The following is a 113,555-nucleotide window of genomic DNA, read 5'->3' as shown; positions in this document are numbered from 1 at the left end:
CTATCGAGGAGACCACGGCGAGGGCGCGGTCCGCCTCCTCCAGGTAGGGGCCCTGCTCGATGTGCGCCTCGAGGTAGGCGAGAACGTCCTGCGCGTCGCGCGCGGCGGTGCGGATGCGCGAGGGGTCCAGCCCGAACTCGTGGAACGCCTCGACGAGCGTCGTCCCGTCGGCGTCCTCGAGCTCCCACCAGTGCTCGTCCCAGGTGCCGGCGAGGGCGCGGGAGCCGAGGAGCGCTGTGCCGAAGCGGGTGCCCTCCTCGTCGCCGAACGCGACGACCTCGACGGCGAACGGCAGGCGCCGGCCCGCCCCGTGCAGGCGCGACACCACGGCGATCGCGAGCATCACGCCGAGGATCCCGTCGTAGCGGCCCGCGTCGGGCACCGTGTCGAGGTGCGAGCCGAGCAGGAGCGCCGGGAGTCCCGGAGTCGCGCCCTCGTAGCGGCCGCACTGGTTGCCGGCCGCGTCCTGCCAGGTGCGCATGCCCGCCTCGGTCATCCAACGCGCGGCCATCGCGTTCACCCGGGCGTGCTCGGGCGAGAGGTAGACCCGCTCGATGCCGTCGCGGCTGGAGGAGACCGCGGCGAGCTCGTCGCAGCGGGCCATGATCGCGGCGGCGTCGAGGGCGGTCGCGGCGGTGGCGGCGGTGGGCGCGGTCGTGGGGTCCGCGGTCGTGCCGGTCATGCGCGTGCCGCCCCGTAGACCTCGTAGGCCCCCGCGACTCCGCCGCCCACCGGCACGGAGGCGCCCGCGCGGCGCAGCACCGCCTCCAGCGCCGCCAGGGTGGTCAGCACCGCGTCCGTCCGGGCGTTGTAGCCCATCGTGCCGATGCGCCAGACCTTCCCGTGCAGCGGCCCGAAGGACGTGCCGATCTCGATGCCGAAGTCGGCGAGCATCTCCCCGCGCACCGCGTCCCCGTTCACGCCCTGCGGGATGCGCACCGCGACGACGTTCGTCATCTTGTGCCCGACGTCGCCGAACACCTCGAGATCGAGGCCGCGGACTCCGGCGAGCATCGCCGACCCGTGTAGCGCGTGGCGGGCGACCGTCTCGTCCAGGCCCTCCTCGACGACGATGCGGGCGCACTCGCGCGCGCCGTAGAGCATCGTGGTCGCCTCGGTGTGGTGGTTGAGGCGGCGCGGCCCCCAGTAGTCGAAGACCATCCCGAGGTCGAAGTAGTTGGAGCGGACGCGGCGGGCGCTGACAGTGTCGCCCTCGTCGCGGATCCCCGCCTCGATGCTCCTGCGCGACTCGATCACCGCGACGGCCTTCTCCGAGAAGGTGACGGGAGCCGACCCGGACGGGCCGCCCAGGCACTTCTGGAGCCCCGCGGTGACCGCGTCGAGCCCGAGCTCGTCGGTCGCGAAGGCGTTGCCCGCGAGGGAGGCGGTGACGTCGGTGTAGAAGAGGGCGCCGTGCTTCTCGCAGAGGGCGCCGAGCTCCTCCAGCGGCTGCGCCATGGTGGTCGACGTGTCGCCGTGGACCACGGCCAGCATCTTCGGCTTCACCCGGGCCAGGGCCTCGGCGATCGCCGAGACGGGGAAGACCTGCCCCCACTCGGCCTCGATCACGTGCACCTCCGCGCCGCAGCGCTCCGCGATCTCCCGGAGGAGGTGCCCGAACCGCCCGAAGACCGGCACGAGCACGCGGTCGCCCGGCTCCAGCATCGAGACCAGCGCCGCCTCGATGCCCGCACGGCTCGTGCCGTCGACGAGCATCGTCTTCTCGTTGCGGGTGCGGAACACCTGCCGATACAGCTCCTGCGTCTCCGTCATCGTCGCCGTCATGAACGGGTCGTACTGCCCGACCAGCTGCGCCGACATCGCACGCAGGACGCGCGGATCCGCGTTGATCGGGCCCGGCCCCATCAGCAGGCGCGGCGGCGGATCGACGGGGAGGAACGGTGCGGGCGCGGTCATGGGCCACCTCTTCACGAGCGGGAGAGAAACAGTCGTTTCACCCGGAGAGCCTATGCGACGGACGTTTCGCCGGTGTTTCGCGGTGTGGCGGGGGTCGTCGGGGAGGGTCGCGAGACGCTGGTCGGCAGGAGGGCCGTGAGGGAGGGAAGGGCCTCCGGACGGTGATCGAGGACCGGATCGTCGCCCTCACCTAGGCGTCGATCGCGATCATCTTCGGCGTGGTGTTCATCACTCAGAGCGAGCGGATCTCTGCGCGGGCCCGGGATCAGCTGCGGAAGCACGGGCAACGGGCCCGGCCTTCGGGGCAGTCGCCGTTCCTGACGGCCGCGGGCGGAGCTCTCCTCGTCGTCATCGGCGTCCTCGTGGTCCTGCTGACGGCGACGTCGGTCCTGTGCGGATCGTCCTGATCCGGTTGATCGGAGCCGGCTCGACGTCCGCTGGTGCGGCGAGCCTCCTCCACAGGGCCGTCCGGCGAGCGGGTTCTCCCGATCGGACGCACCTGCGGCCCGCGTGTCGGTGGTCGCTGGTTCAATACGAGTATGGCGGATGGGATGCGGCAGGGACTCGAGGAGGTCCGCGCCCTCGGCGACCGCGCGGCGCTGCTCGCCCGCTCGGCGGCTCCGCTCCACCTCGCCTCCGCCGAGGCGCTGCACGAGGCGTACACGGCTGCTCTGCGTCGCCCGGAGGCGTTCGCGCGCGGCGGGTCTCCCGCCGAGTCGCGCGACCTCGTGGAGCGCTCCGTCCGGGCCGAGCTCGCCGTCGCGCTCGCCGTGTCCGAGCGGGTGGCCGCGCGCGACCTCGAGCACGCCCGCCTGCTGGTCGACCACCTGCCCTGCACGCGCGCCGCGCTGGCCGAGGCGCGGTTGCGCTGGGAGGCGGGGCAGATCATCTGCGGAGTCGCGGCCACCCTGCCGCCGGCCTCCCTCCCGGAGTTCGACGAGCGGGCCGCGGGACTGGCCGCCTCGATGACGCCGACCCAGCTGCAGCGACGCCTCGCCCGGCTGCGGGACGAGCTCCACGAGAGTCCTCTGGCCGACCGGCACGCCCGCGCTCGGGAGGACCGGTCTGTCCGGGTCTCGCCCGAGCAGGACGGCATGGCCACGCTCTGCGCGACCCTCCCCGCTCCGGCAGCGTTCGGTGCGCTCGCGCGGCTCGACCGGATCGCCCGCGCCCTCTGCGACGGGAGCGGTGCAGCGGAGGAGCGCACGCTCGCGCAGCTGCGGGCCGACGCCCTGGTCGACCTGCTCTGCGACCCGACGTGTCCGGCACGGCGCCGGGCGACGAGCGTCCGCGCACGTCCGCTCGCGGCATCCGGGCCGAGGTGCGTCTGACCCTCGCCGCGAGCACCGCGGCCGGGCAGGACGAGACCCCCGCGGAACTGGACGGCTACGGCCTCATCCCGGCCGGCGTCGCGCGCGAGCTCCTCGGAGCCGACTCGGCCGTCACCCCGGTGCTCACCCGTCCGAGCACGGGCGCCGTGGTCTCCGTCGGACGCACGCACCGCCTCCCTCTCCCGCGGATGCGCCTCGCCCTCCAGCTGCGCGACCGGACATGCCGCTTCCCCGGCTGCACCCGGCCCGCGGCGACCGCCGAGGCCGACCACACGCTCGAGTGGCGTCACGGAGGCGCCACCGCCCTCGACAACCTGGCGTCGCTCTGCGTCGCCCACCACCACGTCCGCCACGGCGACCGCTGGACCTACACGCTCCACCCCGACGGATCGGCCGACTGGACCACCCCCACGGGCCGACGCGTGGTCACCCGTCCATCCGATCCGCCCGCGCCGCCAGCCCCGCCGCGGCGCAGGCCGAGCTTCAGCGATGCGCCGCCCCCGTTCTGACGGCGGAAGGAGCCGATTCACGACGAGGGAGAGGACGAGCTCGGGGCATGGCCCCCTCAGAGCGTGCCGACCAGCTCCAGCAGCGCGAGATCCGACCCCCGCGGTCCCACCAGGCAGAGCCCCACCGGAGCGCCGCCGACACTCAATCGCGGCACCGACAGCGCCGGATACCCGCCGATCCCGGCGACGCAGGTCAGGCCGAGCGTCGCCGTCCGCGCCGCGTCGATCGCCTCGGCCGACGCATCGAGGGCCGGCGCCACCGACGACGTCGACGGCAGGAGGAGCACCCGCCCCTCGAGCGCACGGTCGAGCGCCTCCCGGAACCCCGCGACTCGCGCCCGCGCGTCCGCCTCCGTCTGCTCGTCGACGAGCGAGGCCGCATCGAAGCGCGCCTGGACGTCCGCCGCCAGCACTCCCGGATGCGCCGCGACCCACGAGCCGCTCGACCGCCACGCCTCCGCCGCCTGCACGAGCCGGAACGCCTCGAGCATCTCCGCCACGGGCGGCAGCTCGACCTCGTCGGCGCTCATCCTCCCGACCGCCGATCGGAACGCCGCCCGGACGGCCGCGTCCACACCGCCCAGCAGCGCCGGCGCCACCGCGAGACTCCGCACCGGCGGGCCGGACGGCAGGCAGACCTCGGCCACCCGCCTCAGCGTGCCGAGATCCCGCGTCAGCCACCCGACGGTGTCGAAGCTCGGCGCCAGCGGCAGCAGCCCCTCGACGGGCACCGCACCGTGGGTCGTCCTCAGCCCCCACAGGCCCTGGTAGGAGGCGGGTACCCGGATCGATCCCGCGGTGTCGGTCGCCAGCCCGACGGCGGCCTGCCCGAGCGACACGGCGGTCGCCGGTCCGCTCGACGATCCGCCCGGGATCGCTCCGGGCACGGCCGGATTGGGCGGCGTCCCGTAGCCGGAGTTCCGGCCGGCGATGCTGTAGGCGAACTCGTCGGTCTGCGCGATCCCGCGCACCGACGCTCCCGCTGCGAGCAGCTGCGCGACGGCCGGAGCGGTCGCCGCCTCGATCGGCGCGGAAGCGAGGCGGGCCGGCACTCCCGCGCCGATCCGCTGGCCCTCGATCGCGAAGAGGTCCTTGACCGCGACGTCCAGTCCGTCGAGGGTCCCGGAGCCGGCGGCCGGCACGAGCGGCGCGCCGACGGCGCGCCAGACGCGGGGGTCCAGCGCGGGCGAGGGCGCCTGCACCTGCGCGGCGCGCACCCGCCAGGTCCCGCCCTCGCGCGACCACAGCTGCGTGACGAGCCCGCGCCCGCCACGGGCCGGAGCGTTCACGCTCACCACGAGCGCCGTGCCCGCATCGACCGCCCGCACGTGCAGCTCCACCAGCTCCCGCACCGGTGCCCCGCCGCGACGACCCCGGAAGCCGGTGATCACCGCGTGTCCGACGAGCAGTCCGGAGGCGTCGCCCCGGAGCGTCGTCGGCGCGTCCACGAACGCGTCGGCGAGCGCCGCGACGTCGTCCGCCCCGAGCGCCGCCTCGTAGGCCAGGACCGCGTCCACCAGCCCGTCCGGCAGGTCGCCCTCGAGCGTCGTCACCCGCGGGTCAGTCATCGAAGTCGGCCGTCCGAACGCGGGCGTGCACGCCCTTCACCAGGTCGACGACCTGCGAGATGTCGAAGTCGGTCGCCGCGCTGAGGTAGGCGTAGGCGTGAGCCGGGTCCATCCCGTAGCGGGCCGCCAGCAGCGCGATGGCCGCGCGGACGCACTTCTGCACGGCGACGTCCAGGTCCTCGTCCATCCCGGTGGGCACGAGGAACTCGCCGGTCTCCCCCATCGGCCCGAGCAGCTCCCCGAACGCCGCGAGCGCCTCGGCGCGCGGGACGACCTCCAGGCGCACCCGGACGCGCAGGCTCGCCTCCATCGCCGTCAGCGCCACCTCGCCGTCGCCCTGCGCGAAGTGGGGATCGCCGACGTACGCGAGCGCGCCCGGGACCTGCACGGGAAGGTAGAGGCTGGTTCCGGCGGTCAGCAGTGCGATGTCGATGTTGCCCCCGTGCGCACCGGGCGGCACGGAGTGCGGGCGCTCCTCCCCTGCGACGGCGACGCCCATGATCCCGAGGAACGGCCGGAGCGGGAACCGGGCGGCCCGCTCTCCTCCCGGCACCAGCGGGATCACGCCGCGGAGACCGCCCTGCGCGTCCTCGTCGACGCGCGCGAAGACGCTGAACGGCCCCTCCTGCAGCGGGTACTCGCCCGGCAGCGCCCCGCGGCCGTGCCGGTTCGAGACGACTCCGTACGGCACGCGCGGCTCGGCCTCGAGGAGGGTCATCCGGAGCAGGTCCCCCGGCAGCGCTCCCCGGACCGCGATCGGCCCCGTGACCACGTGCGGCCCGTCCGTCTCGCCGTCGCGGAACGGCCCGTCCGCGGCGAGCGCGACCGCGTCGCGCAGCACTCCCTCCGGAGCGACTCCGTGGCGGCCGAAGAAGGCGACCGGATCGCGGCCCTGGTCCTCCAGCACGCCCTCGTGGCTGAGCGTGTCGATGACGACCTCGGCCCCCGAGTCGACGGTGAGCACGGGCGCGTCCGCTGCGCACGGCAGGCGCCCCCACAGCACCGACCCCGGCTCGGCCGGCAGGTAGTCGACCCCCGGCGGCACTCCCTCACCGGGCTGCACCGCCCACTCCGTCCACCGCATGCGCGTCCGCCTCCCGCGCGGCCCGTCCGCGCCGTCCGACCCTAACCTCGCCGTGTTTCGAGCATGTGCACGCGTGTGCCACGATTCTCCAGACCCGCCCCCGACGACAGGACTCCTGTGTTCCGACGCCTGCGCACCCGCTCCGAGGGCGCGACCCTCGGCCTGATGCTCGCCCTCACCTTCTCGACCGGCATCATCGACGCCGTCGGGTACCTCGGGCTCGACCGCGTCTTCGCCGGCAACATGACCGGCAACGTCGTCATCCTCGGCATGGCCCTCTCCGGCGCGGCCGACCTGCCCGTGGTCGGCCCCCTGATCGCGCTGGGCGCCTTCATGATCGGCGCCGTGATCGGCGGCCGGGTGCTCCGCCCGGTGAAGAAGGGCTGGACCTCGCGCTCGACCTGGCTCTTCGCGGTGGTCGGCATCCTGCTCGGCGTCCTGGCGATCGTGCTCGCGGTCGTGCCTGAGCACCCCGAGCCGCTCGCCTTCACCGTCACCGGCGTACTGGGCGGGGCGATGGGCCTCCAGGCCGCGACCGCCCGCCACCTCGCCGTCAAGGACGTCACGACGGTCGTCGTCACCTCGACGATCACGGGCCTCGCTGCGGACTCCCGCCTGGCGGGTGGTTCCGGTCAGCCGTGGTTCCGCCGCGCGGCGGCGATCGTCCTGATCGCCGCGGGTGCCGGAGTCGGCGCGCTCGCCCTGCTGGTCGGACTCTGGCTCGGCCTGGCGATCGCCGCGGTCATCACGCTCGTCGCGACGCTGCTGGGCGAGCTCGTCGTCCACTCCCGGTACGCTCCGGCGCCCGCCGACGCCGCCGCCTGAGGCGGCGCCTCCCGGCGCGTCAGCGCGGCAGTTGCTGGCAGTGCGGGCAGAGGTGCGAGGAGCGGTTCATGAACGGCACCCGCACGATCGCCGCGCCGCACCGGGCGCACGGCTTCCCCGTCTGCCCGTAGGCGTGCAGGCTGTGCGAGAAGTAGCCGGAGGCACCGTTCACGTTCACGTACTGCGCATCGAAGCTGGTGCCGCCCTCGGCCAGCGCCCGTTCGAGCACCGAGCGCACCTCGTCGAAGAGGCGGCGGATGCGCGCCTCGCCGAGCGACGAGCTCGGCCGCTCCGGGTGCAGCTCCGCCGCCCACAGCGACTCGTCCGCGTAGATGTTCCCGATGCCGCTCACGAGCGTCTGGTCGAGCAGCGCCCGCTTGATCCCGCTGCTCCTCCTCGCCAGCGACGCGACGACCGAGCCCAGGTCGAAGGAGGGGTCGAGCGGATCGCGGGCGATGTGCGCGACCTGCGAGGGCACGGCGCGCAGCCAGCCGCCTCCGCGGACCTCCTCCCCCGCGTAGCCGCCCGGCGCTCCGTCCGGGGTCGGCACCAGAGCGTCGACCGCCATCGAGCCGAAGATCCGCTGGTCGACGAAGTGCAGGGCGAGCTCGCCGTGCTCGGGGTGCTCGATCCCGATCCGGATGCGCGCCAGCCGCGGCAGCGCCGCATCCGCCGTGCGCAGCAGCACCTGGCCGCTCATGCCGAGGTGCACCAGCAGCGCCTCGTCGCGGCCCGCGGGCAGCCAGAGGAACTTCCCGCGCCGCACCGCCGCTTCGAGCCGGCGCCCGACGAGCAGGCGCTCGAAGGTCCCGTGCGGATGCACGTGCCGCTTCAGCGAGCGTTCGTCGACGATCTCGACGCCGGTCACCAGGGAGCCGGTGACCGCGGGAGCGAGGCCCGCCCGCACCACCTCGACCTCGGGCAGCTCGGGCACGGTCAGTCCGAGACCGCGGGAGCGGCGGGTGCGCCGGGGGCCGCCAGACGCGTCCACGCGTCGAGCGCGGCGGCCATCTCGGCCGCCTTCTTGCTCGTCCCCTCGCCGCGGGCGGTGACGAGTCCGCCGACGATCACGGTGGCGACGAACACCTTGTTGTGGTCGGGGCCGGTGGCGGCGATCTCGTAGCGCGGGGCCGGCGCACCGCGCTCGGCGGCCGCCTCCTGGAGGCTCGTCTTCGGGTCCATCGAGACGCCGAACCGGAGCGGATCGGCCCGCAGAGGGGCGATCAGGCGCAGCACCAGGTCGCGGGCCGCGTCGGGCCCGGTGCCCAGGTAGACGGCGCCGATGATGGCCTCGACGGTGTCGGCGAGGATCGACGCCTTGTCGCGGCCGCCGGTCAGCTCCTCGCCGCGTCCGAGGCGGAGGAACTCGCCCAGGCCGATGCCGCGGGCGATCTCGGCGAGCGCGACGGTCGAGACGAGGCTCGCCCGGCGCTTGGCCAGGTCGCCCTCGCTGAGGGCGGGGTACTCGGTGTAGAGCATGACGGTCACGGCCTGCCCGAGGATCGAGTCGCCGAGGAACTCGAGGCGCTCGTTGTGCGGGATGCCGCCGTGCTCGAAAGCGAACGACCGGTGCGTCAGGGCGAGCTCGAAGAGCTCACCGTCGAGGCTCACGCCGAGCGTGGCCTCCAGACGCGACCGGTCGTCGCTGGAGGGTCGTGCGGAGGTCTGGTTCACCATGGACCGCGGTCCGTTCGTCGAGGGGCGGTGCGCCCCGCGCCGTGCGGACCAGGAGCGGGATCAGACGTCGGCGACCTTGCGGCCCTTGTACTCGAGGAACAGCGCGGTGCCCGCGGAGTCCTCGACGACCTTGGCGCGGTGGGGAAGGCTGTAGACGACCTTGCCGTTCTCGATGGTCTTGACGAGGGTGGGGACCTCGGCCTTCCACTGCGAACGACGGGCGTGGGTGTTCGCGCGGGACTTCTTCCTCTTGGGAACAGCCATGATTCTCTCTTCTCTACCTCTAGTCGGATTCGGTGCGGGCGGTCGCGCCCTCACCGCTGTCTGCGGAAGCTCTGTCGGTGGAAGCTCCGGGCGCTGCGGCCCCGCCGTCCCCCTCGCTCAACCCTGCGAGCGCGGCCCACCGGGAGTCGCGCGGCGCCTCGGGTTCGGGCGTGGAGGAATCGGCCAGCCGCTCCCCCGTGACGGGGTCGAGGCCCGGACAGTCCGGCCGGCAGACCGGCTGGAACGGCAGCGACAGAACCACCGCATCCCTGACCAGAGGTTCAAGATCCACGTGGTCGTCGTGAACCTCATAGTCGAAAGCTTCGTCAGAAGAGTACGCGAAAAGTTCCTGGAACTCGACATCGACAGGCAGGGAGATGTCGGTCAGGCACCGGCTGCACTCGCCGTCGGCCCTCGCCGACACCTCGACACTGGCCAGGATCCCCTCGTGCACGGACTCGAGCCGGACGTCGAGATCGACGGCCGATCCCTTGCGGACCGCGACGATCCCCTCGCCGAACTGCTCCGGCGCCTCGAGCTCGAGGCGGTGCTCGCGCATCTCGCCCGGCCGCCTCACGAGGTCGCGCACGTTCACGGTGAACGGCGTCTTCTTGAAAGTAGTCACGAGGGTCCAGCCTACCCCTCCCGGCCCCCTCCGGGGCGGGAGGGGCCGGGAGGAGCCGGGAGGGGCGGAGTCCGGGCTCAGGCGCCGCCGGCCTCCAGCGTCACGTCGATCGGCGCGTAGTCGGCACCGCTCGTGTCCACTCCCTCCTCGGCGAGCTCCGCGAGCGCCTTCTCGACGTACTCGTTCGAGTAGGCGGTGGCGGGCGGGTCCGCGCTGATGCTCGTCGCTCCCGTCTCGTTCTCCGTCTCCTTCGCGATGTCGACCGTCTGCTGCCACGCGGCCTCGTCGATCATCCCGACGCCGCTCGTCGAGGGCCAGATCAGCTTGTTGACCTCGTTGGTCATCCAGAGCTGGTGGCTGGTGCCGAGCGTGGATCCGGCCGCGGTCACGATGTCGGCCGCCGCCTGCGGATCGTCCTTCGCGAAGATCCAGCCCTTGATCGAGGCCTTGATGAAGGCGACCGTCTGCTCGGCGTACGCGTCGTCGTCCGCGAGCCTGCCCGCGTCCGCCCAGATCGCGTCCTGGAGCATTGCGGTGCCCACGTCGTTCCAGCTGATGACGTTCAGGTCGTCCGGCTGGTACAGCTCGCCTGTGGCGGGGTTCACGGTCTCGAGGACCTGGGCGTACTCGTTGTAGGTCATCGCCTGGGCCGCGTCGATGTCGCCCGCGAGGAAGCCGTTCATGTCGAACTGCTGCTGCACCAGCGAGATGTCGTCGAGGGAGACGCCGTCCTTCTGCATGCCGGCGAACAGCTCCCACTCGTTGCCGTAGCCCCAGCTGCCCACGCTCTTCCCGGCGAGGTCGGCGGGCGAGGTGATCCCCTTGTCCTTGAAGGAGATCTGCGTGGTGGCGCTGCGCTCGAAGATCTGCGCGACGTCGGTGATCCCGGCCCCCTGCTCGATCGAGCCGAGGACCTTGGGCACCCAGGAGATCGCGTAGTCGGCGTCGCCCGAGGCGAGCACGTCCTGGGGGACGATGTCGCCGCCTCCCTCGGCGATCGTCACGTCGAGGCCCTCGTCCTCGTAGTAGCCCTGGTCGAGCGCGGCGTAGTACCCGGCGAACTGCGCCTGGGCCACCCACTGCAGCTGCAGGGTGACCGGCGTGAGGCCGCCGGAGCCGGAATCCGACCCCGGGTCGGAGCCGCCGGAGGCGCTGCAGCCGGTGAGCGCGAGGCCCACGGCCGCGAAGGCGGCGGTCGTCGTCAGGGTGATGCGGGTGCGTCTGGTCACGGGTCCTCCTGGTGCGGTCTGCGGGGTCGCCGGTGCGGCGCGCCCCGTGGTGCGGCGGTGCAGGTGGTGCTGTGGTGCAGGTGGCGCTGATGATGCGGGCGGTGCGGATGGTGCGTCGGGTGGAGTCGGGAATCGGGAATCGGGAGGATCGAGGAGGGTGCGGGGACGCGCGGCGCCGCGCTCAGCGCAGCCGGCTGCGGCGCAGCGCGAACGCCTCGAGCGCGGCCGTCACGCAGTAGAACGCGAGGCCGACGAGCACAGCGCCCAGGACGTAGGCGTAGGCGAGCGCGTAGTCGCTGCCCGAGGCCGCCGTCGTGATCGACTTGCCGAGCCCGCCCACGGGTCCGCCGAAGTACTCGGCGACCAGCGCCGAGATCACCGCGAGCGAGGAGGCGATGCGGAGCCCCGTGAAGACGTAGGGCACTGCTCCCGGCAGCGTGATCGTGCGGGCGGTCTGCCAGGGGGTCGCCGCGTAGGCCTTCAGCAGGTCGCGGTGCACCGGAGCGGCCTGCCGCAGCCCGCGCAGCGTCGTCACGTACACCGGCACGAACACGGCGAGCGCCGCGACGAGCTGCCTCGCGGTCTCGGCGTTCGCTCCGAACATCGTGTAGAGCACCGGAGCGAGGGCGACGATCGGCACGACGGCGGCCGCGGCCACGATCGGCGCGACCAGTCCGTCGAAGACCCGCGCGAGCGCCGAGAGCCCGGCGACCACGACCGCCAGCACCGCGCCGACCAGCAGGCCGACCAGCGCGTTGCGGCCGGTCACCGCGCTGCCCTCGGCGACGGAGCCGAGGTTCGCGGCGAACTCCCGTCCGATCGCCAGCGGCGACGGGAGCACGAACGGCTGGATCGCCAGAGCGGTGACCCCGGCCTGCCAGAGCAGGACCGCGGCGATCCCGAGCACGAGCGGCGCGAGCACGCTGCGCGCCAGCGCCGTCGTGCTCACCGGTTCTCCACTCCGCGCGGCACGGCGGCGGGATCCCCGTGCAGCAGCTCGCGCACGGCGCTCACGTCGCGGAAGAACGCCGTGTCCTCCCTGACCGCCGCGTCGCGCTCGGATGCTCCGGGGAGTCCGACCGGGAGGACGTCGCGGATCCTGCCCGGCCGCGGCGACATCACCACGACGCGGTCCGAGAGGAACACCGCCTCCGGGATCGAGTGGGTGACGAAGACGACGGCGGCGCCGGTCTCGCGCCGGATCCGCAGCAGCTCCGTCTGCATCCGCTCGCGGGTCATCTCGTCGAGCGCCCCGAACGGCTCGTCCATGAGGAGCAGGCGCGGGCTCTCGGCGAGCGCCCGCGCGATGGCGACGCGCTGCTGCATCCCGCCGGAGAGCTGGTCCGGGTAGGAGTCGGCGAAGTCGCCGAGCCCGACCAGCGCCAGCAGCTCGTCGACGCGCGAGCGCCGGGCGGTCGCGGCGACGCCGTGCAGCTCCAGCGGCAGGGCGATGTTCGCCCGGATCGTGCGCCACGGCAGGAGGCCCGCCTGCTGGAACGCGATCCCGTAGTCCTGGTCTAGCCTCGCCTGCCGGGCCGTCTTGCCGAACACGGCGATCGAGCCGGAGTCCGGCTCGTCGAGGTCGGCGATCAGCCGCAGCAGCGTCGACTTGCCGCAGCCGGACGGGCCGATCAGCGAGACGAACTCTCCCGCGGCCACCTCGAGCGAGACGTCCTGGAGCGCCGTGACGCTCGCGGCGCGGGCGGTGGTGAAGGTCCTCGTGACGGAGTCGACGACGACCGCGGATCCTGCAGGACTCATGCGGGCTGCTCCCCTCGGCGGTACGGACGGAGGAGGGTGCCGAGCAGAGCGACGGAGCCGGCGGCCGCGAGGCCCACCAGCACCGCCCCGAGGATCGGCGCCCAGGGCTTGGCGGGGTCGCCTCCGGCAGCGGAGGCGAACTCGATGATCATGCGGCCGATCCCGCCGCGCAGGCCGATCGAGACCTCGGCGACGATCGTGCCGACGACGGCGCTGACCGCTCCGAGCCGGAGGGCCGGCAGCAGGTAGGGCACGCTCGCCGGCAGCCTCAGGCGCACCAGCGTCTTCCACCAGCCGACGCCGTAGACGTGCATCAGCTCGACCTGGTGGGCCGTCGGCGAGCCGAGCCCGCGGAGCGCCCCGATCGAGACGGGGAAGAACGCGAGGTAGGAGGCGATCAGGGCCACCGACATCCAGTTCTCCCAGGTCACCGGTCCGAGCTCGAGCTGCGACCCCCAGCGCCGCACCAGTGGGGCGATCGCGATCAGGGGCACCGTCTGGCTCAGCACGATCCAGGGCAGCACCGCCGACTCCGCCGTGCGGAACCGCTGCATCAGGAGAGCCAGGAGCAGCCCCACGACCGTGCCGACGACCCAGCCGACCGCGGCGATCCCGAGCGAGAAGGCGCTCGCCCCCACGACGGCCGACCACAGCGCCGGGGCGTTCCGCGCTCCGGTGACCGGCTCGCCGAGCCGGGCCGCGATCTCCCAGAGGTGGGGCATCGCGATGGCGCTCGTGCGCGGGAGCACCGTGACTCCTCCGACGACCACCCCGGCCTCGGGCCCGAGCGCCTTCCAGCCCTCCCACACCAGCGCGAGCAGGAGCAGCCCGGCGGCGCCGAGCACGAGCCCGCGCGCGAGGGCCGGTCTCATGCGCGGGCCACGATGTGCTCGCGCAGCTCCGGGATGATCCGCTCGCCGTACACGCGCAGCGTCTCCTCCTTGTTGTCGTGCTGGAGGTAGCCCGCGAACTGCGTCACGCCGATGTCGGCGAGCGCCCGGAGCTTCTCGACGTGCTCGTCCGCCGTGCCCAGCACGCAGAAGCGCTCCACGATCTCGTCCGGCACGAAGGCGGTGTGGCTGTTGCCCGCGCGGCCGTGCTCGTTGTAGTCGTAGCCCTCGCGCCCGGCGATGTAGTCCGTCAGCGCCTGCGGCACCGCTCCGGAGGCGCCGTAGCGGCCCACGATGTCGGCCACGTGGTTGCCGACCATCCCGCCGAACCAGCGGCACTGGTCGCGCATGTGCTCCCGGTCGGTGCCGATGTACATCGGCGCCGCGACGCAGAACTGCAGCGACTCGGGATCCCGGCCGGCGTTCGCCGCCGCCTCCTTGACGGCGCCGATCATCCAGCGCGCGATGTCCACGTCGGCCAGCTGCAGGATGAAGCCGTCGCCGACCTCGCCCGCGAGCTTCAGGGCGAGCGGGCCGTAGGCGGCCACCCACATCTCCAGGGACGAGCCCCGGCTCCACGGGAACTGCAGCGTCTGGCCGTTGTACTCGACCGGACGGCTGTTGGCGAGCTCGCGGATGACGTGGATCGACTCCCGCAGCGTCTTGAGCGTCGTCGGAGCTCCTCCGGTCACCCTCACCGCCGAGTCGCCGCGTCCGATCCCGCACACCGTGCGGTTCCCGTACATCTCGTTGAGCGTCGCGTGCAGCGAGGCGATGACCGTCCAGTCGCGCGTGGCGGGGTTGGTGACCATCGGGCCGACCGTGATCCGGTGCGTCCTCTCGAGGATCTGCGAGTAGATCACGTAGGGCTCCTGCCAGAGCAGGTGCGAGTCGAAGGTCCACGCGTAGTCGAAGCCGTGCGTCTCCGCGAGGACGGCGAGCGCGACGGTGCGCGAGGCGGGCGGGTTGGTCTGGAGGACGACTCCGAAGTCCATGGGGTTCCTTCTGCTCGATCAGGTGCTGGCTCGGATCGGGTGCCGGCTCAGATCAGGTACTGGCTCAGACCGCGCGGGATGTACGCCCCGTCGCCCTTCGTGCCGACGTAGGAGCCGTCGTCGACGACGACCCTGCCGCGGGAGATCACCGTGTCGACGTGGCCGTCGATCTCGAAGCCCTCCCAGGCCGAGTAGTCCATGTTCATGTGGTGGCTTCGGCCCTCGCCGATCCCGATCGAGGTGTGCCCGCTCGGGTCGTAGACGACGACGTCGCCGTCGGCCCCGGGCTGGATGACGCCCTTCCTCCCGTACATCCCGAACATCCGCGCCGGGGTGGTCGAGGTGAGCTCGACCCAGCGCGGCAGGGAGATCTGCCCCGACACCACGCCCTGGTACATCAGGTCCATCCGGTGCTCCACCGAGCCGATGCCGTTGGGGATCTTCGAGAAGTCGCCGATCCCCATGTCCTTCTGGCCCTTCATGCAGAAGGGGCAGTGATCGGTCGAGACCATCTGGATGTCGTTGGTGCGGAGCGACTGCCACATGTGGTGCTGATGCCCCTCCGCCTTCGAGCGCAGCGGCGTGGAGCACACCCACTTCGCGCCCTCGAAGCCCGGCGCGCCGAGCTGCTCCTCGAGCGAGAGGTAGAGGTACTGCGGGCAGGTCTCCCCGAAGACGTTCATGCCGCGGTCGCGGGCCTGCGCGATCTGCTCCACCGCCTGCTTCGCGGAGACGTGCACCACGTACAGCGGCGCGCCGGTGAGGTCGGCGATCATGATCGCCCGGTGCGTCGCCTCCTCCTCCGCCTGCCAGGGTCGAGAGGTGCCGTGGAAGTACGGCGCGGTGTTCCCGGCGGCGAGGGTCTGCTTCACCAGTTCGTCGATGAGGGCGCCGTTCTCGGCGTGCATCATCATCATCGCGCCGTTCTCCGCGCCCTTCTGGAACGCCCGGAGGATCTGCCCGTCGTCCGAGAGGAACACGCCCTTGTAGGCCATGAACAGCTTGAAGCTGGTTACCCCCTCGCGCATCAGCTCGTCCATCGCGACGAGCGAGGAGTCCTGCACGTCCGAGAGGATCTGGTGGAAGCCGTAGTCGATCGCGCAGTTGCCGGCCGCCTTCTCCTGCCACGCCTGGAACCGGTCGACGACGCTCTCGCCCGGGTACTGCACCACGAAGTCGACGATCGACGTCGTGCCGCCCCAGGCCGCGGCGCGCGTGCCGGTCTCGAAGGTGTCCGAGGCGGAGGTGCCGCCGAACGGCATCTCCATGTGCGTGTGCGCGTCGATCCCGCCCGGGATCACGTACTTGCCGCGCGCGTCGATCACCCGGTCGACGTGGGCAGCCAGGTCGAAGCCCAGCAGCGTGGAGCCGGGGGCGAGGACGGCGGCGATGGTCTCGCCGTCGATCAGGACGTCTGCGGCTCCGGTGCCGGTCGCGTTGACGACCGTCCCGCCGGTGATGAGGGTCTTCATCGGTCTTCCCCGTCTCGGTCTGCGGTCACGGCTTCGGGATGCTGGTGTACGACTCCGGCCGGCGGTCCCGGTAGAACTGCCAGTCGTCGCGCATCTCCTGCACCATGTCCATCTCGAGGTCGCGGATCAGGATCTCCTCGGCCTCGCCCGAGCCCCGCTCGCCGACGAACTCCCCGCGCGGATCGATGATCTGGCTGGTGCCGTAGAAGTCGACCGCGAGGTCGCCGTACTCGTTGTCCTCCCGGCCGACGCGGTTGGGCTGCAGCACGAAGTAGCCGTTCGCCACCGCGGCCGCCGGGCCCTCGACCTCCCAGAGGCGGTTCGACAGGCCGGGCTTGGTGGCGTTGGGGTTGAAGACGAGGTGGGCGCCGTTCAGGCCCAGCTCCCGCCAGCCCTCCGGGAAGTGGCGGTCGTAGCAGATGTGGACGCCGACCTTGCCGACGGCGGTGTCGAAGACCGGGTAGCCGAGGTTCCCGGGCCGGAAGTAGAACTTCTCCCAGAAGCGGTCCAGGTGCGGGATGTGGTGCTTGCGGTACTTGCCGAGGATCGTCCCGTCGGCGTCGACCACGACCGCGGTGTTGTAGTAGACGCCGGTCTGCTCCTCCTCGTAGATCGGGAGGATCATCACCACGCCCAGCTCCTTCGCGAGGGCCGCGAAGCGCTGCACGATCGGCCCGTCGGCGGGCTCGGCGTAGCGGTAGTACTTCTTGTCCTGGGTGATGCCGAAGTACGGGCCGTAGAACAGCTCCTGGAAGCAGACGATCTGCGCGCCGTCGGCTGCGGCGTCCCGGGCCATCCGCTCGTGCTTGTCGAGCATCGACTCCTTGTCGCCGGTCCAGGTCGTCTGGGTGATCGCTGCGCGGACGATGGTCATCGGTACCTCCATGCTCGGGCGTCCCTGTCCGGCTCCGGTGTGCTCCGCCGGGCGGTGCGGAGCCGGGGACGTGGACCCACTGTGGTCCCCGCCGGGCCCGAAGGCAATGACGGACCGTCCGGCTCCGGGGACAGGGCTTCATCGTCGGGGTTCGACGTTTCCCCGGTGTTTCCGGCGCGGATCCGCAGCATTAAGGCTCGCCGGGGGAGGAATCCGTCGGTGCCGCTAGCGTGGGCGGATGCGCATCACGATCCTGGCCGGAGGCGTCGGCGGCGCCCGCTTCACCTCGGCGGTCCGCGAGCACCTCCGCGATCTCGAGGCCGCCGGCGGCGAGGCGAGCGAGATCACCGTCGTCGTCAACACCGGCGACGACATGTGGCTCACCGGCCTCAAGGTCTGCCCCGACCTCGACTCGATCACCTACGCGCTCGGCGGAGTGAACGACACGGAGCGCGGCTGGGGGCGGGCCGGCGAGAGCGAGCGGGTCTCGGCCGAGCTCACCGCCTTCGGCGTCGGCTGGCCGTGGTTCACCCTGGGCGACCTCGACCTCGGCACCCACATCGCCCGCAGCTCGATGCTGCGCGACGGCCTCACCCTCTCGGAGGCGACCGCCCGGATCACCGCCCGCTGGCCGCTGGGGGTCCGCCTGCTGCCGATGTCGGACCAGGACGTCGAGACCCACGTCGAGGTCGACCTTCCCGGCGAGGGCGTGCGGCTCCTCCACTTCGAGGAGTGGTGGGTGCGGCTTCGGGCGTCAGCGCCCGCGCGCCGCTTCGTCCAGCAGGGGGTGGAGAGCGCCCGCCCCGCCCCGGGCGTGCTGGAGGCGATCGCCGACACCGACGCGGTGCTCGTCGCCCCCTCCAATCCCGTCGTCTCGATCGGCACGATCCTCGGAGTGCCCGGGATCGCGGACGCCCTCCGCCGGACCTCCGCACCCGTCGTGGGCGTCTCCCCCGTCATCGGAGGCGCGGTGGTGCGCGGCATGGCCGACGCCTGCCTCAGAGCGATCGGCGTCGAGACCTCCGCCGAGGCCGTCGGCCGGCACTACGGAGCCCGGAGCGGGGGCGGCCTCCTCGACGCCTGGCTCGTCGGCGAGGAGGACGCGGACGCGGTCCCGGCGCTCGAGTCGGCGGGCCTCCGCGCCCACTCCGTGCCGCTCTGGCTGACCGGCCGGGACGCCTCCGTGCGGCTCGCCGCCGACGCTCTCGCCGCCGCGAGGGGCTGAGCGGGGCCTCCTCCCCGGGGCCGCCCACCGCCTGTCGCAGCGCGGATGCGGTCACGCCTCCCACGGGGCGCCCCGTTCCCTTGTACGGTCGGAGGCGGACGAACTCCCCGATTCACCCCCGCATCGGATCCGGAGCCCCTCGGTCGCGCGCCCGACCGCGTCCTCACCACGTCTCCGAGCCCTGCGGAACCGCGTGCCGTCCCGTCAGGAGGACACCATGGAGCCCAGCTCGAGGATCAGCACCGAGCGGATCGAGCCCGACATCGTGGTGATCCGCCCCGTCGGCAGGCTCGACCTGTCCACGGCGTGGGAGCTCGAAGCGGTCCTCCAGCGCGCGCTCGAGGCGGGAGAGGTCCGCGTGGTCGTCGACCTGGCGGCCGTCGAGTTCCTCGACTCGTCCGGGCTCGGCGTCCTCGTCGCCGGACTCAAGGAGGCGCGGAAGGCGGGCGGCGAGCTGCGCGTGGCCGCCGCCGGCGAGCAGCCCGCCATGGTGCTCGGCCTGTCCAACCTCGACCGCCTGCTCGGGAGCGCCGAGACCGTCGAGGAGGCCTACCGTGCCTGAGCGCTCCTTCGTCGTGCGCACGCCGCCCGAGGACGGCGTCACCGCCGTCCACGAGGCGCTCGAGGAGCTGTGGCTCGAGGAGCCGGGCGTCGCGCCGGTCGACCGGATGTCGTTCGAGACCGCGCTGGTCGAGCTGACCTCGAACATCGTCCAGCACGCCCGGTCGTACCGGCACATCATCTGCCTGGTCGAGATCCGCGTCGACGCGACCGAGCTGCGCGCCTCGCTCAACGACTCCGCCGAGGAGGCGCCCGCCGAGGTCGCCGACCCCCGCGACATGCCGGACGAGTGGGACGAGGCCGGGCGCGGCATCCCGTTCATCCACGCCCTCGTCACCGAGTTCTCCTACCGCCGTGTCGACGGGCAGAACCTCTGGGCCCTGGCCCGGACCCGCACGTGAGCGAGCCCTCCGAGCGCGCCCGCCTCGCCGCGATCGCCGAGCTCGGGATCGGCCTGAGCACCCCCCAGGAGCGCTTCGACAGGATCACCCGCGTCGCCCGCCGGCTCCTGCGCGTCCCCCTCGCCGAGATCAACATCCTCGAGGAGTCGACGCAGTTCACGAAGTCGCCCCAGCGCTCGGCGCGGGCGAGCAGGATGCTGCGCGCCGACTCGATGTGCGACGTCACGGTCCAGCAGGGCGACATCCTCGTCGTCGAGGACGCCACCGCCGATCCGCGGTTCGCCGACCGCGGAGTCGTCACCGGATCCCCTCACGTGCGCTTCTACGCGGGCCGCCCGCTCGTCGTGGGGGACGGCCTCCGCGTCGGCACGATCTGCATCATCGACAGCGAGGTGCGCGGCTTCTCGGAGGAGGAGCGCGAGATCCTCGAGGACCTCGGCCGGTGGGCCGAGCGGGAGCTGCGCGAGATCGCCTTCTCCGGACGCGCGAGCGAGACGCAGGAGCGGCTCCGGCCCCAGCGCCTCGACCTCGGCGAGTGGAGCCTCGACTCGCTGACCACGCCGCTGCACGACGTCGCCGGCGACTACACGGCGTGGCGCCGCAGCGGGGACGACCTCTCCCTCGAGCTGGTCGACGTGATGGGCAAGGGGGTCTCGGCGGCGATCGTCGCCTCCGCGATCCGCTCCGCGTTCCAGGCGCGGCCGGAGCTCCCTCCCGCGGCAGCCGTCGAGGCCGTCAACCGCCAGCTCCTGCCCGACCTGACCGCGACCGGGATGTTCGCGACCGCGCTGATCGCCCGGGTCGACCTCGCGAGCGGTGCCGTCGCGTTCGTGGACAGCGGCCACGGCCTCACCCTCCTGCTGCGCGCCGACGGCACCACGGAGCGGCTCGCCTCCACCGGCGTCCCGCTCGGCATCGCCGCCGACGTCTCCTGGGAGGAGGAGCAGCGCGTGCTCGCCCCCGGCGACGCGCTCTTCTCCTGCAGCGACGGCCTGCTCGACGTCTTCGGCGGGCGCCTCGACGCGCTCGACCGTCTCGCCGAGCTGGTGCGGAGCAACGACGACCCCGCTCTCTTCGAGCGTCTGCATGCTCTCGCAGACGACGCGCACGACGATGTGACAGCGTTGGTGCTGCGGCGCTCCGCAGCGCCCGCCCCCTCCTGATCCTGATCGAAAGGACCTCCCCCATGCCTGGTGCACTCGTCCTCGCCGGCGGCGGCCTCGCCGGAATCGCCTGGGAGCTCGGCGTCCTCCGCGGCCTCGCCGACGCCTCCCCCGAGGCGGCCCGCCTCCTGCTCGATCCGTCGACGACCTTCATCGGCACCTCCGCGGGCTCCGCGGTCGCCGCGCAGCTGAGCACCGGCACCGGCCTCGACGAGTCGTACGAGGCCCAGCTCCAGGAAGAGTCCGCCGAGATCGGAGCGGACGTCGACGGTGAGCGCCTCCAGGCCCTCTTCGCCGCGGCCGTCGAGGGCGCGACCTCGCCCCAGGACGCGCGGCGCCGCATCGGCACCCTCGCGCTCGAGGCCGAGACGCTCCCCGAGGACACGCGCCGGGCCGTCATCTCGGCCCGCGTGGGCGACGCCGACTGGCCCGAGCAGCGTCTGCTCATCACCGCGGTCGACACGGCCACCGGTGAGCTGCGCGTGTTCGACCGCGAGAGCGGTGTCGGCCTCGTCGACGCGATCTCCGCCAGCTGCGCCGTCCCCGGGGTCTGGCCTCCCGTCAGCATCGACGGCGTCCGCTACATGGACGGCGGCGTGCGCTCCGGCAGCAACGCCGACCTCGCCGCGGGAGCCGACTGGGTCCTGATCGTCACTCCGCTGCCGGGAGTCGGCACGCCCGGCGCGGGCCTGATCCCGACCGGCGAGCTCGACGCCCTCGCGGACTCGCGGGTCGAGGTGCTCTACGCCGACGAGGAGTCGGTGCGCGCCTTCGGCCCGAACTCGCTCGACCCGGCCGTCCGCGCCGCCTCCGCCCGCGCCGGACGTGCTCAGGGCGCCCGGCTCGCCTCGCGGATCGCCGCGCTGGTCGGCGCCGAGTAGCCGGTCTCAGCGCCGCACGCTGTAGCGCGTGAAGACCGTGCCGTCGGCGAAGCGGTGCTCCTCGCGCAGGTCGAGGCGCGCGTGGAACCCGCACGGGAGGAAGTGGGTCCCGCCGCCCACCGCCACCGGCACCGTGTAGACCTGCACCTCGTCGACGATCCCGGCGAGCAGCGCGTGCCGGGCGAGGGTCGGCCCGCCGATCGAGACGTCGTGGTCGGCGGCGCTGACCTGCGCGGCGACGACGACCGGGTCGAACCCGCCCTCGACGCGGGTACGGCGGGTCTCGGCCGACTCCAGTGTCGTCGAGTACACGACCTTGTCGGCCGCCCGCCACATCTCCTGGAAGTCCCGGATGAACGCGAACTCCTCCGCGAGGGCCCAGGTCTGCTCCCACGCGCGCATGACCTCGTACATGCGCCGCCCGTACAGGTACGTGCGCACCCGCCCCTCGCGCTCCGTGATGAAGCGGTGCACGGCGGGTCGCGGCTCCGCCCAGGCGAATCCGCCGTCCGCGTCGTTCACGTAGCCGTCGAGCGACGCGATCGAGCTGTAGATGAGCGCGCCCACGTCGGCCTCTCTCCGTGGCCGGCTTCGGGACCGCCCACGGGCGCGACCGTAGGCCTCCCGCCTCCGTCCGGCAATGTCCGCCGGGTCCTCTGGCGCGGATCGACGGGTCGCCGCTGCTCCTGGTGGCGCTCCCGGCGGTCGGCGCCCCCTCCCGGACCGCGTACCGTGGTCGTGCCGCAGGGAGCGGCCGTGAAGGGTTCGGGATGAAGATCAGCCAGCTGCGCCACTTCGTGGCGGTCGCCGAGGAGCTGCACTTCGTGCGCGCCGCCGAGCGCCTCGGCATCTCGCGGCAGAAGCTCGACTCCTCCGTCGCCGCCGTCGAGCTCGACCTCGGCAAGCCGCTCTTCGAGCCCGGTGCCGCCGCCACGACCCTCACCGCGGCCGGGCGGCAGCGCCTCGCCTCGGCCCGCGAGGAGCTCGCCGCGCTCGGCGACGAGCCGGAGGCGGCCCCGAAGTCGGGAGGCAAGGCCAAGGCCTCCAAGGGGACCGGGCGCGCGCCGATCGTCAAGGGGCAGCCGAAGCCCTACAAGCGCCGCCAGTCCCGCTGACGCGCAGTGTCCGATCGCCCGGAGGTGGTGGGCCCTACCGGGCTCGAACCGATGACATCCACGGTGTAAACGTGGCGCTCTACCAACTGAGCTAAAGGCCCCCGTCGCGGGAGCACCCGCGGACGATCGACTCGATCCTACGGCAGGCGGAGCGGCCCCCTGCGGGCACTAGCCTCGGCACATGACCGCCGACAGCGACTCCCGGGCGAGGCGGCGCGCCGAGAGCCGCTGGCCCGCCTCCGCCGCGATCCTGGTGGCCGTCGCCCTGAACGTGGCCGGCCACAGCGCGGACACCTCGGTGGTCCGCCTCGTCGCCGCCGGCATCACGCTCGCGCTGCTCGTGCCGCTGTTCGTCGTCAACCCGCACCGGCTCGACAGCGAGACGCGCTGGTCGCGCGGGGTCTCCATCGCCCTGGCGGTCGTGCTCGCCGTGGCGAACCAGGTGAACGTGGTCGCCGTGGTGATCGACCTCGTCGACGGGACGGCCGACGGCCCGCCGCTGCTGCTCACCGCGCTCCAGGTCTGGGTCACCAACGTCGTCGCGTACGCGCTGCTGTTCTGGGAGCTCGACCGCGGCGGTCCGGTCGCCCGCGGAACGCTTCCCCGCACCGAGCTGCCGGCGGCCGACTTCGCCTTCCCGCAGGACACCTACCGCGACACCGCGCCCGAGGTCGCCGCGACCTCCTCCGAGCGCGCCGACTGGCGGCCCGGCTTCGTCGACTACCTCTCGGTCTCGACGACGAACACCATGGCGTTCAGCCCGACCGACACGATGCCGCTGTCGAGCCGGATGAAGCTCCTGATGATCGCCGAGGCGTTCACCGGATTCGTCCTGCTGGCCCTCGTGATCTCGCGGGCCGTCAACATCCTCAGCTGACGACCGGGGCGGTCCGCCTCCGGAGGGTCAGACGTGCGCGGGGGCGAGCGCGTCGATCGCGGCGCGGTAGGCGTCGATCGAGCGCGCCTCGCCCGGGGCGGTCATGAACGTGTCCCGGATGACGCCGGCCTTGTCGATCAGGAAGGTCGCGCGGGTCGCGTAGCCCTTCGCCTCGGTGAACACGCCGTACTGCTTGGCGACGTCGCCGTGCGGCCAGAAGTCGGAGAGGAGCGTGAAGTCGTAGCCCTGCTTCTCGCCCCAGGCGCGCAGCGTGTGCTTGGAGTCGACCGAGATGCCGATCAGCTCCACGTCGGCGTGCTCGAAGAGGGAGAGGTTCTCGCGCAGCGCGCAGAACTCGCCCGTGCAGGTGCCGGAGAAGGCGAGGGGGAAGAACACCAGGGCGACGTTGCGCCGCCCGTGGAAGTCGCCCAGCTGGATGCGCTCGCCGTACTGGTTCGCGAGTTCGAAGTCGGGAGCCAGGGTCAGCTTCTCGAGAGCCATCGGTCCGATGTCCTTCCGTGCGCACGAGAGTCGCGCGAGCACGAGGGGCAATGCTAGACCCGCTCCGCGCAGACTCCAAGGAACGGCCCGTCTCCCCCGATCACGGGCCGGTCGACGCGTCCCGTCTGGCGCTCTCCTACAGTCGTCGGCGCTCATTCCTCGTGGATCACCACAGTGCGATTCCAGGTTCGGGGCACGGGAATCGCTAGGCTGACGGAGGTGCCCGCGCGCGGCTCGTCATCCGAGCCCCGGATCCGCGGATCCGCACCGCTTCATGAGAGTGATGTCTCGGGCACGATCTGCCCCCAGAGAGAGGTCGAGGGTGACTGTTAACGATCAGGACCCGTATTCCGTCGGTCACGTGGACTCGGACCCCGAGGAAACGTCGGAGTGGAACGAGTCGCTCGATGCGCTCGTCGAGGAGCGGGGCCGGGGTCGCGGGCGCGACGTCATGCTCAGCCTCCTCAAGCGCTCCAAGGAGCTCCACCTCGGCGTGCCGATGGTGCCCACCACGGACTACATCAACACCATCGCGCCCGAGAACGAGCCCGACTTCCCGGGCGACGAGGACGTCGAGCGCCGCTACCGCGCGTGGATCCGCTGGAACGCGGCCATCCTCGTGCACCGCGCGCAGCGTCCCGGCATCGGGGTCGGCGGCCACATCTCGACGTACGCGTCGAGCGCCTCGCTGTACGAGGTCGGCTTCAACCACTTCTTCCGCGGTCAGGACCACCCGGGCGGCGGCGACCAGGTCTTCATCCAGGGCCACGCCTCCCCCGGCCCGTACGCGCGCGCCTTCCTCGAGGGACGCCTGAGCGAGCACCAGCTCGACGGCTTCCGCCAGGAGAAGTCGCACCGGGGCGGCGGGCTCTCCAGCTACCCGCACCCGCGGCTCATGCCGGAGTTCTGGCAGTTCCCGACCGTCTCGATGGGCCTCGGCCCGATCAACGCGATCTACCAGGCGCAGGCGAACAAGTACCTCACCAACCGCGGCATCAAGGACGCCTCCGACCAGCAGGTCTGGGCGTTCCTCGGCGACGGCGAGATGGACGAGGTCGAGTCGCGCGGTCAGCTCCAGGTCGCCGCGAACGACGGCCTCGACAACCTGAACTTCATCGTCAACTGCAACCTCCAGCGCCTCGATGGACCCGTCCGCGGCAACGGCAAGATCGTGCAGGAGCTCGAGTCGTACTTCCGCGGCGCGGGCTGGAACGTCATCAAGCTCATCTGGGGCCGCGAGTGGGACGACCTGCTCGCCCGCGACACCGAGGGCGCGCTGCTCGACCTGATGAACAAGACGCCCGACGGCGACTTCCAGACCTACAAGACGGAGGACGGCGCCTACGTCCGCGAGAACTTCTTCGGCCGCGACCCGCGCGCCAAGAAGCTCGTCGAGGGCTACTCCGACGAGCAGATCTGGGGCCTGCGCCGCGGCGGCCACGACTACCGCAAGATCTACGCGGCCATGAAGGCCGCGACGGAGCACAAGGGCCAGCCCACCGTCATCCTCGCCCACACCATCAAGGGCTACGGTCTCGGCCGCAGCTTCGAGGGCCGCAACGCGACCCACCAGATGAAGAAGATGACGCTGGACAACCTCAAGTCGTTCCGCGACACCATGCGCATCCCGATCACGGACGCGCAGCTCGAGGAGAACCCCTACCTCCCGCCGTACTACCACCCCGGTCAGAACGACGAGGCGATCGAGTACCTGCAGGAGCGCCGCCGCGCGCTCGGCGGCTACCTCCCCGAGCGCCGCTCGAAGTACACGCAGCTGAACCTCCCCGAGGACTCGGCGTACGCGGTCGGCAAGAAGGGCTCCGGGACGCAGGAGATCGCCACCACCATGGCGTTCGTCCGCATCCTGAAGGACATCCTCCGCTCGAAGGACTTCGGCAACCGCGTCGTCCCGATCATCCCGGACGAGGCGCGCACCTTCGGCATGGACGCGTTCTTCCCGAACGCGAAGATCTACAACCCGCGCGGCCAGCACTACACGTCGGTCGACCGCGAGCTCCTCCTGGCCTACAAGGAGAGCCCGCAGGGCCAGATCCTCCACGTCGGCATCAACGAGGCGGGCGCCCTCGCGGCGTTCACCGCGATCGGCACCTCGTACTCGACGCAGGGCGAGCCGCTCATCCCGGTCTACGTCTTCTACTCGATGTTCGGGTTCCAGCGCACGGGCGACGCGATCTGGGCGGCCGGCGACATGATGTCGCGCGGCTTCATGATCGGCGCCACCGCGGGACGCACCACGCTGACCGGCGAGGGCCTCCAGCACGCGGACGGGCACTCCCCGATCCTCGCGGCGACCAACCCCGCCGTCGTGAGCTACGACCCGGCCTACGGGTACGAGATCGCGCACATCGTGCAGTCCGGTCTCGAGCGCATGTACGGCGGGAAGCACACCGACCCGAACGTCATGTACTACATCACGGTCTACAACGAGCCGATCGTGCAGCCGAAGGAGCCGGAGGACGTCGACGTCGAGGGCATCGTCCGCGGCATCCACCGCATCTCCTGGGGTCAGTGGGACGGGCCGAAGGCCCAGCTCCTCGCCTCGGGCGTCGCGGTGCCGTGGGCGATCGAGGCGCAGAAGCTCCTCGCCGAGGACTGGGGCGTCTCGGCGGACGTCTGGTCGGTCACCTCGTGGAACGAGCTGCGCCGCGACGGCATCAAGGCCGAGCAGCACAACTTCCTCCACCCCGAGGACGCCGAGCAGGTGCCGTACGTGACGCAGAAGCTGGCCGACGCGAAGGGCCCCTTCGTCGCCGTCTCGGACTTCTCGCACCAGGTCCCCGACCAGCTGCGCCAGTTCATCCCGGGCGACTTCGCGACGCTCGGCGCGGACGACTTCGGGTTCTCGGACACCCGTGCGGCGGCGCGGCGCTACTTCCAGATCGACGGCCCCTCGGTCGTCGTGCGGACGCTGCAGCTGCTCGCCAAGCGCGGCGAGGTCGACCCCTCGCTCGCCGTCCAGGCGATCGAGAAGTACCGCCTCCTCGACGTCAACGCCGGCACCACCGGCAACGCGGGCGGCGAGAGCTGACGGACGAGTCCGTGCTCTCGCAGGAACCCGCACCGTCGAGTGCGCGGGGTCCTGCTCCTGCGGCGGAGCGTCCGGCCACCCGGCCGGGCGCTCCCCGCACGAAGGAGCAGACCCTCGCCTGGCTGCGCACCCTCGCCGGTGAGCTCTCGACGCAGACGATCAAGCGCCTCGAGGACACGCTGCCCTGGTACGGCAGCATGCCCCCCGGTCGGCGCTCGGCGGTCGGCCTCGTCGCCCAGGCCGGCATCACCTCGTTCATCTCGTGGTTCGACGACCCGTCGGCCACGCCGTGGATCGCGGCGGACGTGTTCGGAGCCGCTCCCCGCGAGCTGCTGCGCTCCGTCTCGCTGACGCAGACGCTGCAGCTGATCAAGGTGACGGTCGAGGTCGTCGAGGACCGGATCAAGAACGGCGGGGAGGACCTCCGCGAGGCGATCCTCCTCTACTCGCGCGAGATCGCCTTCGCCGCGGCCGACGTCTACGCGCGCGCCGCCGAGGCCCGAGGCCTCTGGGACGCGCGCCTGGAGGCGCTGGTCGTCGACTCGATCCTCACGGGCGAGGCCGACGACGAGCTGCCCAGCCGGATCGCCGCCCTCGGCTGGCACGGCCACGGCGAGGTCGCCGTTTTGGTGGGCACCGCCCCCAAGATGCTCGACGTCGACCAGCTGCGCCGCACGGCGCGGCACATGGACGCCGACGTGCTGATCGGCGTGCAGGGCAGCCGGCTCGTCCTGGTCATCGGCCGCGCCGAGCCGAGCGAGAACGCCACGGAGGAGACCGGCCCGCCGGTCGCGTTCCTCGAGATCGCGGAGGCGCTCGAGCCCGGCTTCGGAACGGGCCACCTCGTCCTCGGCCACGAGGTGCCGACCCTGGTCGAGGCGTCCCGCAGCGCCCGCGCGGCCCTCGCCGGCTTCGCGGTCGCCCGCTCCTGGCGGAACGCGCCGCGACCGGTCAACGCCGACGACCTCCTTCCCGAGCGCGCCCTCGCCGGCGACCCGCTCGCCCGCCAGAGCCTCATCACGCAGATCTACCGGCCCCTGCAGAAGCACTCGACCGAGCTGCTGACCACGCTGTGGGCCTACCTCGACAACGGCCGCTCCCTCGAGGCGACCGCCCGCGAGCTGTTCGTGCACCCGAACACGGTGCGCTACCGCCTCAAGCGGGTCGCCGAGGTGATCGGCTGGGACGCGACGGGCGCCCGCGAGGCGCTCATCCTCCAGTCCGCCCTCATCCTCGGCTCCATGAGCGACCCGGACGGCGCCGTCCGCCGGAAGCCGTCCCGCCGCTGAGGCCGTCTGCTCGCCGAACCCCTCCCGCCCCTGAACACTTGTAGACCCGCGACAAGCTCTTTGTGCTTTGTCAGTGGCTCCACGCGCCGCACGTGCGAGCGCAGATCGGAAGACTGGATACCGTGATCGTCGTCGTCGCCCCGGGTCAGGGCTCCCAGACCCCCGGATTCCTCGCCCCCTGGCTCGAGATCCCCTCCGTGGCCGAGCAGGTCGCCGCGCACTCGGAGGCGGTCGGCATCGACCTCGCCGCGCACGGCACCGTCTCGGACGCGGACACCATCCGCGACACCGCGGTCGCCCAGCCCCTGATCGTCTCCGCGGGACTCGTGAGCCTCGCCGCCCTCCTCGAGGGCGGACGGCGCGAGCGCATCGCGGGCATCGCCGGCCACTCCGTCGGCGAGATCACCGCGGCTGCCGGAGCCGGGGTCCTCACCGAGGCCGACGCGCTGGTGTTCGTCCGCGAGCGCGCCCGTGCCATGGCCGCTGCGGCCGCCGCCGAGCCGACCGCGATGAGCGCGGTCCTCGGCGGCGACGAGCAGGCCCTGATCGCCCGTCTCGACGAGCTCGGCCTCGAGCCGGCCAACTACAACGGCGGCGGTCAGATCGTCGTCGCCGGCGCGGTCGACGCGCTCGAGGCCCTCAAGGCGGAGCCGCTCCGCGGGACACGCGTGATCCCCCTGCAGGTGGCCGGCGCCTTCCACACCCGCTACATGGCGCCCGCCCGCGACTCCCTCGCCGGCGTCGCCGCCGGGCTGACCCCCTCCGACCCGACGCTCCGGCTCTGGACGAACCGCGACGGGTCGGTCGTCGACTCCGGTGCCGCGTTCCTCGAGCTGCTCGTCGGCCAGGTCGCCTCCCCCGTCCGCTGGGACCTCTGCATGGCGGCCTTCGCCGACGCGGGCGTCACCGGGATCATCGAGCTGGCACCCGCCGGCGCGCTGGTCGGCCTCGCCAAGCGCGGCCTCAAGGGCGTGCCGAGCATCGCCATCACTACCCCCGACGACGTGGACGCCGCCCGCGCCTTCCTCGACGAGCACGCCGCCTAGCAGGAGAGACCCCATGACCACCCCTTCCCTCACCCAGTCCAGCGGCAGCGCGTACACCCGGATCCTCGGCATCGGCGCGGCCCGCGGCGACCTCGTCGTCCCGAACGACGACCTGATCGAGCCGATCAACTCCTCCGACGAGTGGATCCGCCAGCGCACCGGCATCATCGAGCGCCGCCGGGCCTCCGCCGACATCCACGCGGTCGACCTCGCGACCACCGCCTCCCTCGAGGCGATCGAGAAGGCGGGCATCCGCCCGGACCAGATCGGCGTCGTGCTCGTCTCCACGATCAGCAACACCGTGCAGACCCCGTCGCTGGCTGCGCTCCTCGCGGACCGCATCGGGGCGAACCCCGCCCCGGCGTACGACATCTCGGCAGCCTGCGCCGGCTACACCTACGGCATCGCCCAGGCCGACTCCTTCATCCGCTCCGGCCTGGCCGAGTACGTGCTCGTCGTCGGAGCCGAGAAGCTGTCCGAGCTGGTCAAGTCGACCGACCGCAGCATCTCCTTCCTCCTGGGCGACGGCGCGGGCGCCGCGGTCGTCGGCCCCAGCGACACCGCCGGGATTTCGAAGACCGTCTGGGGATCCGACGGCTCCAAGTGGGACACCGTCGGCATGGACAACCCGCTCGCGGCCTACCGCGACGGCACCGCCGAGTGGCCCACCCTCCGCCAGGACGGCCCGTCGGTCTTCCGCTGGGCGGTCTGGGAGATGGCCAAGGTCGCCAAGCAGGCGCTCGCGGAGGCGGGCGTCCAGCCCGAGGACCTCGCCGCGTTCATCCCCCACCAGGCGAACATGCGCATCATCGACGAGCTCGCGAAGCAGCTGAAGCTGCCCGAGACCGTCGCCATCGGCCGCGACATCGAGACCACCGGCAACACCTCCGCCGCATCGATCCCGCTCGCCACCCACCGCCTGCTCGAGGAGCACCCGGAGCTGCACGGCGGACTCGCGCTGCAGATCGGCTTCGGCGCCGGACTGGTGTTCGGCGCGCAGGTCGTGGTGCTCCCGTGACCGGCGCGACCCCACCCCTAAACTGACCTACGGTCACTGACGAACACCCGAAGAACCCCCAAGGAGAGAACCATGGCACTGTCCAACGAAGAAGTCCTCGCCGGCCTGGCCGAGCTTGTCAACGACGAGACGGGCATCGCCACCGACTCCGTCGAGATGGACAAGTCGTTCACCGACGACCTCGACATCGACTCCATCTCGATGATGACCATCGTCGTCAACGCCGAGGAGAAGTTCGACGTGAAGATCCCCGACGACGAGGTCAAGAACCTCAAGACGGTCGGCGACGCGGTCCGCTTCATCGTCAAGGCGTCCGAGTAGTCGTCGCCCGCGCACCCCGTCCTCGTGGCGGACACCCCGGCCGGCGATCGTCGGCCGGGGTGAGCCCGGCACCCACCCACACGGAACAGAGAAGCTCGTCATGACCAAGAAGATCGTCGTCACCGGAATCGGTGCCAGCACTCCCCTCGGCGGGACCGCCCGGGAGTCCTGGAACGCACTCCTCGCCGGCGAATCAGGCGTCCGCTCCCTCGAGCAGGACTGGGTCGCTCAGTACGACATCCCGGTCACCTTCGCCGCCCAGGCCAAGGTCCGCCCGGAGGAGGTGCTCTCCCGCCCCGAGGCGAAGCGCCTCGACCCCTCCAGCCAGTTCGCGCTCATCTCGGCCCGCGAGGCCTGGGCCGACTCCGGCATCACCGACGTCGACCCGCTCCGCGTGGGCGTCGACTACTCGACCGGCATCGGCGGCCTCTGGACCCTCGTCGACGCGTGGGACACCCTCCGCGAGCGCGGACCCCGCCGGGTCCTCCCGATGACCATCCCGATGCTCATGCCCAACGCGGCCGCCGCCGCCATCAGCATGGCCATCCCCTCCCGCGCCTACGCCCGCACCGACGTGTCGGCCTGCGCCTCCAGCACCGAGGCCCTCGCGAACGCCTACGAGCACATGCAGCTCGGCCTCGCCGACGTGGTCGTCGCCGGCGGCACGGAGTCGGTCGTCCACCCGCTCCCGATCGCCGCCTTCGCGTCGATGCAGGCCCTCTCGCGCCGCAACGACGACCCGACGACGGCCTCACGCCCCTACGACGTCTCCCGCGACGGCTTCGTCCTCGGAGAAGGCGCCGCGACGCTCATCCTCGAGACCGAGGAGCACGCCCTCGCCCGCGGAGCCCGCATCTACGCGGAGCTCGCCGGCGGCGCCGTCACCAGCGACTCGTACCACATCACGGCGCCGGACCCCGAGGGCTCCGCCGCCGCCCGCGCCATGATCGGCGCCCTCGAGCAGGCCGGAGCCGCGCTCACCGACGTCACCCACGTCAACGCTCACGCGACGAGCACCCCGGTCGGCGACATCGCCGAGTACCGCGCCCTGCTGCGCGTCTTCGGCGACCACCTCCCGAACATCGCCGTCTCCGCGACCAAGGCGTCCACCGGCCACCTCCTCGGCGGCACCGGCGCGCTCGAGGCCATCTTCACCGTGCTCGCCCTCCACGAGCGCACCGCACCCCCCACCATCAACCTCTTCGAGCAGGACCCCCAGATCCCCCTCGACGTCGTCACCAGCCCCCGCGCCCTCGGCGACGGACCGCTGGTCGCCATCTCGAACTCGTTCGGGTTCGGGGGGCACAATGCTGTTGCCGCTTTCCGGACGGTGTAGCGGGGCGTAGCCCCGCTCCACCGTGCGGAAAGCGGGCTGCGCCGCTCCTTGCGCGGCGCAGGCGCGTCCGCTGGGGAGGGGGGCGGGGTTTCCGAGGGCCGGTGCGGTGCGGCGACGGTGATCCGCTGGAACGCGGATCCCCGGATACGCCTCGTGCCGCGAGGAATCTGCGCCGCCGTCTGGTGCGGGCTGGTGTGCACGCCGTGCTGGTGGGGAGCGCGGGCTTCGCCGCGGCTCGGGTCGGATGATCGGATCAACGAAGCTGTCCGGGTGGGAGCGCGGGCTTCGCCGCGATTCGGGTCGGACTCTCGGATCAGGGCGGCTGCGCTCGTGGGGAGCGTGCGCCACGCCACGCCACGACTCGAGCCGTCGGCGTCGTGCGCGACAGAGGTGCGGGCGGGTCCACGAGTCTTCCGACGCCCTCCGCCGGAACGCGGTGCTCCGCCGACCGTCTGGTCGACGTGCCAGCGAGCGGCAACCGCGAGGTGACGACGCGACTTCGAGGCGGGCCTCCGCCGGAACGGGGGTCCGCTGGCCGCCTGGTTCAGGGGTGCGGGAGCGAGCGGTCCCTGCGAGGCGTATCCGCCGATCCACGTGCCAGCGGATCGGCGTCGCCGGCCGCCGGCCGCTCCACGGAACCCGACCACCTCCCCGAGCCGACTGCGCGACGCCGCGCGAGGAGCGGCGTCGAATGAGCTCAGCCGACCCCGTGCATCCAGACGACGGGGGCGAAGTCGCCGCCGTAGCGGAAGGGCTCGAGCTCGTCCTCCCAGGCCTGGCCGAGGGCGAGGCGCAGCTCGCGGTGCAGCTCGATGGGGTCGGCGCCGGCGAGCTCCATGGCGGAGCGGATGCGGTCCTCGGGCACGACGGTGTTGCCCGCGCTGTCGGTCTGGGCGTAGAAGATGCCGAGCTCGGGCGTGTGCATCCAGCGGCCTCCGTCGACGCCGGGCGAGGGCTCCTCGGTGACCTCGTAGCGGACGTCGGCCCAGCCGCGGAGAGCGGACGCGATGACGGCACCGGTTCCGACCGGGCCCTCCCAGGCGAACTCGGCGCGCAGTGTGCTGCGGAGCACGGGCTGCTCGATCCAGGCGAAGTTCACGGCACGACCAAGGGCGCGACCTGTCCCCCACTCGAGGTGGGGGCAGAGCGCGCGGGGGGCGGAGTGCACGAAGAGCACACCCCGAGTCTGCTGCGCCACCATGGTGTCCTCCGTTCGTCCCGGTGCGTCTTCCCCAACGACCCGGACCACGGAACACTCTGCGGTGCGCCTTCTTCGATTATGACGGTGGACGTGCCACCACGCCCGATCATGCAGGAGCGGCGGACCTCCGTCAAGGCGGCTCGCCGCGCCTGCTCGACCGGCCGTGGGCGGCTCCTGCCTATACTCGGGTCGTCCGCGCCGCCGGACGCCGCACACCGCCAGACGCCCGCCGGGAGGAGCACCGTGTCCGTCCGCGACGGCCTGCTCGCCCTGCTCACGCTCGGCCCCGCCTACGGCCTCCAGCTGCACGCCGAGCTCCTCGACCGTGCCGCGCACCGGCCCCGGGTCAACGTCGGCCAGATCTACTCGACGCTCGAGCGCCTGCGCGAGCGGGGCCTCGTCGTCTCGGCCGGGTCCACCGACGACGGCCTCCCCCTGCACGCGCTCACCGACGAGGGCCGCGCGGAGGCGGCCGCCTGGCTGACGGGTGACGGAGCGTCCCCGGAGGAGGACTGGGACGACGTCCTCGACCGGGTGCTGCTGGCCTCGAGCCTGTCCGGCGCCGACCTCGCCGCCGTCCTCGACGCGTACGAGAGCTCGCTGCCCGCCACCGCCGACGAGCGGGCGGAGGAGGAGGACGCGCACCCGCAGCGCCGCCTCGCCGCGATCGCCGCCGGCGTGCGGGAGGAGGCCCTGCGGCGCCTCCTCGAGGCGGCCCGCGACGAGCTCACGGGCGACGGGCCGGGACGGGGCGTCCGCGGATACGCTCTCGAGCGTCCCCGTCGGGGCCGTCGAGCCTCGAGCTAGGACGAGACAGGCGCGGGTGCCGTCGCCTAGGGTGGTTCGCATGTCCCGCACCCCCCTCGGTCTCCGCGTCCCCTCCCGGGCGCGCCGGCGCCTCGTCGCCGCCGGAGCGGGCACGGTCCTCGTCCTGTGCGCCGCCCTCGCCGCTCCGCTCTCCGCGTCCGCCGCCTACGACCCGTCCGACTACCCCTCGTGGTCCGATGTGGAGGCCGCGAAGTCGAGCGAGAGCGCCACCGCCGCCGAGGTCGACCGCATCACCGCCTTCCTCGCCGACCTGCGCGACCAGGCCGCCGCCCTCACCGACGCCGCCATCAGCCGGGCCGCCGAGGCGGACGCCGCGCAGAGCGCTCTCGACGAGGCGACTCAGCGCGTGAGCGCCCTGGAGGAGCGCGCCTCCGCCGCCCGCTCGGACGCCGACGCCGCGAAGGAGCAGGCCGGCCGTCTCGCCGCGCAGCTCTACCGCAACGGCGGGACCGATGCGACGCTCAACCTCCTCATCGGCGGCGACGAGTCGAGCGAGCTGCTCTACCGCCTCGGCACCATGACGCAACTCACCCAGCAGACCAGCCGGCTCCAGACCGCAGCGCAGTCGACCGAGAACCAGGCCGTCTCCCTCGCCGCGCAGGCCGAGCAGGCCCGGGGCGAGCGCGTCTCCCTCGCCACCGCCGCGGCCGACGCGCTCTCGGCCGCCCGCTCCGCGCAGGCCGAGGCCGACGCCAAGGTCGCCGACCAGGAGAAGTACAGCCAGGAGCTCTACACCCAGCTCGCCTCGCTCAAGAACACCACCGCCGAGATCGAGCGGGAGTACGCCGACGGCCAGGACGCGAAGTCGGCCTTCGAGGAGCAGCAGCGCCTCTCCCGCCTCGCCGCCGAGGCCGAGGCCGCCCGCCAGCGCGCCGCGTCGGCTCCCGCCGCGGCCGCTGCTCCGGCAGCGCCCTCCAACAGCGGAGGTGGCGGAGGCGGCCCGGTCGAACTCGGCGACGACGACCCGACCGGCGCGCGCAACAGCTCCGCCAAGACCATCGCCGCCCTCGGCACCTACGCCGGACGCACGGACGGCCTCTCCCCCGCGCAGGCCCAGGCCTACGCCCGCACCGCTGTCGGCCGCTTCGGCTGGGGCGCCGACCAGGTCGACCGGTGCCTCATCCCGCTGTGGAACGGCGAGTCGGGGTGGCGCTGGAACGCGCTGAACCGCTCCTCCGGCGCCTACGGCATCCCGCAGGCCCTCCCGGCGAGCAAGATGGCCAACTCGGGAGCCGACTACCAGACGAACGCGGCGACGCAGGTCGACTGGGGGCTCTCGTACATCAAGAGCGCCTACGGCTCGCCCTGCAACGCGTGGTCGAGCTGGAACAACCGCTCGCCGCACTGGTACTGATCCCGCGCCTCACTTCGCCTGGTCGTAGGAGTCGACGACGGCGACGGTGACCGGGAAGTCGACCTCGCCCTCTCCGAAGAGCGAGCGTCCGGCGCGCACCGCCGCCTCGCGGACGATCGCGGCGACCCGCTCGCCGACGTCGGCGGGAGCGTGCACGATCACCTCGTCGTGCAGGAAGTAGACGAGGTGCGCCCGGCCGACCGCGCCGCCCTCGGCGCGCAGTCGCGCCCGCAGCTCGCCCATCCAGCAGAGCGCCCACTCGGCCGCGGTCCCCTGCACCACGAAGTTACGGGTGAAGCGTCCCCACTCGCGCGCTCGCGCCGCATCCGCCGAGAGCCCCTCGGGTCCGGGAGGCGAGCTGCGCCCGAGCCACGTCGAGACGCTCTCGCCGCGCTCCCCCGCCCGAGCCGCCGCCTCGACGTGCGCGACCGAGCGCGGGTAGGCACGGGCGAGCCTCGGGAGCAGCCGCCCGGCCTCGCCGCTCGTCGCCCCGTACATCGCCCCCAGCATCGCGACCTTCGCCCGCGGCCGATCGGGGATCACGCCGGCGTCGACGATGCCCTGGTAGAGGTCGCGGCCCCGCCCGGCGGCGGCCATGGCCGAGTCGCCCGAGAGCGCGGCGAGGATGCGCGGCTCGAGCTGCGCGGCATCCGCGACCACGAGGCTCCAGCCCGGATCCGCGGTGACCGCGGCGCGGATCTGCCGCGGCAGCTGTAGCGCCCCTCCGCCCGAGGTCGCCCAGCGGCCGGTGACGACGCCGCCCACCACGTACTCCGGCCGGAACCGTCCGTCGCGCACCCACGCGTCGAGCCAGGCCCAGCCGTTGGCGGTGAGCAGCCGGGAGAGCTTCTTGTACTCCAGGAGGGGCGGCACCGCGGGGTGCTCGAGGGACTGCAGCTCCCAGGAGCGCGTCGACTCGACCGGCAGCCCCGCGCGCCGCAGCGCCTTGAGGAGCTCGGCCGGCGAGTCGGGATTGAGCTCGGGCGCGCCGAGCTCGTCGCGCAGACGGACGGCCAGCGCCTCCAGCAGGGCCGGGCGGCCGCCGAAGAGCGGGCGGGGGCCGAGCATCCCGGTGAGCACCCGGTCGTGCACATCGGCGCGCCACGGCAGCCCCGCGTGGGCGATCTCGCGAGCGATCAGGGCGCCGACGGACTCGGCGGCGAGCAGCAGGCGGAGCCGGCCGGCCTCGGCGGCGCCGGAGAGCGCCTCCTCCTGCCGGGCCAGCTCGAGGACGGGGTCGAGCTCGTCGGAGCCGCCCGCCGCCTCCTCGAACCCGATCAGCGTGTCCTGCGCGGCGGGGGCCGCGGCTCCCGCGTCCCACGGGTCGAGGGGCGAGCGCGCGAGAGCCGATGCGGCGGCGGAGACCGAGCGGCGGAGGATCGCGCGGGCCAGCCGGAGGTCGTGGCACCGGGCGACGACCACGCCGGCCGACAGCAGTGCGGGGTACCAGCGCGCGGTGTCGTCCCAGACCCAGCGCGGGCGCTCCGGCTCCCGCTCCCGGACGAACGCCGCCAGCTCGGCCGGGCCCCGGCCGCTCCCGGCCTCGGCGCCGCCGACGGGGTCGACCGCCCGCCACGCCCCCGTGGGGCCGCCGACGAGTGCGAGGAGCATCGGGCCATTCTCCCCCGTGGCGGACACGGAGGCCGCCGTCGCGGGGACGGCCGGGCCCCCTCTCGCTGAAGGAGTCACGGCGACGGCCGCGAGGGCGGGTAGCCGGGGAAGGGCTTCTCCTGCGCCGTCGGCGGCTGATGGGCCCACAGGGCGGCCGCGATGGTGTCCATCGAGCGGGAGTAGCCCACGAGCGTCCGCCTCTCCGGCTCCGCCGCCCAGGTCACCGCGCGGAACCAGGTCTCGCGGTACGGGCCGGTCTCGATGCGGCGCACCAGGCCGATCCGGCCGGTGCGCAGGGCGTCGACCATCACCCACTCGTCCTGCCCGCTGCTGCGCAGCATCTGGAGCGGACTCCACTCGATCATCGCGCCTCCCACCGGTCGATCCGCGGCCGTGGCGAGCACGAGCGCCGCGGCGTACACTCGCAGACTATCGAACACATGTTCGAACGGCCAACCGGGTCCGGCGAGTGAACGGGAGCACGACGATGGCGGTGATCGACGAGACGGCGCTGGTCTCGACCGACGGCGAGGGAGTGCCGATCGCGCTCGAGTGGCGGGGCGGGAGCTACCGGGTGACCGACCGGCCGACGGTGTGGACCTGCACGAGCGAGTGGTGGGCGCCCCTCGAGGGGTTCCCGCCGACGTTCGGGCGCACACCGGTGAGCATCGGCGGCTGGCGCTTCCAGGCGACGGACCTCGCGACCGGCGGAGCGTTCGTGCTCGACGTGGTCGCGTCGACGGAGCCGCAGTGGAGCGTGGTGCGGATCTACGAGTAGTGCCGGCGCGAGGCCGGCCGGGCGGCTACTTGTCGGCCGACCAGGGCGCCCGCGTCATGGCGATGAGAGCCGCGACTCCGGAGACGAGGCCGACACCGGCGATGGCGGACACGACGAGCCAGAGAACGAGTTCCATGCCACCAGTCTACCGAGCCCCGGAGCGGATCCTCTCCTCCCCGCTTCCATCCCCCGGCTATGAAATAGCCTGGGCAGAGTGACCGACGCCCCCACCCGCGCGAGTGTCGGACTGCGCTCGGAGCGCGGCCCGATCCTGCTGTCCCTGATGATCTCGACCGCTCTGGTCGCCCTCGACGCCACGATCCTCTCGACGGCCGTGCCGTCCATCGTCGCCGACCTGGGGGGCTTCGAGCAGTTCCCCTGGCTGTTCTCGATCTACCTGCTGGCCCAGGCGGTCTCGGTCCCCCTCTACGGCAAGCTCGCGGACGTGATCGGGCGCAAGCCCATCATGCTGATCGGCATCGCCCTGTTCCTGGTCGGCTCGCTCCTGTGCGGCCTCGCCTGGAGCATGCCCGCGCTGATCGCGTTCCGCGCCCTGCAGGGCCTGGGGGCCGGAGCGATCCAGCCGATGGGCATCACCATCGCCGGCGACATCTACACGGTCGCCGAGCGTGCGAAGACCCAGGGCTACCTCGCGAGCGTCTGGGGCATCTCCTCGGTCGTCGGGCCGACCCTCGGCGGCGTGCTCTCGGACCTGGGCGCCTGGCGCGGCATCTTCCTCGTCAACATCCCCCTGTGCCTCCTGGCGGCGTTCCTCCTGATCCGCAGCTTCCGCGAGACCACGCGGGGCGAGAAGCAGCGGATCGACGTGGCGGGCGCCTCCGTGCTCGCCGTGGGCACCGCGCTGCTCATCCTCGGGCTGCTCGAGGGCGGCAGCGCCTGGCCGTGGCTCTCCCCCGCCGGAGTCGGCGTATTCGTCGTCTCGGCCCTCGCGTTCGCCGGCTTCGTCGCGATCGAGCGGCGCGCGGCCGCCCCGGTGCTCCCCCTCTGGGTCCTCACGCGGCGCGTGCTGATCTCGACCAGCCTGGTCTCGGTGACCGTCGGCGCGATCACGCTCGGCGTCACCTCGTACTTCCCGACCTTCGCGCAGGGCGTGCTCGGCAGCTCCGCCCTCGGCGCGGGCTTCGCCGTCGCGGCGATGACGCTCGGCTGGCCGGTCGCGGCGAGCCTGTCGGGCCGGCTCTACCTGCGCATCGGCTTCCGCAACACGGGCTTCCTCGGAGCGGGGCTCGTCGTGATCGGCACGGCGCTGACCGTCCTGCTCGGCGCCTCCTCGACGCTGTGGGAGATCGCCGGGTTCTGCGTGCTGATCGGCGCCGGCATGGGGCTCGTGGCGACTCCGACGCTGATCCGGGCGCAGTCGAGCGTCGACTGGAACGAGCGCGGAGTGGTCTCCTCGACCAACTTCTTCGCCCGCAACATCGGCAGCGCCGTCGCCGTGGCCGTGTTCGGCGCGATCGTGAACGCGAAGGCGGGCGGCGGCGTCCCCGCACCGGCGGACCTCGCCGAGGGCACCCGCTTCGTCTGCATCGCGCTCACGGTCCTCGCCGTGGGCATGCTCGCCGCGGTCTGGGCGATGCCGAAGGAGGGGCGCACCGCGCCCGGAGAGGATCGGGCGGCGGAGGCCGAGCCCGACGCGGCCCGGCCGGACGCGGCCCAGCCCTAGCCGTCAGGCGGCGCCGTCGGTTCTCGTCGTCAGCCGGAGCGGCGCGCCGCGGCCGTCGCTCGCAGTCGGTCGCGGTGGGTGCGGCGCACCCGGTGCGTCCAGCGCTGCAGGGACGACCCCATCCCGGGGTGCCGCGCCAGCGTGTGGAGAGCGCGGTCGAACCGGCGGAGCATGTCCGCGAAGGCGCCGAAGGGGCGGGCCGAGATGCCGACCTCGAGGTGGCGGTCGAGCACGATCCGGTGCCGGAGTCCCAGGTGCACGCTGATCTCGACGTCGTCGTGCACGTAGGCGTCGTGCCGGTGCATCTCCTCCGCGATCTCCTCCCACGCCGACCGGCGGACGGCGCAGTTGGAGCCGAAGAGCGGCCAGTTGGCCAGCGCCGACCCCATCAGCACGAAGTAGGCGTCCATGTAGGCGACCCGCGCGATCACCCGGGCGATCGGGCCGAGCTCGTCGAAGCGTCCGGGACCGGTCACCGCTCCGACCTCGGGGTCGGCGAAGTGGCCGGCCAGGCGCGCCAGCCAGTCGGGTCCCGGGCGGGAGTCGGCGTCGAGCCGTGCGAGGACGTCGCCGTGCGCCTCGTCGAAGCCGTGCGCCGTGCTCGCCGGGATCCCGGCTCCGTCGTGCCGCACCACCCGCGCGCCCGCCGCTCGCGCGACGGCGGCGCTGTCGTCGGTGCTCCCGTCGTCGACGACGACGATCTCGAACGGAGCGAGCGTCTGCTCGCGGAGGAGCTCGAGCAGCTGCTCGAGGTGGCGGGCGTCGTCCTTCACGGGGACGACGACCGAGATGCGCCGGTGATCCATCCGCCCAGTCAACGCGATCGGGGCGCTCAGCGGGGACACCGCCACGCGTCTCGCGCGAGCCCGGACCTGTCAACCGGCTCCCGAGCGCGCCGGATCCGCTGATGGGATCGACCCGTGTCCGCCGGATCGGCGGCCCGATCGAGACAGGAGACGACATGACCCAGGGACCTCGAGACTTCCGGCCCACCCGTGCACTGGTGACCGCCTCGGACTCCGGCATCGGCCGGGCGACCGCGGTGGCACTGGCCGAGGCGGGCATGGACGTCGGCATCACCTGGCACAGCGACGAGGAGGGCGCGCAGGGCACGGCGGAGGAAGTGCGCTCCCTCGGCCGGCGCGCCGAGATCGCGCGCCTCGACACGACGGATCTGCAGGGCGCGGGCGACGTGATCGACGACCTCGCGGATCGACTGGGCGGGCTCGACGTCGCCGTCAGCAATGCGGGCGGAGGCGGAGGCGAGCCCTTCCTCGAGCAGAGCCTCGACAGCTGGCGCTCGACCGTCGCTCTGAACCTCGACGGAGCGTTCGTCTGCCTCCAGCGCGCCGCGCGGCGCATGGCGGCCCAGGGCACGGGCGGCAGGATCATCGCGGTCACCAGTGTCCACGAGCACCAGCCGCGGGTCGGCTCCGTCGCCTACACCGCCGCCAAGCACGGGCTGGGCGGCCTGCTGAAGGTCGCCGCACTCGAGCTCGGCTCCCTCGGCATCACCGTCAACGCCGTCGCCCCCGGAGAGATCGCCACGCCGATGAACGACGCCGAGGATGTGGACCCCGTCACGATCGACCGCCCCGGCATCCCCCTCGGCCGCCCCGGCGACGCCCGCGAGATCGCGGCGGTGGTCGCCTTCCTGGCCTCTCCCGCTGCCTCCTACATCACCGGATCCTCGTACGTCGTGGACGGCGGGATGCTGCAGATGGGGCCGCAGGCCGGCTCCCACCTCCGGCAGGACGACTGGCGCGAGGCCTGAGCCGCCGACCACGGCGCCCGCCCGCCGGGTACTCTCGAAGAGGTGCTCCGGCGGGCGGGGCGCCTGCTCCGGGATGTAGGTGACGCACGTGTGGTTCCGGCGTCGACGCAGGTTCAAGATGGAGCCGTACGACCCCGATGAGAACCCGTCGCGCGAGCCCGCCTCCGTCGAGGAGGCCGCCGAGGAGGGCCTGATGCTCGCGCAGTACGCGAGCCGGATGGCCGTGAAGAACCGTGTGCTGATGGACGGCCTCGGTGCTGACGTCCCCTTCGACTCGGGCCGCTACTCCGTCGTCGCCGCGGAGGAGCTCGAGAAGCTGGCGCGCGAGTCCGAGGCGGCCGCCGAGCGCCTGCGCGGCATCGCCGCCGACGTGACCTCGGTGGGCGGCCGCTCCGACCACGTGCACGACTACCGCTCGGCCGACGTCGACAACCTCGACCACCGCGAGCGGCTCTCGCTCCTGGTCGCCGACTCCCTCCACAGGCGGGCGCAGGACGAGGAGTACCTCGCGACGCTCGTCGACGACGCCCGTCAGGACGCGTGGCGCGAGCTCGCGCAGTCGATCGAGGAGACCCTCGACCGCACCTCGCGGATCGACCCGGACGACGAGGAGTACCGCCGCGACCGCTCGGTGCGGATGGCGCTCGTGGTCGTCGACGACCTGGTCAAGCTGGCGGAGGAGCGCGGCGTCAGCCTCGAGGACTGACGGGCTCGTCGTGGGACGCCGGAACCGGGCTCAGGCCCAGCCGGCGCGGAACGACTCGGTCGCCTCGGCGGAGCGCTCCCGGACCGACTCCAGCAGCTCCTCCATGGTGGAGCTGCGGAGGAACGCGAGGCGGTCGAGCTCGGTGACCGGTGCGACGCCGGCGAGCTGCCAGGCGTGCGCGGCCGGATCCTCGGCGAGCTCGACGACCGCGCCGTAGCGCTGCTCGACGAACTCGCTCGCGACCGCCAGTGCCGTGCGGACCGCCGACTCCGCCGCAGCCAGCGCGGGGGCGTGCTTCTCGTCCCACTCCAGATCGGGCAGCAGGCGGACCTCGGCGCGCGGGTACGGGTCGTCCTCGTACCAGCGGACGACCTCGAAGCGCTCCTCGCCCACGGAGTCGAGCGTGACGAACGACTCCGCCCCGTCGATGTTCAGGATGCGCGCGCGGGCGCCGACCGCGAACCGCTGGTCGCCGCCGCCCACCTCCTGGCCGCGCTCGATGAGCACGACGCCGAACGCGAGGGTCTCGTCCTCGAGGACGTCGCCGAGCATCCGCAGGTACCGCGGCTCGAACAGCCGGAGCGGGAGCGGCATGTGCGGCAGGAGCACGGAGCCGAGCGGGAACATCGGAAGATCAGGCACGGGATCAGGCAATCACGTCGAGCGGAGAGCGGCCAGTACGGGCGCGGCGCGTCAGGACGTGCTAGCGCATCGAGCCACCGTGTCGTCCGCTCGCGGATGCTCGCCACGCCCCGGACGATCTCCGACGGCCCGCCCTCACCCGCGAGGCTCCCCCTCAGACTGGGAGCATGGATCTCGCCGAACTCCGAGCCGTCGTCCGCGCGGACCTGGCCGCCAAGGGCCACGCCTCCGACCGGCTCACCGTCCTCGTCCTCCGGCTCGGGCAGTACTCGAGCTCTCGGAGGACCCGGCTCCCCCTCCACCTCGTCTACCGCCTCGTCGATCTCGTCTGGACCCGCATGATCGTCGGAGCCGAGCTGCCGCCGGCCGCTCAGGTCGGGCCAGGCCTGCGGCTCCCCCACTGGGGCCGCGGCGTGATCCTGCACCCGCGCACGGTGATCGGGCGGAACGCGTTCATCTACCACGGCGTCACCATCGGCGAGTCGAAGGGTCGGACGCCCGTGATCGGCGACGACGTCTACATCGGCGCCCGCGCGACGATCGTCGGGGATGTGACCGTCGGCGACCGTGTGCGGGTCGGAGCCGGCGCCGTCGTCGTCCGCGACGTCGCCTCCGACTCGTCCGCGGTCGGCGTGCCGGCGAGGACCGCGTCGGCGGCGTCCTGAGGCACGGCACGCCGGTCCGACAGGGCCGGAGCGCCCGCTCCGACGAGACCGGCATCAGGTGGATTCCCGACCCGGCGCTGGAGAGGAGGAACGACCGCGGGTGGAGCGGAGTAGGGCGTACGGGACTTGAACCCGTGACCGACGGATTATGAGTCCGCTGCTCTGACCGGCTGAGCTAACGCCCCGCGGCGGCCGTCCGAGCGGCCGTCAGGTGGCGGCGGGTGCGGACGCTGCGTCGGAGGCCGGATCGGCCACCGGCTCCCCACGATACAGGCTCTCGAAGGTGCTGATCGTGCGGTTGATGTCGTGCGAGGCGACGATGCGGAGGGAGGCGCGCTTCATCGCCTCGAGGTCCTCCTGGTCGGCCGTGAGCACGGCGGTGAGGCGCTCGGCGAGGGCCTCGGCGCTGCCCGGAGCGAAGAGGTAGCCGTTCTCGCCGTCGTGCACGAGGTGCGGGAGGGCCATCGCGTCGGCGGCGACGACGGGGAGGGCCGAGGCCATCGCCTCCATCGTCGCGATGCTCTGCAGCTCGGCGATGGACGGCATGGCGAACACGGTGGCGCGCGTGTACGCCTCCTTGAGCTCGGCGTCCGAGACGTAGCCGGTGAAGCGGACGCGGTCGGCGATGCCGAGGGTCGCGGCGAGCTGCTGGAGGTTGCGCATCTGGTCGCCGCCGCCGACGATCTCGAGCTTCGCGTCGAGCGCCGGGTCGAGCAGGGCGACGGCGCGGAGCAGGACGTCGATGTGCTTCTCGCCGGTCACGCGGCCGACGAAGAGGATCGAGTCGCCGGCGCGCGCCGCGAAGTCGGGCGTGTAGTTGTCGGCGTCGATGCCGCAGGAGATGGCGTGGACGCCCCGGAGGCCCGTGTACTTCTCGAGGAACTGCGCGGCCTTGCGGGTCGGCGTGGTGACCGCCTCCGCCCGGCCGAAGGTGCGGCGCGCGGCCCGCCACGCCATCGCCACGGCCTTCGCCTGCACAGCCTTCGGCAGGAGGGTGAACTCGAGCATGTTCTCGGGCATGAAGTGATTGGTGCCGACGATGCGGATGCCGCGCTTGGCCGCCTCGATCCCGAGGCCGCGGCCGACGATGATGTGCGACTGGAAGTGCACGACGTCGGGCTTCACCTCGTCGAGGATGCGCGCGCTGTTCTGCCGGATCCGCCAGGGCATCGCGAAGCGCAGCCAGTCGTGCGGGTACCAGCGCCAGCTGTAGAGGCGGTGCACGATGATCCGCTGGCCCTCGTGCGTCTCGACCCGGGTGCCGCTCCAGCCGTCGGCCGACGGGGCGACGACGTGCACTTCGTGGCCGCGCTGCGCGAGACCCGCGGCGAGGCGCTCGGCGAACTTCGCGGCTCCGTTCACGTCGGGGGCGAAGGTGTCGCAGCCGATCACGACCGTCAGCGGTCGGGAGTCGGGCGATCCCGGTCGGGACGCGTCGCGGGGATCTGACACGGGAGGTCCTATCGGTGTCGTGCCGCTCGGGGAGAGAAGGGAGCGATCGGCGGAGGTCGGTCGGTTTCGGGGCTCTCGGCGCGGACCCATTGTAGGCAGAGGAGTCCTCACCACCCGGGATCCCGCGCCGTCAGCGTGCCTGCGGGTGGTGCTTGGCGAGGAGGAAGACGCCGTAGATGGCGACGGCGCCGGCCGCGATGAAGAGCGGGATCGCCCACGGGGCCGCGTACTGCGCCTCCCCGAGCACGACGATGCCGATCGCGACGGCGACCAGCGGGTCGATGACGGTGAGGCCCGCGACGACGAGGTCCGGCGGACCGGAGGAGTAGGCGTTCTGCACGAAGTACCCGCCGAGGGCGGTCGCGGCCAGGAGCGCCACGATGCAGACCACCGTCAGCGGGTCGAACTCGCCGTACTTGATGCGGTTGAGCACGACCTTCGCGAGCGTCGCGACGAAGCCGTAGACCACTCCGGCGCCCACGATGTAGAAGATCGCCTTCGCTCCGCGGCGGAAGACGCGGAAGGCGATGACGAAGACCGTGAGCACCACGGCGAGGATCACGAGGATCGTGACGAGCTCGGGCGTCTGGATGGACTTGTCGACGGCGTTGAACGCCGCCACGAGGACGAACGTGCCGACACCCCCGACGCAGAGCACGATCGCCCGGATCGACGCCGCGTTCAGGCGCACCCGGCTGACCCGCGCGTTCACGACCGCGGTGATCACGAGCGCCACCGCTCCGAGCGGCTGCACCACGATGAGCGGGGAGAAGCCGAGGCTCGTCAGCTGGAAGACGATCGCGAGACCCAGGAGCAGGGTGCCGATCACCCACGAGGGGCGCGAGAGCAGCGCGACCAGCTGACCGCCGCTGAGCCCGGAGGAGCCGGAGCGCTTCGAGAACCGCTCCACCTTCGCCACTCCCCGGTGCTGGAACTGCGCGCCGAGGGAGAGGAACACCGCGCCCACGAGAGCGATCGGGATGCCGATGAACTTCGCCGGGTCGTTGAGGAGTTCGGCGAGATCGGCGGGCATGGGGTCGACCCTACCCAGAACGCCTCCGGGAGTCCTCCGACGCACGGGTGAGGGGCTGAGCCCAGCGGATGATCCTCGCGGACCCGGTCGGCGGCCCCGCGGTACCCTGTCCCCCATGGCCGTCCTCCCCATCCGCATCGCCGGCGACCCCGTCCTGCACTCCCCCGCCGCCCCCGTCACCGAGTTCGACGATGCGCTGCGCACCCTCGTCGCCGACATGTTCGAGACGATGGACACCGCCCCCGGAGTCGGCCTCGCCGGCCCGCAGGTCGGCGTCCCGCTGCGACTGTTCGTCTACGACTACGCCGACGACGACGGCACCCCCCGCCGCGGCGTCGCGATCAACCCCGAGCTGTTCGTCACGCCGACCCCGCTCGGCGAGGCGGACGAGGACACGGAGTCGGAGGGGTGCCTCTCCTTCCCCGGCGAGCGCTTCCCGCTCCGCCGCTCCGAGCGCGCGATCCTCCGCGCGGTCGACCTCGAGCAGGAGCCGTTCGAGATCGTCGCGGACGGCTGGTTCGCCCGCGTGTTCCAGCACGAGTTCGACCACCTCGACGGCGTGCTCTACATCGACCGCCTCGAGCACGACTACCACAAGCCGGTCGCGAAGATCACCCGCAAGCGCGGCTGGGGCGGCCCCGGCGTCTCGTGGCTGCCCGGCGTGGAGCACCTCGAGGACTGACTCAGGCCAGGTCGACCCCGTGCACGCCGTTGTGGTGGCGGATCGCGGGGAACGAGGCGGTGACGCTCCGGCCGACGCCGGGCGTCCGCTTCTCGGTCACGTCGCCTCCGAAGAGGGCGGCCCGCTCGCGCAGCTCGGCGAGCGCGGGGCTGTCGATGCGCTCGGTGAGCGAGCGCAGATCCGCCTCGAGAGCGCTGGCGTCCTGCTCCGCCGCGCCGTGCTGCTCGCGGTCGTCGTCGACCTCCACCCGGAGGCCCGTGGTCGTCCATCGGGAGCTGATGCGGACCTCGGTCCCCGCGCCGCCGGTCTCCAGCGCCGAGTCGAAGGCGTACTCGAGCACCCGGAGCACGGCCACCTCGGCGCCGTCCTGCAGCGGGAACGGCTCGCCGAACGACTCCTCGCGGACGCTCAGGCCTCGCTCGCGGGCGCCCTCGATCAGGGGGACGGAGCCGCCGGTGCGCGGCAGCTCCCCCGGATCGACGGAGGCGACGGTCGCGATGCGGCGCAGCTGCGCCAGCGAGGCCTCGGCTGCCCGCACTGCCCGCTGCGCCGACCGCGCGGCTGCGGCGGGGTCGCGGTCGATCGTGAGCCGGACGCTCTCGGCCTCCTCGACGACGTGCGCGGCGCTGCGGACCGCGAGCTGCTCGAGCTCGCCGACGATGCGGAGCCTCGCCTCCTGCTCGCCGACTGCCAGCTCGAGGCGGACGACGCGCGCCGCCTCCTCCGCACGGCTCTCGGCGGCACGGCGCTCGGCGCCGACGGCGCGGCGCCACAGAACGACGACCGCGACCAGGGCGATCAGGGCGAGGACGAGGACGACTTCGAGCACGACGGCCTCCGGGGGGACGGGACGGGTTCGGCACAGGAGCGCCGGAGAGAGATCGTACCCGCGCCGCGGACAGCGGACCTGAGGCCGCGGAGGGGGTTGCGGAGCCGTACTCAGCCGTCGGAGCGCACGGAGCGGGTGACGGTGAAGCGGCGGTCGCGCGCCACCACCGTGGTCGGCCCGACCGCGCGGCGCAGCTCGGCCGGATGCGCGAGGTGGGAGTTGAAGACCGTCCACAGCACGCCTCCGGGGCGCAGCACGCGGCCGGCCGCGCGCAGCATGCGCCGGGCGACGAGGTCGGTGACGGCACCGTCGGAGTGGAACGGCGGATTGCAGAGCACGACGTCGACGGAGGACGCCTCCAGCGTCGAGGCGTTGTCGTCGCGGAGGACAGTGACGGCCAGCCCGTTGGCCGCCGCGGTCGCCCGGGCGGACTCGACCGCGGCACGCGAGGTGTCCGTCGCGGTCACGGCGAGGTCGGGGCGGGCCCGGGCCACCACGGCGGCGAGGACGCCGGTTCCGCAGCCGAGGTCGAGTGCGGTGCCCGCGGGAAGGGAGTCGAGATCGAGGGCGGCGAGGAGGGCGCGGGTGCCGAGGTCCAGTCGCGCCCCGGCGAAGGCTCCCGGCAGCGCGACGACCTCGAGGTCGAGCTCGTCCAGACGGCGCCGCTCGGGCCCGGGCGCGGGCGGCTGGTCGGGGAGCGCGCCGCTCGCGAGCAGGGCGCGCGACTTCTGACGCGCGAGGGAGACGTCGATCCGCTCGTAGCGCACGGCGAGCACGTCGTTCATCGTGCGCGTCATGTGCTTGATGCGGCCGGCGCCGATCAGGGTCGCCGCCGGATTCGCGAGTGCGGTCCCGGCCGCGACGGCGGCCAGGGCGTCGAGCGAGCGCGGCAGGCGCAGGAGCACCGCGTCGGCGTCGCGGACGACCTCCGCGACGGAGTCGACGATCTCGATCGGCGCGAGGTCGACGCCCGACCCGCGCACCGTCTCGAGGTTCTGCGCGAGAGCGCGCTCGGCGGTGATCGAGTCCTGCACGACCCGCACGGCACGGCCGTCGGCGGCGAGGCCGAGGCTCAGCGCCCCGTAGGCGTCCCCGATCACGGCGAGGCGGCCGCGATCGGCGGCGAGGTCGAGCAGCAGGCGGTCACTGGCGTCGACGGCGACGAGATCCGGCGCCTCGACGTCGGGGCGGCGGCGCAGGAGAGCGAGCACGTCCTCGCGCATCGCGCCTCCGATCGTCGGTCCGAGCGGGTGGGCCCTCGAGGGCGACCGCTCGCGGGCACGAAAAAAGGGCCCGAGAGTGGAGTCCCGGACCCTTCGCTCCCCGACTTGGACTCGAACCAAGAACCTACCGGTTAACAGCCGATTGCTCTGCCAATTGAGCTATCGAGGATCATCCGACCACCCGGAGGCGATCAGCGCGGTACTACTTTAGCAAACTCTCCGCGAACGCAAAATCGGGCGCGCACTCAGTAGCCGGAGCCCGGGTCGACGCGGCCCACGAACGGCCCGCCGGCGGCACAGGCGGCCACGTTGGCGCGCACGCGCTCGGCCAGGAGCGGCGCGGTGATCTCGGGGGTGTCCGCGCTGTGGGGCGTGATCAGGCACCGGGGCTCGCTCCAGAGCGGATGCCCGTCCGGCAGCGGCTCGGGGTCCGTCACGTCGAGCGCGGCGCCCGCGAGACGGCCTTGGGCGAGGGCCGCGACGAGCGCGTCCGTGTCCACAAGGCTCCCCCGGGCGACGTTGACGAGCACGGCGTGGGCGGGGAGCCGCGCGAGCAGACCCGCGTCGACCATCCGCTCCGTGCCCGCGGTGGCGGCGGCGGCCAGGACCAGCACGTCGGCGTCCGCCGCGGCCTCGGCGAGCCGCGACGCCGGCAGGGTGCGGGCGGCGCCCTCCACCGGCTCGTCTCCGCGGCGGACGATCGTCACCCGGCAGTCGAAGACGGCGAGCAGCCGCAGGAGCTCGCGAGCGATCCCTCCTGCTCCGACGATCACCACGGAGGCGCGGTGCAGCGTGACCGCCTTCTTCGGCCCCCACGACGCGGCGCGCGCCCGCTCCGGCAGCGAGCGCAGGAGGGCGAGCACCAGCGCGAGCGCGTGCTCCGCCACCGGCTCCGCGTAGGCGCCCTTGGCGCTGGTCCAGACCACGTCCGCGCGAGACGCGGCGAGCACGGGCGCGAAGACGTCGACGCCGGCCCAGGGCAGCTGCACCCAGCGGATCGACGGGTGCTCCTCCAGCACAGCGGCCAGCTCGTCCGTGCGGCCGTAGGACAGCCAGAGCAGCGCGTCCGGACTCCCGTCGAGTCCGACGACCACTCCCCCGCCCGACTCGACCGCCTCGGCGAACACCGGTTTCGGCCGCGGGAGCACCGCGACGCGCGGGACGGTCACTGGTCGGCCGCCTCGACGCGCTGCGCTCGGGAGGCGTCGAAGCGCTCGTACTCGGCGAAGGCCGCTCCGAGCTCGCGCACGTAGGGGTGCCGCGCCTCGATCAGCACGTCCAGCAGCGGCCCGTACGCGACGACCTCGCCGCCGACCAGCACTGCGATCCGGTCGGTCGCCCGGCTCAGCACATCGATGTCGTGGCTGACCACGACGGCCGCGAATCCCTCCCGGCGCCGCAGGTCAGCGAGGAGGTCCACGATCGACTCGCGCACCGTCGCGTCGATGCCCGAGGTCGGCTCGTCGGCGATCAGCACCTTCGGCCCGAGCACGAGCGAGCGGGCCACGGCCACGCGCTGGCGCTGGCCGCTGGAGAGCTCGTAGGGGTAGCGGTCGAGCAGGAACAGCGGCAGGTGCACGGAGTCGAGCAGCGTCGCCACCCGCACCGCCGCGGCCTTCGGGTCGTAGTGGCGGTCGCGGAGGAAGATCGGCTCGGCGATCAGCTCCGAGACGGTCAGCTCGGGGCGGAGGGCCGCTCCGGCGTCCTGCGCGAGATGCGCGACGTCGACGGTGAAGCGCTTGAGCTCGCGGGCGGGGAGCGAGCGGAGGCGGTGCCCCGCGACCGTCGCGTCCCCTCCGATGATCACCGGACGCGTGCGGCCGCCGTCGTGCCCCAGGCCGTCGCCGCCGAGCACGCGCGCGAGCGTGGACTTGCCCGAGCCGCTGCCGCCGAGGATCCCGAGCACCTCCCCCGGCTCCACGCGGAGGCTCACTCCCCGCAGTGCCGTCCACCGGCGGCTGATGCCGCGCGGCGGGTACTCGACGCTGAGGTCGTCGACGACGATGGGGGCCTGATCCTCGGCGGTCCGGCTCACGCCCGGCGCTCCGCCTCGACGATGCTGCGCAGGAGCTCGCGCCTCGAGGCCTGCTCGACCGGGTCGGGCACGGGCAGGGAGGCGAGCAGGCGCTGCGTGTAGGGGTGCTTCGGCGCGGCGAGCACCTCGGCCCCCGTCCCCTCCTCGACCAGCTCGCCGCGGTAGAGCACCGCGATGCGGTCGGCGAGCAGGTCGACCACGGCGAGGTCGTGGCTGATGAACAGCGAGGCGAAGCCGAACTCGCGCTGCAGCTCGGCGAACAGCTCGAGCACGCGGGCCTGCACCGACACGTCGAGCGCCGAGGTGGGCTCGTCGGCGATCAGCAGCTTCGGCTCGAGGGCGAGGGCCCGGGCGAGGCTGGCGCGCTGGCGCTGGCCGCCGGAGAGCTCGTGCGGGTAGCGGTCGCCGTAGGAGCGGGGCAGCTGCACCGCCTCCAGGAGCTCGTCGACGCGCGAGCGCGCCCCGGCGGCGTCGCCGGCCCGTCCGTGTACGATCAGCGGCTCGGCCACGCACTCCGCGATGGTGAGCAGCGGGTTGAAGCTCGACGCCGGGTCCTGGAACACGAAGCCGATGTCGCCGCGGACCGGCCGGAAGGCGCGCTCTCGGATGCCGCGCATCTCCTTGCCGAGGACCTTCAGCGACCCGCCGGTCACCGGCGTCAGACCCGCGATGGCGCGCCCGATGGTGGTCTTGCCCGAGCCGCTCTCGCCGACGAGGCCCAGCACCTCGCCCGCGCGGATGCGCAGCGAGACGCCGTCGACCGCGACGAAGCCGGGACGGCCGAGCCGGCCGGGGTACTGGATCCGCAGGCCCTCGGCGGCGACGAGCGTCTCGGCCTCGGGGGCCTCGGCGCGCTCGACGGCGCGGACGCGGGCGCGCTCGACGCCCTGGCCCACGTGCGGGACGGCGGCGAGGAGCTTCCTCGTGTACTCGGCCTTCGGCGCCGAGAACAGCTCGGAGACCGTCGCCTCCTCGACCAGCTCGCCCTGGTACATCACGGCGACGCGGTCGGCCAGATCGGCGACGACGCCCATGTTGTGGGTGATCAGCACGATCGAGGTGCCGAACTCGTCGCGGCACCGGCGGAGCAGGTCGAGGATCTCGGCCTGCACGGTCACGTCGAGAGCCGTGGTCGGCTCGTCCGCGACGATCAGGCCGGGATCCAGGACCAGGGCCATCGCGATGACGACGCGCTGCTTCTGGCCGCCCGAGAACTGGTGCGGGTAGTAGTCGACCCGCTTCTCCGGCTCCGGGATGCCGACGGTGCGCAGGACGTCGATCGCGCGCTTGCGCGCCTCCTTCTTCGAGACGGAGCCGTGAGCGCGCAGTCCCTCCGCGATCTGCCAGCCCACCGTGAAGACCGGGTTGAGTGCGGTGCCCGGCTCCTGGAAGACCATGGCGACGTCGGTGCCGCGCAGCTCCCGGAGGCGGGCCTTCGGCACGGAGACGACATCGGTCGCCGCGCTGCCGTCCTTCTTCGAGAGCAGGACCACTCCGGAGGCGGTGGCCGTCTCGGGCAGGAGGCCGAGGATGGTCTTCGCGGTCACGGTCTTGCCGCTGCCGGACTCTCCGACGATCGCCAGGACCTCGCCGCGCTCGACGCGCAGGCTCACCCCGGCGACGGCGCGGACGGCGCCGCGGTCGCTCGCGAAGGCGACCTCGAGGTCGGTGATGTCCACGATCGGACGCGCTGAGGCGTCCCGGACGATGCGCTGGTCGCTCATCGCGTCCCCTCCACTCCGGCGACGGGGTCGTGCCCCGGCGTCTCCAGGCCGTCGGCGGCGAGGACGCCGCCCGGCACGACGGACGTCGCGGCGACGTCGCCGGCACCGGCGGCCACCGCGCGCCGACCGCGCAGGCGCGGGTCGGCGAGGTCGTTCAGGCTCTCGCCCACGAGGGTGATGCCCAGCACCACGAGCACGATCGCCAGGCCCGGGAAGACCGAGGTCCACCAGATGCCGCTCGTGACGTCCGACAGCGCCTTGTTGAGGTCGTAGCCCCACTCCGCGGCCGACGTCGGCTCGATGCCGAAGCCGAGGAAGCCCAGGCCGGCGAGGGTCAGGATCGCCTCGGAGGAGTTCAGCGTGAAGATCAGCGGCAGCGTGCGCGTCGCGTTCCGCAGGACGTGGCGGAACATGATCCGCGGCGTCGACGCTCCGATGACCTTCGCCGACTCGACGAAGGCGTCGCCCTTGATCCGCACGGTCTCGGCCCGGATCACGCGGAAGTACTGCGGGATGTAGACCACGGTGATCGAGACCGCTGCGGCGAAGATGCCGGCCCAGAGGTTCGACTGCCCGCCGGAGATGACGATCGACATCACGATCGCCAGCAGCAGGGTCGGGAACGCGTAGATCGCGTCGCAGATCACGACGAGCACGCGGTCGAGCCAGCCGCCGAGGTAGCCGGAGACGAGGCCGAGGAAGACGCCGAGGAAGATCGACAGGACCACGGCGACGACGATCACGAGGAACGCGGTCTGCGCTCCCCAGATCACTCGCGAGAGGACGTCGTAGCCGCCGACGGTGGTGCCGAGCAGGTGCTCCGCGCTCGGCGGCTCCTGCGCGCCGAACGACTCGCCGCCCGAGCGCAGCTGCGAGTAGCCGTAGGGCGCGATGAGGGGCGCGAACAGGGCCACCAGCAGGAACGCGCCGGTGATGATCAGGCCGGTGACGAGCATCCCCCGCTGGAGGCCGACGCTCTGCCGGAGCTGGTGGACGACCGGCAGGCGGTCGACGAGGCGGCGGCGCGGACGCGCCGGGGAGGTGGTGCTCATGCTCAGTACCTCACTCGCGGGTCGATGAGCGCCGCGATGACGTCGACGATGAAGTTGGTCAGCGCCACGATGACGGCGAGCAGGGCGACGATGCCCTGCACGGCCACGAAGTCGCGGGCCTGGAGGTACTCGGCGAGCTGGAAGCCGAGGCCCTTCCACTCGAAGGTGGTCTCGGTGAGGACGGCGCCGCCGAGCAGCAGGGCGATCTGCAGGCCGATCACAGTGATGATCGGGATGAGCGCCGGCCGGTAGGCGTGGGTGCGGACGAGCCGGAACTCGCTGACGCCGCGCGAGCGCGCCGCGTCCACGTAATCGGTGCCGAGCGTGCCGATCACGTTGGTGCGCACCAGGCGCAGGAAGATGCCCGCGGTGAGCAGGCCCAGCGCGACGGCGGGGAGCACCGCGTGAGAGAGCACGTCCGAGATCGCGGCCGGGTCGCCGGTCTGGATCGCGTCGATCAGGTAGATGCCGGTCTTGTTCTCGAGGAACTGGAGCGAGAGCTCGGTGCTCGTCGAGGCGCGCCCGGCGACGGGGAACCACTTCAGCCAGACGGAGAACACCAGCTTCAGCAGCAGGCCCGCGAAGAACACCGGGGTCGCGTAGCAGAGGATCGCGAAGATGCGCAGCACCGCGTCGGGCGTGCGGTCGCGGTGGTAGGCGGCGAGCATCCCGAGCGGGATGCCGACCAGGAACGCCACGATCAGGGCGTAGAAGGCCAGCTCGACCGTCGCGGCGCCGTAGGTGAGGAGCACCTCGGTCACGGGGCGGTTGTCGCTCAGAGTGGTGCCGAAGTCGCCGGTCAGCAGCTTGCCGAGGTACTCGAGGTACTGCACGATCAGCGGCCGGTCGTAGCCGGCGGCGGCTACGCGCTCGGCGAGCTGGTCCGCGGTCAGGCGGCCGCCGAGGGCCGCCGTGATCGGGTCGCCCGTGCTGCGCATGAGGAGGAACACCAGCGTCACGAGGATGAAGACGGTGGGGATGATGAGCAGGAAGCGGACGAGCAGGTAGCGCCCGAGTCCGCCCCCGGAGCCGCGCGGTCGCCGGGTGGGCGCCGTCGCCGCAGCCGTCGTGGCTGTCGTCACGTGATGCCTTTCGTGGAGAACGGCCGGCGCCTCCTGTCGGGGAGGCGCCGGCCGCGAGGGGGGTGGATCAGCCCTTGCTGAGTGCCGCGTAGCGGAACTTGAACGAGGCGTCGAGGGTGTCCTCGGCTCCGCTCACGGTGCTGCCGACGACCGCGACCTGCGAGCCCTGCAGGTAGGGGACGGTCGAGAGCTGCGCCGCGACCTTCTCCTGGATCTGCTCGATCAGCGCGGTGCGCGCGTCGGCGTCGGTGGTCGAGACCTGCTGCGCGATCAGGCTCTGCACCTCGGCGTCGTCGAAGTGGTTGGCGAGGAAGTTCTCCTTGATGAAGAACGGCGAGAGGTAGTTGTCGGCGTCGGAGTAGTCGGGGAACCAGCCGAGCTGGTACGCCGGGTAGACGTCGCTCGAGCGGTCCTTCGAGTACTGCACCCACTCCGTGGTCTGCAGGTTCACGGTGAAGAGGCCGGTCGACTCCAGCTGGTCCTTGATCAGCGCGTACTCGTCGCCCGAGGACGGACCGTAGTGGTCGTTCGAGTACTGCAGGTTCAGGGTGACCGGAGCGGTGACGCCGGCCGCCTCGAGGGTCGCCTTCGCCTTGTCGGCGTCGGGCGCGCCGTTGCCGTCGCCGTAGAGCGACTTGAGCGGCTCGACCGCGCCGGTCAGGCCGGCGGGGACGTAGGAGTAGAGGGGGGTGTAGGTGCCCTTGTAGACCTGGTCGGCGATCTCGTCGCGGTCGATCAGGTCGGCAACGGCCTGGCGCACGGCGAGGGCCTTGGCGCTGTCGGCCTCACCGGTCGTCGCGCCGAAGGGCTGGGTGTCGAAGTTGAAGACGATGTAGCGGATCTCGCCGCCGGGGCCGTCCACGACCTTGACCGTGTCGTTGCCGCGGAGGTCGTCGATGTCCGTCGCCGAGAGGCTGCGGAACGCGACGTCGATGTTCCCCTCCTGGATGTCCAGCTTGAGGTTGGACGAGTCCGCGTAGTACTTGACGTTGACGGTGTCCGTCTTCGCCTCGCCGAGCACGCCCTTGTAGTCCGGGTACGCCTTGTACTGGATGAGGTTGTTCACGTCGTAGTTCGCGATCGTGTACTGGCCGGCGAAGGCGTCGCCCGAGACGATGTCGGCGTCCGCGGTCAGCTCGTCGGCCGAGAAGACCTCCTCGTCCACGATCGGGCCGGCGGGGCTCGAGAGGATCTGCGGGAAGGTCTGGTCGTTCTCGGACTTCAGCGTGAAGACCACGGTCGTGTCGTCCGGAGCCGCGACGCTGTCGAGGTTCGCCAGGAGCGAGGAGGGGCCGTTCTCGGCCGCGATGCCGACCTGGCGGTCGAAGGAGAACTTCACGTCGGAGGAGGTGAGGTCGTGGCCGTTGGCCCACTTCAGTCCCTCCTTCAGCTTCACGGTGTACTCCGTGGGAGCGGTGAACTCCGCCGACTCGGCGATGTCGGGCTCGACGTCCGGGCTGCCGTAGGGGGTGTTCATCAGGAACGGGAACACCTGGTTCATCACGGCGAACGAGCCGTTGTCGTAGGAGCCCGCGGGGTCGAGCGTCGTGATCTTGTCGGTGGTGCCGATGGTCAGGGCCCCTCCGGCGCTGCCGCCGGACGAGTCGTTCCCGCCGGCGGCGCAGCCCGTCAGCACGAGCGCGACCGCGGCGAAGCCTGCGGCGGCGGCCAGTGCACGGGTGCCGCGAGTGGATGCGGAATTCATCTCCGTCTGCCTCTTCCTGTCAAGGATGGGATGCGGGCGCGCTCCGGGCGCGCGGACTCTCGGCACACAGATCTCCTGTGGGCTGTGGCGTCACGACACTGGACGCCCGCATTGCTGTTCCTCATAGGTAACACAGTTGGAAGCGCTCTCCGAACCGGCACGGGCGTGCGGCCGATTTCTTCACACGACCGCAACACGCTCACTCCGTGCGCAGCGCCCGCTTCTCGCGCTCGAGCTCGACCAGGCGCACCTGCACCGCGCGCGCCATCACCGGATCGGCGGACGCGCGCTGGAGCGCCCCGCGCAGCTCGGCGATCTCGCGGAGCAGGTCGCGCTCGATGAGCGAGATCGCCACGTCGCGGGAGTAGCGGGCGAGCCCCTCCTCGTCGGCGGCCGGGATCGGCGCCACCGCGAGCTGGCGCACCAGCGAGGCGAAGGGGCCGGGGACGTCGTCGGCGACGTGCTCGACCCAGTCGCGGTCCTCCGCCCGCTCGAGGTTCGCGACCACGGCGTCGCGGACCACGCGGAGGGTCTCGTTGGTGACCGCCGCGTGTGCCGCCCTGGCCAGGAGCTCCGGACCCATCGCCTGCGGAAGCTGGAGCATCGCCATCAGCGCCTCGCGCTCGATGCGCGTGACGACGTCGACGGGGAGGTCGGCGATGCGCGCGCCGAGGGGCGCCTCGGCCGCGGACGATTCGCCGCCGCCCCGGCCGCCCTGCTGGTCGCGGCCCTCGGGTCCGAAGGAGCGGGGCCGGGATCCGGCGGAGCGCACGGCGGAGTTGACCTCGGCCATGTCCAGGCCGAGCATCCGGGCGAGCTCGCGGGAGTAGCCGGGCCGCAGCGCCGGGTCGCGGATCTCGGCGACGACCGGGGCGGCCGCGCGCAGGGCCGCGATCCGGCCCTCGACCGTCTCGAGGTCGTAGCGGTCCAGCAGCTGCCGGATCACGAACTCGAACATCGGCTTCTTGTCGTCGATGAGGCGGCGGACGGCGTCGTCTCCGCGGTTCAGGCGGAGGTCGCAGGGGTCCAGGCCCTCGGGCGCGACGGCGACGAAGGTCTGCGCGGCGAAGCGGTGCTCCTCCTGGAACGCGCGCATCGCCGCCTTCTGGCCCGCCGCGTCGGGGTCGAAGGTGAAGACGACCTCGCCGACGCCGCTGTCGTCGCCCAGCACCCGGCGAAGCACCTTGATGTGGTCGACGCCGAAGGAGGTGCCGCAGGTGGCGACCGCGGTGGTGACGCCGGCGAGGTGGCAGGCCATGACGTCCGTGTAGCCCTCGACGACGACCACCCGGTGCCCGCGGGAGATGTCCCGCTTGGCGAGGTCGAGCCCGTAGAGCACCTGGGACTTGTGGTAGACGGGCGTCTCGGGGGTGTTGAGGTACTTGGGGCCCTTGTCCTCCTCGAGGAGGCGGCGGGCGCCGAAGCCGACGGTCTGGCCGGTCACGTCGCGGATCGGCCAGACGAGGCGGCCGCGGAAGCGGTCGTAGACGCCGCCGCGGTTGTTGCTGCTGACCAGGCCGGCCGTGGTCAGCTCCTCCTCCGAGAAGCCGCGGCGCTTGAGCGCGGTCGTGAGCCCGTCCCAGCCGTCGGGTGCGAAGCCGACGCCGAAGCGGTCGGCGGCGGCGCGGTCGAAGCCCCGCTCGCCGAGGAAGCGCCGACCGACGTCGGCGCCCGGGGTCGCGAGCTGCTCGCGGAAGTACTCCTCCGCGGCGTCGTTCGCGGCGAGGAGGCGCGCTCGCCCGCCGGTCTCGGGCGCGCGGCCGTCGCCGTCCTCGTACTGCAGCGGGAAGCCGATCCGCCCGGCGAGGCGCTCGACGGTCTCGCTGAACGAGCTGTGGTCCATCTTCATGATGAAGCTGTAGACGTCGCCCGACTCCTGGCAGCCGAAGCAGTGGTAGAAGCCGGCCTGCGGGCGGACGTGGAAGCTGGGGCTGCGCTCGTCGTGGAAGGGGCAGAGGCCCTTCAGCGAGCCGATGCCGGCCGACTTCAGCGTGACGTACTCGCCGATCACGTCGCCGATGTTCACCCGCGCCTTGACCTCCTCGACATCTGACTGTCGGATCCGAGGCATGGGGTCCATCGTATCGGCCGCCGGGGCCGCCGAGCCGGGGTGGGGAGAACTGCACCAGGGCGGCGCGGATCACCCCGGAGACCTGTGATCGGCCCCGCACCCCGAGATCAGGGTCATCCCTGATCCGCACCCGCCCGCCGTCTCCGAGAATCGACCCATGCCCCCTGCCGCCTCCCGCCCGCCTCTCCTGCGTGCTCTGCTCGTCGCCCTGCTCGGCGGTCTCGTCCTGGGCGGGCTCACCAGCCTGCTCCAGGGCTCCCTCCCGCCGTCGGTGAGCTCGTTCGCCAACTCCTCCGGGGGCTGGTCCATGCTCGTGTTCGCGCTCGTGCGCCTCGGCGGCGTCCGACCGGCAGCGGGGGCGGCGCTCGGCTTGCTGAGCTTCTGGGCGCTGCTCGAGGGCTACGACCTGGTGACCGCAGCGCGCGGCTTCGGCTACTCGCCTCCCTTCACGGACGTCTTCTGGCTGCTCGCCGTCCCCGCCGGGCCGATCCTGGGCGCCGCCGCCGCGCTCACTCTCCACGGCTCGAGGACGTGGCGCGTCCTGGCCGTCGCGCCGCTCTCGGGCGTGCTGATCGGCGAGGGCGTCTGGGCGCTGGGCGCGGTCGCCGACACCACGAGTCCGGTGTACTGGTGGCTCCAGATCGTCCTGGGCGCGGGCTTCCTCGTCCTGGCCGTCGTGCGGAGGAGGCCGCGCGCACTCGTCTCGCTCGCGGCGCTCGGCGTCACCGCGGCGGCCGCCGTCGCCTTCTTCGTCGTCTACTCCGCGCTGTGAAGCGTTCGAGAGGGTCGTCGCGGACCCTCCGCGCACTCGCGGGTTCCGCCCTCCTCCTGGCCCTCGCCGGGTGCACCACCACCGCGGACGCCCCGGTCGCGCCGCCGTCGTCCGCCTCCGTGCCGTCGTCGGCGTCCTCCGCCACCCCTCCTCCGATCGACGTCTCCGCCGAGCTGGCCGTGCTCGAGAACGAGTTCGACGCCCGGATCGGCGTCAGCGCCGTCGACACCGGCTCGGGTCGCCGGGTCGATCACCGGGCCGACGAGCGCTTCGGCTTCGCCTCGAGCCTCAAAGCCCTCGCCGCGGCGGAGTTCCTGCGCACCGTCCCCGCCGCCGAGCGGGACGAGGTGGTCACCTGGACCGTGGCCGACGTCGAGGCGGCGGGCTACTCCCCCGTCACGGAGGAGAGCACCGCCACCGGCCTGCCGCTGTCGCAGCTCGCCGAGGCGGCCGTCCGCCGGAGCGACAACACAGCGCTGAATCTCGTCCTCCGGCGCCTCGGCGGACCCTCCGCCCTCGACCGTGGACTCGAGGCTCTCGGCGACACCACCACCGAGGTGGTGAACGAGGAGCCCGCTCTGAACACGATCGAGCCCGGCAGCATCGACGACACCACCACCCCGGCCGCGTTCACGGCGGACCTCGCCGCGGTCGCCACAGGTGACGTGCTGTCCGCGGAGGACCGGGCACTCCTGCTCGACTGGATGAGCGGCAACGCGACCGGCGACACTCTCGTCCGGGCGGGCGCTCCGGCCGGCTGGAGCGTCGCGGACAAGTCCGGGGGCGCCGGCGGGATCCGCAACGACGTCGCCGTGGTGACGCCTCCCGGGCGGGACGCGGTCGTGCTGTCGATCCTCTCGGCGCGCAACGACCCCGAGGCGGACTACGACGACGCGCTGGTCGCCCGCGCCGCGGCCGTCGTGCTGGGAGCCCTGCGGTAGCGGCCGCCCGGCGTCAGCAGTGCCGGTTCACGTAGCCCGCTGCGCCACGGGGGACGACGTCGCGGTCGCGGAGGGTGACCGAGATGCTCCGGCCCTGCGCGGCGCAGGCCTCGGAGTAGGCGGACCGGCCGTTGTCGGTGTACTCGATCTCGTAGACCTGGCGCCCGTAGACGTCCGTGTACGCCGCGCACTCGTCGTAGACCTGGCACTCCTCGACGACGGCGAAGTCGAAGCCGACCGTCCTCTTCCCGGCAGCGGCGAGATCGGCTCCGTTCTTCTGGCCGATCGCCAGGCCGGAGCGGTGAGCGCGCGCCGTCAGGAGGGTGGCGAACGCCAGCGCCTGCGACTTCGTCAGCCTCCCGCCCGAGCGGGTGTAGCTGTCCAGATTATCGGCCTCGACGGCGTCGAAGCCGTCCTCGGCGCAGCCGTCGATCCAGGCGCCGACGATCGCGAGCAGAGCGGTCCGCTTCGCGGCGGTCGAGACGTCGAAGAGGTACTCGTCCGGCCAGCCCGGATCGGCGAGGGGCTTCCCGTCCGCTCGCCTCACCAGGAGCTCGGGGTGCCGCTTCGCGAAGGCGGCGCTCTCGCCGGGCTGGGTCTGGAAGGCGTTCACGTAGCAGATGCTGTAGCGGCCGGCGGCGGGCGCGTCCGTGCGGTCGCGGTCGACGATGGTGACGCTCGACGCCGGAGCGTAGGCGCCTCCCAGCTGGTAGTCGAGGACGCCGTTCGCGGGAGGGAGCAGCGGTGCCGCCGAGGCCGCGGCGGGCTGGATCAGCAGCAGCCCCGCGACGACCAGGGCGAGGAGGCCGAGACGGGGCCGACGCGGCCTCATCCGGGAGCTCCCGGCGTGCGCCCTGCGGCTCGCACGCCCGTGGCCGCCGGCAGCGCGCCGAGTGCGAGCTCGCCGATGACCGCGATGCGGTCCGCCGGTGCTCCGTCGCGGGCCTGCGTCGACATCCCGCTGAGCACGGCGACGACGAAGGCGGCGACGGATCCGGCGTCCGTCTCCGGCGGCACGTCGCCCTCCTCGATCCCGCGCTCGACTCGTGCGGCGACGAGCGCCTCCATCTCGCGGCGACGGGCCTCGAGCCGCGGCTCGCTCAGCACGAAGCAGCCGGCAGGAGTGCCGGGCGCGGAGTACCCCTCCGCACTGACTCGGACGACGGCGGCGACGGCCTCGCGCGCCGTCGGCCGGTCGAGCAGCTCCTCGAGCACGGCGTTCGCGGTGCCGGCGTAGCAGGCCGCGGCGGCCTCGAAGAGCTCGTCCTTGTCGCCGAAGGCGGCGTAGAGGCTCGGGGCCGAGATGCCGATGTCCCGGGTGAGCACCGCGACCGTCGTCTCGTCGTAGCCGTCGCTCCAGAAGCGGTTCATCGCGGTCCGCAGCGCCGCTCCGCGATCGAAGCTCCTCGGTCGTCCTGCCATGCCCACCAATCTATAGCAGGCGCTACGGAATGTGCTAGCGTCCACGCCACCCGTTCTTTATCGATCGCTACAGAAAGCGGACCCCATGCAGATCCACGATTCCACCGCCCTCGTCACCGGCGCCAACCGGGGCATCGGCGCCGAGTTCGTCCGGCAGCTCCGCGCCCGCGGCGCCCGCACCGTCTACGCCGCCGCCCGCGACGTCTCCTCGATCGCGGTGAGCGAGGGCGTCGTCCCCGTCGCGCTCGACGTGACGGACCCGGTGCGCATCGAGGAGCTGGCCGCCGAGCTCGGCGACCTGCAGATCCTCGTCAACAATGCGGGCATCGCGCCGACCGTGCCCTTCCTCACCGGCGACGTCGCCGAGATCCGCCGCACCGTCGAGACGAACGCGTTCGGACCGCTCCTGCTGACCCGCGCCTTCGCCGGCCACCTCCGTCGCGCCGGCGGCGGCGGCGTGCTCAACGTGCTGTCCGTGTCGTCCTTCACGTCGTTCCCGGGCGCCGAGTCCTACTCGATGTCGAAGGCGGCGGCGTGGAGCGCGACCGACGGCCTCCGCCTCGCTCTGGCCGAGCAGGGCACCCAGGTCCTCGGGCTGCACATGGGGTTCGTCGACACCGACATGGCGTCCTGGACGGACGCGCCCAAGTCCTCGCCGGAGGCGATCGTGACCGCCGCCCTCGACGGCCTCGAGCGCGGCGACTCCGAGGTGCTCGCCGACGACATCGCCCGCAGCGTCAAGGCCGGCCTCGCTCTCGATCCCGCGGAGCGCTACGGGCAGCTGCTCGCCGGCTGATCCTCGACAGGCGCCGTCACCGGAGGTCGTCGTCGATGCCGCGGAGGTCGAGGACGAAGCGGTAGCGCACGTCGTTCCTCGCCAGCCGGTCGAGGGCGGTCCCGACCTCCGCGACCGGCAGCACCTCCACCTCCGCGGCGACGCCCTCCGCGGCGCAGAAGTCGAGCAGGTCCTGCGTGCAGCGGCGCCCTCCGCTGCCGGCCGAGGCGAGCCGCTTCCTGCCGACGAGCAGGTCCAGGACGTCCACAGTCACGGTGCCGAGGTGCCCGAGGAGGAACAGGGTGCCGTCGAGGGCGAGCACGCGCAGGTAGTCAGCCGGGTCGTGCGGGGCGGACACCGTGTCGATCACGACGTCGAGCGAGTCGCGGGCGGCGGTGAGCGCCTCCGCGTCCGTCGTGACGACGACGTGCTGCGCTCCGAGCCGGCGGGCGTCCGCCTCCTTGCCCGGAGACGTGGTCAGGAGCGTGACCTCGGCGCCGAGAGCCGCGCCGAGGCGGACCGCCAGGTGGCCGAGTCCGCCGAGGCCCGCCACACCGAGGCGGGTCCCGGGCCCGACTCCCGACGCTCTCAACGGCTCCCAGACCGTGATCCCCGCGCAGAGAAGCGGTGCGGCCGCGGCCGGATCCAGACCCTCGGGGAGTGCATAGGCGAACCGCTCGCTCACGACGTACCGGCCGGAGTACGCCCCGAGCGTGGGCGTCCCGTCGATCCGGTCCGTGCCGCCGTAGGTGAGCGTCGGGAAGCTCGCGCAGAAGTTCTCCTGGCCCGCGCGGCACATGCCGCACTCGCCGCACGAGTCGACGATGTTCCCCACCGCGACCGCGTCGCCCGGATGGAACGCCGTGACTCCCGTGCCGACGGCGAGGACCTCGCCGACGAACTCGTGGCCGGGAACGAGCGGGAATCCGGCGTCGGCGCCCAGCGCGTGGAGGTCGCTGTGGCAGACACCGCAGAAGTCGACGCGGACGTCGAGGTCGTCGGCGCGCAGCTCGCGCCGCTCGACGACGGTGGGGCGGAGGGAGTCGCCGGGACGCTCGGCGAGGAGTGCAGTGGTGAGCATGCCGCAAGACTACCTACCGGTTGGTAGCTTCTCCGGGATCGTCAGCGGAGTCGCAGGGCCGCGTCGACGACCTGTCCCAGTGCGGCTCGTCGGCGCTGGTGCACCGGGTCGGGGTCGCCCGGGTCGGCGACCGTGGTGACGGAGCCCTGGGCCCAGGCCGCGGCGGTAGCGATGAGGAGGGTCCAGAGGTCGGCAGGGTCGAGGTCGGGGCGGAGGAGGCCGGCGCGCTGCTGCTCCGCGATGTCGGCGAGGTTCGCCTCGTCGATGCCCTCGTTGCCCGCGTAGAGGTAGCCGTCCGGCTCCTGCTCGAGCCGCTTCCACATGACCAGGCGCATCAGCGCGGGGTCGGCCAGGTAGTCGTCGTAGAGCCGTCTCGCGTAGTCCGCGGGGTCCGCCGCCGTGAAGGGCACCCGCTGGGCGTTGGCGAGCACGTGCGCGTCGAACACCGCGTCGAACAGCCGCTCCTTCGCTCCGAAGTGCGAGTACAGCATCGGCTTGCTCATCCCCGACCGTGCCGCGATGCGGTCGACCCGCGCTCCCGCCAGCCCGTGCGCCGCGAACTCCTCCGTCGCCGCCTCGAGGATCCGCTGCCGTGTCCGCTCCGCTCCCACGCCCTCACCGTACCCGCCGCCCCGCGCCCCTCCGCGCCTCGCGGTGCGGTGCCCTCCCCGCCCTCCGAGCCGACCGGCCGACCCGCACGCCAGCACATCGCCTCAGACGACGCACCCGGCTCCCTGGAACCCACCACCCCGACAAGCCGACCGCGGTGACGCCTGGCGGTGACCGGCGTGCCCCGGCACCGCTGAACGGCCGATCCGCGTGCCAGCGGATCGCCCCAGGCGGACGCACTCTACGAAATGCACCACCCCGACAAGCCGACCGCGGTGACGCCCGGCGGTGACCGGCGTGCCCCGGCACCGCCGAACGGCCGATCCGCGTGCCAGCGGATCGCCCTAGGCGGACGCACCCCGCTCCACGAAACGCACCACGTCGCCAAGCCGACCGCGCCACGCCGGGCGAGGACCGGCGTGGGATCGAGCACCGCCGAACGGCCGATCCGCGTCCCAGCGGATCGCCCTAGGCGGACGCACCCCGATCCCTCGAACGCACCACCTCGGCAAGCCGACCGCGGTGACGCCGGGCAGGAACCGGCGGCACAGCTGAGCCGGGCGCCGCCCGGCTCAGCGCATCAGCACAGCCTCTCGAACCAGGCGAGGGCGCTCTGGTCGGTGAGGTTGGCGACCTGGTCGACGACGACGCGGCGGCGGGCGTCGTCGTCGGGGGCGGCGTGCCAGTCCTCGGCGAAGCCGGGCTCGAGGGATCCCGGGCCGCGGTCGAGGAGCGTGTCGGCGAGGCGGGTGAGGACTTCGCGCTGCTGGGCGTAGATGGGCTGGCGGGTGTTCCGCGACATCACGAACGTCGCGACGATCCCCTTGAGCACGGCGATCTCGGCCTGCTGCTCGCGGGGGACGACGACGTGGCCGCCGAAGCGGACGAGGTCGGGGTGCTGGTACGCCTCGCGGGTGGCCTCGGTGGCGGCGGCGGCGAAGCGGCCGATGAGCTGGCTGGTGAGGTTCTTGAGCCGGGCCTGGTCGCGGCGGGAGCCGTCCCAGGAGGAGACCCACACGTCGAGCGAGTCGAGACGGTCGAAAGCGGCGACGAGCTCGTCGTGTCCGACCTCCCCGCCGACCCAGGAGTGCATCGACTGCACGAGGTCCTCGTGGTCGGCGCGGGAGCCGAGTGCTTCGACGTCGATGTAGCCGGAGACCACCGCGTCCTCGAAGTCGTGCACGGAGTACGCGATGTCGTCCGAGAGGTCCATCACCTCGGCCTCGATGCAGCGCACCCCCTCGGGGGCGCCCTCGCGCATCCAGGCGAACGCGGGGGCGTCGTCGGCGTAGAACCCGAACTTGGCGCGCCCCGACGGGTCCGCGACCGAGCGCGTGTCGGGCCAGGGGTACTTGCAGCTCGCGTCGATGCTGGCGCGGGTGAGGTTCAGCCCGTAGGGGCGGGCGTCGTCGCCGAACACCTTCGGCTCGAGCCGCGTGAGCAGCCGGAAGGTCTGCGCGTTGCCCTCGAAGCCGCCGATCCCCTCGGCCCAGGTGTTGAGCGCGCGCTCGCCGTTGTGCCCGAACGGCGGATGCCCGATGTCGTGCGCGAGGCAGGCCGTGTCGACGACGTCGGGGTCCAGGTCGAGGCTCGTGGCGAGCTCCCGGCCGATCTGCGCCACCTCGAGCGAGTGGGTCAGGCGGTTGCGCGCGAAGTCGACGCCCGCCGTGGGGCTGAGCACCTGGGTCTTCGCGGCCAGGCGGCGGAGCGCGCTGGAGTGGAAGAGCCGGGCGCGGTCGCGGGCGAAGTCGGAGCGGCGGGTCGAGTGGTCCTCCGGCAGGAATCGCTCGGTGTCGACGAGCGAGTACCCCCAGAGCGCGCGGTCATCCACCGCTGTTGTGGATCTCGGCGGCCGAGACCGCGTCGCGCTGCCCGGCGTCGAGCTCGCGGGACTCGAGCCAGCGGTCCGGGAGGGAGGGGACCTTGGGCGAGCCGGCACGGCCCCGCTGACCCTCGGCCGCCTCGCCCGGGTAGGGCTGCGTCCAGTCGAGCGTCGCCAGGAGCTCGTCGAGCTGCGCGAGCGACTCGACGGTGGCCAGGCGGGCCCGGAGGTCGCCGCCGACGGCGTAGCCCTTGAAGTACCAAGCGACGTGCTTGCGGATGTCGCGGCAGCCGCGCTCCTCGCTCTCGAAGAAGTCGACGAGCAGCTCCGCGTGGCGGCGGAACGCCTCGGCGACCTGTCCGAGCGAAGGGCGGAACCGCTCGTCGGAGCCGGCGAACGCGGCGGCGAGGTCGCCGAAGAGCCAGGGGCGCCCGAGGCAGCCGCGACCGACGACGACTCCGTCGCAGCCCGTCTCGGCCATCATCCGCAGCGCGTCCTCGGCCGACCAGATGTCGCCGTTGCCCAGCACGGGCACGCTCGTGACCGTCTCCTTGAGCGTGGCGATCGCCGACCAGTCGGCGTGCCCGCTGTAGAACTCGGAGGCGGTGCGCGCGTGCAGCGCGATCGACGCGACTCCGGCGCCCTCGGCGGCACGGGCAGCCTCGAGGTAGGTGAGGTGGTCCGGGTCGATGCCCTTGCGCATCTTGACGGTGAGCGGGACGTCGCCGGCGGCCTTCACGGCGCCCTCGACGATCTGCCGGAACAGCGGGAGCTTCCACGGCAGGGCCGCTCCCCCGCCCTTCCGGGTGACCTTGGGCACGGGGCAGCCGAAGTTGAGGTCGATGTGGTCTGCCCGGTCCTCGGCGACGAGCATGGTGACCGCCTCGGCTACCGTGACCGGGTCCACTCCGTAGAGCTGGATCGAGCGCACCGACTCGCTGGGGTGGTGGCGGATGAGGCGCATCGACTCCGGCGTGCGCTCGACGAGCGCGCGGGAGGTGATCATCTCGCTCACGTAGAGGCCGTTGCCGAACTCGCGGCAGAGGCGGCGGAACGCCGTGTTGGTGATGCCCGCCATGGGGGCGAGCACCACCGGCGCGTCGAGTTCGAGGGGGCCGATCCGGAGCGCCGGCGCGGTGCGCGCGGGTGGGGCGGCCGTGAGAGTGGAGGACATCGGTATCGATTCTCCCAGATCCTGTGTTGGGGAAGGCGGAGTGACGAGCGGAGAGGTGGAGAGATGAACGGGAGCACACCTGTGGAGGACGGTTCGCAGCGGCTGGAGGCGGACGCGTCCGCCCGCGGCCTGGCGGTCGAGATCGTGGAGAGGCCCGCTGCCGGCAGCCTGCACGAGGCGGCCGCGCTGCTGGGCATCGAGCCCGGCGACATCGTGAAGTCGCTCGTAGTGAAGCGCCACGACGGCGGCTACCTGTTCGCCCTCGTCCCCGGCGGGCGGCAGATCGCGTGGCCGAAGCTGCGCGCGGTGGTCGGAGTGAACAAGCTCCGCCTCCCGGACGAGACGGCCGCCCTCGAGGCGACCGGCTACCGGCGCGGCACCATCACCCCGATCGGGTCCACGACGGCCTGGCCGGTCTACGCCGACGAGCGGATCCTCGGCCGCCGCGTCGCGATGGGAGCCGGCGCCGACGGGCGCAGCGCCTTCGTCGACGCGGACGCCCTCGTGGCCGCCTACGGCGCGACCGTGGCCGACATCACCGTGGAGGAGCCTCCGCGCTGATCGGCGGCACCTCGGCCTGCGCTTCCGCGGCCTGCGGCACGGCGCAGACGCCGTCCTCGCACAGCGGCACGCCGGAGTCGCCCAGCATCTCGAACGGCCCGCTCACGCGACGGCCGCCCGCTGCTCCAGCACATGCTCGAGGACCTCGGTGAACGCCGCCGGCTCCTGGGCGCCGGAGACGCCGAAGCGCCCGTCGAGGACGAAGAACGGCACCCCCGAGATCCCGTACTCGCGGGCCTGGGCGATGTCGGACTGCACCCGCCCGAGGTAGCGCCGGTCCTCGAGAGCGCGGCGCGTCTCCGCCGGGTCGAGCCCGACCTCGCCGGCGAGCGAGGCGAGCACCTCCGGATCGGCCAGGTCGCGGCCCTCGACGAAGTACGCGCTCAGGAGACGCTCGACGAGCTCGAGCTGCAGTCCGTTCTCCTTGGCGTGGTGGAGCGCCTGGTGGGCGGTGACCGTCTTGACGTGGCGCACCGACTCGAAGTGGTAGTCGAGGCCGACGCCCGCCGCGATCGCCGTGACGGAGTCGAGCATCTGCTGCGCCTGCGCCTCCGGGATGCCCTTGTGCTCGGCGAGGAACGCCGCCTCTCCCCCGCGGTAGTCCTCCGGCGTGTCCGGCGAGAGCTCGAAGCTGCGGTACTCCACGACGACCTCCGGAGCCTCGGGGTGCGCGGCGCGGAAGGCCTCGAGCCCGCGCTCGAACCGGCGCTTCCCGATATAGCACCAGGGGCAGGCGATGTCGGACCAGACGTCGACGGACAGGGGGCTCGGCTCAGCACTCACCCCCAGGACAACGGAGGGGGCGCCCCGCTATTCCCGCAGCACGCGGACGAGCTCGTCCACGTCGGACTCGTCGTTCCAGAGGTGGAAGGCGATGCGGAGCCGGCCGCCGCGGCCCGAGACGCGCAGACCCGCGGCCTGCAGCAGCTCCAGGTCCGCTCCCCCCTCGTCCGGCCAGGACACGAGCGCCCGGTGCTGAGGCTCCCGGTCCAGCCGCTCGCACAGCAGGTCGCCGAGGCCGGAGGCGTGCGCCCAGACCGCGTCGAGGTCGAGCGAGCGGAACAGAGCGAGCGACGCCTCGGCGCCGGCGAACGCCTGCCAGGCCGGCGAGACGTCGAAGCGGCGGGCGTTCTCGGCCAGGTGCATGGCCGGTCCGTAGCAGGACGACCACACGTCCTCCCCCGAGTACCAGCCCGCCTGCACGGGGACGAGCTCGGCCGCGTAGGCGGGCGAGACGGTGAGGAACGCCACTCCGCGCGGCGAGCACAGCCACTTGTAGGCGTGGGTGAGGGTCGCGTCGAAGCGGGAGGCGTCGACCGGCAGGACGCCGGCCGCCTGCGTCAGGTCGCACGCGGTCCGCACTCCGTGGCGCGCGGCCGCCTCGAGGACGGCGTCGAGATCGGCGAGCGCTCCGCTGCTGGACTGCACGGCGGAGAAGACGACGAGGTCGTCCCCGTCCTCGACGGAGTCGGCCAGCGCCTCGAGCGCGACGGAGCGCACGGTCACTCCGCGGTGCGCCTGGGCGAGGAAGGGGAACACGATGGAGGAGAAGTCGCCGTCCACGCAGAGCACGCGGGCCCCGTCGGGCAGCGAGGCGGCGAGCACGGCGGCCATGGCGGAGGTCTGCGAGCCGATCGCGACCCGGTCGACCGGGACCCCGGCGATCGCGGCGAACGAGGCACGCGCGCGCTCGGCGACAGCGCCGTAGGCGGCGGCCGTGCTCTCCCCGGACGACCAGCCGTCGAGGTCCGCCCGCAGCGCCTCGACGGTCTCCCGCGGCGGCAGGCCGAGGGTGCAGGCGTTGTGGTAGCCGCGGGCACCGGCGAAGCGCGCGCGCAGGTCGGCGGAGTTCGGCAGTGCGGTGCTCACCTCTCGAGGATGACGCTCCGGAGCCGGATCGCCAACACCGGGGAGCGACCGGGCGCGTCGGCGGCGGGCCCGGTCAGCGGGCGGCGAGGGCGTGCGCCTGCTCGAGCACGGCGACGACCTCGCGGGCCTCGCAGACGTCGACCGGCGAGGGAGCGCCGTCCTGGAGCGACCGCGCGACCTGCTCGAGGAACGCGGCGTAGCGTCCCCGCTCACTCGGCACGGGGTGTGCGCCGGAGTCGTCGACGAGGACGCCCCATCCCTCGGGCGCGACCTCGCCGAAGCCGTCGTCGTCCGGTCGGGCGCCGCCGGTGCGGAGCGCGGTCTCCTGCGGGTCGAGGCCGTCGACGCTGAAGGCGGCGCGGGTGCCGAGCACGCGGAAGCGGGGGCCGGTCGCCCGGGCGACGCGGCTCATGGTGAGGTGGGAGCGGACGCCGCTGTGATGCAGGAGCGAGACGAACGCATCGTCCTCGCTCGCCGAGCCCTCGTGGACGGTCCGGGTCTCGGCCGCCGTGACGACCGCCGGGCCGAACAGCAGCAGCGCCTGGTCGACCAGGTGGCTGCCGAGATCGAAGAGGATCCCGCCACCCTCGGCCGGACCCGTCTCGCTCTGCCACCGGCCCGTCTTCGGCGCGCTCCAGCGCTCGAAGGTCGACTCGAAGCGGAGGACCTCGCCGAGGACCCCTTCGCCCAGGAGGCGGCGGAGGGTGAGCAGATCGGCGTCCCAGCGCCGGTTCTGGAAGACGAAGACGGGCGCACCGCTCCGCTCGGAGGCGGCGATGATCGCGTCCGCGTCGGCCGTGCTCGGTGCGAAAGGCTTGTCGATCACGACGGCGACACCGGCCTCGAGCACCCGGACGGCCTGCTCCCGGTGCACCGACGGCGGCGAGGCGAGCACGACCAGCTCCGGCCGCTCGGCGAGCACCGCGTCGAGGTCGGGCACGATCCGGGCCTCCGGATGCGCGGCGGAGGCCGCGGCCCTCCGACCGGCGTCGCGGGTGGAGACGGCGACGACCTCGAAAGCGGGATCGGCCGCGAGGAACGGACCGTGGAAGACGCTGCCGGCGAGCCCGAAGCCGACGATCCCGGCCCGGATCACGAGGAGGCCCCCGGGACGTCGACCGCGCCGCCGAAGCGACGGGAGCGGCCGGAGTAGTGCTCGATCGCGTCCCAGAGGTCGGTCCGCGTGAAGTCCGGCCAGAGCCGGTCGAGGAACACCATCTCGGCGTAGGCGCTCTGCCAGAGCAGGAAGTTGCTGGTGCGCTGCTCGCCGGAGGAGCGCACGAAGAGGTCGACGTCCGGCATCTCGGGCACGTAGAGCGCCCGGGCGATCGTCTTCTCGGAGATGCCGGAGGGCTTGAGCCGCCCCGCCTGGACCTCGGCGGCGAGCCGCTGCACCGCGTCGGCGATCTCGGTGCGCCCGCCGTAGTTGACGCACATGGTGAGCGTCAGCACGTCGTTGTCCGCGGTCATCCGCTCGGCGAACTGCAGCTCGTTGATCACCGACGCCCACAGGCGCGGCTTCCGGCCGGCCCAGCGGATGCGCACGCCCCACTCGTTGAGCTGATCGCGGCGGCGGTGCAGCACATCGCGGTTGAAGCCCATCAGGAAGCGCACCTCCTCGGGCGAGCGCTTCCAGTTCTCGGTCGAGAACGCGTAGACGCTGAGATGCTTCACGCCGATCTGGATCGCCCCGGCCACGACGTCCAGCAGCGCCGTCTCGCCGCGCTTGTGCCCCTCGATCCGAGTCAGGCCGCGGGAGTTCGCCCAGCGGCCGTTCCCGTCCATCACGATGGCGACGTGCCCCGGAACGGCCTTCCGCGGGATCGCGGGCGGGTGGATCCCGGTCCAGTCGAGAGGGCGGTACGGCTCGGCGTCCTTGTGGGTGAAGGGCTTCATCGGGTGACGTGCTCCAGGGATCTCAGACCGCGTTCGAGGTGGAACTGCGTGTAGGCGGCGACCACTCCGCTCGCCCGCGACCGCGTGGTCGGCTCGGTGGTCTCGGCGTGGGCCCAGTCTCCCGTGAGCAGCGCACCCAGCAGGACCACGACCTCCGGAGCGACCCGCGGTGCTCCGGGCGGCGTGCAGTCGGCGCAGACGACGCCTCCGAGCTGCACCACGACCGCGCCGTGGGGCCCGGGGGCGCCGCAGCGCGCGCAGTCCTCGAAGCTGGGCGCCCAGCCCGCGATCGAGAGCGCCCGCAGGAGGTAGGAGTCGAGCGTCAGCACCGGCTCGTGCTCGTGCTTCGAGAGCGATCGCAGGGCCCCGACGAGCAGCAGGTACTGCTGCAGGGAGGCGTCCGCGTCGGTGAGGCGGTCCGCCGTCTCGACCATCGCGCTCGCGGCCGTGTAGCTGTCGTAGTCGGCGGCGATCAGCGCACCGTAGGCGCCGAGCGACTCGGCCTGCGTGACGATGTCGAGGCTCCGGCCCTCGTAGAGCTGGAGGTCGGCGACCATGAACGGCTCGAGCCGCGAGCCGAACTTGGAGCCGGTCTTGCGCACGCCCTTCGCCACCGCGCGGATCTTGCCGTGGCTGCGCGAGAGCAGCGTCACGATGCGGTCGGCCTCGCCCAGCTTGTGCGTGCGGAGCACCACGGCTTCGTCGCGATAGGTGGGCATCCTCCGATTATCCCCCCGACCCCCGACACCCGGCTGGCAGCCCGGCCGGAGCAGGGCCCGCGCCGTGGAACGATGTCCGGGTGGCAGCCTCCCTCTTCGAGATCCCGGCCTGGGCCGACCTGCTCGCGATCGCCATCGGCTGCCTCCAGGGCGCGATGTTCGCGGGCGAGTTCCGCGACCGCCGGATCGACCTGCTCGGCGTCACGATCATCGGCACGGCCACCGGCCTCGGCGGCGGCGTGCTCCGCGATCTGCTGCTCCAGACGCCCCTGGTGGCCCTGCACACCGACGCGTACCTGATCGTCGCGGTGACCGCCTCCCTGCTCGGGATGCTGCTCCAGCACCTGCTGAACCGGGTCGACGGGACGATCACCGCCCTCGACGCGCTGACCCTCGGGCTCTTCGGCGCGATCGGCACCACGAAGGCCCTGTCGCTCGGCGTGCCGGAGGTGCCGGCCGTGTTCGTCGGCACCGTCTCGGCCGTCGGCGGATCCGTCGTCCGCGACATCCTGCTGAACCGGCCGATCGCGCTGATGCACGTCGGCTCGCTCTACGCGGTCGCCGCCTCGGTGGGCACGGGCGTCCTGGTCCTCGCGCTGCGCTTCGGAGTGACGATCGACTTCGCCGCGCCGCTCGCGGTGGGCCTGACCACGGTCATCCGCCTGCTCGCGGTCCGCTACGGCTGGAGCCTGCCCGAGCAGCGCGCGCTCAGCGGGGTGCCGCGTCTGCGCTGGCGCCGCCGGACATAGCGGCGGCCGACCCGGACGCAGGGAGCGGAGTCTCGCGCGGTCCGCGCACGGGAACGCCGGGGGAGCCGCGACGCATCACGGCTCCCCCGGCGGGGATCGGGCCCGATCAGGCGGAGGCGCCGGCCAGCTCGCGGACCGGGACCTCCTCGCGCAGGGCGCGGTTGACGGCCGAGACGATGGCCTTGAGGGAGGCGGTCGAGATGTCGGCGTCCACGCCCACGCCCCACAGGGTGCGGCCGTTCACCGTGCACTCGACGTACGAGGCGGCCAGCGCGTCGCCGCCGGCGCTGAGCGCGTGCTCGACGTAGTCGAGGACCCGGACCTCGACGCCCTGCTGCTCCAGCACGGCCTCGAAGGCGTTGATCGGGCCGTTGCCCCGCGAGCTGGCCGAGACGCGCTCGTCGCCCACCCGGAGGACCGCGTCCAGCGCGATGCTGCCGCCCAGATCGCTCGACGTGTTCGTGCGCAGCAGCTCGAAGCGGCCCCACTTCTCGTCGGCGCGCTCGGCGGGCGCCGGCAGGTACTCGTCCTGGAACACCGTCCAGATCTGCTCGCTCGTGACCTCGCCGCCCTCGGCGTCGGTCTTGGCCTGCACGACCCCCGAGAACTCGATCTGCAGTCGGCGCGGCAGGTCGAGCGCGTGGTCCGTCTTCAGCAGGTACGCGACTCCGCCCTTGCCGGACTGCGAGTTGACGCGGATGACCGCCTCGTAGGAGCGGCCCAGGTCCTTCGGGTCCACCGGCAGGTAGGGCACGGCCCAGGTGAGCTCGTCGACGCTGCGGCCGGTCCGCTCGGCCTCGGCCTGCATCGCCTCGAAGCCCTTCTTGATGGCGTCCTGGTGCGAGCCGCTGAAGGCGGTGAAGACCAGGTCGCCCGCCCAGGGGCTGCGCTCGGGCACGGGCAGCTGGTTGCAGTACTCGGCGGTGCGCTTGATGCCGTCCATGTCGCTGAAGTCGATCTGCGGGTCGATCCCCTGGGTGAAGAGGTTCACGCCCAGCGCGACCAGATCTACGTTGCCGGTGCGCTCGCCGTTGCCGAAGAGGCAGCCCTCGATCCGGTCGGCACCGGCCAGGTAGCCCAGCTCGGCCGCCGCCACGGCCGTACCGCGGTCGTTGTGGGGGTGCAGCGACAGCACGACGTTCTCGCGCTGCGCGAGGTTGCGGCTCATCCACTCGATCGAGTCGGCGTAGACGTTCGGGGTGGCCATCTCGACGGTGGCGGGCAGGTTCAGGATGACCTTGCGCTCGGGAGTCGGCTCGAAGACCTCGACGACCCGGTCGCAGATCTCGCGGGCGAAGTCGAGCTCGGTGCCGGTGTAGCTCTCGGGCGAGTACTCGTAGTAGACGGCCGTGCCGGGGACGGTCGACTCCATCTCGCGGCACTTGCGGGCGCCGGCCAGCGCGATGTCGATGATGCCCTGACGGTCCTTGCGGAACACGACCTCGCGCTGCAGCACGCTCGTGGAGTTGTAGAGGTGCACGATCGCCTGGCGCGCGCCGCGGATCGACTCGTAGGTGCGCTCGATCAGGTGGTCGCGGGCCTGGGTCAGCACCTGGATGGTGACGTCCTCGGGGATCGCGCCCTCCTCGATGAGGCTGCGCACGAAGTCGAAGTCGGTCTGGCTCGCGCTCGGGAACCCGACCTCGATCTCCTTGTAGCCCATCCGGACCAGCAGATCGAACATGATGCGCTTGCGGTCGGGGCTCATCGGGTCGATGAGCGCCTGGTTGCCGTCGCGGAGGTCCACGGCGCACCAGCGGGGCGCGGTCGTGATGCGCTTCGACGGCCAGGTGCGGTCGGGCAGGTCCACGGCGATCAGCTCGTGGAAGGGACGGTACTTGCCGATCGGCATGGGCGACGGCTTCTGGTTGTTCAGCATGAGGTGCTCTCCCGGCGCAGTGGTGCGCACGTGTCTGTTCTCGCTCGTGACCGATCCCGCTCGCGTGCGGCTCCGCTGGTGGGCGGTGCCGGTCGGGCGGTCTCGCGGGGATCCGGATGCGGATCGACGACGCGGGCGAGGGATGGTTCAGCCGACGACGGACTCCGCGACGAGGATGGCCTGAGGATCAGATCTCGTCGCGGCGGAGAAGGAGGAGCTGTCCGAAGCGCACCCGGTCAGGGTAGCACCGCCCCCGCGGCGCGTCACCCCGGCGTCCCGCTCTAGGAGACCAGGCCGTTCTCGTAGGCGTAGACCACCAGCTGCACGCGGTCGCGCAGGCCGAGCTTGCCGAGGGTGCGGCTGATGTGCGTCTTCACCGTCGCCTCGCTCAGGAACTCGGCGCGCGCGATCTCGGTGTTGCTCATCCCCCGCGCGGCCAGGTGGAAGATCTCGCGCTCGCGGTCGGTGAGGGTCGCGAAGGCGGGCGGGGTCTCGCGTCCGCTGCCCGCCGCTCCGAAGTGCTCGAAGAGCTCGCGGGTCGCGGAGGCGGCGACCACGGCGGTCCCCGCGTGCACGGTGCGGACGGAGGCGAGGAGGAAGCCGGGCTCCGTGTCCTTCAGGAGGAAGCCGCTCGCACCCGCCCGGATGGCGCGCGCGGCGGCCTCGTCGAGGTCGAAGGTGGTCAGCACGAGGATGCGCGGAGGCTCGACCCGCCGCTCCTGCGCGTCCGCGAGGATCCGCCGGGTCGACTCGATCCCGTCGACGCCCGGCATCCGGATGTCCATCAGCACGACGTCGGGGGCCAGCCGCGCGACCAGCTCCGCGCCCTCCGCCCCGTCCGAGGCCTCGCCGACCACCTCGAGGTCGGGCTGCGAGCCGAGCAGCATGCGGATGCCGGCGCGGAAGAGGGCCTGGTCGTCGACGAGGACGAGGCGGATGGTGTCGGTCATGCGGGGCTGCCTCCGGAGGCGAGGGGTAGGGCGGTGCGGGCGAGGGACGGGGAGGAGGGCAGGCGCGCGTCGACGACGAAGTCGTCCCCGACCGGGCCGGCGGCGAGCACTCCCCCGACGAGCGCGGCGCGCTCGCGCATGCCGACCAGTCCGTGGCCCTCGCCCGGCAGGGAGTCGCGCTCGACGTCGGCGCACCGGGCGTTGCGCACGGTCAGGGCGAGCTCGCCGCCGTCCTGGCGCAGGGCGATGTCGAGCGGCGAGCCCGGGCGGCCGTGGCGGAGAGCGTTCGTGGTCGCCTCCTGGGCGATGCGGTACAGGGCCAGACCGACGGCGCGCGGCACCGCCTCCAGGTCGACGGCGAGCTCGGCGCGGACGGGGGCTCCGGCTCCGCCCACGCTGTCGAGGAGGGCCGGTAGGTCGCGCGCGCCGGGCTGCGGGCCGTCGCTCTGCGAGTGCCGCAGCTGGGCGAGGAGCACGCGCACGTCGCCGAGGGCGTCCCGGGCGACGGAGGAGATGGTCAGCAGCGCGGCGTCGGTCTGCTCGGGGCTGGTGGCGCCGAGGTAGCGCGCGCCGTCCGCCTGCGCGATCACGACGGCGAGGGAGTGGGCGACGACGTCGTGCATGTCGCGGGCGATCCGGTTGCGCTCCTCCACGGTGTCGAGCTCGCGCTGCGCCCGGGCGCGCTCCTGCTCGGCCTGCGCGCGCAGGGTCTGGCCCTCACGCGCCCGGCGGACCGAGCGGGAGAGCAGTCCGATGGTCCAGGAGAGGCCGAGCGTCGCGAGGATCCCGCCGAAGGTGGCGCCGGCCGACAGCAGGCCGTCGTAGGCGCTCGCGACGAGGTCGAAGACCAGGACGAGGTAGACGACGGCGACCACGGCGCCGAGGACGGCCGACACCGCGCCCGCGATCCGCACCCGCCGCGACTCCGACGCGCCGGCGCCGAAGAGGACGGCCAGGATGGCCAGATCCGCGGGTCCGGGAGCGAGGCTCGCGCTCATCTGGAGGGCGGCACCGGCCCAGGCGATCGAGAGGGCGAGGACCGGGGACCGCCGGTGCAGCACCAGCGCGACCGCGAGCACGCCCGCGACCAGCAGCTGCATCGCGCCGTCCACCCCGGCGAACGGGAGGCCGGCGACGAGGAGGAGCACCAGCGCCTGACCACCGGCGACCCCCACCGCGAAGGGGTCCTGCGGACCGGCGACCCGGGTCAGCAGCGCGTCGATCCGATCGCCCGCGAGGACCGGCGCCCGCAGCGCGTTGAGGTACACGAGGACCTTCGCCGCACCGAGCACGGAGGCGACCGCGAGGGCGACCAGGGCGAGGACCACGAACTCCACGCGCGCCGGGAGCCCGGACGGATCGAGCGGGCCGGAGAGGCCGAGCGCGACGGTGACGCCGCCGATCCCGGCGAGGATCAGGCCGCCCGCGAGCGCCAGGGCACGGGTCCAGGGGCCCACCCGGCGGGTCGTCTGCCAGAGGACGACCAGGCCGACGAGGACCCCGTCGACGGGGACGCCGCCGAGCAGGACGCCTCCGTCGGCGAGCGCGCCGACCGCGACGAGCGAGGGGGCGAGCGCGGGCAGGAATCCCGCGACCGCGAGGGCCAGCGCGAGCACGAGGCCGCCGGCGATCCGCTCGGTCGGAGTGACCCCGGTGAGCCCGAGCAGCAGGTGGAGGGCGGCGAGCAGCGCCCCGGCGATCGGCAGGGCCGCCGGTCGGTCGAGGAGGGCGCGCATGAGGACCACGCTACGGGTCCGCGCGCCCGGGGGCGTCGTCCTGGAGGGTGACCGCCGTCGTCCTCCGGCGTCAGAAGCCCAGGCGCCCCAGCAGCTTCGGGTCGCGCTGCCACTCCTTGGCGACCTTCACCCGGATGGAGAGGAACACGCGGCGGCCCAGCAGGCGCTCGATCTGCTCGCGGGAGACGGCTCCCACCTCGCGCAGACGCTGGCCGCCCTTGCCGATGATGATGCCCTTCTGGCTGTCGCGCTCCACGAAGACGTTGGCGTAGATGTCGATCAGCGAGCCGTCCTCGCGCTCGACCATGTCGTCGAGCGTCACGGCGAGGGAGTGCGGCAGCTCGTCCGAGACGCCCTCGAGGGCGGCCTCGCGGATGAACTCGGCGATCCGCGAGGACAGGTCCTCGTCGGTCACCGCCTCCTCCGGGTAGAGGGCGGGCGAGACGGGCATCAGGCGCAGGAGCTCGACGGCCAGGACGTCCAGCTGCTCCTCGGTCACGGCCGAGATCGGCACGATCGTGTCCCACTCGCGCAGCTCCGAGACGGCGAGCAGTTGCTTCGCCACGGACTTCTTCGAGGAGAGGTCGACCTTCGAGACGATCGCGACCTTCCGGGCGCGCGGGAAGGAGTCGAGCTGCTCGTTGATGAAGCGGTCTCCGGGGCCGATCGGCTCGTCCGCCGGGAACAGCATCCCGATGACGTCGACGTCGCCGAGGGTCGAGGTGACGAGCGAGTTCAGCCGCTCGCCGAGGAGCGTGCGCGGCCGGTGGATGCCGGGGGTGTCGACGACGATCAGCTGGCCGTCGGTGCGGTGCACCACTCCGCGGATAGCGCGCCGCGTGGTCTGGGGCTTCGAGCTCGTGATGGCGATCTTCTCGCCGACGAGGGCGTTCGTGAGCGTCGACTTGCCCACGTTCGGGCGGCCGACGAAGGACACGAAGCCCGCCCGGTAGGGAGCGGCGGCGGGAGTGGTGTCGGTCATCGTGCGTCCTCGTGCTGATCGCCCGTGGCTCCGCGGGTGGGAGCCGTGCTCGGGCTGGGGGTGGTGGTGCCGCCGTCCGCGATGATCGCGACGGGGCCGGTGCCGGGCTCGCCGGCGGTGTCCAGATCGGGATCGCGGCGGACGATCACCGTGGAGATGGTCCCACGGCGCGGGTCCGCCTGCTCGGCCTCGAGCAGCACTCCGCCGATCCGCGCCGTCGCGCCGCGCTCGGGGAGGCGCCCGTAGGCCTTGGTCAGCAGTCCGCCGACCGAGTCGACGTCGTCGTCCTCGAGGTCGAGCTCGAACAGCTCGCCGAGCTCGTCCACCGGCAGGCGCGCCGAGACGCGGTAGACCCCGGGCGCCGTCTCCTCGAAGAGGTCGACCTCGCGGTCGTACTCGTCGGAGATGTCGCCGACGAGCTCCTCGATGAGGTCCTCGAGCGTCACCAGGCCCGCGATGCCGCCGTACTCGTCGACCACCATCGCGAGGTGGTTGGACTCGAGCTGCATCTGGCGGAGCAGCTCGTCGGCCTTCTTCGACTCGGGCACGAACAGCGCGGGGCGCGCGAGATCGGCGACCGTGTCGTCGTCGTCCGGCCGCTCGTAGGTGTGCCGGGCCACGTCGCGCAGGTAGAGCACGCCGAGGACGTCGTCGACGCCGTCGCCGATGACGGGGAGCCGGGAGATGCCGCGGCTCAGCAGGAGCCCCATGCCGGCGCCGACGGAGGAGGTCGCCTCGATCGTCACCATGTCGGTGCGGGGCACCATCACCTCGCGGACGAAGGTGTCGTTGAACTCGAAGATCGAGTGGATCAGCTCGCGGTCGTCCTGCTCGAGCACGTCCTGCTCGGTCGCCTCGTCGACCATGCTGAGCAGCTGCTCCTCGGAGGAGAACCCCGCCGAGCGCCCGGTTCCCGGGGTCACCCGGTTACCGAGGGCCACGAGCCCGTGCGCGACCGGACCCAGCGCGAGCCGGAGCACGTGCACGAGCGAGGCGCTGGTGGACAGGACCGCGCGGGCGTTGGCGCGCCCGACGCTGCGGGGGCTGGAGCCGACCAGGACGAACGAGACCGCCGCCATGATCAGGACCGCCAGCAGGAGCGCGAGCCAGAGCTGCGGGACCTCGACGACCAGCACCGTGGTGACGAACACCGCGGCCGTCGTCTCGGCCGCGATCCGCGAGAAGTTGACGACGTTGACGTGGGCGCTCATGTCGCCCGCGATCGCGCGGAGAGCGCGGGCGCTGCGGGAGTGCTGGGCCATGTCGAGCAGGTCGCTGCGCGAGAGGACGCCGAGGGCGGCGTCGGTCGCGGCGAACCAGCCGCCGACGGCGACGAGCGCGAGGGCGGCGATGAGGAGCTGGAGAGTGGGCACGGCGCGCTCTAGCGGCGTCGCTCGCTGATGTGGAAGCCGACCAGGATGTCGCGCTGGATGCCGAACATCTCGCGCTCCTCCTCCGGCTCGGCGTGATCGAAGCCGAGCAGGTGCAGGAGCCCGTGGGCGGTCAGCAGCTGCAGCTCGTCGAGCACGGAGTGGCCGGCCGACTCGGCCTGGGACTGGGCGACCTGCGGGCAGAGCACGATGTCGCCGAGGAGCCCCGCGGGGGTCTGCTCGTCCTCGGTCCCGGGACGCAGCTCGTCCATCGGGAAGCTGAGCACGTCGGTCGGCCCTGGCTCGTCCATCCACTGCACGTGCAGCTGCTCCATCGCGCCCTCGTCGACCAGCACGATCGCGAGCTCGGCGTCGGGGTGCACGTGGAGCGAGTCGAGCGCGTAGCCGGCGAGGCGCAGCAGGGCGGCCTCGTCGACGGGGACGCTCGACTCGTTGTTGATCTCGATGCTCACGGGGGCGGGTCTTCCTTCGGTTCGGGAGGGGCGGGCGGGCTCAGCCGCGCGGAGGCTGGCGGTCGCCGGGCGGGCGGGCGGCCTGGCCGCGGCGCTCGGCGCGGTTCGCGAACTCCCGGGCCTGCTCGCGCTCGAAGTGCTGCGCCTGCTTCTGCTGGTCGTACTCGGTGTACGCGTCCACGATGCGGCCGACCAGGCTGTGGCGCACCACGTCCTCGCTGGTCAGGCGCGAGAAGTGGATATCGTCGATGCCGTCGAGCACGCGCGTCACGAGGCGGAGTCCGCTCGCGCCGGTCGGCAGGTCGACCTGGGTGATGTCGCCGGTGACGACCATCTTGGAGCCGAATCCGAGGCGGGTGAGGAACATCTTCATCTGCTCGGGCGTCGTGTTCTGCGCCTCGTCGAGCACGACGAACGAGTTGTTGAGCGTGCGCCCGCGCATGTAGGCGAGCGGCGCGACCTCGATCGTGCCGGCCGCGAGCAGCTTCGGGACGATCTCGGGGTCCATCATCTCGTTCAGCGCGTCGTAGAGCGGGCGCAGGTACGGGTCGATCTTGTCGGTGAGCGAGCCGGGCAGGTAGCCCAGCCGCTCCCCCGCCTCGACCGCCGGGCGGGTGAGGATGATCCGCTCGACCTCCTTGCGCTGCAGCGACTGCACGGCCTTCGCCATCGCCAGGTAGGTCTTGCCGGTTCCGGCCGGGCCGATGCCGAAGACGATGGTGTTCTGATCGACCGCGTCGACGTACTCGCGCTGCCCGAGCGTCTTGGGCCGCACGCTCCGTCCGCGTGCCGTGAGGATGGCCTGGCCGAACGCCTCGGCCGGGCTCACCGGCCCGCCGTTCTGCAGGATGCGGGCGGACTCGCGCACGCCCTCCGGGTCGAGATCGTGCCCGCTCGCGGTCATGCGCACCAGTTCTTCCACCAGGCGCGTCGCCGCGGCGACGGGCTCGCGCTCGCCGTCGAGCGTCACCTCGTTGCCGCGCACGTGCACCCGGACATCGGGGAATCGTCCTTCGACCGCTCGGATGAGGCGGTCCTGGGGTCCGAGGAGGCGCACCATCGCGACTCCGTCGACGGCGACGACGCGCCGCGTCGTCTCGGACGCGTCCGCGCCGGGGGCGGGACGCTCGTCGGGGCTCGCGCCCGTGTTCTCAACCGGTGGCAAGGGAGCCTTCCGTCTGGTGGCCGCCCAGGACGTGGGCGTGCACGTGGAACACGGTCTGGCCCGCCTCTTCGCCGGAGTTGAAGACGAGGCGGAACTGACCGTTGCTGTGGGCGTCGGCGAGCGACTGGGCGACCTGCACCATCTCGGCGAGCAGGGCGGGATCGGCGGCGGCGAGGGCGGCGACCGTGGCGTGCTCCTGGGTCTTCGGGAAGACGAGGAGGTGGACGGGCGCCTTCGGCTCGATGTCGGTGATCGCGAGGATGCGCTCGTTCTCGAACACCACATCGGCCGGGATCTCGCCCTGGACGATGCGCGTGAAGACGGTGGGTTCGCTCATGCACTCATCTTAAACGGGGCCCGTGCGCGACGGGCGCCGCGTTCGCCCACGGCACCCTGCTCCGGCGCCCCGAGGCGGCTGTGGAGGAGCGTCACCAGCGGCCCAGGCGGGCCGAGAGGACGGCGATGGCAGCGGGACCTGCGGTCGAGGTGCGCAGGACGGAGTCGCCGAGCGCAACGGCCTCGGCGCCCGCCTCCGCGAGCAGCCGCAGCTCCTCCGGAGCGATGCCGCCCTCGGGCCCGACGACGAGCACCAGGTCGCGTCCGTCCGGGACCACCTGGGAGAGCCGCGCCTGCGCCGAGGGCTCGAGGACCAGCACGCGGGACGTCGCGGCGCGCGCGACGAGACCGCGCACCTGCTCGAGCGGCGCGACCTCGGGCACCCGGGGGCGCAGCGACTGCTTGCTCGCCTCGCGCACGATGGCCCGCCAGCGCTCGCGCCCCTTCTCCTCCTTCGGGCCCGACCACCGCGAGATCGACCGCGCGGCCTGCCACGGGACGACCTCGTCCACCCCGAGCTCGGTCGCCGCCTGCACGGCGAGCTCGTCGCGGTCGCCCTTCGCGAGGGCCTGGACGAGGACAAGGCGCGGGGACGGAACCGGGGACTCCTGCACCGACTCCACGACGAGCACCACTCGCGCCGGCTCCGCGCTCTCGACGACCGCGGTCGCGACGAGTCCGCGCCCGTCACCGACCCGGACGCTCTCGCCCGCGCGGATCCGGCTGACGGTCGCGGCGTGCCGTGCCTCCGCGCCGGTGAGCGCGAGCCGGCCCCCGACGACGAAGCCCTCGGAGTTCAGCGACTCGTCGATGTAGTGGTGCGCCACGGGCTCAGCCCAGGAAGCGGTCGCGGAGCTTCGAGAAGAGGCCCTGCTGGAAGTGGGTCAGCGCGGGCTTCTGCGGCTTGTAGTGCTTCGCGAGCTCCTGGACCAGCTCCCGCTCGCGGTGGCCCAGCTTCGTCGGGGTGACGACCTGAATGCCGATGCGGAGGTCGCCGCGTCCGCTGCCGCGCAGGCGCGTGACTCCGCGTCCCTTGATCGTGACGATCTCGGTGCTCTGCGTGCCCGGCTTGATCTCGATCTCGATGTCGCCGTCGAGCGCCTTGAGCGACGCCGTGGAGCCGAGGATCGCGTCCGTCATCTGCACCTCGAGGGTGCAGAGAAGGTCGTCGCCGTTGCGGCTGAAGACGTCGTGGTGCTTGACCTTGATCTCGAGGTACAGGTCGCCGTTGGGGCCGCCGGCCGGGCCGACCTCGCCGCTGCCGGGCATCTGCAGGCGCAGGCCCGTGTCGACTCCCGCGGGGACGTCGACGGGGATGGTGCGGCGGGCGCGGACGCGTCCCTGGCCCTGGCAGGTGGAGCAGGGGGTCGCGATGACGGTGCCGTAGCCGCGGCAGGTGCCGCAGGGGCTGGCCGTCATCACATTGCCCAGGAGCGAGCGGACCGTGCGCTGGATCTGGCCGGAGCCGTGGCAGATGTCGCAGGTCACCGGCGAGGTGCCGGGCTGGCAGCACGATCCCTGGCACGTCTCGCAGAGCACCGCCGTGTCGACCTCGAGGTCGCGGTGGGTGCCGAAGATGACCTCGTCGAGCGAGACCTCCACGCGCAGCAGGGCGTCCTGGCCGCGCTCGCGGCGGGAGCGCGGCCCGCGGGACGAGCCCTGCGCGCCCTGCCCGAAGAAGGTCTCGAAGATGTCGCCGAACCCGCCGAAGCCCTGGCCGCCGCCGCCGAAGCCCTCCTGGGGCCCGCGGTCGTACTGAGCCCGCTGCTGGGCGTCGCTCAGGACGTCGTAGGCGTGCGTGACGAGCTTGAAGCGCTCGGAGGCGTCCGCGCTCGGGTTGACGTCGGGGTGCAGCTCGCGGGCGAGTCGGCGGTACGCCTTCTTGATCTCGTCGGCGGAGGCGTCGCGGTCGACGCCCAGCACTTCGTAGTGATCGGCCACAGGTGGCTTCGTCCTTCGTTCGTGGGTCGGTGGGCCGGGCACGGCGCACCGGGGGATCCGGCGGGGGCCGGGAGGTCGGGCCTACTCCTCGCCGAGGAGGCGGGAGAGGTAGCGGGCGACGGCGCGCACCGCGGTGATGTTGCCGGAGTAGTCCATCCGGATCGGGCCGAGCACGCCCAGGCGCGAGACCTGGCCGCCCGCGGTGTTGTAGCCGCTCGTGAGCACCGAGGTCTCCTGCAGCCCGAACGGCGCGTTCTCGCGGCCGATGCGCACCGAGATGCCCCGGGGGTCCGGGGTCATCTCGGCGAAGAGGCGCAGCAGCTCCACCTGCTCCTCGATCGCCTCGAGCACGGGGTAGATGCTGCCCGAGAAGTCCTCCTCGGTGCGGACGAGGTTCGCGGCGCCGGCCATGACCAGGCGGTCCTGCCGGTTGGCGCCGACCTGCTCGAGCAGGGTCTGCACGATCGGCGTCAGCACGTGGCGCCGCTCGGGGCTGAAGCGCTCCGCGACGGAGCCGAGCGTCTCGGCCGCCTGCTGGAGCCCGAGGCCCAGCACGGCCGTGTTGAGCTTCGCGCGGATCTCACCGAGGAGCGCGTCGTCCACGTCCTCCGGGGTCTCGAGCACGCGCTGGTCGACCCGGCCGGTGTCGGTGATCAGCACCGACAGGAGGCGGCGGGGAGCGAGGGCGACGAGCTCCACGTGGCGCAGCCGCGCGGCTCCGAACGACGGGTACTGCACGAGCGCGACGCTGTTGGTGAGCTGCGAGAGCAGGCGGACGGTCTTGACCAGCACCTCGTCGAGGTCCGGGCTCTGCCCGAGGAACGTCTCGATCGCCTGGCGCTGCGCGGAGGTGAGCGGGCGCAGGTCGGCGAGCTGGTCGACGAAGAGGCGGTAGCCCTTGTCGGTCGGCACGCGGCCGGACGAGGTGTGCGGAGCCGCGATCAGCTCCTCCTCCTCCAGCTGGGCCATCTCGTTGCGGATGGTGGCGGCCGAGACGCCGAACGCGTGGCGCTCGACGATCGACTTCGAGCCCACCGGCTCCCGGTTCGCCACGTAGTCCTGCACGATCACGCGCAGGACCTGGAGACCGCGCTCCGTGACCATACGACCGACCTCCCGCCGGACTCCGAGTGCCCGCGGGCACGACCGTCTGCGGCGCTGACGCCGCGCGGAGCCTGGCACTCCGCAACTCTGAGTGCCAATCATAACCGGGAGGCGGACCGCCCGGCGGGGTTGCGCCGGGATCGGCCGGGGTGCACTCCTGCAGGGCCGCGGGGAGGAGCCCCGTCATCCCCGAGGAGGAGGTCCCGCGCGGCCCGGTGCGGAGGGAGTCGCCGCATGCCACGATGGACGCCGAGCGCACGGGGGACGCCCGTCGCCGCCGCCGGAACGGAGACCATCATGTCGGCCACCCCTCCCCCGCCCCCCGTCTACGGGACCCCGGCTCCGCCGCTGAACCCGGCGGACGAGAAGACCTGGGCGATCGTCACGCACGTGACCGGCATCTTCTTCAGCTTCCTGCCCTCGCTGATCGTCTTCCTGGTCTTCAAGGGGCGCGGACCGTTCCTCGAGGCGCACGCCAAGACGGCCCTCAACTTCCACCTGACGACGCTGATCGCCTACGTCGCCGGGACGATCCTGTCCTTCGTCCTCGTCGGCTTCATCGTGTTCCTGGTCGTGCCGATCCTGGTGATCGTCTTCGCGATCATCGCCTCGGTGCGCGCCAGCGCGGGCGAGTACTACACGTATCCGCTCAGCATCCCGTTCTTCAAGTAGCCGCGGAACCGGGGCGGCCGTGCGTCGGCCGCCCCGGGATCCGGCCTCAGCCGTCGGTGAGACGGCGCACGACCGCGTCGGCCAGCAGACGGCCGCGCAGGGTCAGCACGATCCGGCCGCCGAGCGCCGCCCGGCCGTCGACGAGGCCGTCGGCGATGAGCCCCGCCACCTCGCTGCGCCGAGCGGCGTCGATCGCGTCGATGGGCAGCCCGTCCGCCAGGCGCGAGCGCAGCAGCACGTCCTCCACACGCCGCGTACCCGCGTCGAGCGTCTCCCGCCCGGCAGCGGGCGAGGCCCCGGTGCTCAGCCGGTCGGCGTAGGCCGCCGGGTGCTTCACGTTCCACCAGCGCACGCCTCCGACGTGGCTGTGCGCGCCGGGGCCGACGCCCCACCAGTCGTGGCCGAGCCAGTACGAGAGGTTGTGCCGGGAGCGGTGGGCGTCGTCGCGGGCCCAGTTGCTGACCTCGTACCAGGAGTACCCGGCAGCGGCCAGGCGCGCGTCGGCGAGCTCGTACATGTCGGCCGTGAGGTCGTCGTCCGGGGTCGCGACCTCGCCGCGGCGGATCTGCCGGGCGAGCTTCGTGCCGTCCTCCACGATCAGGGCGTAGGCCGAGAGGTGGTCCGGCCGGTTGGCGAGCGCGGAGTCGAGCGACCGCTCCCAGTCGGCCAGGGACTCCCCCGGCGTGCCGTAGATGAGGTCGAGGCTGACCTGCAGGCCGGCCTCCCTCGCCCACTCGACCACGAGCGGGACCCGCTCCGGGTCGTGGGTGCGCTCGAGCGTGGCGAGGACGTGCGGCACGGCCGACTGCATCCCGAAGCTGACGCGGGTGAAGCCCGCCTCGGCCAGCGCGTAGAGGTAGGCGGCGTCGACGGAGTCCGGGTTCGCCTCGGTGGTGACCTCGGCGTCGGGCGCGACCCCGAAGTGGGTGCGGAGACCGTCCAGCATCCGCACCAGGTCGCCGGCGGGCAGGAGGGTGGGCGTCCCGCCGCCGAAGAAGACCGTGCGGGCGGGGCGCCGGGGCAGGCCCGCGCGCTCGAGCACCTCGGCACCGAGAGCCATCTCGGTGATCGCCTCGTCGGCGTAGTCCTGCTGCTTCGCCCCGCGGAGCTCGGTCGCCGTGTAGGTGTTGAAGTCGCAGTACCCGCAGCGGACCCGGCAGAACGGCACGTGCACGTAGAGGCCGAGGTCGCGCTGCTCCACGCCGTCGACGACGGACGCGGGCAGTCCGCCGTCGAGCGGAGCAGGATCGGCGATCGGGAGGGCGCTCCCCACGTCAGCTGACGCGCGCCGGCAGCAGCGCGCGCAGGTACTTGGCGACCTGGCGCTTCTGCACGGCGCGCAGCACCGGCGCGCCCAGGCGGTAGAGGCGGGTGGAGGGTCGCGAGAAGACCCGGATGACGAGCCAGACCGAGTCGTCCGCGCGCTTCTCGACGACGAAGGACTCCTCGCCGCTCTCGGGGTGGCCCTCGAGGGTGCCGTAGGCGAAGCCGACCTGGTCGGGCTCGTCGACGACGTAGACCACGCGGACCGGGGCGTCGAAGACGCGGCCGAGCAGGGTCACGCGGAGCACGGCGGTCACGCCGGCGGTGATGTAGGGGGTGCCGTCGGGAGCGAAGTGCTCCTCCGTCGGCCGGCTGACGAGGTCGATCGGGGTGCCCGCGGCGTCGAAGTTGACGCCGGTGTACTGCACGCCGCTGCCGCTGGTGATATCGGTCACCTCGATGCCGCTGCCGCGCTGCACGCCCCAGGTCATCAGGGAGGCGGTGGTGATGGCGAAGCGCTCGTCGCCCGAGCCGAGACGGGCCTCGAAGCGCTCGGCCGTGAAGCCGTCCGGCGGGTACTCGAGCAGGTCGGGTGCCAGAGTGCCGCCGACGGCCGCGTAGGTGACCTGCGGCTGGCCCTCGAAGTTGGAGCGGCGGATGCTCACGTCCCGACCTTCTTCCCGGACTCCTCGAGCGCGGCGCGCGTCGAGTCCGCGCGCCGGGTGGTGCTGTCCATCCGACCCAGCGTATCCGACCGTCGGCGTCCCGAGCCGGGAACGACCGAGGGCCCTCCCCCGCCAGAGCGGGAGGAGGGCCCTCGTCGTGGTGCGGGTCGGGTCAGCTGCAGGGAGTCAGCTTCGCGACGGCGTCGGACAGGGTGCCGGTGCCGCCGAGGAGGACGACGCTCGTCGCTCCGCCGGCCTTGATGTCCTGCAGCACCTTGACCGGCACGCAGGTCGGGGGCACGGCGAAGAGGGGGCTCCCCGTGCGCCCGGCGGCCGCGGCTCCGGCCAGGGCGTCGGGGAAGTTCTCTCCGGTGGCCAGGAACACGGTCTTCGACCCGCGGGGGAAGGCCGCCCGGTTGAGCTGCTCCGAGGTGTCGTAGCGGTCGACCCCGCCGAAGCGGGTGACGAGCGGTCCGGCCGGCACCGTGAGGGAGTTCTGGATGCCGGCGCTGACCGACAGCTCGGATCCCGCGATGGTGAGCACCGGAGGCCGGAGCCCCCTCAGGATCCCGACAGTGGTCGGGTCGGCCGCCGGGAGGCCGCCGTTCACGAGGACGACGGGGGCCGAGTTCTTGCCCGCAGCGGCGGTGGCGCTGAGCGCGTCGGGGAACTTCTCGCCGGTCGCGATCCAGGCCCCCTTCGGCGAGCTGTCGAAGGCGCTCTCGATGATCTTCCGCGACGTGTCGTAGCGGTCGGTGCCTCCGAGGCGGAAGACCCTTCCGTTGACGTACTGGCCGAGGTCGGTGGCGAGGGCGTCGCTGACGCTGAGGTCGGAGCCGACGACGACGATCCGCTGGGGCTTGAGACGGGTGAGCTCGTCGCGGACGACCTGGCTCACCGAGTCGCGGTCGACCAGGAGGAGCGGGCCGCCCTGCTTCGCGGCGGCGGGACCGGCGCTGAGCGCGTCGGGGAAGTTCGCGCCGGTGGCGATGTAGACGACGGGGACGCCGGGGGTGTCGAAGGTCGCCTTCGAGATCTCGACGGCGGTGCCCTGGCGGTCGGTGCCCGCGAGGCGGGTCACCGTCGGACCGTTGCCAGGGGTCGGCCCGGTGGTCGGCGGAGTCGTCGACGCGACAACCCTGAGGGGCACCCGGACGACGAAGGCGGAGCCCGCCGGCTGCTCGACACCGCGGCCGGCTCCCGTGACGCGGATGGAGGGAGCGCCCGTGAGCGAAGTGTCGCCGAAGTTCTGGTATCGGTCGTAGAAGTCCTGGTTCGGCTTCACCGCGACCGACGAGCCGTCGTCGAGGACCTTAGCGGGGGCGGCGAGCGCCGGGGTGCCGTCCGTTCCGACGGTGGCCCGGACGGAGGTGCCGAAGAAGCCGGGCACGCCCGTCTCGACGACGACGACGTCGCCGGCGCCCGCGTCGGTCAGGCTGCCGCCGCCGGCCCAGAAGACGCCGTCGTGGCGGGTCGAGCTCGGAGTGGTCGCGGACAGGTCGACCACGGCCGCGTCCTCGCCGCTCGCCGGAGCGACGGTCAGGCCGGCGGTGACGCTGAGGTCGAAGCCCGTCGTGGACTCGAGCGCCGGGGGGACGTAGGCGTCGTCCGCCTGCGGCGCCTCCGCGGTGAGGTCGAGCCTCAACGCGGGCTGCTCGAACGAGCCCACCGTGCGCTCGAGCGGGATCTCGATGGTGTTGGCGGCGGCGTCTACGGCCGAGGAGCCCGACACGAAGTCGGCATCGCTGGTGCTGAGGCGCCAGTCCACGGTCTCGTACCCCGGGTGCGACCACTCCGTGAACCCGGCGGACGCGCTCGCGGCCGGGAGCTCGACGGTGATGGTCTCCGCGTCGGAGGAGACGGACAGGCCCTTCGCGACGCCGAACTGGTCGATGTCCTCCCAGACGAAGGGCGCGGGCGACGCCTGCACCTCACGGCTCGCGGCTGATGCGGGTGCGGCGGCGACGAGCGATCCCGCCGTCACCGCTGCGACGCCCAGCAGCGCCGCCCCCGATCTGATCCAGTGCTTCCTCGTGCGTGCAGAGTCCACGGGCTTCCCCCTTGATCGTGATGAGAGGGCCGACCGTCGACGCTCCAGCCCCCGAGCGGATCGTCCTCGATCCGCAGCCGCGTCCAGCGCTCGAAAGCTACCTGGGAAGCGATCGGCGCCGCAATGGCCCCTCTCCGCAGGTCCCCTCTCGGGGGGTGCGCCTCCGCTGGAGGAGTCCTACTTCTTGTCCTTCGTCTCGACGTCGCCCGAGAGCGCGGCGATGAACGCCTCCTGGGGGACCTCGACGCGGCCGACCATCTTCATCCGCTTCTTGCCCTCCTTCTGCTTCTCGAGGAGCTTGCGCTTGCGGGTGATGTCGCCGCCGTAGCACTTGGCGAGGACGTCCTTGCGCATCGCGCTGATCGACTCGCGGGCGATGATCCGGGCGCCGATGGCGGCCTGGATCGGCACCTCGAACTGCTGACGCGGGATCAGCTTGCGCAGGCGCCCCGTCATCAGCACGCCGTAGGCGTAGGCCTTCTCCCGGTGCACGATCGCGCTGAACGCGTCGACCTGCTCGCCCTGCAGCAGGATGTCGACCTTCACGAGGTCGGCCTCCTGCGAGCCGGCGGGCTCGTAGTCGAGCGAGGCGTAGCCGGCGGTCTTGGACTTGAGGTTGTCGAAGAAGTCGAAGACGATCTCGCCGAGGGGCATGTGGTAGCGGATCTCGACCCGGTCCTCGCCCAGGTACTCCATGCCGATCAGGGTCCCGCGGCGGCTCTGGCAGAGCTCCATGATCGTGCCGACGTAGTCCTTCGGCGCGAGGATCGCGGCCTTGACGATCGGCTCCGTGACGGCGGCGATCTTGCCGACGGGGAACTCGCTCGGGTTCGTGACGGTGACGGTCTTCTTGTCCTCCGTCGAGACCTCGTAGATGACCGAGGGCGCCGTGGTGATGAGGTCGAGACCGAACTCGCGCTGCAGGCGCTCGGTGATGATCTCGAGGTGCAGGAGGCCGAGGAACCCGCAGCGGAAGCCGAAGCCGAGCGCCACCGACGTCTCGGGCTCATAGACGAGCGCCGCGTCCGAGAGCTTGAGCTTGTCGAGGGCCTCGCGCAGGTCCGGGTAGTCGCTGCCGTCGATCGGGTACAGGCCCGAGAAGACCATCGGGAGCGGCTCGGTGTAGCCGGGCAGCGCCTGCGTCGCGGGCTTCGACGCCGTGGTGACGGTGTCGCCGACCTTCGACTGGCGCACGTCCTTCACACCGGTGATCAGGTAGCCCACCTCGCCGACCGCGAGACCCTGCGTCGCGACGGGCTCGGGGCTCGACACGCCGATCTCGAGGATCTCGTGCGTGGCGCGGGTCGACATCATCTGGATCTTCTCGCGCGGCGAGAGCTTGCCGTCGATCATCCGGACGTAGGTGACGACCCCGCGGTAGGCGTCGTACACGGAGTCGAAGATCATGGCGCGCGCAGGGGCGGAGGGGTCGCCGACGGGCGGCGGGATGAGCTCGGTGACGCGGTCGAGCAGCGCCTCGACGCCCATGCCGGTCTTGCCGGAGACGCGGAGGACGTCGTCCGGGTCGCCGCCGATGAGGCTCGCGAGCTCCTTCGCGTACTTCTCGGGGTCCGCGGCCGGCAGGTCGATCTTGTTCAGGACAGGGATGATCGTGAGGTCGTTCTCGAGCGCGAGGTAGAGGTTCGCGAGCGTCTGGGCCTCGATGCCCTGCGCCGCGTCGACCAGGAGGATCGCGCCCTCGCAGGCCGCCAGCGAGCGGCTGACCTCGTAGGAGAAGTCGACGTGGCCCGGAGTGTCGATCATGTTCAGGGCGAACGTGCGCCCGTCGCGCTCCCACGGCATCCGCACGGCCTGCGACTTGATCGTGATGCCGCGCTCGCGCTCGATGTCCATGCGGTCGAGGTACTGCGCGCGCATCGCCCGGTCCTCGACGACACCCGTGATGCCGAGCATCCGGTCGGCGAGGGTGGACTTGCCGTGGTCGATGTGGGCGATGATGCAGAAGTTGCGGATGGACGCCGGATCGGTCGCGGCGGGCTCGAGCCCGGAGTGTGCACGTGGAGACATCGTGGGACCAGTGTCCCATGCCCGGCGGCGGAGGCCGGGACCGGCGGCTACAGATCGAGTCCGTAGGTGCGGGTGGGCTCGACGCCGGGCGGGTTCTCCCGCTCGCCGAGGCGGACGAAGCCCATGCTCTCGTAGAGGGCGTGCGCGGTGGTCATCAGCGTGCCGCTGTTCATCACGACCCGCTGGAGGCCCCGCTCGGCGGCGAGCATCACGACGAACTCCGTGAGCAGCCGCCCGAGACCCCGCCCACGTGCCTCCGGGGCGACGGCGAGCAGCCGCCAGTCCAGCTCGCCGGGGCGCCCGAGCTCGTACAGGTTCGCGCCCGGGCGCGCGGTGGTGACCGTGGCGAGGATCCGCCCGTCGCCCTCGACGGCGACCCAGACCTCGCCCTCGACGTCGTGCCGGGCGACCGCGGCGACGTCGGCGGCGTACTCCTCCCCCAGCTCGTAGTCGTGGGCGTAGGCGGCGAGCCGCAGGCGCGAGACTTCGTCGTACTCCTCCGCCCGGACGCGCCGGACCAGCACCTCGGCGGCGCTCATCCGCGCACCGGGGTCGGGAGAGCGCGCAGCCCGTGCTCCAGCGCCGCGGGGTCAGCGGCGAGGCAGACGCGGATCCAGCCCTCGCCGGTGCGGCCGAAGGCGCTGCCGGGAGCGACGGCGACGAGGGTCTCGAGGAGGAACGACTCGACCCACGAGGCGACGTCCCCGCCGGTCGCGTGCGCCATGTCGATCCACAGGTAGAACGCGCCCTCGGGCTCGCGGTAGGCGATCCCCCGCTCGTCGAGCACGCCCGTCGCGAGCCGCAGGTTGGCGAGGTAGTGGTCGGAGGCGGCGGCCACCGCGTCCTGCGGCCCGGTCAGAGCGGCGAGGGCGGCGCGCTGGTCCGGAGTGGCGACGCAGCTGATCGCCGCCTCCTGCACCGTGACCATGATCGACGTGAAGCCGGGAGGCGTCACGAGGTAGCCGACGCGGACGCCGGTCATCGCGTAGGTCTTCGAGAAGGAGAAGACGCTGAGGACGCGGTCGGCGTCGTCCCCGCGCTCCTGCGCGATCGCCGCGAGGCTCACGTGCGGGCGCCCGTAGGTGAAGTACTCGTAGACCTCGTCGCTGAGCACCCACAGGTCGTGGCGCCGGGCGATGTCGAGCAGGCGCCCGAGGACCTCCCTCGGGAACACCACGCCGAGCGGGTTGGACGGGCTGTTGACGATCAGGACACGGGTCCGGTCGGTGATCAGGCGCTCGACCTCCTCGGGATCGGGGAGGAAGGCGTTCTCGGCGCGCAGCGTGTACGGCACGGGCACGGCGCCGATGGTCCGCGCGTTGGTCGTGAAGACGGTGTAGCCCGGGTCGGGGATGAGCACCTCGTCGCCTGGGCCGAGCAGGAGCGTCATCGCCTGGTGCAGCGCCTGCGTGGCGCCGACGGTCACCCACACCTGCTCGACGTCCGCCTCGATGCCGTTGTCGCGCGCCAGCTTCTCCACGATGGCCCGCCGGAGCTCGGGGACTCCGCCGTTGGGCCCGTAGCGGGTGTCGTCGGCCGCCCACGCCGCCCGGGCCGCCTCGATGATGTGCGGCGCGGTCGGCACGTCGGGCTCGCCCACCGCGAGGAGGGTGACTCCGTCGAGCCGCAGCGCGATCTCGAACAGGTGGCGGATGCCCGAGGGCGGCACCGCGGAGAGGTGATCGGCGAGACGGGGCACCGGCGTCACGTTACCCGCGGGCCCGGACCGCGAGACGCCACGGCGGTCCGCCTCCCCCGGCGTGTCGCCCCGGCGGCCCCGACCCGGACGGCGCCGCACCCGCGGGCGCGGCGCGGTTGAAGGGTGACGACGGGTGCGCTAAAGTTCCTTGTTGGCTTGCGCTCCCCCTCTGGACACCCGGCAGGCGTGGAGTGATCAGAAGCCGGCGACCTCCAGTCGCACCGCAGGGCGTTCAGACGCCCGCGGAAGGGGCACTCCGTCGAGTAGCCGGCTGCACACACGCACATCCGAGAAGAAGGTAATCCACGTGGCAAACATCAAGTCGCAGATCAAGCGCAACCTCACCAACAAGAAGGCGAACGAGCGCAACAAGGCCGTCAAGAGCGAGCTGAAGACCGCCATCCGCTCGGTCCACACCGCCATCGCCGCCGGCGACACCGAGAAGGCCGGCACCGCCCTCGCCTTCGCCGCCAAGAAGCTCGACAAGGCCGCCAGCAAGGGCGTCATCCACAAGAACCAGGCCGCGAACCGCAAGTCGGCCATCGCGAAGCAGGTCGCCGCGCTGTAGTACTGCGCGAAGCTGCAACGACGAAGGGTCCGGCCATTGGCCGGGCCCTTCGTCGTTTCCGCTTCGCGGTCGACGGGCTCCTCGTGCCTCGTCGCCCGTCGCGCAGTCGGCTTCCGCGCTTGATTGCGGTGGGAGGAGCGGGTTTCGTTCCGGGTACGACGATCCGCTGACACGCGGATCGCCGGTGACCCTGCGAGGGCATCGTCCGGTTCTTGATCGGCTGCGGCCCGGTCGGCTACCGCGGAGGGTCGCGGGGGGAGGAGCGGAGAGCGTTTCGGGGTACGACGATCCGCTGACACGCGGATCGCCGGTGAGCTGTGCCGTCTTCGACGGGCTCCTCGTTCCTCGTCGGCCGTCGCGTGGTCGGCTATCAGGGGTGGTCGCTGTGGGAGGAGCGTCCTGCGTTCCGGGTACGACGATCCGCTGACACGCGGATCGCCGGTGACCCGCACCGATCTCGACGGGCTCCTCGTTCCTCGTCGCCCGTCGCGCAGTCGGCTTCCGCGCATGGTCGCGGTGGGAGGAGCGGGTTCCGTTCCGGGTACGACGATCCGCTGACACGCGGATCGCCGGTGACCCTGCGGGGTCGTCGTCCGACTCTTCGTCGGCAGCGGTGCGACCCTGCGAGGGGAGGTGATCCCCTCACTGCTGGTCGAGTGGCCGCGGAGCGGCGGGTCGAGACTCGCCGGGGACGAGGTCGGTGCGGATCGCGGGAGCAGGGCCTTTCGGGCGGGTCAGACGCCCCGGGCGGAGACGACCGAGACCATGCGCTCGAGGGCGTAGACGGGGTCGCGGGTGGCGCCCTTCACGTTCGCGTCGGCGTCGGCGACCGTCAGGATCGCGGTGCCGAGGCCCTCGCCGGTCCAGCCCTGCAGGTCGCGCCGGGCCCGGTCCACCTGCCACGGAGCGAGGCCCAGACGCGAGGCGACCTGGCCCGAGCCCTCGCGCGAGCCGGCGACCTTCGCCATGGTCCGCAGCTTGCTCGCGAACGCGGCGACGATCGGTACCGGGTCGGCACCGGAGGCGAGGGCGTGGCGGAGCCCGAGCAGCGCCTCGCCGTGACGGCCCGCGATCGCCGAGTCGGCGACGGTGAAGGCCGTGGTCTCGACGCGGCCGCCGTAGTACTTCGCCACGGTCGCCTCGGTGATCTCGCCGGTGACGTCGGACAGCAGCTGCTGGCACGCCGACGCGAGCTCGTCGAGGTCGTCGGAGAAGGCAGACACCAGGGCTCGGACGGCACCGGTGGTCGCCGTGCGGCCGGCGGTGCGGAACTCGGCGATCGCGAAGTCGACCTTGTCGCTCTCGCGCTTGAGCTCGGCGCAGACGATCTCGATGCCGCCGCCCGTGCCCGAGCGGATGGCGTCGAGGAGCTTCTTGCCCCGGTTGCCGCCGCCGTGGCGGAGCACCAGGGTCGCCCCGTCCGCGGGCGCCGAGAGGTAGTCGAGGGTCTCGAGGAGGAACGCGTCCGTGCACTTCTCGACGTTCGAGACGCGGATGAGGCGGGGCTCGTCGAAGAGGGACGGGCTCGCGAGCGTCAGCAGCTCCCCCGGCGCGTAGCCGCCGGCGTCGATGTCGCTGACCTCGAGGCTCGGGTCCTCGGCCCGGAGGAACTCGCGGAGGAAGCGCAGCGCGCGGTCGGCGAGGAACTGCTCCGGGCCGGTGATCAGCACGATCGGCGCCGGCCGGGTCTGGTTCCAGGCGAGCTGCGGGATCGCCGCCTTCGAGGGCGCTGCCTTCGCGCGCGCCGGGGCCCTGCCTGCCATGCCGTGTCCTTCCGTGCCGCGCCCGTCCGAGCGCCCTCCACCCTACGGCCCGCTCACGGCGCCCCGAGGCCGCCGCGGGAGCCGTCGCGCCGCTCGCCCAGACCGCGATCCCGTCGCTGCGGGACGCGAGCACGACCGTACCCTCGACATCCGACCTCAGCGCCTCGACCCCGCGCTCGGCCAGCAGAGCGAGGAGCGACGGATTCGGATGTCCGTAGTCGTTCTCCGCCCCGACGGAGATCAGCCCGACGCTCGCGCCGAGCGCGTCGTAGAGGGCGGGCGACTGGTCGGCGGAGCCGTGATGCGCGACCTTGACGACGTCGACCCGGCCGACCGGCAGCCGGGAGACGCGTCCTTGCTCCTGCTCGCCGAGGTCGCCCAGGAGCGCGACGGAGAGCGGGCCGCCGCGGGCGTCCGGGCCGATGTCGACCCGGAGGGTCACGCTCGCCTCGTTCCCCCGCAGCGCGCTCCGCCGCTCCGGCCACTCGACCCGCCAGCGCAGCGAGCCGAGCGCGCCGCTGTCGCCGCGGACCGCCTCCTGCACGGCGACCCCCGCGCCGGTGAGCGCCGCCCGGTCGCGCTCGTCGTCGCGGCCCGCGGCGGGCCCGACGAGCGCGGCGTCGGTCCGTCCGAGGACGGCCTGGAGCCCGCCGACGTGGTCGAGGTCGTAGTGCGTCAGCACCAGCAGCGGGATCCGGTCCACTCCCATCAGGCGGAGGCAGGCCTCGAGCGGTGCGGGCTCGGGCCCCGTGTCGACGAGCAGCACGCCCGCGTCTCCGCGGAGGAGGACCGCGTCGCCCTGCCCGACGTCGCACATCGCGACACGCCAGTCCTCGGGAACCGAGGCGGCGCGGAGGAGCGGCGTGGCGACGGTGGTGCCGCCGGCGGCGGCGATCGCGCACGCCAGCCCGACGGCGGCGACCCGGCGCACCCGCGCGAGCCGCGGCGACTGCGTGACCAGCACGAGGGCGAGCAGGGTCAGCACGGTGAGCGCGAGCGCTCCTCCCACTCCGGGCCACCAGGCGATCCTCGGGGCGGGCCACGAGTCGACGGCGCGGGCGATCGAGGCGATCCACCAGGCGGGGACGGCGGCGAGCCGGATCGCCGCGTCGGCGGCTCCGGGCCACCAGGGAGCGAGCAGGCAGCCGATGAGCCCGAGCCCGGTCGCGGCGGGTGCCGCGGGCTCGGCGAGCAGGTTGGCGAGCACTCCGTACACCGGCACCGACGGGTCCACGAGCAGCAGCACGGGCTGGCAGGCGAGCTGCGCCGCGGTCGGCACCGCGAGCAGCAGGGCGAGAGGCCGGGGCAGCACTCGACCGAGAGCGCCCGCGATCGGCTCGGCGAGCAGCAGGAGTCCGGCGGTGGCGAGGACGGACAGCACGAAGCCGAGCCTCCCCGCGATCGAGGGGTCGGCGGCCACGAGCACGACGACGGTCGCGAGCAGGGCGGGCACGGCCGCTCCGGAGCGACGCCCGAGCCGCGCGAGGAGGACCACCGTCGCCATCACCGCGGCCCGCACCACGCTCGGCTCGGGGGTCACCAGCACGACGAAGCCGGCGAGCAGGGCGAGGGCGGCGACGGTCCGGAGGCGGCGCCCGGCGCCGAGGAGCGCCGCGATCGTCCAGCCGGCGACCACCACCACGGCGCAGTTGGCGCCCGAGACGGCGGTCAGGTGAGTGAGCGACGCGGTGCGCATCGCCTCCTCGAGCCCCGCGTCGAGCGCGGACGTGTCGCCGGTCGCGAGGCCCGGCAGGAGCCCCGCCACGTCGCCCCCGACCAGCGCCGCGCGCTCGAGGAAGCGCGAGCGCAGCACCTCCGCGACGGCCGCCGCTCCCCCGGGACCGCGCCGGTCCTGAACGGACGCCGCCCTCAGCATCGTCGCCTCGCCGACGGGTGCCTCCTGCGCCGCAGCACGCGCCTCCAGGTCGAGCTCGGCGCCCACCGGCAGCCGACCGCCGGGATCGGCGAGCAGCACGCGGACGGGGGCCGCGGTCGACGCGTCTCCCACCCGCAGCGCCGTCGCGTCGAACCACACTCCCCCGGTCGCGAGCGGTCGGGCACCCGTATCGACGCGCACGGTGACCGGGGTGAGGGCGCGATCCTCCTGTGCCTCCCGCAGCGACGCCGGGTGGTCACCGGGCGCCGCGGCGACGACGGAGGTGAGGGCGAGGGCGGCACCCGCGCCCGCGACGAGCACCGCTCCGACCAGCCGCTCGCCGAGGCCGCGCCGGAGCAGGACGCACGCCGCCCCGAGGAGCACCCAGCCCGCGGCGCACCACGAGAGGCCCCCGTCGAGCACCGCCGCGACCGGCAGCATCCCGGCCGCCCACGCCGTGGTCCAGGCGGACACCGCTGCCGGCAGGAGCCGCAGGTCCGCCGCCCGCACGCTCCTCACGGCGCGACCTGGTCGCGGAACGCGGCGAGCGTCTTCTCGCCGATCCCGGGGACCTCGAGCAGCTGGTCGACAGAGGAGAACGGGCCGTTCGCCTCCCGGTGGGCGACGATCTTCTTCGCGGTCGCCGGGCCGATCTCGGGCAGCTCCTCCAGCTGGGCCGCCGTCGCCGTGCTCAGGCTCAGCACGGATCCGGCGGCGGAGGCCCCTCCTGGAGCGGCCCCGCCCGGAGCCGCTCCCGCCGCGGCCGGCGCCGCTCCCACGGCCGGCACGACGATCTGCTCGCCGTCCACGAGCCTCCGGGCCAGGTTGACCGCCGCGCGCTCCGCCGACTCCTGGAACCCTCCGGCGGCGGCGACCGCGTCCGCCACCCGCGCCTCCGGCGACAGGACGTACAGCCCCGGAGAGGCGACCTCCCCGGCCACGTGCACGTACAGCGACTCGACCGCCGCAGCAGCGGGCGCACTCGTCGACACGGCGGGCTCCAGGACCCGCTCATGACCGCTCGACCGCGCTCCCGCGAGCAGCACCGCGACCACCGCGGCGCCGATGACGAGCACGACCGCCGCTCCCACTCCCACGCGCCAGCGCGGGCGGGCGCGGCGGGGCCGCAGCAGCGCCGTCAGCTGCTCGTCGTCCGTCCCGCTGGTCTCTGGCATCCGCCGACGGTAGGACCCGCGTCACCGCCCGGCGCGGCCGCAGACACCGATCCGGGGACAGCCCGCCGGATCGCCTCCCTGTGGAGGAGAGGGCAGCACCGGCGCAGGACGCACGACGGGGCCCCTCCTGCGAGAGGAGGAGCCCCGTCGGGACGGATCGGCGGCTAGACCGCCTTCGTCACCAGGTTCACCAGGCGCGGCGCCCGCACGATCGCCTTCACGACCTCGCGGCCGACGAGGGCCCGGGCGACGCCGGCCGTGGCCCGCGCCTTCTCCTCGAGCTCGTCGGAGGAGATCTTCGGCGAGACCTCGAGCCGGTCGCGGACCTTGCCGTCGACCTGCAGGATCGCCGTGACCTTCTCCTCGACCAGCAGCGACGGGTCGGCCTTGCGCCACAGCGCGTGCGCGACGGTGCCCTCGTAGCCCAGACGGTGCCACATGTCCTCGGCCGTGTACGGCGCGAACAGGTTGAGAGCCATCGCGACCACCTCGACCGCCTCGCGGACCGCGGGGTCCCCGGCCCCGGCGCCCGAGTCGACGACCTTGCGGGTCGCGTTGACGAGCTCCATCAGCCGCGCGACCACGACGTTGAACTTGAACGCCTCGATCAGCGACGGGGACTCCGCGAGGAAGCGGTGGGTCTGGCGGCGCAGAGCCGCGTCGCCCGACTTCCACTCGACGTCGGGCCTCGAGGTGACGTCCTTCGCCAGGCGCCAGGCGCGGGCGAGGAACTTCGCGCTGCCGCCGGGCGAGACGTCGGCCCAGTCGATGTCGTCCTCGGGCGGGCCGGCGAACGCCATCGTCAGGCGCACGGCGTCGACGCCGAACTCGTCCAGCTGGTCCGAGAGGCGGACGATGTTGCCCTTCGACTTCGACATCGCCGCGCCGTCCATCTGCACCATGCCCTGGTTGAGCAGCGCCGTGAAGGGCTCCGTGAACGACACGTAGCCCAGGTCGAACAGCACCTTGGTGATGAAGCGCGCGTACAGCAGGTGCAGGATCGCGTGCGTCACGCCTCCGACGTACTGGTCGACGGGCGCCCACTTCTCGGCGAGCTTCGGATCGAAGGCCTCCGTGTCGTCCTTCGGCGAGAGGAAGCGGAGGAAGTACCACGAGGAGTCGACGAAGGTGTCCATCGTGTCCGGGTCGCGGCGCGCGGGCGAGCCGTCCACCGGGTGCGGCACGTTCACCCAGTCCTCCGCCGCTCCGAGCGGCGACGAGCCCTTCGGCTGCAGGTCGAGGCCGTCGGTGGAGGGCAGGACGACGGGCAGCTGGTCCTCGGGAACCGGCACGAGCTCGCCGTCGGCTCCGTGGATGATCGGGATGGGGGTGCCCCAGTAGCGCTGACGGGAGATCAGCCAGTCGCGCAGGCGGTAGTTCTTGGCCGAGCGGCCGCGGCCGCGCTCCTCGAGCATCCTGATGACGCGCTCGATGGCGGTGCGCTTGGAGAGCCCGTCGAGCGGCCCGGAGTTGATCAGGCGGCCGTCGCCGGTCAGCGCCTCGCCGGTCGTGGCGGGGTCGAGCGAGTACTCCTTCTCGAGCGCTGCCAGCTCCTCCGGGTCCTCCGGGATGACCGGGATCGCCCCGGTGACGGACGCGTTGGTGTCGACGACCACGCGCACGGGCAGGTCGAAGGCGCGGGCGAAGTCGAGGTCGCGCTGGTCGTGCGCGGGCACGGCCATGACGGCTCCGTGGCCGTAGTCGGAGAGGACGTAGTCGGCGGCCCAGATCGGCAGCCGCTCGCCGTTCACGGGGTTCACCGCGTAGCGGCCGAGGAACACGCCGGTCTTGGGGCGGTCGGCGGTCAGGCGCTCGATCTCGCTCGACTTCTGCACCGTCTCGAGGTAGCTGCGGAACGCGTCGCGGATCGCGGGCTCGGAGCCCTCGACCAGCTCGGAGGCGAGGTCGGAGTCGGGCGCGACGACCATGAAGGTCGCCCCGTAGAGCGTGTCGGGGCGCGTGGTGAAGACGGTGACGCGCTCGTCGCGGCCCTCGATCTCGAACTCGACGTCGGCGCCGATGGAGCGGCCGATCCAGTTGCGCTGCATGGCGATGACCTTCGACGGCCAGGAGCCCTCGAGCTGGTTCAGGTCGTCGAGCAGGCGGTCGGCGTAGTCGGTGATCTTGAAGTACCACTGCGTGAGCTTCTTCTTGACCACGACCGCGCCGGAGCGCTCGGAGGTGCCGTCCGCCAGGACCTGCTCGTTCGCCAGGACCGTCTGGTCCACCGGGTCCCAGTTGACCCAGCTGTCCTTGCGGTAGGCGAGGCCCTTCTCGTACATCTTGAGGAACAGCCACTGGTTCCACTTGTAGTACTCGGGGTCGGAGGTGTGCAGCACGCGGTCCCAGTCGAAGGACGCGGCGTAGCGCTTCATCGAGCGCTTCTGCTGCTCGATGTTGTCGTAGGTCCAGGTGACCGGGTTCAGCCCGCGCTTGATGGCGGCGTTCTCGGCGGGCAGGCCGAAGCTGTCCCAGCCGATCGGGTGGAGGACGTTGAAGCCCTGCTGGCGCCAGTAGCGCGCGATCACGTCTCCGAGCGCGTACGCCTCGGCGTGGCCCATGTGCAGGTCGCCCGAGGGGTACGGGAACATGTCGAGCACGTACTTGCGGGGGCGCTTGTCGTCGGGGTCGTCCGTCGCGAACGGGCGCGTCTCCTCCCAGATCGGGAGCCACTTCTCCTGGAGCGCTCGGAAGTCGTAGCGCTCCTCGTCGCTCGCGCCGGTCTGCCGGGAGGTGTCTTCTGCCACAGGTGCTTCTCACTTCTGAAGGAGGGGGAGAACGCGCACGCGTGGGCGGCTGCGTTCGACCATCAACCCTACTGGCCCTGCGCGCACGGCAGACGAACGCGGCGCCCGCTCACTCCTCGGCGGCGCCCAGCACCGCGAGGAGCGCCCGCGCCTTCAGCCGCGTCTCCTCGACCTCCTCCTCCGGCACCGAGAGCGCGGTGATGCCGCCGCCGGTCCCCAGGCGGGCGCGCTCGCCGTCGAGCACGAGGGTGCGGATGGTCATCGCGAGGTCCAGCGAGCCGTCCGAGCCCAGGCGGCCGAAGGCGCCGGAGTAGACGCCGCGGGGACCGCCCTCCCACTCCCGCAGCAGCTGCACCGCCCGGCGCTTGGGCGCTCCCGTCATCGAGCCGGCCGGGAAGAGGGCCGCGATCAGCTCGGCGATCCCGACGCCCGGCGCGCGGCGGGCCGAGACCTCGCTGACCAGCTGGTGGACGTGCGGGTAGCTCTCCACCTCGAGCAGGCGGTCGACGACGACGGAGCCGGGGGCGGCGATCCGGGCGAGGTCGTTGCGGACGAGGTCCACGATCATCACGTTCTCGGCCCGCTCCTTCACGCTCGAGACGAGCTCGTCCCGGAGCGCGCGGTCCTCATCGGCGTCCCGGCCCCGGGGGCGCGTGCCCTTGATGGGATGCGTGGCGACGCGTCCGTCGGCCCCGCCGGTGAGGAACCGCTCGGGCGAGGCGCTGACGAGCGCGAGCGGGCCGAGGCGGATCAGTCCGCCGTGATGGCTCGGGCTGGAGCGGCGGAGGCGACGGTACGCCTCGACGGGATCGAACCGGCCCTCGACGACGATCTCGTCGGTGAGGCAGAGCTGGTAGGCGTCGCCCGCGCGGATGGCCTCCTGGCAGCGGCCGATCAGCGCCGTGTACTCGGCGGCGGAGTGGCGGCGGACCGGGTCGCCGGCGGGCTCGGGATCCGCGGGGTCCGCGGGTGCGGGCGCGCCGACGAGCTCGAGCAGGCGCGCGGTGAGGTCCTGCGCGTCGCCCGTGGCGACCAGGCGGACGGTCCGGGCCCCGTGGTCGAACTCGAGCACGGGGTCGCCCCGGAGCAGGGCGAGGGCCGGCGGATCCGCGGGGCCGGTCGGCGCCGAGGGCAGGGAGACGGAGGCGGCTCCCGCCTCGTAGGAGATCCAGCCGTAGCGGCCGAGCGCGCGGTCGCCCGCGGGGGCCTCGTCGTCGACCGCGGCGAGCGCCGCCGCCACGTCGCCGCCGGCCTCGACGAGGAGCACGTCCCCGCGGGCGCACGCCCCGAGGTAGGAGCGGCCGCTCGTCGCTCCGAGGCCCGAGTCGAGCCAGAACGACGCCTCGGCCGTGGCGAACAGGGCGTGGTGCGCGAGCTCCGGATCGACCCAGGGCAGCTCGACCGAGCGGACGTGCCGATCCTCCGAGACCACTGGGCTAGCGTAGGCGGTCGTGGACGGCGAGCAGGTTCGGGAGTGGGACGGGCGGGCCCTGACGAGCGTTCCCGAGCCGCCCGGCAGCTCCCTGGACGCGGCCGACTCCTGGCTGGTGGACGAGGGACGGGTCCGCGGGCTCGACCTGCACCGCGAGCGGTTCGAGGCCTCCGTCGCTTCGGCGGGCGGGCACCCGGACGTCGAGCCGTTCCTCCACGCCGCGATCGCCGCCCTGCCCCGCGAGGGCCGCTCCTTCCCCCGCGTCGAGCTCTCGGGAGGCGCCCTGCGGCTCCGGCTGCGATCCGCCCCGCCGACGACCCGCTCCGTGGTGCTGTGGACGAGCCCCGTGGATCCGCGCCGGACACCGTCCTGGAAGGGGCCGGACATCGCACGTCTCGCCCTCCTGCGGACGCGCGCGCACGCCGCGGGAGCGGACGAGGCCGTGCTGCTCGACGCCGAGGGCGCCGTCATCGACGGAGCGAGCAGCGCGATCCTGTGGTGGCTGGGCGACGCGCTGGTCGTCCCTCCGGCGACGAGCACCCGCGTGCGCAGCGTGACGGCTCGGACCGTCTCGGTGCTCGCCGGCGCGCTCGGCGTGGACGTGATCGAGGCCCCGGCCGAGCCGGAGTCGCTCGAGGGCCGTGAGGTCTGGACGGCCAACGCCCTGCACGGTCTCCGGCTGGCGACCGCCTGGGCGGACGGACCGGCGCTCGCCGCGGAGCCGGGCCGCCTGGACGCCTGGCGGAAGCGGCTGGACGCTCTCAGGCGGCCCCTCCCTGCGCTCTGACCCGCGGAGGACCTCAGCTCCCACGCGTCCCCCCCAGACGGAGGGCCCCCGTTCCGGTCGCACTCGTGCGTCCGCCGTGCGAGCATCGAGTACCCCCTCTTCCGGCCCCCGCCGGCCACTCGAGAAAGTCCTGCGATGACGCGTTCCCCCTCCTCCCGCCCCCTCGCCTCCGGGCTGATCGCGCTCGTCGCGACCGGTGCCCTGCTCTTCGGCGCGACCCCGGCCCTCGCCGCGGAGAACCCGCAGAAGCCACTGTCCTCCTCCGAGGAGGCGCCGACCGGCCTCGCTCCCGCGAGCGAGTCGCCCGAGGCCGCCCAGCAGACCGCCCGCGCGGCCGTCAGCTACTACAACGCCCTCGTCGGCGGCGAGGAGCTGGCCGCCGGACAGCGGATCGTCTCGGGCACGAACGGCTACTCGTTCCGGATGCAGACCGACGGCAACGCGGTGGTCTACGACCCGCAGGGCCGCCCCACCTTCGCGACGAACACCCAGGGCCGCGGCGACCACCTGGTCATGCAGACCGACGGCAACATGGTCGTCTACTCCGCCAAGGGCGGCCCCGTGTGGAGCACGAACACGATCAACGAGGCGGGAGCCTCGGTGATCATGCAGCCCGACGGCAACCTCGTCGTCTACCGCGAGAACGGCTCGCCCGCCTGGGCGAGCAGCGTCCGCCGCGTCATCGCCGAGCCGGTGACCGACACGCTGTTCACGGAGCAGACCCTCCGCCCCGTCCACCAGCTCACCTCTGCCGACGGCCGCTTCAGCGCCGTCATGCAGAACGACGGCAACTTCGTCCGCTACGGCCCCCAGGGCGCCGTCTGGGGCACCGGCACCGGCGGCTCCGGCAACCGCATCACCATGCAGAAGGACGGCAACGCCGTCATCTACGGCTCCGACGGCTCCGTCAAGTGGTTCTCGGGCACGCGCGGCAAGGACCTCCGCCTGGGCATCAACAACGCCGGCTCGCTGATCATCGTGAACCCGTCCGACGACGTGATCTGGACCAGCCAGGCCGCCTTCCCCTCGACCACCCTCTACGCGGCGAACTCGCTCGAGGCGGGCAGCTTCCTCCGCTCCGCGAACGGCGTCTACCGAGCGGTGATGCAGGCGGACGGCAACTTCGTCGTCTACGGCAAGAACGGCCCGATCTGGGCGTCGAAGACCACCCGCGCAGGCGGCTTCTTCGCCATCGACACCAGCGGGCAGATCGCCGTGGGCACCGAGACGACGAGCGGATGGTCGGTCGTCCCGCCCGCCGCGTCGGTCGGCCCCTACAAGCTCGTCATGCAGGACGACGGCAACCTCGTCGAGTACGACAGCCGCCGCGCGATCTGGGCCAGCCGCGGCTGACGCCCCTCCGCCACGACGCCCCCTGGTCCCCGGACCGGGGGGCGTCGTCGTCTCCCCCGCCGTGGGACGATTCCCCCGACCCCGCCGCCCTCCCCGACAGGACCCCTGCGATGACGCACCTCCCCTCCGGCCGCTCCCTGACCGCCTCCCTCGCGGCGCTCGCCGCCACGGGCGCGCTCCTGCTGGGCTCGCTGCCCGCCTCCGCGGTCGAGGCCCCGCCCTCGGCGTCCTCCGCCGTCGCCTCCGCCGCGGTCCTCCGTGCCGGCGAGCAGCTCGCGCGCGGCGAGCGGCTGGTGTCCCCCGACGGCGCCTCCTCCCTCGTGATGCAGACCGACGGCAACGCCGTGGTCTACGCCGCCGGCGGCCGTCCCACCTGGGCCTCGGGCACGCAGGGGCGCGGCGACAGCCTGCGGATGCAGGACGACGGCAACCTCGTCGTGTACGCCGCGGACGGACGCCCGGTCTGGGCGAGCGGCACGGTGGCCGACCCCGGCGGCGAGCTGCGGATGCAGGACGACGGAAATCTCGTGATCTACCGCCGCAGCGGCTCGGCGGCCTGGGCCAGCAGCATCGGCGGCCGGATCGACGAGCCGCGCACCGACACCCTCCGCCGTGGCGGCACCCTCTACGCGGGGAACCGGCTCGCCACCCCGGGAGGCACCACGGCGGTGATGCAGGCGGACGGCAACCTCGTCGTCTACGGGCAGGGCGGGGCTCTCTGGGCGAGCGGCACCCGCGGCCGGGGCAACGTCCTCCGGATGCAGGACGACGGGAACGCCGTGGTCTACACCGCGGACGGCGCGCCCGTCTGGGCCTCGGACACGTCCGGCGAGCCGGGCGCCACGATGGTCCTCCGCGAGGGCGATCTCCGGATCGCGGACGACTCCGGCGTCCTCTGGAGCAGTGCCGCGCTCGTCGTGCGCGACTCGCTCTCCCCGAGCGGCCTCGTCGTCGCGGGCACGCGGCTGACCTCGGCGAGCGGGCAGTGGCGGGCCGAGATGCAGCGCGACGGCAACTTCGTCGTCTACGGGCCGAACGGCGCGGACTGGGCGACGAACACCTCCTCCGCCTCCGGTGCCGCCTTCTCGATGAGCTCCGAGGGCCGGCTCGACGTGGCCGACTCCCGGATCCTCTGGCTGCGGTTCCCGAGGATCTCCTTCGGCATCGGCCAGAGCGGCGTCGTCGCGCCCTACCGCCTCGTGCTGCAGGACGACGGCCGCCTCGTCGAGTACGACGGCATCGGACGGGCCGTCTGGGCCAGCCGGGGCTGACGCGCGACGCATGATGGAGGGGTGAGCGACCCCGGCGACTTCATCCGCTCGGCCCTGGAGTACGAGGGCGACGTCTGGCGCGCGCAGGACGTGCGCGAGCGCCTGGGAGCAGGGCTCGACTCGACAGGCGCCTCGGTCGGGGCGGTCCGCGGCACCGTCCGCGACGCCCTGAGGAAGTTCCGCTCGCTCGAGCACGACGACGTGACAGCCCTCTCCTCCGAGCTGTGGGAGCCGGCGGTGTTCGAGCCGCGGCTGGCGGCCGTCGTGCTGCTGCAGTCCCGAGCCGAGTGGCTGCGCGGCTCCGACCTCACCCGGCTCGAGGGCTTCGTCCGCGACTCCCGCGTGGACGAGCTGAGCGACCCGCTGGCCCGCGACGTCGTCGCTCCGCTCCTGGCCGGGCTGCTTGGTGCGGCGCGGACCCGGGCGGACGCGGTCCTCGACCGCTGGGAGGCGGAGGGCGGGCGCCTGGCGCGCGCGGCCTCCCTGGCGCGGGCCTCGGTCCCGACGGAGCACGGCTGAACGGCCGCTCGGACCGGCCGCCCCGCGGAGCCGGACGCCTGCTCAGGTGGCCCGGTACTCCTGAGCCGCCGTGCCGTCCGCCACCCGGATCCGCGTGTCGAACTCCAGGCCCGGATCGACCCGGTGCGCGATCAGGACCACCGTCCGCCCCTCGGCGGCGCGGAGCAGATCCCCGAGCAGGGCGTCGGCCACGGGAGCGTCCACCGACGCCGTCGGCTCGTCCAGCACCAGGACGCGGAAATCGGCCAGGAGTGCGCGTGCGAGGGCGATCCGCTGAGCCTGGCCGCCCGAGACGAGCGAGCCCCGCTCCCCCACCCGCGCGTCGAGCCCACCGCGTGCAGCAAGCCAGGGGCCGAGCCCGACCCGCTCCAGCACCGCCTCGAGCACGGCGGCGTCGGCCTCGGGCCGCGCGAAGAGGAGGTTCTGCCGGATCGTGTCGTCGAAGAGGTACGGCTGCTGCTCCACGAGTCCGACCCGCTTCCGCACCTCCGCCTGCGGCAGCGTCCGCGCCTCGACCCCGCCCAGGAGGTAGCTGCCGGAGTGGTCGAGGAAGCGCACCAGAGCGTGCGCGAGCGTGGTCTTCCCGGACCCGCTGCCGCCGGTGACGAGGACGCGCGCACCCTCCGGCAGGTCGAGCGAGACGCCCCGCAGCGCGGGCGTGTGCGCGCCGGGCCAGCTCACCGACAGGTCGCGCAGGACGATGCCGGCGCCCCGGGGAGCCGAGGCGTCCGGGTCCACGTCCGCGTCGGTCGCGAGCGCCGGCGACGCCGCCTCGGCGTCCAGATCAGCCAGGCGCTGAGCGCTCGAGAGCGCGGTGCGCGCCGCCTGCACGGCGAGCGGCGCGGCGGCGGCGACCTCGAACACCGCGAGCGGCACGAGCGCGACGACACCCAGCGCCGGACCGCCGAGGTCGCCGATCACCGGGATCCCCAGCGCGAGGCCCGCCCAGACCGCACCACCCGAGCACAGGGCGAGGACGGCCGCGGCCAGTCCGGCGGAGGCCGCCCGTCGACGCGCCGCCCGGGCGAGCGACTCCTCCGCGCGTGCCACGTCCGCCAGAGCGTCACCCGCCGCATCGAAGGCGATGAGCACGTCGAGGCGGGTGACCAGCAGGTTGAGGCGCTCGGCGAGCTCCCCGCGCAGCGGCGCCAGCTCGCGGTCCGCCTGCGCGGAGAGCCGGCCGGCGCCCAGAGCCCCGCCGGCGAAGGCGAGGACGAGCAGCGCCAACAGCACGGCGCCCATCGCCGGCAGCATCAGCCAGACGCCGACCACGGAGACCGCAGCGACCAGCGCCGCGACGACCAGCGGCTGCACGACGCGCAGCGGCACGTCCTGCTGGGCGTCGACGTCCGCCACCACCCGGGAGACCAGATCGCCGCGGCGCACGCGGCCCAGCCCGTCCGGCGCGACCGGCACCAGGCGCTCGTAGACGCCCGCCCGGAGCTCCGCGAGCGCGCGGAAGGCGGCGTCGTGGCCGGTCAGCCGCTCGAGGTAGCGGAAGAAGGCCCGCGCCAGCGCGAAGGCCCGCACGCCCACGACGGCCATGGAGAGGAACAGGATCGGCGGCTGATCGGCCGCGCGGACGATCAGCCAGGCGGAGCAGGCCAGCAGCGCCACGACGGCGGAGGAGGAGAGCAGCCCGAAGGACAGACCCGGCAGGAAGCGGCGCGGCCCGGGCATCGCGGCGCGGAGGACGTCGGAGCGGTTCACCTCGCGACCGCCTCCGCCGGCGCCAGGGCGATCACGGCGTCGGCCGCCGCGACGGTCGCGGGCCGGTGGCTGGCGACGACGACGATCGTCCCGCTCTCCGCCAGCGACCTGAGTCCGGCGAGCAGCGCCCGCTCGGACTCGTCGTCGAGGGCGGCGGTCGGCTCGTCCAGGGCCAGCACCGCGCACCCGCGCTCGAGCAGGCGGTGCACAGCGCGGGCGACGGCGACACGGGCGCTCTGCCCGCCCGAGAGGCCCGTCCCCTCGGCGTCGAGCCGGCGCTCGGGGTCCACGTCGACGGCGGCGATCGCCAGGGCCCGCCGCACGCGCTCGGGGTCCGGCGAGAGTGCTCCGAGCCCGACGGCGGAGGCGACGCTCCCCGGGAGAAGGTCGGGCCGCTGGCCCGCCCAGGCGAGCGTCGACCGCAGATCCGCGACCGGCGACCCGCCGAGCAGCAGCGTGCCCGAGAAGGGCACGAAGCCCGCGAGCGCGGCGATCAGCGTCGACTTCCCGGACCCGCTGGGCCCGGTCACCACGGTGATCGACCCGACGGGGAGCACCGCGTCGACAGGAGCGAGCGTCCGCCCGCGTCCGTCGTCGACCGCGAGACCCCGCAGCTCGAGCGCCCCCGTCGCCGCCGGGGCCTTCCCGCGAGCGGGCAGGGCCGCCGCGCGCTCGAGGACGGCGAAGGCGCGGTCCGCCGCCTGCACCCCGTCCGCCGCCGCATGGAACTCGGCACCGACCTGGCGCACCGGCAGGAACACGTCCGGCGCCAGCACCAGGACGAACAGCCCGACGGCCAGCCCCAGCGAGCCGTCGACGAGCCGCAGCCCGATCGAGACGGCGACCAGCGCGACCGAGAGCGAGCCGGCGAGCTCCAGCACGAAGCCGCTGACGAAGGTCACCCGCAGCACCTTCATCGTGTGCACGCGGTAGTCCTCGGTCAGCGCGCGGATCCGCGTCGCCTGCCGCTCGGCCCGCCCGAAGATCTTGAGTGTTGCGAGGCCGCCGACGGTGTCGACGAAGCCGGACGCGAGCGCCTGCAGCCGCTCCCACTGCCGCGCCTGCACGGCCTGGGTCGCCCAGCCGATCAGCACCATGAACACCGGGATGAGCGGCAGGGTCACCACCAGGAACACCGCGCTGAGCGGATCGGCGAGGAAGACCACGAGTGTCAGGAGCGGCGTCGCCACCGCGGTGGCGATCAGCTGCGGGAGGTAGCGGGCGAAGTAGCCGTCGAGGGAGTCCAGTCCGCCGCCCAGCAGCGCGACGACCCCGCCCGAGCCCCCTTCGGAGCGGCCCGCCGGGCCGAGCTCGACCAGTGCGGCGAGGACCGCCTGCCGCAGCTGCGCCTTCGCTCCTGCTCCTCCGCGCACCGCGTTCACCTCGGTCGCCCAGGCGAGAGCCGCCCGCGCCGCGACGACCGCGAGCAGGGCGGCCAGCAGCGGCGCGAGATCGTCGGCGCTCCTCCCGTCGACCGCACCGGCCACCAGCTGCGCCACGAGCCACGCGAAGGCGACGATCGCCAGGGTCCTCGCCAGCGCGAGCACCCCGCCGAGCAGGAGGAACACGCGGGCCGCCCGGGCGTAGCGGAGCAGGCGCGGATCGAGGGGCTTCACGTCAGTGGGCGTCGACCGGGATGTGCGCGCGGCTGATGCGCTTGCGGAAGATCCAGTAGGTCCAGGCCTGGTAGCCGACGATGAGCGGCACGAACACCAGGGCGGTCCAACTCATGACCGTCAGCGTATAGGGCGTGCTGGAGGCGTTCTCGATCGTCAGCCCGTAGGCGGGGACGTTCGAGGCCGGCATAACCGCGGGGAACAGCGTCGCGAAGAGGGCGAGCACGGCGAGCGCGATGGTGCCGGCCAGCAGCGCGAAGGCGCGTCCCTCCCGGCCCCGCGTGATGGCGAGCCAGCCGCCGACGAGGGTCGCGGCCGCGCCCGCCGAGAGCGCCCAGGAGGCGGTGCTCCCCTGGCCGAGGTTGGTCCAGGCCAGGAAGACCGCGGCGACGACCACGGTGAGCAGCCCCGCGCGGGTCGCCAAGCGGCGCGCACGCTCGCGGATCTCCCCCTCCGTCTTCAGGGCGACGAAGACGACTCCGTGCGTGAAGAAGAGCAGGAGGGTCGTCGCTCCGCCCAGCAGGGCGTAGGGGTTCAGCAGGTCCAGGACGGTGCCGGTGAAGTTGTGGTCGGCGTCCATCGGGACGCCCTGCACGATGTTCGCGAAGGCCACGCCCCAGAGGAAGGCGGGCACCGCGGAGCCGACGACGATCATCGTGTCGAAGCGCCGCTTCCACTGCGCCTCCGGACGCTGGTGACGGTACTCGAACGAGACGCCGCGGGCGATCAGCGCGAGCAGGATGAGCAGAAGCGGCAGGTAGAACCCGCTGAAGAGCGTGGCGTACCACTCCGGGAACGCGGCGAACAGGGCGGCGCCGGCGACGATCACCCACGTCTCGTTCAGGTCCCACACCGGGCCGATCGTGTTGATCAGCACGCGGCGGTCGGTGTCGTCGCGCCCGAGGAACGGGAGCGACATGCCGACGCCGAAGTCGAACCCGTCGAGGACGAAGTAGCCGATGAAGAAGAAGGCGACGATCCAGAACCAGAGAACGGCGAGATCCATGAGGGGTGCCTCCTAGTAGACGGTGCCGACGAGCTGCGGGCGACCGCTCTCCTCGTCGACCTCGGGAGCGTCGTCGGGGCCGGCCTGCGCGGCCCGCTTGATCAGGCGGAACTCGACCACGGCGAGCGTGCCGTAGATCGCGGTGAAGGCGAGCAGCGAGATCAGGACCTCGACGCCGCTCACTCCGGGCGAGACTCCGTCGGCTGTCTTCAGCAGCCCGAAAACGAGCCACGGCTGGCGGCCCATCTCGGTGAAGACCCAGCCCACGATCATCGCCATCAGCGGCAGCGGGGCGGCCCAGATCGCGACCTTCCACATCCACTGCTTCGGCTCGCGGCCCTTCCGGGTGAACCAGAGGCCGGCCGCGGCCACGCCGATGGCCAGGACGCCGAGGGCCATCATCCAGCGGAACGACCAGTAGGTGACCCAGATGATCGGCGTGTAGTCGCCGGGTCCGTAGACCTGGGTGTACTGCGCCTGGAGGTCGTTGATGCCCTCGACCGTGCCGGTGAAGGTGTGCGTCGAGAGGAAGGAGAGCAGGTAGGGGATGCGGATCGAGAACAGCTCGCTCGAGCCGTCCGGCGTGCCCCAGGTGAAGACGGAGAAGGAGGCGTCGACGCCCGTGGAGGTCCTGTAGAGCGCCTCCGCGGCCGCCATCTTCATCGGCTGCGTGTCGACCATCGCGAGGCCGAGCGAGTCGCCGGTGAACAGGGTCAGGCCGCCGCTGACGAGCATCATCCAGGCGCCGAACCTCAGCGCGGGGCGCATGGTCTCGAGGTGCTGGTTCCGCGAGAGGTGGTAGGCCGCGACGCTGATGATGACGGCGGCCGAGACCATGAAGCAGGCGAAGATCGTGTGCGGGAACGCGGCGAGCGCGACCTTGTTGGTGAGGAGCGCCCAGATGTCGGTGAGCTCCGCGCGGCCCTTGCTCTCGTTGATGCGGAAGCCGACCGGGTTCTGCATGAACGCGTTCGCGGCGATGATGAAGTAGGCCGAGAGCGTGGTGCCCAGCGTGGTCAGCCAGATGGTGGCCAGGTGCAGCTTCTCGGGCAGCTTGTCCCAGCCGAAGATCCAGAGGCCGATGAAGGTGGCCTCGAGGAAGAAGGCGAGCAGGCCCTCGAACGCCAGCGGGGCCCCGAAGACGTCGCCGACGAAGCGGGAGTAGTCGCTCCAGTTCATCCCGAACTGGAACTCCTGGACGATCCCGGTCACGACGCCCATCGCGAAGTTGATCAGGAAGAGCTTCCCGAAGAACTTCGTCAGCTGCAGGTAGTGCACCTTCCCGGTGCGCACCCAGCAGGTCTGGAAGATCGCGACGGTGAGCGCCATGCCGATCGTGAGCGGCACGAACAGGAAGTGGTAGATCGTCGTCAGACCGAACTGCCATCTCGACAGCAGGAGCGGGTCCAGGAGTTCGTTCACAGCTCCGAGAGTAGGTCGGCGGAAGGGGTCCGACGGCCTTCGATCCCAGTACTGGGGCGGATGTGCGGCCTTCCGCGAGCTCCTGGCGGCACCCTTTCCGGGGTGGCCCCGGACGCCCCTCCGAGCGCTCCCGCCGACCGGTCACTCGACGTCGAGACAGTCCCTCTCGACGTCGAGGCAGTCCACCGCGCGGCGACTGCCGAGCGGGGCTCGCCTCCGTCGGACGCGCCGCCGCCGGCCTCTCGACGCCGAGCGATCAGGCGGGCGACGGAGCGCTGAGACTTCCTCTCACGGGCCTTCAGCGGATTCCCAGGCGCACATCCGCGAGATCGGCTCTGGGAATCCGTTCACCGCGCGACGCATCGACGGACTCGCCCGGCGAAGAGACTCCCGGGGCCGATGCCGAGGCGCCGTCGGCGGGCGCCCCGCGGTCAGCCGGCGTCGACGCGAGAGCGGGAGCCGGAGAACCAGGCGGGCGCCTGGAAGCCGTACTTCAGCACGGGCAGGTCGCGGGTGAGGCGCCAGTAGCCCAGTGCGGCCGCGACGCCGATCCCGCAGACCAGGAGCGGCACGACCGGCCCGATGACGTCGAGCCAGCGCTCTCCGTCGAAGAGCAGCAGGGCGCTCGTGGCGAGCGAGACGAAGAGGACGTGCACCACGTACACCGGGAGCGTGTTGCGGCCGATGAAGGTGATCCAGCCCGCGCCGCGCCGGTTCGAGAGGAAGCGGGCGACCACGAGCCCGGCGAGGACCGCCAGCACGCTCACCAGGACCAGCCCGATCGTCAGCAGCGGGAAGCGGGCGCGGACGGCGAGGATCACGCCGGCGAGCACGAGGAACAGCACGCCGAAGCCGACTCCGCTGAGGATCCCGCGGCGCTCCACGAACGCGATCACCGCGTTCCGCAGGTAGAGGCCGAGCAGGAAGAACATCAGGTAGCGGGCCATGCCGTCCCAGGCGATGTTCCCGGTGCCCTCGGAGGTGCTGGAGCGGACGGCGTACCAGACCACGGCGATCGCGGTCGCGATGCCGATCTGCACCCGCCAGTCGATCCGGCCCTGCGCGAGCTTGGCGGCCACGAAGAAGATCGTGAGCGCGTAGAGGAACCAGAGCCCGTTGTGCGGCATCACCGGCTGGAGGAGCAGCGCGAGCGGGTCGGACTCGTCGGTGCCGCCCGGGTTGGGCACCACCAGGAAGAAGAGGAACCGCACCACGGACCAGAGCAGGAAGGCCCAGACCAGCAGGCTCAGCCGCGAACGCCAGAGCTCCGGCCACGACCGGGTGAGCACGGAGCCGGCGAACAGCCCCGAGGCGAGGAAGAACAGCGGCATCCGGAAGGTGATGAGGAGGAGGTTGATCTCGTTCCACGAGTCGGGGGCGATCCCGGCCGTCGTGGTCCACTGCACGGAGTGGGCCAGGGCGACCAGGATGATCGCGATGCCCTTCGCCGTGTCCACCCAGGTGATGCGTGCGCGTGCCATGAGTCCTCGTCGTGATCGTCCATCGGAAGTCGGCCGGCGGCGACGATGGCGATGGCGATGTGCAAGTGTCGCACGGCTGTGCATCCTCTGTGATGTTCTGCGCGGATCCGATCACGGCGATCCGGTGACGGAGAGACGGCCACCGGGTGCGCGGGTCCTCGGACGGCCTCCTCGTGGACGACGCGCCCCCG

The 113,555-nt window shown here is 72.8% G+C and carries 107 protein-coding genes and 3 tRNA genes (1 of these 110 running past the window's edge); 37 read left to right on the top strand and 73 right to left on the bottom strand.

What is annotated here, in order from left to right; all coding sequences use genetic code 11:
• Positions 1–682, bottom strand: the 5' portion of a protein-coding gene (locus GTU71_RS03775; protein WP_104345267.1) for an allantoate amidohydrolase. Its footprint begins 611 nt before the window's first position; only the first 682 of its 1,293 coding nucleotides appear in the window; it begins with the start codon at positions 680–682; its stop codon lies beyond the left edge, outside the window.
• Positions 679–1,917: an alanine--glyoxylate aminotransferase family protein gene (locus GTU71_RS03770; RefSeq protein WP_244230632.1), complete on the bottom strand. Its 1,239-nt coding sequence runs from the start codon at positions 1,915–1,917 to the stop codon at positions 679–681. Before GTU71_RS03770 ends, GTU71_RS03775 begins: the two co-directional genes overlap by 4 nt.
• 218 nt (positions 1,918–2,135) lie before the next feature.
• On the opposite strand from GTU71_RS03770, the gene GTU71_RS03765 reads away from it, so the two are divergent.
• From GTU71_RS03765 to GTU71_RS03755, 3 genes are all read left to right on the top strand, one after another.
• Positions 2,136–2,324, top strand: a complete 189-nt coding sequence (locus tag GTU71_RS03765) for a hypothetical protein (protein WP_104226652.1) — start codon at positions 2,136–2,138, stop codon at positions 2,322–2,324.
• A gap of 144 nt (positions 2,325–2,468) precedes the next feature.
• The gene (locus GTU71_RS03760) at positions 2,469–3,248 is read left to right on the top strand and encodes a DUF222 domain-containing protein (RefSeq protein ID WP_159939329.1); all 780 of its coding nucleotides are present in this window, start codon (positions 2,469–2,471) and stop codon (positions 3,246–3,248) included.
• A complete protein-coding gene (locus GTU71_RS03755; RefSeq protein ID WP_159939328.1) occupies positions 3,239–3,757 on the top strand; it encodes an HNH endonuclease signature motif containing protein in 519 nt (172 codons plus the stop codon). Before GTU71_RS03760 ends, GTU71_RS03755 begins: the two co-directional genes overlap by 10 nt.
• Positions 3,758–3,813: 56 nt before the next feature.
• Here GTU71_RS03755 and GTU71_RS03750 read toward each other — a convergent pair whose 3' ends face one another.
• The gene (locus GTU71_RS03750) at positions 3,814–5,325 is read right to left on the bottom strand and encodes an AtzH-like domain-containing protein (RefSeq protein ID WP_159939327.1); all 1,512 of its coding nucleotides are present in this window, start codon (positions 5,323–5,325) and stop codon (positions 3,814–3,816) included.
• Complete coding sequence (locus GTU71_RS03745) at positions 5,318–6,409, bottom strand: acetamidase/formamidase family protein (protein ID WP_104226656.1); 1,092 nt, start codon at positions 6,407–6,409, stop codon at positions 5,318–5,320. Before GTU71_RS03745 ends, GTU71_RS03750 begins: the two co-directional genes overlap by 8 nt.
• Positions 6,410–6,526: 117 nt before the next feature.
• Between GTU71_RS03745 and GTU71_RS03740 the strand changes: the two genes are divergently transcribed.
• Positions 6,527–7,234: a YoaK family protein gene (locus tag GTU71_RS03740; RefSeq protein WP_308470741.1), complete on the top strand. Its 708-nt coding sequence runs from the start codon at positions 6,527–6,529 to the stop codon at positions 7,232–7,234.
• Between the two features lie 19 nt (positions 7,235–7,253).
• Here GTU71_RS03740 and mutM read toward each other — a convergent pair whose 3' ends face one another.
• The 11 genes from mutM to GTU71_RS03685 form a co-directional block, all read right to left on the bottom strand.
• Positions 7,254–8,168, bottom strand: a complete 915-nt coding sequence (gene mutM, locus GTU71_RS03735) for a bifunctional DNA-formamidopyrimidine glycosylase/DNA-(apurinic or apyrimidinic site) lyase (protein ID WP_159939326.1) — start codon at positions 8,166–8,168, stop codon at positions 7,254–7,256.
• 2 nt (positions 8,169–8,170) lie between these two features.
• Positions 8,171–8,911, bottom strand: coding sequence for a ribonuclease III (gene rnc / locus GTU71_RS03730; protein WP_104250952.1), 741 nt, complete (start codon positions 8,909–8,911; stop codon positions 8,171–8,173).
• 60 nt (positions 8,912–8,971) lie between these two features.
• Entirely contained in the window at positions 8,972–9,175 is a 204-nt protein-coding gene (gene rpmF / locus GTU71_RS03725; protein WP_104223482.1) for a 50S ribosomal protein L32, read from the bottom strand.
• Between the two features lie 19 nt (positions 9,176–9,194).
• A complete protein-coding gene (locus GTU71_RS03720) occupies positions 9,195–9,734 on the bottom strand; it encodes a YceD family protein (RefSeq protein ID WP_104226701.1) in 540 nt (179 codons plus the stop codon).
• A gap of 143 nt (positions 9,735–9,877) precedes the next feature.
• Entirely contained in the window at positions 9,878–11,029 is a 1,152-nt protein-coding gene (locus tag GTU71_RS03715) for an ABC transporter substrate-binding protein (protein ID WP_244230631.1), read from the bottom strand.
• 181 nt (positions 11,030–11,210) lie between these two features.
• Positions 11,211–11,978 carry an ABC transporter permease subunit gene (locus GTU71_RS03710; protein WP_104234206.1) on the bottom strand — a complete coding sequence of 256 codons (768 nt, stop codon included), beginning with the start codon at positions 11,976–11,978 and terminating at the stop codon, positions 11,211–11,213.
• On the bottom strand, positions 11,975–12,790 hold the full coding sequence (locus tag GTU71_RS03705; RefSeq protein WP_104226661.1) for an ABC transporter ATP-binding protein: 816 nt from the start codon (positions 12,788–12,790) through the stop codon (positions 11,975–11,977). Before GTU71_RS03705 ends, GTU71_RS03710 begins: the two co-directional genes overlap by 4 nt.
• Complete coding sequence (locus tag GTU71_RS03700; RefSeq protein WP_104226662.1) at positions 12,787–13,662, bottom strand: ABC transporter permease subunit; 876 nt, start codon at positions 13,660–13,662, stop codon at positions 12,787–12,789. Before GTU71_RS03700 ends, GTU71_RS03705 begins: the two co-directional genes overlap by 4 nt.
• Positions 13,659–14,675 (bottom strand): TIGR03842 family LLM class F420-dependent oxidoreductase, encoded by a 1,017-nt coding sequence (locus GTU71_RS03695; RefSeq protein WP_104226663.1) that lies wholly within the window; start codon positions 14,673–14,675, stop codon positions 13,659–13,661. Before GTU71_RS03695 ends, GTU71_RS03700 begins: the two co-directional genes overlap by 4 nt.
• Positions 14,676–14,722: 47 nt before the next feature.
• Positions 14,723–16,147, bottom strand: a complete 1,425-nt coding sequence (gene hydA, locus GTU71_RS03690; protein ID WP_104223477.1) for a dihydropyrimidinase — start codon at positions 16,145–16,147, stop codon at positions 14,723–14,725.
• Positions 16,148–16,172: 25 nt separating this feature from the next.
• The gene (locus GTU71_RS03685; protein WP_104238196.1) at positions 16,173–17,021 is read right to left on the bottom strand and encodes a nitrilase-related carbon-nitrogen hydrolase; all 849 of its coding nucleotides are present in this window, start codon (positions 17,019–17,021) and stop codon (positions 16,173–16,175) included.
• A gap of 238 nt (positions 17,022–17,259) precedes the next feature.
• On the opposite strand from GTU71_RS03685, the gene cofD reads away from it, so the two are divergent.
• The 5 genes from cofD (at position 17,260) to GTU71_RS03660 (ending at position 21,252) form a co-directional block, all read left to right on the top strand.
• Complete coding sequence (cofD, locus tag GTU71_RS03680) at positions 17,260–18,246, top strand: 2-phospho-L-lactate transferase (protein ID WP_159939325.1); 987 nt, start codon at positions 17,260–17,262, stop codon at positions 18,244–18,246.
• 217 nt (positions 18,247–18,463) lie between these two features.
• Complete coding sequence (locus GTU71_RS03675; protein ID WP_104223474.1) at positions 18,464–18,808, top strand: STAS domain-containing protein; 345 nt, start codon at positions 18,464–18,466, stop codon at positions 18,806–18,808.
• Positions 18,801–19,208, top strand: a complete 408-nt coding sequence (locus tag GTU71_RS03670; RefSeq protein ID WP_104223473.1) for an ATP-binding protein — start codon at positions 18,801–18,803, stop codon at positions 19,206–19,208. The genes GTU71_RS03675 and GTU71_RS03670 overlap by 8 nt, the downstream gene beginning before the upstream one ends.
• Positions 19,205–20,371 (top strand): GAF domain-containing SpoIIE family protein phosphatase, encoded by a 1,167-nt coding sequence (locus tag GTU71_RS03665; RefSeq protein ID WP_159939324.1) that lies wholly within the window; start codon positions 19,205–19,207, stop codon positions 20,369–20,371. Before GTU71_RS03670 ends, GTU71_RS03665 begins: the two co-directional genes overlap by 4 nt.
• A 23-nt stretch (positions 20,372–20,394) precedes the next feature.
• The gene (locus tag GTU71_RS03660; RefSeq protein WP_104238200.1) at positions 20,395–21,252 is read left to right on the top strand and encodes a patatin-like phospholipase family protein; all 858 of its coding nucleotides are present in this window, start codon (positions 20,395–20,397) and stop codon (positions 21,250–21,252) included.
• Between the two features lie 6 nt (positions 21,253–21,258).
• On the opposite strand, the gene GTU71_RS03655 is transcribed toward GTU71_RS03660, so the two are convergent.
• On the bottom strand, positions 21,259–21,819 hold the full coding sequence (locus GTU71_RS03655; protein ID WP_104226668.1) for a dihydrofolate reductase family protein: 561 nt from the start codon (positions 21,817–21,819) through the stop codon (positions 21,259–21,261).
• A 203-nt stretch (positions 21,820–22,022) separates the two neighbouring features.
• On the opposite strand from GTU71_RS03655, the gene GTU71_RS03650 reads away from it, so the two are divergent.
• Complete coding sequence (locus GTU71_RS03650; RefSeq protein ID WP_104223469.1) at positions 22,023–22,367, top strand: LysR family transcriptional regulator; 345 nt, start codon at positions 22,023–22,025, stop codon at positions 22,365–22,367.
• Between the two features lie 25 nt (positions 22,368–22,392).
• Here GTU71_RS03650 and GTU71_RS03645 read toward each other — a convergent pair.
• A tRNA-Val gene (locus GTU71_RS03645) sits at positions 22,393–22,468 on the bottom strand.
• Between the two features lie 80 nt (positions 22,469–22,548).
• On the opposite strand from GTU71_RS03645, the gene GTU71_RS03640 reads away from it, so the two are divergent.
• Entirely contained in the window at positions 22,549–23,244 is a 696-nt protein-coding gene (locus tag GTU71_RS03640) for a hypothetical protein (RefSeq protein WP_104226669.1), read from the top strand.
• Positions 23,245–23,271: 27 nt separating this feature from the next.
• Here the strand turns inward: GTU71_RS03640 and GTU71_RS03635 are convergent, their stop codons facing one another.
• Positions 23,272–23,745 (bottom strand): peroxiredoxin, encoded by a 474-nt coding sequence (locus tag GTU71_RS03635; protein WP_104223507.1) that lies wholly within the window; start codon positions 23,743–23,745, stop codon positions 23,272–23,274.
• 322 nt (positions 23,746–24,067) lie between these two features.
• On the opposite strand from GTU71_RS03635, the gene aceE reads away from it, so the two are divergent.
• From aceE to GTU71_RS03605, 6 genes are all read left to right on the top strand, one after another.
• Positions 24,068–26,794 (top strand): pyruvate dehydrogenase (acetyl-transferring), homodimeric type, encoded by a 2,727-nt coding sequence (gene aceE, locus GTU71_RS03630; protein ID WP_104247522.1) that lies wholly within the window; start codon positions 24,068–24,070, stop codon positions 26,792–26,794.
• Positions 26,795–26,916: 122 nt separating this feature from the next.
• Positions 26,917–28,083: a helix-turn-helix domain-containing protein gene (locus GTU71_RS03625; protein ID WP_181027189.1), complete on the top strand. Its 1,167-nt coding sequence runs from the start codon at positions 26,917–26,919 to the stop codon at positions 28,081–28,083.
• Between the two features lie 122 nt (positions 28,084–28,205).
• On the top strand, positions 28,206–29,129 hold the full coding sequence (locus GTU71_RS03620; RefSeq protein ID WP_104226672.1) for an ACP S-malonyltransferase: 924 nt from the start codon (positions 28,206–28,208) through the stop codon (positions 29,127–29,129).
• Between the two features lie 13 nt (positions 29,130–29,142).
• Positions 29,143–30,147 carry a beta-ketoacyl-ACP synthase III gene (locus tag GTU71_RS03615; protein ID WP_104223464.1) on the top strand — a complete coding sequence of 335 codons (1,005 nt, stop codon included), beginning with the start codon at positions 29,143–29,145 and terminating at the stop codon, positions 30,145–30,147.
• A gap of 72 nt (positions 30,148–30,219) precedes the next feature.
• Complete coding sequence (locus GTU71_RS03610) at positions 30,220–30,468, top strand: acyl carrier protein (RefSeq protein ID WP_104223463.1); 249 nt, start codon at positions 30,220–30,222, stop codon at positions 30,466–30,468.
• 100 nt (positions 30,469–30,568) lie between these two features.
• Positions 30,569–31,804, top strand: coding sequence for a beta-ketoacyl-ACP synthase II (locus GTU71_RS03605; RefSeq protein WP_159939323.1), 1,236 nt, complete (start codon positions 30,569–30,571; stop codon positions 31,802–31,804).
• A 697-nt stretch (positions 31,805–32,501) separates the two neighbouring features.
• Here GTU71_RS03605 and GTU71_RS03600 read toward each other — a convergent pair.
• Positions 32,502–33,005: a DUF3145 domain-containing protein gene (locus GTU71_RS03600; protein WP_104226674.1), complete on the bottom strand. Its 504-nt coding sequence runs from the start codon at positions 33,003–33,005 to the stop codon at positions 32,502–32,504.
• A 243-nt stretch (positions 33,006–33,248) separates the two neighbouring features.
• Between GTU71_RS03600 and GTU71_RS03595 the strand changes: the two genes are divergently transcribed.
• On the top strand, positions 33,249–33,812 hold the full coding sequence (locus GTU71_RS03595) for a PadR family transcriptional regulator (protein ID WP_159939322.1): 564 nt from the start codon (positions 33,249–33,251) through the stop codon (positions 33,810–33,812).
• Positions 33,813–33,852: 40 nt separating this feature from the next.
• The gene (locus GTU71_RS03590; protein ID WP_104267569.1) at positions 33,853–35,187 is read left to right on the top strand and encodes a hypothetical protein; all 1,335 of its coding nucleotides are present in this window, start codon (positions 33,853–33,855) and stop codon (positions 35,185–35,187) included.
• 9 nt (positions 35,188–35,196) lie between these two features.
• Here the strand turns inward: GTU71_RS03590 and GTU71_RS03585 are convergent, their stop codons facing one another.
• Positions 35,197–36,798 carry a bifunctional 3'-5' exonuclease/DNA polymerase gene (locus GTU71_RS03585; protein WP_159939321.1) on the bottom strand — a complete coding sequence of 534 codons (1,602 nt, stop codon included), beginning with the start codon at positions 36,796–36,798 and terminating at the stop codon, positions 35,197–35,199.
• A 74-nt stretch (positions 36,799–36,872) separates the two neighbouring features.
• Positions 36,873–37,163 (bottom strand): hypothetical protein, encoded by a 291-nt coding sequence (locus GTU71_RS03580; protein ID WP_146076962.1) that lies wholly within the window; start codon positions 37,161–37,163, stop codon positions 36,873–36,875.
• A gap of 104 nt (positions 37,164–37,267) precedes the next feature.
• Between GTU71_RS03580 and GTU71_RS03575 the strand changes: the two genes are divergently transcribed.
• The gene (locus GTU71_RS03575; RefSeq protein ID WP_104226677.1) at positions 37,268–37,576 is read left to right on the top strand and encodes a hypothetical protein; all 309 of its coding nucleotides are present in this window, start codon (positions 37,268–37,270) and stop codon (positions 37,574–37,576) included.
• 283 nt (positions 37,577–37,859) lie between these two features.
• A complete protein-coding gene (locus GTU71_RS03570; RefSeq protein ID WP_104250985.1) occupies positions 37,860–39,260 on the top strand; it encodes an MDR family MFS transporter in 1,401 nt (466 codons plus the stop codon).
• Positions 39,261–39,289: 29 nt separating this feature from the next.
• Here the strand turns inward: GTU71_RS03570 and GTU71_RS03565 are convergent, their stop codons facing one another.
• The gene (locus GTU71_RS03565) at positions 39,290–40,066 is read right to left on the bottom strand and encodes a glycosyltransferase family 2 protein (protein WP_104223456.1); all 777 of its coding nucleotides are present in this window, start codon (positions 40,064–40,066) and stop codon (positions 39,290–39,292) included.
• Positions 40,067–40,221: 155 nt separating this feature from the next.
• Between GTU71_RS03565 and GTU71_RS03560 the strand changes: the two genes are divergently transcribed.
• Together GTU71_RS03560 and GTU71_RS03555 are read left to right on the top strand one after the other, a co-directional pair.
• Positions 40,222–41,034, top strand: a complete 813-nt coding sequence (locus tag GTU71_RS03560; protein WP_159939320.1) for an SDR family oxidoreductase — start codon at positions 40,222–40,224, stop codon at positions 41,032–41,034.
• A 118-nt stretch (positions 41,035–41,152) separates the two neighbouring features.
• On the top strand, positions 41,153–41,740 hold the full coding sequence (locus tag GTU71_RS03555; protein ID WP_104223455.1) for a hypothetical protein: 588 nt from the start codon (positions 41,153–41,155) through the stop codon (positions 41,738–41,740).
• Positions 41,741–41,770: 30 nt separating this feature from the next.
• On the opposite strand, the gene GTU71_RS03550 is transcribed toward GTU71_RS03555, so the two are convergent.
• Positions 41,771–42,382 carry an LON peptidase substrate-binding domain-containing protein gene (locus GTU71_RS03550; protein WP_244229436.1) on the bottom strand — a complete coding sequence of 204 codons (612 nt, stop codon included), beginning with the start codon at positions 42,380–42,382 and terminating at the stop codon, positions 41,771–41,773.
• 167 nt (positions 42,383–42,549) lie between these two features.
• Between GTU71_RS03550 and GTU71_RS03545 the strand changes: the two genes are divergently transcribed.
• A complete protein-coding gene (locus GTU71_RS03545; RefSeq protein ID WP_104353171.1) occupies positions 42,550–43,047 on the top strand; it encodes a DapH/DapD/GlmU-related protein in 498 nt (165 codons plus the stop codon).
• A gap of 111 nt (positions 43,048–43,158) precedes the next feature.
• Here the strand turns inward: GTU71_RS03545 and GTU71_RS03540 are convergent.
• The 3 genes from GTU71_RS03540 to GTU71_RS03530 all read right to left on the bottom strand — a co-directional run bounded on the left by GTU71_RS03540 (position 43,159) and on the right by GTU71_RS03530 (position 45,532).
• A tRNA-Ile gene (locus GTU71_RS03540) sits at positions 43,159–43,232 on the bottom strand.
• Between the two features lie 22 nt (positions 43,233–43,254).
• Entirely contained in the window at positions 43,255–44,499 is a 1,245-nt protein-coding gene (locus GTU71_RS03535; protein WP_244230630.1) for a glycosyltransferase, read from the bottom strand.
• Between the two features lie 130 nt (positions 44,500–44,629).
• Positions 44,630–45,532, bottom strand: a complete 903-nt coding sequence (locus GTU71_RS03530) for a DMT family transporter (RefSeq protein WP_159939318.1) — start codon at positions 45,530–45,532, stop codon at positions 44,630–44,632.
• Positions 45,533–45,647: 115 nt separating this feature from the next.
• On the opposite strand from GTU71_RS03530, the gene def reads away from it, so the two are divergent.
• A complete protein-coding gene (def, locus tag GTU71_RS03525; protein WP_104223450.1) occupies positions 45,648–46,214 on the top strand; it encodes a peptide deformylase in 567 nt (188 codons plus the stop codon).
• 1 nt (position 46,215) lies between these two features.
• On the opposite strand, the gene GTU71_RS03520 is transcribed toward def, so the two are convergent.
• From GTU71_RS03520 to dnaG, 10 genes are all read right to left on the bottom strand, one after another.
• A complete protein-coding gene (locus GTU71_RS03520; protein WP_104223449.1) occupies positions 46,216–47,043 on the bottom strand; it encodes a hypothetical protein in 828 nt (275 codons plus the stop codon).
• 110 nt (positions 47,044–47,153) lie between these two features.
• A complete protein-coding gene (locus tag GTU71_RS03515; RefSeq protein WP_159939317.1) occupies positions 47,154–48,266 on the bottom strand; it encodes a class I SAM-dependent methyltransferase in 1,113 nt (370 codons plus the stop codon).
• A gap of 96 nt (positions 48,267–48,362) precedes the next feature.
• A tRNA-Asn gene (locus GTU71_RS03510) sits at positions 48,363–48,435 on the bottom strand.
• Between the two features lie 76 nt (positions 48,436–48,511).
• Positions 48,512–49,435, bottom strand: a complete 924-nt coding sequence (locus GTU71_RS03505; RefSeq protein ID WP_244230629.1) for an NAD(P)-dependent oxidoreductase — start codon at positions 49,433–49,435, stop codon at positions 48,512–48,514.
• Positions 49,432–50,301 carry an ATP-binding cassette domain-containing protein gene (locus GTU71_RS03500; RefSeq protein ID WP_167305248.1) on the bottom strand — a complete coding sequence of 290 codons (870 nt, stop codon included), beginning with the start codon at positions 50,299–50,301 and terminating at the stop codon, positions 49,432–49,434. The genes GTU71_RS03505 and GTU71_RS03500 overlap by 4 nt, the downstream gene beginning before the upstream one ends.
• Positions 50,298–52,025: an ABC transporter ATP-binding protein gene (locus GTU71_RS03495; RefSeq protein WP_104226684.1), complete on the bottom strand. Its 1,728-nt coding sequence runs from the start codon at positions 52,023–52,025 to the stop codon at positions 50,298–50,300. The genes GTU71_RS03500 and GTU71_RS03495 overlap by 4 nt, the downstream gene beginning before the upstream one ends.
• Positions 52,022–53,077 carry an ABC transporter permease gene (locus tag GTU71_RS03490; protein ID WP_104238213.1) on the bottom strand — a complete coding sequence of 352 codons (1,056 nt, stop codon included), beginning with the start codon at positions 53,075–53,077 and terminating at the stop codon, positions 52,022–52,024. Before GTU71_RS03490 ends, GTU71_RS03495 begins: the two co-directional genes overlap by 4 nt.
• 2 nt (positions 53,078–53,079) lie before the next feature.
• Positions 53,080–54,159 (bottom strand): ABC transporter permease, encoded by a 1,080-nt coding sequence (locus GTU71_RS03485; RefSeq protein WP_104223444.1) that lies wholly within the window; start codon positions 54,157–54,159, stop codon positions 53,080–53,082.
• Between the two features lie 67 nt (positions 54,160–54,226).
• Positions 54,227–55,864 carry an ABC transporter substrate-binding protein gene (locus GTU71_RS03480; RefSeq protein ID WP_159939316.1) on the bottom strand — a complete coding sequence of 546 codons (1,638 nt, stop codon included), beginning with the start codon at positions 55,862–55,864 and terminating at the stop codon, positions 54,227–54,229.
• 199 nt (positions 55,865–56,063) lie between these two features.
• Positions 56,064–57,935: a DNA primase gene (gene dnaG / locus GTU71_RS03475; protein ID WP_159939315.1), complete on the bottom strand. Its 1,872-nt coding sequence runs from the start codon at positions 57,933–57,935 to the stop codon at positions 56,064–56,066.
• Positions 57,936–58,092: 157 nt separating this feature from the next.
• On the opposite strand from dnaG, the gene GTU71_RS03470 reads away from it, so the two are divergent.
• Positions 58,093–58,707 (top strand): DUF6518 family protein, encoded by a 615-nt coding sequence (locus tag GTU71_RS03470; protein ID WP_104327914.1) that lies wholly within the window; start codon positions 58,093–58,095, stop codon positions 58,705–58,707.
• On the top strand, positions 58,704–59,648 hold the full coding sequence (bla, locus tag GTU71_RS03465; RefSeq protein WP_159939314.1) for a class A beta-lactamase: 945 nt from the start codon (positions 58,704–58,706) through the stop codon (positions 59,646–59,648). The genes GTU71_RS03470 and bla overlap by 4 nt, the downstream gene beginning before the upstream one ends.
• 13 nt (positions 59,649–59,661) lie before the next feature.
• On the opposite strand, the gene GTU71_RS03460 is transcribed toward bla, so the two are convergent.
• Both GTU71_RS03460 and GTU71_RS03455 read right to left on the bottom strand, forming a co-directional pair.
• Positions 59,662–60,480, bottom strand: coding sequence for an endo alpha-1,4 polygalactosaminidase (locus tag GTU71_RS03460; RefSeq protein WP_104257929.1), 819 nt, complete (start codon positions 60,478–60,480; stop codon positions 59,662–59,664).
• Entirely contained in the window at positions 60,477–61,070 is a 594-nt protein-coding gene (locus tag GTU71_RS03455; RefSeq protein WP_104283510.1) for a TetR/AcrR family transcriptional regulator, read from the bottom strand. The genes GTU71_RS03460 and GTU71_RS03455 overlap by 4 nt, the downstream gene beginning before the upstream one ends.
• 85 nt (positions 61,071–61,155) lie before the next feature.
• On the opposite strand from GTU71_RS03455, the gene GTU71_RS03450 reads away from it, so the two are divergent.
• Positions 61,156–61,866 carry an SDR family oxidoreductase gene (locus GTU71_RS03450; protein ID WP_159939313.1) on the top strand — a complete coding sequence of 237 codons (711 nt, stop codon included), beginning with the start codon at positions 61,156–61,158 and terminating at the stop codon, positions 61,864–61,866.
• Between the two features lie 16 nt (positions 61,867–61,882).
• Here GTU71_RS03450 and GTU71_RS03445 read toward each other — a convergent pair whose 3' ends face one another.
• The 4 genes from GTU71_RS03445 to dusB all read right to left on the bottom strand — a co-directional run bounded on the left by GTU71_RS03445 (position 61,883) and on the right by dusB (position 66,531).
• The gene (locus GTU71_RS03445; RefSeq protein ID WP_104328968.1) at positions 61,883–62,926 is read right to left on the bottom strand and encodes an NAD(P)-dependent alcohol dehydrogenase; all 1,044 of its coding nucleotides are present in this window, start codon (positions 62,924–62,926) and stop codon (positions 61,883–61,885) included.
• A gap of 41 nt (positions 62,927–62,967) precedes the next feature.
• On the bottom strand, positions 62,968–63,537 hold the full coding sequence (locus GTU71_RS03440; RefSeq protein WP_104283504.1) for a TetR family transcriptional regulator: 570 nt from the start codon (positions 63,535–63,537) through the stop codon (positions 62,968–62,970).
• Positions 63,538–64,115: 578 nt separating this feature from the next.
• Positions 64,116–65,366: a deoxyguanosinetriphosphate triphosphohydrolase gene (locus GTU71_RS03435; RefSeq protein ID WP_104260976.1), complete on the bottom strand. Its 1,251-nt coding sequence runs from the start codon at positions 65,364–65,366 to the stop codon at positions 64,116–64,118.
• A complete protein-coding gene (gene dusB, locus GTU71_RS03430) occupies positions 65,359–66,531 on the bottom strand; it encodes a tRNA dihydrouridine synthase DusB (RefSeq protein WP_104223437.1) in 1,173 nt (390 codons plus the stop codon). The genes GTU71_RS03435 and dusB overlap by 8 nt, the downstream gene beginning before the upstream one ends.
• 63 nt (positions 66,532–66,594) lie before the next feature.
• Between dusB and GTU71_RS03425 the strand changes: the two genes are divergently transcribed.
• Entirely contained in the window at positions 66,595–67,092 is a 498-nt protein-coding gene (locus tag GTU71_RS03425; protein ID WP_104223436.1) for a YbaK/EbsC family protein, read from the top strand.
• Between the two features lie 102 nt (positions 67,093–67,194).
• On the opposite strand, the gene GTU71_RS03420 is transcribed toward GTU71_RS03425, so the two are convergent.
• From GTU71_RS03420 to recO, 5 genes are all read right to left on the bottom strand, one after another.
• Entirely contained in the window at positions 67,195–67,875 is a 681-nt protein-coding gene (locus tag GTU71_RS03420) for a DsbA family oxidoreductase (protein ID WP_104226692.1), read from the bottom strand.
• A 27-nt stretch (positions 67,876–67,902) separates the two neighbouring features.
• Positions 67,903–68,961, bottom strand: coding sequence for an aminotransferase class V-fold PLP-dependent enzyme (locus GTU71_RS03415; RefSeq protein WP_104283503.1), 1,059 nt, complete (start codon positions 68,959–68,961; stop codon positions 67,903–67,905).
• Positions 68,962–69,034: 73 nt separating this feature from the next.
• Positions 69,035–70,057, bottom strand: coding sequence for a Gfo/Idh/MocA family oxidoreductase (locus GTU71_RS03410; RefSeq protein WP_159939312.1), 1,023 nt, complete (start codon positions 70,055–70,057; stop codon positions 69,035–69,037).
• Positions 70,054–70,857 (bottom strand): isoprenyl transferase, encoded by an 804-nt coding sequence (locus tag GTU71_RS03405; protein ID WP_104238220.1) that lies wholly within the window; start codon positions 70,855–70,857, stop codon positions 70,054–70,056. Before GTU71_RS03405 ends, GTU71_RS03410 begins: the two co-directional genes overlap by 4 nt.
• Complete coding sequence (recO, locus tag GTU71_RS03400; protein WP_104223431.1) at positions 70,854–71,576, bottom strand: DNA repair protein RecO; 723 nt, start codon at positions 71,574–71,576, stop codon at positions 70,854–70,856. The genes GTU71_RS03405 and recO overlap by 4 nt, the downstream gene beginning before the upstream one ends.
• An 80-nt stretch (positions 71,577–71,656) precedes the next feature.
• On the opposite strand from recO, the gene GTU71_RS03395 reads away from it, so the two are divergent.
• On the top strand, positions 71,657–72,325 hold the full coding sequence (locus tag GTU71_RS03395; protein ID WP_159939311.1) for a TRIC cation channel family protein: 669 nt from the start codon (positions 71,657–71,659) through the stop codon (positions 72,323–72,325).
• Positions 72,326–72,431: 106 nt separating this feature from the next.
• Here the strand turns inward: GTU71_RS03395 and leuA are convergent, their stop codons facing one another.
• The 11 genes from leuA to hrcA form a co-directional block, all read right to left on the bottom strand.
• Positions 72,432–74,204, bottom strand: a complete 1,773-nt coding sequence (gene leuA / locus GTU71_RS03390) for a 2-isopropylmalate synthase (RefSeq protein WP_159941084.1) — start codon at positions 74,202–74,204, stop codon at positions 72,432–72,434.
• Positions 74,205–74,485: 281 nt separating this feature from the next.
• Positions 74,486–75,154 (bottom strand): response regulator transcription factor, encoded by a 669-nt coding sequence (locus GTU71_RS03385; RefSeq protein ID WP_104234459.1) that lies wholly within the window; start codon positions 75,152–75,154, stop codon positions 74,486–74,488.
• On the bottom strand, positions 75,151–76,890 hold the full coding sequence (locus tag GTU71_RS03380) for a histidine kinase (RefSeq protein WP_159939310.1): 1,740 nt from the start codon (positions 76,888–76,890) through the stop codon (positions 75,151–75,153). Before GTU71_RS03380 ends, GTU71_RS03385 begins: the two co-directional genes overlap by 4 nt.
• A 70-nt stretch (positions 76,891–76,960) precedes the next feature.
• Complete coding sequence (era, locus tag GTU71_RS03375; protein WP_104223426.1) at positions 76,961–77,872, bottom strand: GTPase Era; 912 nt, start codon at positions 77,870–77,872, stop codon at positions 76,961–76,963.
• The gene (locus GTU71_RS03370) at positions 77,869–79,245 is read right to left on the bottom strand and encodes a hemolysin family protein (RefSeq protein ID WP_104223425.1); all 1,377 of its coding nucleotides are present in this window, start codon (positions 79,243–79,245) and stop codon (positions 77,869–77,871) included. Before GTU71_RS03370 ends, era begins: the two co-directional genes overlap by 4 nt.
• A gap of 8 nt (positions 79,246–79,253) precedes the next feature.
• On the bottom strand, positions 79,254–79,715 hold the full coding sequence (ybeY, locus tag GTU71_RS03365; RefSeq protein ID WP_104223424.1) for an rRNA maturation RNase YbeY: 462 nt from the start codon (positions 79,713–79,715) through the stop codon (positions 79,254–79,256).
• A gap of 40 nt (positions 79,716–79,755) precedes the next feature.
• Positions 79,756–80,775, bottom strand: a complete 1,020-nt coding sequence (locus GTU71_RS03360) for a PhoH family protein (RefSeq protein WP_104225204.1) — start codon at positions 80,773–80,775, stop codon at positions 79,756–79,758.
• A 91-nt stretch (positions 80,776–80,866) separates the two neighbouring features.
• Positions 80,867–81,217, bottom strand: coding sequence for an HIT domain-containing protein (locus tag GTU71_RS03355; protein ID WP_104225201.1), 351 nt, complete (start codon positions 81,215–81,217; stop codon positions 80,867–80,869).
• Positions 81,218–81,308: 91 nt separating this feature from the next.
• Positions 81,309–82,043, bottom strand: a complete 735-nt coding sequence (locus tag GTU71_RS03350) for a 16S rRNA (uracil(1498)-N(3))-methyltransferase (protein ID WP_104353186.1) — start codon at positions 82,041–82,043, stop codon at positions 81,309–81,311.
• 4 nt (positions 82,044–82,047) lie between these two features.
• A complete protein-coding gene (gene dnaJ, locus GTU71_RS03345) occupies positions 82,048–83,157 on the bottom strand; it encodes a molecular chaperone DnaJ (protein WP_104225203.1) in 1,110 nt (369 codons plus the stop codon).
• Positions 83,158–83,238: 81 nt separating this feature from the next.
• The gene (gene hrcA, locus GTU71_RS03340; protein ID WP_104223131.1) at positions 83,239–84,261 is read right to left on the bottom strand and encodes a heat-inducible transcriptional repressor HrcA; all 1,023 of its coding nucleotides are present in this window, start codon (positions 84,259–84,261) and stop codon (positions 83,239–83,241) included.
• Between the two features lie 234 nt (positions 84,262–84,495).
• Here hrcA and GTU71_RS03335 point away from each other — a divergent pair, with 234 nt between their 5' ends.
• The gene (locus GTU71_RS03335) at positions 84,496–84,933 is read left to right on the top strand and encodes a DUF4870 domain-containing protein (RefSeq protein WP_244229439.1); all 438 of its coding nucleotides are present in this window, start codon (positions 84,496–84,498) and stop codon (positions 84,931–84,933) included.
• Positions 84,934–84,979: 46 nt separating this feature from the next.
• Here the strand turns inward: GTU71_RS03335 and hemW are convergent, their stop codons facing one another.
• From hemW to GTU71_RS03305, 6 genes are all read right to left on the bottom strand, one after another.
• Positions 84,980–86,206: a radical SAM family heme chaperone HemW gene (hemW, locus tag GTU71_RS03330; RefSeq protein ID WP_159939309.1), complete on the bottom strand. Its 1,227-nt coding sequence runs from the start codon at positions 86,204–86,206 to the stop codon at positions 84,980–84,982.
• A 1-nt stretch (position 86,207) separates the two neighbouring features.
• Entirely contained in the window at positions 86,208–86,861 is a 654-nt protein-coding gene (locus GTU71_RS03325; protein WP_244229440.1) for a DUF1990 domain-containing protein, read from the bottom strand.
• 172 nt (positions 86,862–87,033) lie between these two features.
• On the bottom strand, positions 87,034–88,911 hold the full coding sequence (locus tag GTU71_RS03320) for a cell wall-binding repeat-containing protein (RefSeq protein ID WP_159939308.1): 1,878 nt from the start codon (positions 88,909–88,911) through the stop codon (positions 87,034–87,036).
• 177 nt (positions 88,912–89,088) lie between these two features.
• Entirely contained in the window at positions 89,089–90,939 is a 1,851-nt protein-coding gene (gene lepA / locus GTU71_RS03315; RefSeq protein WP_104223127.1) for a translation elongation factor 4, read from the bottom strand.
• Positions 90,940–90,986: 47 nt separating this feature from the next.
• Complete coding sequence (locus GTU71_RS03310) at positions 90,987–91,478, bottom strand: GNAT family N-acetyltransferase (RefSeq protein ID WP_104248214.1); 492 nt, start codon at positions 91,476–91,478, stop codon at positions 90,987–90,989.
• Positions 91,475–92,638, bottom strand: coding sequence for an aminotransferase class I/II-fold pyridoxal phosphate-dependent enzyme (locus GTU71_RS03305; RefSeq protein ID WP_159939307.1), 1,164 nt, complete (start codon positions 92,636–92,638; stop codon positions 91,475–91,477). Before GTU71_RS03305 ends, GTU71_RS03310 begins: the two co-directional genes overlap by 4 nt.
• A gap of 307 nt (positions 92,639–92,945) precedes the next feature.
• Here GTU71_RS03305 and rpsT point away from each other — a divergent pair, with 307 nt between their 5' ends.
• Positions 92,946–93,206 carry a 30S ribosomal protein S20 gene (gene rpsT / locus GTU71_RS03300; RefSeq protein WP_097165711.1) on the top strand — a complete coding sequence of 87 codons (261 nt, stop codon included), beginning with the start codon at positions 92,946–92,948 and terminating at the stop codon, positions 93,204–93,206.
• Positions 93,207–93,940: 734 nt separating this feature from the next.
• On the opposite strand, the gene holA is transcribed toward rpsT, so the two are convergent.
• A complete protein-coding gene (holA, locus tag GTU71_RS03295) occupies positions 93,941–94,969 on the bottom strand; it encodes a DNA polymerase III subunit delta (RefSeq protein WP_104296244.1) in 1,029 nt (342 codons plus the stop codon).
• Between the two features lie 863 nt (positions 94,970–95,832).
• Here holA and GTU71_RS16380 point away from each other — a divergent pair.
• Positions 95,833–96,645, top strand: a complete 813-nt coding sequence (locus tag GTU71_RS16380; RefSeq protein ID WP_244230628.1) for a hypothetical protein — start codon at positions 95,833–95,835, stop codon at positions 96,643–96,645.
• A 715-nt stretch (positions 96,646–97,360) separates the two neighbouring features.
• Here GTU71_RS16380 and GTU71_RS03280 read toward each other — a convergent pair.
• From GTU71_RS03280 to pabB, 3 genes are all read right to left on the bottom strand, one after another.
• Entirely contained in the window at positions 97,361–98,020 is a 660-nt protein-coding gene (locus GTU71_RS03280; protein WP_104255142.1) for a ComEA family DNA-binding protein, read from the bottom strand.
• A 164-nt stretch (positions 98,021–98,184) separates the two neighbouring features.
• Positions 98,185–100,767 carry a leucine--tRNA ligase gene (gene leuS, locus GTU71_RS03275; RefSeq protein ID WP_159939306.1) on the bottom strand — a complete coding sequence of 861 codons (2,583 nt, stop codon included), beginning with the start codon at positions 100,765–100,767 and terminating at the stop codon, positions 98,185–98,187.
• Between the two features lie 109 nt (positions 100,768–100,876).
• Positions 100,877–102,199: an aminodeoxychorismate synthase component I gene (gene pabB, locus GTU71_RS03270; RefSeq protein ID WP_159939305.1), complete on the bottom strand. Its 1,323-nt coding sequence runs from the start codon at positions 102,197–102,199 to the stop codon at positions 100,877–100,879.
• A 19-nt stretch (positions 102,200–102,218) separates the two neighbouring features.
• On the opposite strand from pabB, the gene GTU71_RS03265 reads away from it, so the two are divergent.
• The 4 genes from GTU71_RS03265 to GTU71_RS03250 all read left to right on the top strand — a co-directional run bounded on the left by GTU71_RS03265 (position 102,219) and on the right by GTU71_RS03250 (position 106,129).
• Positions 102,219–102,986, top strand: coding sequence for an aminotransferase class IV (locus GTU71_RS03265; RefSeq protein WP_244230627.1), 768 nt, complete (start codon positions 102,219–102,221; stop codon positions 102,984–102,986).
• A 135-nt stretch (positions 102,987–103,121) separates the two neighbouring features.
• Entirely contained in the window at positions 103,122–104,339 is a 1,218-nt protein-coding gene (locus GTU71_RS03260; protein WP_159939304.1) for a hypothetical protein, read from the top strand.
• Positions 104,340–104,449: 110 nt separating this feature from the next.
• Entirely contained in the window at positions 104,450–105,610 is a 1,161-nt protein-coding gene (locus GTU71_RS03255; protein ID WP_159939303.1) for a hypothetical protein, read from the top strand.
• Positions 105,611–105,631: 21 nt separating this feature from the next.
• A complete protein-coding gene (locus tag GTU71_RS03250) occupies positions 105,632–106,129 on the top strand; it encodes a DNA alkylation repair protein (protein ID WP_104233754.1) in 498 nt (165 codons plus the stop codon).
• A gap of 42 nt (positions 106,130–106,171) precedes the next feature.
• Here the strand turns inward: GTU71_RS03250 and cydC are convergent, their stop codons facing one another.
• The 5 genes from cydC to GTU71_RS03225 all read right to left on the bottom strand — a co-directional run bounded on the left by cydC (position 106,172) and on the right by GTU71_RS03225 (position 113,364).
• Positions 106,172–107,839, bottom strand: a complete 1,668-nt coding sequence (cydC, locus tag GTU71_RS03245; protein ID WP_159939302.1) for a thiol reductant ABC exporter subunit CydC — start codon at positions 107,837–107,839, stop codon at positions 106,172–106,174.
• Entirely contained in the window at positions 107,836–109,455 is a 1,620-nt protein-coding gene (gene cydD, locus GTU71_RS03240) for a thiol reductant ABC exporter subunit CydD (protein WP_104263597.1), read from the bottom strand. The genes cydC and cydD overlap by 4 nt, the downstream gene beginning before the upstream one ends.
• Position 109,456: 1 nt before the next feature.
• Positions 109,457–110,461: a cytochrome d ubiquinol oxidase subunit II gene (gene cydB / locus GTU71_RS03235; RefSeq protein WP_104263596.1), complete on the bottom strand. Its 1,005-nt coding sequence runs from the start codon at positions 110,459–110,461 to the stop codon at positions 109,457–109,459.
• Between the two features lie 12 nt (positions 110,462–110,473).
• The gene (locus GTU71_RS03230; protein WP_159939301.1) at positions 110,474–111,883 is read right to left on the bottom strand and encodes a cytochrome ubiquinol oxidase subunit I; all 1,410 of its coding nucleotides are present in this window, start codon (positions 111,881–111,883) and stop codon (positions 110,474–110,476) included.
• Positions 111,884–112,314: 431 nt separating this feature from the next.
• Positions 112,315–113,364 (bottom strand): acyltransferase family protein, encoded by a 1,050-nt coding sequence (locus GTU71_RS03225; RefSeq protein WP_104348320.1) that lies wholly within the window; start codon positions 113,362–113,364, stop codon positions 112,315–112,317.
• Positions 113,365–113,555 lie beyond the last annotated feature (191 nt).

It is taken from the genome of Rathayibacter sp. VKM Ac-2762 (assembly GCF_009866585.1).
Classification (GTDB): domain Bacteria; phylum Actinomycetota; class Actinomycetes; order Actinomycetales; family Microbacteriaceae; genus Rathayibacter.
The sequence above is the reverse complement of the archived record's forward strand: the minus strand, read 5'-3'. Positions and strand labels throughout refer to the sequence as shown.

Coding starts and splice junctions, on each gene's coding strand:
- dnaG (WP_159939315.1), bottom strand. CDS start 57,935: ATGCCTCGGATCCGACAGTCAGATGTCGAGGAGGTCAAGGCGCGGGTG.
- GTU71_RS03530 (WP_159939318.1), bottom strand. CDS start 45,532: ATGCCCGCCGATCTCGCCGAACTCCTCAACGACCCGGCGAAGTTCATC.
- GTU71_RS03310 (WP_104248214.1), bottom strand. CDS start 91,478: ATGAGCGCCGCCGAGGTGCTGGTCCGGCGCGTCCGGGCGGAGGAGTAC.
- GTU71_RS03560 (WP_159939320.1), top strand. CDS start 40,222: ATGACCCAGGGACCTCGAGACTTCCGGCCCACCCGTGCACTGGTGACC.
- GTU71_RS03650 (WP_104223469.1), top strand. CDS start 22,023: ATGAAGATCAGCCAGCTGCGCCACTTCGTGGCGGTCGCCGAGGAGCTG.
- GTU71_RS03770 (WP_244230632.1), bottom strand. CDS start 1,917: ATGACCGCGCCCGCACCGTTCCTCCCCGTCGATCCGCCGCCGCGCCTG.
- GTU71_RS03385 (WP_104234459.1), bottom strand. CDS start 75,154: ATGACCGACACCATCCGCCTCGTCCTCGTCGACGACCAGGCCCTCTTC.
- GTU71_RS03470 (WP_104327914.1), top strand. CDS start 58,093: ATGCCCCCTGCCGCCTCCCGCCCGCCTCTCCTGCGTGCTCTGCTCGTC.
- GTU71_RS03490 (WP_104238213.1), bottom strand. CDS start 53,077: ATGAGCACCACCTCCCCGGCGCGTCCGCGCCGCCGCCTCGTCGACCGC.
- GTU71_RS03660 (WP_104238200.1), top strand. CDS start 20,395: ATGCCTGGTGCACTCGTCCTCGCCGGCGGCGGCCTCGCCGGAATCGCC.
- GTU71_RS03615 (WP_104223464.1), top strand. CDS start 29,143: ATGACCACCCCTTCCCTCACCCAGTCCAGCGGCAGCGCGTACACCCGG.
- GTU71_RS03610 (WP_104223463.1), top strand. CDS start 30,220: ATGGCACTGTCCAACGAAGAAGTCCTCGCCGGCCTGGCCGAGCTTGTC.
- GTU71_RS03760 (WP_159939329.1), top strand. CDS start 2,469: ATGCGGCAGGGACTCGAGGAGGTCCGCGCCCTCGGCGACCGCGCGGCG.
- GTU71_RS03565 (WP_104223456.1), bottom strand. CDS start 40,066: ATGGATCACCGGCGCATCTCGGTCGTCGTCCCCGTGAAGGACGACGCC.
- leuA (WP_159941084.1), bottom strand. CDS start 74,204: ATGCTGAACAACCAGAAGCCGTCGCCCATGCCGATCGGCAAGTACCGT.
- lepA (WP_104223127.1), bottom strand. CDS start 90,939: ATGTCTCCACGTGCACACTCCGGGCTCGAGCCCGCCGCGACCGATCCG.
- def (WP_104223450.1), top strand. CDS start 45,648: ATGGCCGTCCTCCCCATCCGCATCGCCGGCGACCCCGTCCTGCACTCC.
- GTU71_RS03580 (WP_146076962.1), bottom strand. CDS start 37,163: ATGATCGAGTGGAGTCCGCTCCAGATGCTGCGCAGCAGCGGGCAGGAC.
- GTU71_RS03685 (WP_104238196.1), bottom strand. CDS start 17,021: ATGACCATCGTCCGCGCAGCGATCACCCAGACGACCTGGACCGGCGAC.
- GTU71_RS03675 (WP_104223474.1), top strand. CDS start 18,464: ATGGAGCCCAGCTCGAGGATCAGCACCGAGCGGATCGAGCCCGACATC.
- GTU71_RS03515 (WP_159939317.1), bottom strand. CDS start 48,266: ATGCGCGAGGACGTGCTCGCTCTCCTGCGCCGCCGCCCCGACGTCGAG.
- GTU71_RS03590 (WP_104267569.1), top strand. CDS start 33,853: ATGTCCCGCACCCCCCTCGGTCTCCGCGTCCCCTCCCGGGCGCGCCGG.
- GTU71_RS03745 (WP_104226656.1), bottom strand. CDS start 6,409: ATGCGGTGGACGGAGTGGGCGGTGCAGCCCGGTGAGGGAGTGCCGCCG.
- GTU71_RS03405 (WP_104238220.1), bottom strand. CDS start 70,857: ATGAAGCCCTTCACCCACAAGGACGCCGAGCCGTACCGCCCTCTCGAC.
- GTU71_RS03355 (WP_104225201.1), bottom strand. CDS start 81,217: ATGAGCGAACCCACCGTCTTCACGCGCATCGTCCAGGGCGAGATCCCG.
- GTU71_RS03570 (WP_104250985.1), top strand. CDS start 37,860: ATGATCTCGACCGCTCTGGTCGCCCTCGACGCCACGATCCTCTCGACG.
- GTU71_RS03605 (WP_159939323.1), top strand. CDS start 30,569: ATGACCAAGAAGATCGTCGTCACCGGAATCGGTGCCAGCACTCCCCTC.
- rnc (WP_104250952.1), bottom strand. CDS start 8,911: ATGGTGAACCAGACCTCCGCACGACCCTCCAGCGACGACCGGTCGCGT.
- GTU71_RS03455 (WP_104283510.1), bottom strand. CDS start 61,070: ATGGCAGGACGACCGAGGAGCTTCGATCGCGGAGCGGCGCTGCGGACC.
- cofD (WP_159939325.1), top strand. CDS start 17,260: ATGCGCATCACGATCCTGGCCGGAGGCGTCGGCGGCGCCCGCTTCACC.
- era (WP_104223426.1), bottom strand. CDS start 77,872: ATGACCGACACCACTCCCGCCGCCGCTCCCTACCGGGCGGGCTTCGTG.
- dusB (WP_104223437.1), bottom strand. CDS start 66,531: ATGTCCTCCACTCTCACGGCCGCCCCACCCGCGCGCACCGCGCCGGCG.
- GTU71_RS03600 (WP_104226674.1), bottom strand. CDS start 33,005: ATGGTGGCGCAGCAGACTCGGGGTGTGCTCTTCGTGCACTCCGCCCCC.
- GTU71_RS03585 (WP_159939321.1), bottom strand. CDS start 36,798: ATGCTCCTCGCACTCGTCGGCGGCCCCACGGGGGCGTGGCGGGCGGTC.
- GTU71_RS03695 (WP_104226663.1), bottom strand. CDS start 14,675: ATGGACTTCGGAGTCGTCCTCCAGACCAACCCGCCCGCCTCGCGCACC.
- GTU71_RS03360 (WP_104225204.1), bottom strand. CDS start 80,775: ATGGTGCGCCTCCTCGGACCCCAGGACCGCCTCATCCGAGCGGTCGAA.
- rpmF (WP_104223482.1), bottom strand. CDS start 9,175: ATGGCTGTTCCCAAGAGGAAGAAGTCCCGCGCGAACACCCACGCCCGT.
- GTU71_RS03750 (WP_159939327.1), bottom strand. CDS start 5,325: ATGACTGACCCGCGGGTGACGACGCTCGAGGGCGACCTGCCGGACGGG.
- GTU71_RS03720 (WP_104226701.1), bottom strand. CDS start 9,734: ATGCGCGAGCACCGCCTCGAGCTCGAGGCGCCGGAGCAGTTCGGCGAG.
- GTU71_RS03445 (WP_104328968.1), bottom strand. CDS start 62,926: ATGCTCACCACTGCACTCCTCGCCGAGCGTCCCGGCGACTCCCTCCGC.
- GTU71_RS03425 (WP_104223436.1), top strand. CDS start 66,595: ATGAACGGGAGCACACCTGTGGAGGACGGTTCGCAGCGGCTGGAGGCG.
- GTU71_RS03260 (WP_159939304.1), top strand. CDS start 103,122: ATGACGCGTTCCCCCTCCTCCCGCCCCCTCGCCTCCGGGCTGATCGCG.
- GTU71_RS03225 (WP_104348320.1), bottom strand. CDS start 113,364: ATGGCACGCGCACGCATCACCTGGGTGGACACGGCGAAGGGCATCGCG.
- GTU71_RS03700 (WP_104226662.1), bottom strand. CDS start 13,662: ATGAGACCGGCCCTCGCGCGCGGGCTCGTGCTCGGCGCCGCCGGGCTG.
- GTU71_RS03545 (WP_104353171.1), top strand. CDS start 42,550: ATGGATCTCGCCGAACTCCGAGCCGTCGTCCGCGCGGACCTGGCCGCC.
- GTU71_RS03255 (WP_159939303.1), top strand. CDS start 104,450: ATGACGCACCTCCCCTCCGGCCGCTCCCTGACCGCCTCCCTCGCGGCG.
- GTU71_RS03635 (WP_104223507.1), bottom strand. CDS start 23,745: ATGGCTCTCGAGAAGCTGACCCTGGCTCCCGACTTCGAACTCGCGAAC.
- GTU71_RS03495 (WP_104226684.1), bottom strand. CDS start 52,025: ATGAGCGACCAGCGCATCGTCCGGGACGCCTCAGCGCGTCCGATCGTG.
- GTU71_RS03450 (WP_159939313.1), top strand. CDS start 61,156: ATGCAGATCCACGATTCCACCGCCCTCGTCACCGGCGCCAACCGGGGC.
- GTU71_RS03280 (WP_104255142.1), bottom strand. CDS start 98,020: ATGCCAGAGACCAGCGGGACGGACGACGAGCAGCTGACGGCGCTGCTG.
- GTU71_RS03335 (WP_244229439.1), top strand. CDS start 84,496: ATGCCACGATGGACGCCGAGCGCACGGGGGACGCCCGTCGCCGCCGCC.
- hrcA (WP_104223131.1), bottom strand. CDS start 84,261: ATGGTCACGGAGCGCGGTCTCCAGGTCCTGCGCGTGATCGTGCAGGAC.
- cydB (WP_104263596.1), bottom strand. CDS start 110,461: ATGGATCTCGCCGTTCTCTGGTTCTGGATCGTCGCCTTCTTCTTCATC.
- recO (WP_104223431.1), bottom strand. CDS start 71,576: ATGCCCACCTATCGCGACGAAGCCGTGGTGCTCCGCACGCACAAGCTG.
- GTU71_RS03480 (WP_159939316.1), bottom strand. CDS start 55,864: ATGAATTCCGCATCCACTCGCGGCACCCGTGCACTGGCCGCCGCCGCA.
- holA (WP_104296244.1), bottom strand. CDS start 94,969: ATGGCAGGCAGGGCCCCGGCGCGCGCGAAGGCAGCGCCCTCGAAGGCG.
- GTU71_RS03555 (WP_104223455.1), top strand. CDS start 41,153: ATGGAGCCGTACGACCCCGATGAGAACCCGTCGCGCGAGCCCGCCTCC.
- GTU71_RS03460 (WP_104257929.1), bottom strand. CDS start 60,480: ATGAGGCCGCGTCGGCCCCGTCTCGGCCTCCTCGCCCTGGTCGTCGCG.
- GTU71_RS03640 (WP_104226669.1), top strand. CDS start 22,549: ATGACCGCCGACAGCGACTCCCGGGCGAGGCGGCGCGCCGAGAGCCGC.
- hydA (WP_104223477.1), bottom strand. CDS start 16,147: ATGAAGACCCTCATCACCGGCGGGACGGTCGTCAACGCGACCGGCACC.
- GTU71_RS03705 (WP_104226661.1), bottom strand. CDS start 12,790: ATGAGTCCTGCAGGATCCGCGGTCGTCGTCGACTCCGTCACGAGGACC.
- GTU71_RS03380 (WP_159939310.1), bottom strand. CDS start 76,890: ATGCGCGCCCTCCTCGACCGACCGGCGGCCCTGCCGATCGCCGGGGCG.